The organism is Nocardia goodfellowii, from assembly GCF_017875645.1.
Classification (GTDB): Bacteria; Actinomycetota; Actinomycetes; order Mycobacteriales; family Mycobacteriaceae; genus Nocardia; species Nocardia goodfellowii.
The window spans coordinates 5,812,711-5,926,305 of the sequence record NZ_JAGGMR010000001.1; the positions used below are offsets into that span (position 1 = coordinate 5,812,711).

The window sequence follows — 113,595 nt, forward strand, 5'->3', positions numbered from 1 at the left end:
AGCCCGATCAGCTTGTCGACGTAACGGTCACCACCGGCGATGTTGATGTAGTAGTTAGGCAGCAACCCGCCGCCTTGTGAGGATCCCACCAGGTCGACCTTGTCGGCGCCGGTGAGGGCGCGGACCTTGTCGACCTGGGCGGCGAGTTCGCGTGCGCTGTCGCGGATATCGGTGACCGCCTGGACGGGGATTTCCGATATCCATTTCGGATTGCCGTAGTTGAAGGTGAACACGCAGTAGCCGTTGTTGCGCAGCAACGGCGCACCGAGCCGCCAGTTCGCTGCCTGATTGACACCGGTGCCGTTGATCAGGATCACCGGACGGGGACGCTCGGGAGTGAGTCTGCAGGTCGGATCATTCGCGCCCGGCGGCACCTGTTCGGGGAAGAAGAACGGAATGATGGCCGTGCCCACATCGAAGGTGACCGGGTACTGGCCACCATGGATCACCGGCTCGGCCGAGGCCGTCGCGCCACCACTGGCCGCGCCGCACGCCAGCGCGACCACCCCCAGCCACGCCCCGAACCGGCCCCACCGCGGACGGGAGAACACCTTTCGACGATGCCGATCTGTTGCTGGCGATGTGAAGGCAGGACTGACACAAGGGTTCATCGTCGATTCCTAATGCGTGTTCGGAGCGGAGACGGTTGAGACGACCAGCACACCGTTGACCAGGAGTGATGCTGATCACTGCGCGAACGATACACTAGTGTATCGCTATACTCAACAGGTTCGATACAAAAGTGAATCGTTAAGAACGCGGGCTGAACGCCGATTCGCGACCTGGCGGCGCGCCCCAGGAACGCAGCTCTGAGCTGGGGTTATAAGAGCTGGAGGGGGTTCAGAATGGAAGGCGTGGCTTAGCCGGCGGTACGGTCGGCTTGTTCGTCGGGCACGCTGTAGGACAGAACGACGCGCGTGAACAAGTCGGCCCGTAGCTCCCGGACGGCGGCATTGTCAGGCTCCATCAGGCATTGCGTCGCGGTGCCCTCGTGTACTGCGGCAAATGCCATTCCCAGCGCTTGCGGGTCGGTCACTACCCGTCCGGCGCGAGCGAGAAGTGTTTGCAGGACCGGGATGAATGCCGCACTGATCGATCGCATTTGCTCGGCGATGACGGCGCGCAGTTCGGGGTTGCGCAGAGCATGCGCGCTGAATTCGTAATAGATGCGAAACCACTTGCCGTCCAAGGGCGCCGCGTTCAGCATGTGCTCGACGATCTGGCGGACCTCACGGAGTTCAGTCGCCGGTTCTTCTTCGAAGGCCGCGCTCGTCACCGCGATCAACCGCGTCGCCTCGCGGCCCATCATCGCCAGGAACAACTCGTCCATCGAGGTGAAGTTGGAATAGAACGCCCCCCGCGTATAGCCGGCGCGTTCACACACATGCTCAGGGCGGGCTCGACCGAAACCCATCTCCGCAATCGCGTCGAAGGCGGCGTCGAGTAGCCGCTGGCGCGTCTCGGGCCTGCCTCGCGTATCCCGGCGACTGGACTTTGCGGGTTTCCTCGACACACTGCGACCACGGGCGTGGCCAGCGGGAGTGGACGCCACGAACGGTCGCTCCTTCCATGCGAGAGGATGGACCCGAAACCGTATCAAAATGGCTGCCCAACGGCGGAACTGGCAGCCGAGCCGGGCAGGTTAACGGACCTACTCCCCAACTCTCTAGGCTCCCGCGATGGAGCGAATAACACATAATCGGCATGATGGTGCGTTCAGCCGGCCGCGGCCCGGCCGGTCCGAACAGCCTTGTAAGCGGGGGCATTACCGGACGTCGGGTGACGACGCCGTCAGCGGGCGCTCTGTTTTTCGGCGTGCGCGATGGCCTCGATCAGTTTCTTGCGTACCCGGGCGGAAACGTAGCCGCCGTCGGTGTAGTTCTGGACAAGTGTTCCGGCGAATTGGCCCGGGTCCGGCCCGACGATCTCGCGGACCGGGGTTCCCTGGACCGCGGCCTGCTCGAACCGGTCGGCGAGATCTTCGAACATCGAGAGGCTGACCTCGCCGTCGGCCTGCAAGGAAGTTCCAGGTCCTCCAGAACTCGTCGAGATATTCCCGCCCTGCCCTGTTCGGCAGCAGGGATCCGCGGTCACACGTCCCAGGTGACCGGGAGGCTCTTCACCCCGAAGATATCCGCGGTTTCCGGGCGCAGGGCGACCTCGTCGGCCGATACGGCCAGGCGCAGTGTGGGGAATCTGCTGATCAGGGCGGGGAACGCGACGCGCATTTCGACGCGGGCGAGCTGCGCTCCCAGACAGTGGTGAGCGCCGTGGCCGAAGGCAAGGTGTCCGCCGGCCCGCCTGTGGATATCGAACACGTGGGGATCGGCGAAGCGGTCGGGATCGTGATTGGCGGCGTGGTACGACGCAATCACCACCTGCCCGGCCTTGATCGTCTGGCTGGCCAACTCGACATCTTCCAGCGCTGTTCTCATGGAGGTCTTGGCGACGCTCAGATACCGCAGCAATTCCTCCACTGCCTGGTCGGTGAGCGCGGGATCGGCGCGCAGCGCGGCGAGTTGGTCTGGGTGGCGCAGAAGCGCGAAGGTGCCCAGCGCCAGCATGTTCGCGGTGGTGTCCAACCCTGCCGCCAGCAGAACCAGGGCCATGCCCCGTAGTTCCTCATCGGTCAGATCGGTGTCGGTGAGCTCGCTGAGCACGTCGTCAGTAGGGTTCGCGCGCTTGGCGGCGACCAGCTCGGTGAGGTACTCGTACGTCGCGGTAACCGCCGCCATCAGGTCCTCGTCGCTGATCTCCCCGCCCATGAACGACTCCACGTTGTCCTGGAAGGAGGCCCTGTCTTCGTAGGGCACCCCCAGCAGTTCGCAGATCAGGATGGCGGGGATGGGTCTGGCAAACGCCGCCAACAGATCTGTCGGGGGCCCGGCCTTTTCCATGGCGTCGAGCCGGTCGGCGGTGATTTGCTCGACGCGTTCGGTGAGCAGTCGCATGCGCCGTGCGGTGAACTTGCTCGCCAGCGGTTTCCGATAACGCCCGTGCTGCGGCTCGTCCATGAGCAGGAACTCACCGGGCGGTGCCGGTGGGATCTCGAAGCCCGAGTAGTCGATGGTCGGGTGGAGCATCAGCTCCTTGCGTGAGCTGAATCGCGCGTCGGACAGGATGGACCGGACGAGGTCGTGTCCGGTGACCAGCCAGCCGGGTTTTCCGCCGGGGAAGGTGTAGTGGCTGATCGGGCCCTGCCGACGGGCCTCGATCAGCTCGGCCGGGGGGTCGAACGGGCAGCCGGGCTGACGCGCTGTCGGTAGCGTGGTGATCGTGTGGAGAGCTTCGCTCATGCTCAGTTCCCTTGCGGTAGAAGGCGTTTGAGTATCTTGGAAGTCGTTATAAACTCACTATAAGCATATGTATACGTAGATGCAAGGCTGACTGTCATGATTTCTGGCGGTCACGCTCGGCTGGCGTCTCGCTAACGCACTGCAGTGGATCGCCCAACGCGGTAGCCGGATCCACTGCCACCGCTGCGCAACCGACAGATCAGTGCATCTCCCATACCAGGTCTTCGGGGCCGAATTCGCTTGCGGTGCAGCAACTATCAGCTACCTCGTCACAGCGTCTGGCTGATGGTCGGCTCGACAGCGCTGAACGGCGCATGGCTTCAGTCGTTGCGTCGATCCGTGGGCGACAGCACCATCGTCGCCCACGATCAGCGCCTCGCCGACCGGCCGACGCCGGCAGCTGTATGGCCCGAGGATCAACTGGTCGCCGACTGTCGCGGACCTGGCGTGGGCCGCCCCTCTCGGCGCCGAGGACCCCCGCCCATACCGCCTACTACCGCCCGCCGGGCGGCGCTGTGCTGATGGCCGGCCGACCGGAGCGGGTCGTGACCCTGCGGGATGTCTTGCGGGTGCACGGGTTCGCGCCGGGCACCTCAGTCGGTGAACATGCGGGCGGCCATGTGCCGGGAGTTGTCGACGGCTTGGCGGCCGCGGGGCAGCATGACTGCCTGGTACGCGGCGACAGCTTCGGTCAGCGTCTTCTCGCCCCTTGCGGCGGAAAGGATTTCACCGGCCAGAGTGGCGGCGTCGGCCAGGGCCGTGTTCGCACCCGCGCCGGCGGTGGGCGGCATGGTGTGGATCGCATCGCCGAGCAGGGTTACCGGGCCGGGCTCCCAGGTTGGTATCCGCCCGCTGATGCGGAATGTGATCGGGAAGAACGTATCGGTATCGGAGCGGGCGTAGACGTCACCGATGACGGGGTGCCAGTCGGCGATGGTGTCGGCCGACAGTTTCCACAGCTGTTGCGACGACATGCCGAACAACACCTCGTCGGTGACGCCGAGACGGTGCGGGGTCGCGACCAGGGTGACCATCAGGTAGTCCGGCCGTTCCTCGCTGGGGGTGCGGAAGCGCACGGTGCCGAATCCGGCACCGCAGGTGCTGTCGGCGGATATCCAGCACAGTCCACGCTCGAATTCCTCGGGCGACAATGGGCTGGTGAGGGTCGTTCTGCCGTATATACAGCGCAGCCCGAAGTCGTCGACCGCGGCGTCGGGCAGCAGTTGGCGGCGGATGGTCGATCCGACACCGTCCGCGCCGATCAGCAGATCTCCCTCGTCGCTGCTGCCGTCGGGGAACTCGACCCTGACCCGGCCGGTGTCGAGCACCTGATAACCCGATACCGAGCGCCCGAACTCGACGATCTCATCGAGGCCGTTGAGCAGCCCCTGGCGGAAAGTGTTGCGATCGACGGCGGTGAGTTGAGCGTCGGGGATGTCGGGGAATTCTTGGGCGAATACTCGTTGCAGGTCGGTGGTGAACGTGGTCACCAGGTCACCGTTGCGTCCGCTGGTGCGGCGCAGCAGATCCAGCACCTGTGGTGTGAGGCAGTCGGCGAGGGCGGCGTTGCCGGTCGGGTCGATGTGGATGCGGTAGCCCTGGTTACGCGTGCGAGGCGTCGGGTCCTGCTCGTAGACGGCTACGTCGATCCCCCCGTGGTGCAGCGTCTGCGCCAGAGTCAAGCCTCCGACACCACCGCCAGCGATGAGAACTCTTGTCCTGACTGACATTTCGATCTCCCGTATGAATTACGGCCGCCCGTCGGCCGGATCCGTGACTTCATGATCCGCCGCGCATCAACCGTGTGTCAAACATTCATTTGAATCTGACAACCATCTATTTGATAGTGCTGACCGGTTGTATGATCAGCGGCATGTCCGCGTCCAAACCCCGCCGGTCGCCCGCCCCCCAGGAGCGCCAACGCGATCCTGAACGCACGCGTGCGCTGATTCTGGACGCGGCGATGGCCGAGTTCGGTGCACACGGGTACGCCGGGGCCCGGATCGGCGCGATCGCCGCTCGCGCCGGAGTGAACGTGCAGCTGATCTCCTACTACTTCGACGGCAAACAAGGCCTTTATCAAGCGATTTCGCAACAGTGGCAGCAGCGCCAGGGCGCGCTCGTCTCGCCGGATGCGCCGTTGCCCGAACAACTGCGCCGCTATGCACTGGAGGCGTTGCACAACCCGGACGGGGTGCGCCTGCTGGCCTGGAACGGGCTCGAATACCGCGGGAACCGCGATACCGCATCCGAATCGCCGTCGGACACTCGCCCCTTCGCCGACAGCATCGACGAACTGCGCGACCTGCAGCAAGCAGGTCGCCTGCCCGAAGATCTCGACCCCGCATGCCTGGTGATCATGCTGATGGCCGCGACGATGGCACCAACCACGCTGCCGCATATCATCGAAGGTGTCTGCAACACCGACCCGCGCTCAACCGAATTCCTCGAACGATTCGCCGACCAGATAGCCATCCTCGCAGGCCACCTCGGACTCGGACCCTCCCCAGCATCCGAAAAACCAGAAGGGGTAATGCCCAGCGGATAGCAGGCGAAGCGATGATGCTCGATAGCCCGGCGCGTTTCTCAACCGGCTGATCTCACCGCGCCGGTGCTGCCGCCGGGCGGGAGAGGGCTCGCCGTTGAGTCTCCCGCCCGCCCGTATTCGTGTACAGCATCGGCCTCGACTGCGGACGAGACCCGGGGCCGCTGGGCACGCGGCCAGTACCTCGACCCGGTCGCTGGCGTTGGCCTCGGCGCCGAGCTTCAAGCGCAGGATCAATCCGGCCGACGGTAGCTCGAACCGCCATCCCGAAAGTGGTCGCGAATGTCCGGTATTGCGTTGTCCCTGAGCGATATTCATCCGCACATCCGACGTCGCTGACAAGTACAGTGCGTTCGAAGCCGAGGTTCAGAGCGCCTGCGTAACCGGGCGATTAACGCGGTGTACTGCCGAAGAACGACAGCAGTTCGCGGACCATGAATTCGGGCTGCTCCTCGGCGATGTAGTGACCGCTGCCCGGTACCGCGAGTACTCGCACGTTGGAACCCTTGTCTGCCATTTGCGCGAGCAGAAGGGGGTAGGTGTCCTCGCCGGCTAGCGTCAGAATCGGTACGTCCACCGGTGCGTAGGTGGCGAGATCGGCGACGTCGGTGCGCATGGTCTGGTACCAGCGGTTGCCGGCACGAATCGCCTCCGGCGAATCGTAGGCTTGGGCGTAGACGCGGCGCGCATCCTCCGACACCGATCCCTGGTCGACGAGCATGTGACCGTAGAGCCAGTCGATGAGGAGGCGGAATCGCCCGTCGAGCAACCGCTCCGGCAGCTCCTGGAGTTGATTGAGTCCGAACCACCAGGGATAGCCGCCGCGGCCGTGTTGCAGTGCGGCGACCTGCTCGTCACTGGCGGGCAGCATCGGGATGGTCAGCCACGACTCGTCCGGCACGCCCAGATCCAGGGTGACCAGCTTCCGGACGGCCCGGGGGAAATTGGCGGTCAGGTGGTAGGCGACCGAGGCTCCGATGTCGTGTCCGGCGACGAAGGCCGACTCGTGGCCGAGATGGCCGATCAGGGCATGGATATCGGCGGCCATGGTCTTTTTGTCGTAGCCGTCCTCGGGCTTGTCCGAGCCGCCCATTCCGCGCAGGTCGACGGCGATCACTCGAAAGTGCGGGGACAGGGCGGGCATGACTTTACGGAACTGCCACCAGGTCTGCGGCCAGCCACCGAGCAGGATCAACGGGTCGCCGTTGCCGCCGGTGACGTAGTGCAGACGTGTGCCGTTGACCTGGGCGTGCCGACTCGCGAATTCGCCCTCCAGCGACGCGGCCAGTTCAGCATCGGTGGGGACGGTGGTCGAAACCATCGAAACGCTCCTTTAATTGAATGATTGGTCCAGAAAAGAGACATGCGTTAGGGCGATGAGCGGTGCGAAGTCTTCAGCCGAGGAAAGCCAGAGCTTCCTCGAGGGTGTCGTCGAGGAAGCGCTCGCGCAGTGCGGTCTTGCCGATGACGCGGACGCCTTGCAGCAGGGTGACCAGAAATCGCGCCACGGCGACCGGGTCGCGATCGGGCAGCTCCCCTTCGCGCCTGGCCCGCAGAAGCGCGGTTGTCAGTACGGTTTCCATGCCTTCCAGGCCGGTGGCGACCAGGCGGCCGACATCCTCGTCGGCGGGCAGTTCCACCGCGGTATTGGTCATGAAACAGCCTTTGTACTGGTGATCGGCCAGCGCGGAGTGCGCGTACCAGCGCACCAGCGTCTTCACCGCAGCCAGGGCCGAGCCCGGCGTGGACAATTGATCGAGCAGTCCCGCCCGGGTGTCTTCGACGTAGCGTTCGACCGCGCGCAGGAACAACTCCCGCTTGCTGCCGAAGGTGGCGTAGAGACTGGCCCGGCCGAGCCCGAGGTGCTCGACGAGATCCTGCATCGACGTCGCCTCGTAGCCTTGGCGCCAGAACAGATCCATCGCCGTCCGAAGTGCAGCGTCGGGATCGAATTCTTTCGCCCTGCCCATGTACCGGACGCTACCTTATCTGGATCGAACATTCCAAAAAATTGGTTTCAGCCAGCTCGGCCAGCCTGATGGTCGCGGTTGTGCGGCTGTATCCGACCATGGGCCAGGAAGATTCCGCGGTGATGAGGGTCGATTCGGAAGGATCTCTCCGAGCCCGCGGTCGGCCGATGACCGGGCGCAGGTACGTCGTCACCGGCTCGCCACCTACCTGGCTGCCCGGTCCACCGGGGCGGCTCACCACGACAGCATCTACCGCGGCGATGGGTCGATCGGCGCCGTCACGCACGCCCGAGAACGCGACCGCCATCTGACTGGGGTAAGCGGCCCGGCGGGCACGACGTCTCACTTACGGACATCACGTGATCGGCAGATCAGTGCGTTCGCCCGGCAGCAGGTTGGCCGATTCGCTCAGCGCCGCAACAGCGATTACCTGTGAACACCGGAAAACCGCGAACTACTAACCGGTTGTTGCGAATTCGAATTTCGTCGAGTGAACAGCCACGATGGTGGAGCTACAGCGCGGGTTGGTGTAGGGAGTCCATTTCCGCGCGCAGAGCGGCGATCTCGGCGGCCAGCTGCGCGCGGAGATGTTCTCGTTCGTGCAGGCTCGCGCGCATGCTCTCGATGGTGTCGTCCATGCCGGCGAGCTTGCGGTCGGCGCCGGTCAGGCGCCATTCGATGACAGCCCGGCGGTCCACGGACAGGCTGGCAGTGCTGACCCAGTTCAGGGCGTAGTCGAGCCAGCTCGGGGGCTTGGGCATCTTTTCGGTGTCCCAGCCGCGGCGGTTCGCGAGCTTGGTCGACAGGGTGCGCTCGCCGCCCGCGTCGGTCATTCGGACTTCGCCGAGTTTGCCGGCACTGGTCACCACTGCGGCGAACCGGCAGCAGCCCGCTAGGTGCATACGCAGTTCGGCGGTGCCGCGGCCGTCGACATCCAGGTCGCCCAGCCATGGTCCGTCCGCTACCGCGAGGATCGACTCCAAGACGACGGTCTGGCTTGCACCACCGCGCAGCCGCGTCGTCCGAGTACGCAAGTCCTCAGGTGTGGCAGCCATCTGATCCCAGTGCATCGCACTTCACTCCACATCTACCCGGCATACGAACAGCAACCCTATGAACATAGCGACACAAGCGGGGCACCACCCAATGCCGCCGAACCCATGGCGTGGTCGGCATGTCGGCTGCCTACCCATCCGCGCGAAGTCCGGGCCTCCGACTCCTGGCCGCCCAGGCCGTCAACGTCTTCGGGGTCTTCACCCGCATGGGAACATCATCCGTACTCAGCCACCGCGCACCTTGCGGCATTTCCGTGCATTGCTGAGATGTAGAAAGCCGCAGATCATCGACAACACGAAGCGGAAGCAGTGGTCGCGGCTGGACTGGGGCTGCCGCTGGGCGCGCTGACCGTGTTGTCCACGGTGTTCGTGGCCACCCAGCTGGCGGCGCTCTTCGGCGGGAACGGATACCTGCAACGCACCGCGGAGCTGACCTACGCGCAGTACGCGTGAAACGGATTCTGGCTTATCGCCGACTGGCGGGCAAGATCGTCGAGGCAAGCGGCGGCCGTAGGGTGAAACTGGACCTCGATCTCGATTGTTTGAGCGGACTGTCCGCCGATGCGCTGCCCGCCATCGAGCGGCTGCCCGAATCCCGGCGAAGCCAGATCGCCGCCTCGATTCGCGCCGATCTGGAAGCGAACACCTGACAGGGCTGGAACTGGTCGCGCACCGCCGGACGCTGATTCTTACTGGATCGCCGCCGCTTGGAGCACCGTTACCGGTGCACTGGACCCCACATTCTGGGGCGTGTCGAGCCACCGTGTGAGCAGTACTGTTCAGAACATATTCACCACGCGTGGCCGGTTGTTGCCTCGCCCGGGCGAAGTCCGGCTCCAATGTCTGTGCTATTAGGCGCTTTTGGGCTGCACGCGTTCTTCTCCGGCTGGTGTGCGTTCGAGGAGAAGGTGATTGGGCAGCATGCGGGAGAGAATGCCGTTGACCGCGGCGCAAGTCGATGTGTGGCATGCCTGTCAGCTCGATCCCGCGGTGCCGATGAATATCACCTCCTACGTGGACCTCGAAGGGGAGCTGGATCGGAAACTGTTGCGGGAAGCCGCCATTGCCGCGGGTATCGAGTTGGGGTCGGGGTTCGTCCGGTTCGAGGAGGGCGGCGGACGAATCTGGCAGGTCGTGCAGCCGCGACCGGATGACGAACTGCAATACGTCGACTTCCGGACCGCCGTCGATCCGGAAGCAGCCGCCTGGGCCTGGATGCGACGGGCCACCGGGCAGGTATTGGATGTGCTGAGCGACCGGCTGGTGAGCATGGCGGTGCTGCGGCTCGGTGCGACGCGGTGGTTCTGGTTCATCCGGGCGCATCACATCGTCATGGACGGATTCGGTGCCATGAATCTGCTGACGCGGACAGCGGCACTGTATTCGGCAGCCATCGCGGGCGAGCCGCGCGAGCCGGTGGTGAGCGACGAACTCCATGCCTTGGTCGAATACGACCTCGCCTACCGCGGCAGCACCCGTTTCGACATTGACCGGGACTATTGGGGCGAACGGCTCGCGGGGTTCCAGGAGGGCAGTAGCCTGGGCGGGCGGACCGCCCCACCCGGGCCGGTCAGCGGCATCATCGGAGCCGACCTGCCCGCGGACTCCGGCCTCGAGGCGGCGGCCGCGCGGCTGGAGACCTCGGATTCGGTGCTGTGCATCGCGGCGTTCGCTGCCTACTCGGCGCAGGTCACGGGTATGCCCCGGGTGACGTTGAGCCTGCCCGTCGCCGCCCGCACGACGGCCCTGCTGCGTCGCTCGGCGGGCATGGTGGCCAATGTGGTGCCGCTGTGCTTGCCTGTCACGCACACCGCGACGGTGTCCGATCTGCTGCGCGAGGTGCGCAACGCGGTGAGCGGGGCGCTGCGGCATCAGCGCTACCGCGCGGAGGACATTCGCCGCGATCTGGCGGAGGCGGGCCGCCTCGCCCGCGGGTTCGGTCCGTGGATCAATGTTTCCCCGCTGGACGGCGAACTCGGGCTCGGCGCTGCCGTCGGACAGGTGCATGTGCTGTCCACGGGCGCCGTGGACGACCTGGTGGTCAGTATCTATCGGGCGGCCGGAAAGCAGCGGCATCGGGTGGTTTTCGAGACCAATCCGAACGTGTACTCGGAGCAGGACGCGCACCGCCACCACAGCCGGTTCCTCGGATTCCTGCGGCGATTTCTCACAGCGGACGGCGACGACCCGGTGTGGGCGGTGCCGCTCACCGAACCCGAGGAAACCGCGCGGGTGGTGAACAGATGGAACGCTACTGATTTCGACGTCCCCGAGGTGCTGCTGCCCACCCTGCTCGATGCGCAGGCGGACCGTACGCCGGACGCGATCGCGGTGCAGTGCGACGGGGCATCGCTCACCTATTCCGAGCTCGCCGGACGCGCGAACCAGCTGGCCCGACACCTGATCGCCTGCGGCGTCGGGCCGGAATCCCTTGTGGCGCTGTGCATGCGACGAACCCTGCATTCGGTGGTAGCCATGCACGCGGTGCTGCGGGCGGGCGCCGCATGGGTTCCGATCGATCCCGATCACCCGGCCGAGCGCACCGAGCACGTGCTGCGCGGCGCGAATCCGATTGGCGTGCTGACCGATTCGGACGAACGCGTGACCCTGCCGGCGGAGATCGACCGAATCGAGGTCGACACCCTCGACCTATCCGGATATGCGAGCACACCGGTAGCCGGCGAACGTCGAATGGCATTGCGCGGCAGCAATACGGCCTATGTCATCTACACCTCCGGGTCGACGGGCAAACCCAAGGGCGTGGCAGTCACCCATGCGGGACTGACCAATCAAATGCTCTGGATGCTGGACACTTTCGCCCTGCACTCCGGGGATGTCTGGCTGCACAAGACACCCACCACCTTCGATGTCTCGCTGTGGGGTTCCTTCCTGCCGCTGCTGGCCGGTGCGCGCATGGTGCTGGCCTCTTCCGCGGACTATCAGAATCCGATTCGCCTGGCGGCGTTGATCGCCGAGCACGAGGTCACCGTCACCGATTTCGTGCCGTCGGTGCTCGATGTCTTCCACACGGTCGCCACGAGCCAGCAATGCCGAACCCTGCGCCACGTCTTCGCCATCGGTGAAGCACTGTCCCCGCACACCGTGGCGGCATTTCGAGCACTGAGCACGGCGGGCCTGCACAACCTGTACGGCCCGACCGAAGTCACCGTCAGCGCCACCCACTGGGCGGCGGACCCGATCGTCGACACCGTGCCGATCGGCCGCCAAGCCTGGAATACCCGTGCCTATGTGTTGGATTCGCGACTACGCCCGGTTCCCGTAGGCGTCCCCGGCGAGCTGTATCTCGCGGGCGTCCAGCTGGCGCGCGGCTACCTCGGCCGCCCCGACCTGACCTCGGATCGGTTCGTCGCCAACCCGTTCGGTACCGGCGACCGCCTGTACCGCACCGGCGATCTCGTGGTCTGGCGCGAGATCGACGGCGCCGGTGTCCTGGAGTACCTGGGCCGCAACGACTTCCAGGTGAAGCTGCGCGGCCAGCGCATCGAGCCGGGCGAGATCGAATCCGCCTTGCTGGCCGAACCGAGCGTCGGACGAATAGCGGTGGCGGTCGTGCCCTCGGATCTCGGCGATCGGCTGGTCGCCTACATCGTGGCCGCCCCCGGGGCCCGGCCGGATCACGACGAGCTGCTCGATAACCTGTCGAACACGTTGCCCGCCGCCATGATTCCCTCGCTCATCGTCGAACTGGATGCGCTGCCGCTGAACGCGAGCGGCAAACTGGATCGCGCCGCCCTGCCGAAGCCGGTCTTCACCCGTCCGGAATTCCGGGCGCCGGCGACGCCGGGTGAAGCGACCATCGCCGAGGTATTCACCGAGGTGACGGGATTCGACCGGATCGGCCGAGATGACGACTTCTTCGCCCTCGGCGGCGACAGCATCCAGGCCATCCGGGCAGTCGCCCGCGCCGCGGAGCGCGGTGTGCGGCTGACGCCCAGGGCCCTGTTCGAGCACCGCACCGTCGAGCGGCTGGCCCAGTTCACGAGCGGACTCGACGAACCCGCCGCGCACATCGCCAGCCTGCCCGCACTCGAGCCGTCCGATGCCGCCGAACTGGGCCGGCGCTACCCGGACATGGTCGAGGTCTGGCCGCTGACGCCGATGCAGTCGGGCATGTTGTTCCACGCGCGGCTCGCCGAATCCGACGCCTACCTGATGCGATTCGCTCTCGATCTGGACGGGCAGGTGGACGCGGACCGCCTGCGCACCGCGGCGCAGCGAATCCTGGACCGCCATGCGAATCTTCGCGTCGCCTTCACCGAAGACCGCACGGGCACTCCGGTTCAGGTAGTGCTCGACCACGTTCAAGTGCCTTGGCAGGTAATCGATCTCGACTCCGAAGGCGACTTCGATCCGCTCGTCTCGGCCGATCCGGCGGCTCACTTCGACATGCGTACCGCCCCGCTCCTGCGCTTCACACTGCTTAGATCGAACGGCCGGCACCGTCTGCTGGTAACCGGCCACCACATCCTGATCGACGGCTGGTCGCTGCCACTGCTGGCACGAGAATTGCTGGCGCTGTATGCGTTCGACAGCGATACCCCAGCCCTGCCGCCCGCCCGGTCCTACGACGGATATCTGGCGTGGATCGCGTCGCAGGACGCAGCGGCCGCCGAAGGAGCGTGGCGGACCGCATTGGCCGGGTTCACAGAACCGACACCGCTGACGCGACCCAGCACCGGCACCGGTGTGGGTAACGGCAACGGCGACGATGCTGTCGGCACCGGCCACGAAGCTGCCAGCGGGGCGGGTGTCCTTGCTGAGGGCACTTCCTGCGGTGTCGGCGAAGTGGGCTTCGAGCTGACAGACACCGACACCGAGCGGCTGCGAAGTGCGGCGCTGCGGGCAGAGGTCACCGTCAACACCGTGGTGCAGGCGGCGTGGGGGCTGCTGATCGGGCGCACCGTGGATCGCGACGACATCGTCTTCGGTGCGACGGTGTCAGGACGACCTGCGCAGCTGGCCGGTGTCGAGGATATGGTCGGGTCGTTCATCAATACGATTCCGGTGCGGGTGCGCCTGGCAGCGGCGGACACCGTGGCCGGGCTGCTACGGCGATTGCAAGCCGAGCAAGCCGCACTGCTGGAACACCATCATCTCGGGTTGAGCAAGATACAGCGGATTGCCGACGTCGAGACGCTGTTCGACTCGTTGCTGGTCTTCGAAGCGGTTCCCGCCGATGTGGCGTTGCGGACCACCGCGCCCGGCGGACTTCAGGTCACCGGTGTGAGGGCGGTTACCGACACCCATTACCCACTCACCGTGCTGGTCGGCTTGGGCAGTCGGCTGCGGGTGTCGATCCGGTACCGGCGCGAGTTGGTCGATGAGCCGGTCGCGACCGCGCTGGCGGAGCGCTTGTCGATGCTGATCGGCCGCCTGACCGCCGATCCGCAGGCAGACCCGGCAAACATCGACGCACTTGTCGAAACCGAGCGTGTCGCGCTGACGGCCCGCAATGCGACCGAAGTGCCTGAACTGCTTGATGATTCGACGCTGCTGACGTTGTTCGACGTACAACTGGCGCGGTCCGGCGATGCGCCCGCAGTGATCCACGGGTCCGCCACCCTGAGTTATGCCGAGCTCGATGCCCGGTCGCGGTGGCTGGCGCGGGTGCTGGTCGCCCAGGGGGTGCGTGCGGAAACACCGGTGGCGGTGGCGATGCGGCGCGGCGTCGATCTGGTGGTCGCGTTGTATGCGGTGCTGCGTGCGGGCGGCGCCGCGGTGCCGATCGATCCGAGCGATCCGGCCGAACGGATCGGGCACGTGCTGTCGAGTACGACACCGGTGTGCGTATTGACCACGGCGGCAGACGGTTTCACGACTTCCTGGGACATACCGGTCCTACGAGCCGATGTCATTGAATCGGACCGGAGCGAGTCCCTTCCCCTCGTGCGGGCGGACAACGCCGCTTATGTCATCCACACCTCGGGGTCGACGGGACGACCGAAGGGTGTAGTCCTCACTCACCGGCAACTGGTCCATCAGTTCCGCTGGGCGCAGCGCACCTATCCGCTCGGCCCCGGTGACCGCGTACTGCACAAGACGCCCATCACCTTCGATATCTCCGCGTGGGAATTGCTCTGGCCGTTGCAGACCGGCGCGGCGGTGGTCATCGCCGATCCGGATGGTCATCGCGATCCCCGCTATCTGGCGCAGACGATCGATCACTTCGGCATCAACACCGTGCATTTCGTGCCATCGATGCTCGAGGCCTTTCTAGAGACAGCGACGGGCTCGGGGCTGAAATCGTTGCGGTGGGTATTCGCCGCGGGTGAGGCGCTGACAACCGGGACGGCAACGCGGTTCGCCGCGGCCCTCCCACACGCGAAGCTCGTCAACTGGTATGGCCCCGCGGAAGCCACCGTCGTGACAGCATCTGTCGCACAAAACCTTTCGGGTGCGACAATCCCGATCGGCACGCCCGTCGCCAATACCCGGATGCACGTGCTGGATCGCCGCCTGCGACCGGTCCCGGTGGGTGCGGCGGGCGAACTCTATCTCGAAGGCGTGCAACTGGCTCGCGGGTACTTCGGCGCTTCCGGGTTGACCGCGCAACGGTTCGTCGCCCACACAGGCGGCGCGCGCCTCTACCGCACCGGTGACGTCGTCCGCTGGACGCTCGGCGGGGACGGCCGTCCCGCCGTACTGGAATACCTGGGCCGCACCGATTTCCAGATCAAGCTGCGTGGCCAGCGCATCGAACCCGGTGAGATCGAGGCAGTACTGCGCGCACACGATGATGTGTCCCGCGCCGCGGCGACCGTGGTCCACGGCGACCTCGGTGATCGGCTGGTCGCCCATGTGGTCCGCCGGCCCGGCGCAACGGTGGACGAGCGCGCGCTGCAGGCGCATGTGCGTAAGGCGTTGCCGTCGTACATGGTTCCGAGCGCCGTCGTCTTCTTGGAGGCCATGCCGCTCAACGCCAGCGGCAAACTGGATCGAAGAGCATTGCCACATCCGGAGTTGGGTGCGCGGGCCTATCGTGCGCCGGCGACACCGCTCGAACGGGCCGTCGCCGCCGTGTTCACCGAGGTACTTGGTTGCGAGCGCGTCGGCGCCGACGACGACTTCTTCGAGCTCGGCGGAAATTCGCTGATCGCTACCCGCGTGGCTGCCCGGCTCGAATCGGCACTGGCCAAGCGGGTTTCGGTGCGGTTGGTCTTCGATGCACCGACGGTGTCCGCGCTGGCGACCGCGCTCGCGGGGGCGGCGGACCGCCCCGCCGTGGTCGCGCACGACCGGCCGCAGCGTTTGCCGCTGTCGCACGCGCAGCAGCGCATGTGGCTGCTCAACCAGTTCGACACCGGCTCGGCCGCCTACAACATCCCGGTCGCGCTACGCCTGCGGGGTGCACTCGATATCCCCGCGCTGCGCCTGGCCGTCGCCGACGTCATCGCCCGGCACGAGGTGCTGCGCACGGTGTACCCGCAACCCGAAGGGCCCACCGCGGAGCCGGTGCAACGAGTCCTCGATCCGCACGAGGTGAGCGTCGACCTCTCGCCCCTCTCGATCGGCCCGGATCAAGTGCGCGACGAGTTGCGCCGAGCCGGCGCCGCCGGTTTCGACGTCACCGCCCAGCCACCGCTGCGCACCCGGCTGCTGCACGTCGGTGGCGACGAATACATCCTGGTCTTGGTGGCCCACCACATCGGCATGGACGGCTGGTCTTTCGGTCCGCTCAGCCGTGACCTCATGCGCGCCTACGCCGCGCGCGGCAGCGGACACGAGCCGCACTGGACCCCGCTGCCGCTGCAGTACGCGGACTTCGCACTCCGGCAGCGCGCACTGCTCGGTGCCGGTGACAACTTGGAATCGCCTGCCCGACAGCGGCTCTCGTACTGGCGGCGAACCTTGGCCGGGCTTCCGGATCAACTCGACCTGCCGGGGTCTCGTCCCCGCCCCGCCAGCCAGTCCTTCGATGGCGGGCGAGTGGATTTCGTCATTCCCGCACCCACGCACGCCGCCCTGCTCGGCCTCGCACGCGGTCGTGATGCGACGCTGTTCATGGTGTTGCACGCCGCCTTCGCGGCGTTTCTGTCGCGCCTGTCCGGCACCGACGACATCGCCATCGGCACCCCGGTCGCTGGTCGTGGCGCCGCGGAACTCGACGACTTGATCGGCATGTTCGTCAACACCCTCGTCCTGCGGACCAGGGTGCGCTCGGGCACCGGTTTCGCGGAGCTGCTGAGCACCGTCAGGGAGAACGACCTGCAAGCATTCGCGCATGCGGACCTGCCGTTCGAATGGCTGGTCGAGGACCTCGACCCGCCCCGGTCCCCAGGCCGGCACCCACTGTTCCAGGTGATGCTGACGCTGCAGGACTTCACCGACGCCGCCATCGAGCTGCCCGGTCTGACCCTCGAGCTGCTGGAGCCGGAGGATGAGCCCGCGAAATTCGATCTGGCACTGAGCATTCGAGAGCAGTACGCGGCGAACGGCGATCCCGCCGGATTGCGTGCGGTCTTCGGATTCGCGCGCGACCTGTTCGACGACAGCACGGTCTCGGTCTTCGCGCAACGCTTCGTCCGGATGCTGGAGACACTCACCGAGCGGCCAGAGCTGCCGGTGGGTGACGCGGTGCTGCTGTCTCGTCCGGAATACGAACGGCTGACCCACACCCCGGCCGTCAGCGCGCCCTGCGGATTGCTGCCCGATCTGCTGACCCGCGGCCGGGCACGCGGGCAGCATCGCCTGGCGGTGCGCTACGCCGGTCGCTCGGTGACCTACGGTGCGCTGGACGCGTACTCGTCACAGTTGGCGCGGCTGTTGATCGATCACGGCGTCGGCCCGGAGAAGCTTGTCGCACTGGCGCTGCCGCGCTCCTATGAGATGGTGGCCGTCGTCCTCGCGGTGGCCAAAACGGGTGCGGCCTACGTGCCGGTGGATCCAGGATATCCCGCCGATCGAGTGCGTCATATGCTGACAGATTCCGGTGCGATGCTGGGCATTACGTCCGGCGAGTTCGCGAACGCACTGCCAGACGCGGTGGACTGGCTTGTCCTGAACAGCCCCTCGACCACGGCGTCACTAGCGCATCGGTCGCCGGATCCGGTGAGCGATGCGGATCGTCTCGGACCACTCTCCGATTCCCATGTCGCGTACGTGATCTACACCTCCGGCTCGACAGGTCTGCCGAAGGGCGTCGCCGTCATCCATGCGGGGCTGGGCGGCCTGCTCGAACATGCCATCGACCGGTACCGGCTCGGACCGGAACACCGCATGCTGCACATCTGCTCGCCGAGTTTCGATCCGTCCGTGCTGGAATGGATGTGCGCGTTCGCGGTCGGCGCGACCCTGGTGATCACGCCGCCGGATGTCATCGGCGGTGCGGAGCTGGGCGCGCTGCTGCGCGCCGAGGAGGTGACGCACGCGATCCTCACCCCTGCGGTGCTCGGCACGCTGGATCCCGGTGGGCTCGACCATTTGACAACGCTGTCCGTGGGCGGCGAAGCCACCACACCCCAACTGCTCGGATCCTGGCAGCCGGGGCGCCGTTTTCTCAACGGGTACGGCCCGACGGAGACGACGATCATCTCCGCCTTCGCGGAACTGACTGCCGGGCAGCACGTCACCATCGGCACGCCGGTCCCAGGCGTCGCCGCGTACGTGCTCGACGAGCGGCTGCGGCCGGTGCCGCCGGGCGCCACCGGTGAACTGTATTTGGCGGGTGCGGGTGTGGCGCGCGGGTATTGGCATCGCCCCGGGCTGAGCACGGAACGATTCGTCGCGAATCCGTGGGGAACGCCGGGCGCGCGGATGTATCGCACGGGCGACCTGGTCCGCTGGTACGCGGTTCAGGAGACCGGCAATGACGCACTGGCGACCACGGACTGGCAGCTCGACTACCTCGGGCGCGCGGATTTCCAGGTGAAGATTCGTGGGTTCCGGATCGAACTCGGTGAAATCGACGCCGTCCTCGGCGCCCACGAGGACATCGAGTTCGCCGTCACACTCGGCCACGAGCGGGACTCCGGCGCCACAGTCCTGGTCTCCTACGTGCGCACCAAGCCGGAGCGATCGCCCGACGCCGCCACGCTCATCGCCTTCGCCGCACGCCGGCTGCCGTCGCATACGGTGCCCGCGGCGGTGGTCGTGCTCGCGGAGCTGCCGTTGACCCCGGTCGGCAAACTGGATCGAAATGCCTTGCCGCGGCCCGAATTCGCCGCGAGCGCATACCGGCCGCCCTCGACTCCGTCCGAGCAGCTCGTCGCGTCGGTCTTCGCCGAGGTCCTCGCCGCGGAGCGGGTCGGCGCGGACGACGACTTCTTCACCCTCGGCGGCAATTCGCTGATCGCGACGCAGGTGATGGCGCGTCTGGGCGCCACCTCGGGCACGCGGCTTCCGGTTCGCCTGCTGTTCGAGGCGTCCACGGTGAGCGGACTCGCGAAACTTGTGACGCGGAGTGCGGGCGCACGGCCGCGCCCGCCGCTGATCGCGGGCCCGCGCCCCGATCCGATTCCGCTCTCGCCCGCCCAGCAGCGGATCTGGCTGCTCAACCGGATCGACCCGGCCGCGGCCACCTACAACATTCCCGTCGCCCTCCGGCTCTCCGGCACCCTCGACCTCCCCGCGCTGCGGGCCGCGGTGTCCGATGTGGTGGCTCGGCACGAGGTGCTGCGCACCCGCTACCCGGAGCGGGACGGTCAGGCGCGGCAGGAGATCCTGCCGGCGACGCAGGTCATGATCGAGCCGGAACCGATTGCGGCCCAAGCAGTGTCGCGCCGCATCGACGAGCTCGCCGCGACCGGATTCGACGTCACCGCCGCGGCGCCGCTGCGGGTCGCCGTCCTGGAGTTGGCGGCGGATACCGAATACGTACTGGTCTTCGTGGTGCATCACATCAGCGCGGACGGCTGGTCGATGGGCCCGCTCACGCGGGACTTCATGCTCGCCTACGCCGCACGAACGGCGGGCATCGAGCCGGGGTGGTCTCCGCTGCCGGTGCAGTTCGCCGATTACGCCCGCTGGCACCGCGAGCTGCTGGGCAGCCTGGCCGATTCGGGCTCGCTCGCCGCCACCCAGTTGGACTTCTGGCGGGACGAACTGGCCGAGCTGCCGGTGGAATCCACTTTCCCCGCCGATCGCACCCGCCCGCGGCGGCCGTCCTACGCGGGCAGCACCATCCGTTTCACTGTCGACGCGTCGACCGCGCGCGGGTTGCGCACGGTCGCCGAGACGCATCGCTCGACCCTGTTCATGGTCGTGCACACTGGGCTGGCGATCCTGCTGGCCCGGCTGTCGGGCAGCGCGGACGTCGCGATCGGCGCGCCGATCGCAGGACGCGGTGAGGCCGAAATCGACGGCGTGATCGGCATGTTCGTCAATACACTGGTTCTGCGATCTCGGGTCGATCTCTCCGAATCGGTTGCCGCGCTGCTACTTCGGCAGCGCGACGCCGATGCCGCAGCTTTCGCGCACGCGGATGTGCCCTTCGAGGACGTGGTGGAGGCACTTGCGCCGCAGCGCCTCCCGGCACGGTCGCCGTTGTTCCAGATCGCCTTGGCTTTCCAGAACCTGCCCCGAGCCGACGTGGAGCTTGCCGGTGTCCGGGCAGCGGTTCTCGATAATCCCAACCCGACCGAGAAGTTCGACCTCACCATCACGGTCGACCACAACTCCGCCGGTGAACTCCCCCTGGCAATTTCTTATGCGCGTGACCTTTTCGACGAACCTACTGTTCGGCGCATCGGCGAACGGCTGCTGCGAGTACTGACCAGCATCGCCACCGACTCCGCCTGCGTGGCCGGGGACATCGATCTGTTCCTCGAAGGCGAACGCGAAGCACTGCTCCAGCAATCGAGCAGTCCCGGCGTGCCGGAACAGGACACCACGCTCGTCGAGCTCATCGACGCGCAGTGTCGTGCGCACCCGAACTCGATCGCGGTCCGCTCCGGAACAGCCACCCTGACCTACGCCGAACTCTCACGGCACGCAGACGACGTGGCATACCGCCTGGCCCAGCAGGAAATCGGCCCGGGAGCCCTGGTGGCCGTAGCCCTCGAACGCACCGCGGACGTGCCGGTCGCGCTACTGGCGGTACTACGGGCAGGGGCTGCCTACTTGCCCATCGACCCGGCCTACCCCACTGGGCGGCTCGAATTCGTGCTGACCGACGCCGCGCCGAGCTGTGTGCTCACCACCAGCCGGGTCCGGGCCGAACTGCCGGTCGGCGACCTTCCAGTTGTACTCGTCGAATCCAATTCAGGGACAACGGATTTAGCGTTCTCTAGCGCGGCCGCGCACCCGGACGACCTCGCCTACGTCATTTACACCTCGGGTTCCACCGGCACTCCTAAAGGCGTTGCGGTCACCAATCGCAACGTCGTGCACCTGTTCGCGAACGCGCTCGCGCGGTTCGAGGTCGGCGGCGAGGACGTGTGGACCGTATTCCACTCCTTCGCTTTCGATTTCGCGGTGTGGGAGCTGTGGGGTGCGCTGTGCACCGGCGGCACCGCGGTGATCGTCGATCACATGACCTCGCGTTCACCGGACTTGTTCCGAGACTTACTGATTCGCGAGCGCGTCACGGTACTGAGCCAAACACCCTCCGCTTTCCAGCAACTGATCGAAGCCGACCGTGAGGCCGGGCCCGGGCATCCGCTCGCCCTGCGCTATGTGGTGTTCGGCGGCGAGGCACTGGATTCCGGCAAGCTGAGCGACTGGCACACCCGCCACGCCGCCGACAGCCCGCAGCTGGTGAACATGTACGGCATCACCGAAACCACCGTGCACGTGACAATCAGTGAATTACACGGCGCGGCACCACAATCCTCGACTATCGGACAGGGCCTTCCCGGTTTCGGTGTCCACGTTCTCGACAGCCGGCTACAGCCGGTGCCGACCGGCGTCACCGGCGAAATGTATGTGGCCGGACCACAAGTCGCGCGCGGCTACCGCGGCCGCCCGGGGCTGACCGCCACCCGCTTCCTCGCCAACCCTTATGGCCCGCCGGGATCGCGCATGTACCGATCCGGCGATCTCGGCCGCCGGCGCGCCGATCTCGAATACCTCGGCCGCGCCGACCAACAAGTGCAGTTGCGTGGGTTCCGCATCGAATTGGGCGAGATCGATGCCGCTCTCAGCGCGCTCGGGGGCGTCGCCGAGGCGCGAGTGATCCCCCGCGGCAACCGGCTGCTCGCCTATGTCCGCCTGACCGGCGATGTCGACGCGGCGCAGCTGTATCAGCAGATCGCCGGCCAGCTTCCAGAGCACATGATCCCGGCGGCCATCACCGCGGTCCCCGCCTGGCCGCTGACCGTCAACGGCAAGCTCGACATCCAGGCTCTGCCCGACCCGGACTTCACCGCCCGCGCCACCGGCCGGGCGCCGCGCACCGAACGCGAGTCCGCCATCGCGGCGCTGTTCGCCGAGGTACTCGAACTCCCCGAGGTCGGCGTCGACGACGATTTCTTCACCCTGGGCGGGGATTCGCTCGGTGCGGTCCGCCTGCGTTCCCGCTTCCGCGACGTGCTCGACGCGGACCTGAGCGTGCAGCAGATCTTCGAGGCCCGGACAGTCGCCGCACTCGCGGCCGCTGTCCCGATCCACCGCAGCGGTTTGCCCACCCGCGCCGGGACCCATCATCTCGATCTCGTCCCGCTCTCCTTCCCGCAGCGGCGACTGCTCGAGCTCAACGACAGCGAGCGCCGGACCCGAGGCCCCGGCCGGGCGTATGTCTTCACCTTGCGCATGATCGAACCCACCCGCCCACACCTCATACGGCTCGCACTGACCGATCTGGTTGCCCGCCACGAAATCCTGCGCACCGTCTTCCCCGGCATCCAGCGGATATTGCCCAGCGGCAGCATCGATTACGCCACCGTCCCGGCGAACGACCTCCCGGCGGCGATCGCGAAAGACATCGCCCAGCCCTTCGACCTGCGCACCGAACTACCCTTGCGGGTGCGCTTCTACCCCAGCGGCGATTCCGGTGCACTGCTGATCATGCTGCACCACATCGCCGCCGACGGCTGGTCGGCGGCCCCGCTCATCCAGGATTTCGCCGCCGCCCTGCGGGCTCGCGGCCACGGCGCGCAGCCGGAGTGGCAGCCCCTACCCATCCAGTACGCCGCACATGCGATCTGGCAGCACGAATTGATCCGGCATCTCGACGCCAACCCGCTAGACGCCCAACTCGCCTATTGGACAACAACTCTCGAACGCCTGCCGAAGCCCGCCCCGGCACTCCGCCGACCACCGGATGCGCCGCACCCGCAAGCTGCCCAGGTGTACATCGGCGTGGACGAGGAGCGTTATCGCCGGCTGGAAACCTTCGCCAACGCCCACGAGGCCAGCATCTACATGGTCGTACACACCGCATACGCGCTCATGCTCACCGAATTCGGCCTCGGCCCCGACCTCGCCATCTGCGCACCCACCGCCGGCCGCACCGAACCGGGAATGGAATCCGCCATCGGCCGATTCACCAATTTCCTGATTTTGCGCACCGACCTCACCGGAGCACCGGCCTTCCCCGACCTACTGGCCCAGGTCCGGCGCACTACCCTGGCCGCCCTCGACAATCAGGACCTCCCTTTCGAATTCCTCACCGACCACCTCGGAATCCGCCCGCACCTCCGTCTGCGCCTGGCATTCCAAAACATCCCGACCGCCGACCTGGAACGCTCCGGCCTCCCCGCCCACTGGGACCCCGTCCCCACCACCACCCCCGCCGACTTCGACATCTCTCTCGTCCTCTCCGAAGTCCCATCCCCCACCGGCCGCCCCCAATCCCTTTGGGGCGTCCTCGAATACGCGTCCGACCTGATCGACGTCGTGACCGCGGAGAAAATGAAAGCCAGATTCGAGGAAATCCTGTTCGAGCACCTCGAATTCGATAATTGACCTGATCGCCGCTAGCGCAACAGTGTCGCTGAGGCAATGCCGAGCGGACGAAATCATCCGCTCGGAGCGTGTCGGGCACGAGTTGCGTCTGTCGTGACCAGTCCGGTCATCCATGGGCCGAGCCCCGGTCCGTTATCGAGCGCGGCGGCGAACCACTGGTAAGCCATGAATCGCTGATACTGATTGCATACCCCGCGTGTGACCGTTTTGAGCGTGACGAGCCAGTATTCGAGCTGATCTCCAGTTATGGAAGAGGCCCCGCGCCGGGTTCTCCGGTGCGGGGCCTCGAGTCGAAAAGAGCTGCGTCGAGCTACTTTTCACTCACCGAACAGCACTCACTTACAAGCAGCCTTGGCCTCACGACGACGCCGGTGCAGGATCGGCTCGGTATAACCGTTGGGCTGCTTGGCACCCTCGAGCACCAATTCCTTGGCGGCCTGGAAGGCGATGCTGCCCGCGAAGTCCGGGGAGAGTGGGCGGTAGTTCGGGTCGCCGGCGTTCTGCTTGTCGACGACCGGGGACATGCGCTGGAGGCTGGCGATGATCTCGTCTTCGGTGACGATGCCGTGGCGCAGCCAGTTCGCCATGAGCTGGCTGGAGATGCGCAGGGTGGCGCGGTCTTCCATCAGGCCGACGTCGCGGATGTCGGGCACCTTGGAGCAGCCGACGCCCTGGTCGATCCAGCGCACCACGTAGCCGAGGATGCTCTGGGAGTTGTTGTCGAGCTCCTGCTGCTTTTCCTCGGCGGTCCAGTCGGTGTTCTGTGCGAGCGGGATTTCCAGGATCTGGTCGACGGTGGCGCGGGGGCCGCCCTTGGCCAGCTGGGCCTGCTGCTTGAACACGTCCACCTGGTGGTAGTGCGTGGCGTGCAGGGTGGCGGCGGTGGGCGAGGGCACCCATGCGGTGTTGGCGCCGGCCTTCGGGTGGCCGATCTTCTGGACCAGCATGTCGGCCATCAGGTCCGGCATGGCCCACATGCCCTTGCCGATCTGCGCCTTGCCGGGCAGGCCGGTGGCCAGACCGGTGTCGACGTTCCAGTCCTCGTAGGACAGGATCCACTGCTGCGACTTCATCTCGGCCTTGCGGACCATCGGCCCGGCCTCCATGGAGGTGTGGATCTCGTCGCCGGTGCGGTCGAGGAAGCCGGTGTTGATGAACACCACGCGCTCGGACGCGGCGTTGATGCACGCCTTCAGGTTCACCGTGGTGCGGCGTTCCTCGTCCATGATGCCGACCTTGAGGGTGTTGGCGGGCACGCCGATGACCTCTTCGATGCGGCCGAAGAGTTCGTTGGTGAAGGCGACCTCGTCAGGACCGTGCATCTTCGGCTTCACGATGTAGACCGAACCGGTGCGGGTGTTCTTCAGTTCGGTGTCACCGTTGAGGGCGTGCTTGGCGATCAGTGACGTGAGCAGGCCGTCCATGATGCCCTCGGGGACCTCGTTGCCTTCGGCATCGATGATCGCGTCGGAGGTCATCAGGTGGCCGACGTTGCGCACGAACAGCAGCGAACGACCGTGCAGCACGAGGTCGCTGCCGTCGAGCGCGGTGTAGACGCGATCGGGATTCATGGTGCGGGTGAAGGTCTTGCCGCCCTTGGCGACTTCCTCGGCGAGGGTGCCCTTCATCAGACCCAGCCAGTTGCGGTAGCACAGGGTCTTGTCCTCGGCGTCGACCGCGGCGACCGAGTCCTCGAAGTCCATGATCGTGGTGACCGCGGACTCGAGCACGATGTCCTTGACACCGGCGGTGTCGGTGGAGCCGATCGGCGATTCCGGATCGATCTGGATCTCGATGTGCAGACCGTTGTGCTTCAACAGGATCGAGGTCGGATCAGCCGGATCGCCGAGGTAGCCGACGAGCAGCGACGGATCGGCCAGGCCGATGGTGGTGCCGTCTTCCAGGCCGACCTCGAGTTCACCGTCGACGATGCGGTAGCTGGTGGAGCCCAGATGCGAGCTGGTGATCAGGGTGGCGACGTCGTCGAGGAAGTTGCGGCCCCATTCGATGACCTTGTCGCCGCGCACCTTGTTGTAGCCGGTGCCCTTCTCGGCGCCGTTGTCCTCGGAGATGGCGTCGGTGCCGTAGAGCGCGTCGTAGAGCGAGCCCCAGCGCGCGTTGGCGGCGTTGATCGCGAAGCGCGCGTTCATCACCGGCACCACCAGCTGCGGGCCGGCCTGCACGGCGATCTCGTCGTCGACGTTCTGGGTGGTGATCTGGAAATCGGCCGGCTCGGGGCGCAGGTAGCCGATCTCGGTCAGGAAGGTCTTGTAGGCAGCCTTGTCGTAGCCGGCGCCCGGGTTCGCGGCGTGCCATGCGTCGAGCTTGGCCTGGATCTCGTCGCGCTCGGCCAGCAGGGCGCGGTTGCGCGGTGCGAGATCGTTGATGACCTGCTCGGCGCCCGCCCAGAACGCCGCGGAATCTACGCCGGTGCCGGGAAGCGCCTCGTTCTCGACGAAATCGTGGAGAACACTGGCCACCTGAAGGCCACCGACCTGAATCCGCTCTGTCATCTCATGCCTCACTTGTCGAGAAGAACCGGTTTAAATAAGACGCTCGTAATGTTACCCGTCGGTAGACGCTGGTCCGCGCGTCGGGTCGACACAAAGTGCACGCAATCTGTTCCGGTGGTGTCCGGCTGCGGCCAGGGGGGTGACGGCGGTCGGCCGGTCGACCTCTTGATTCTAACCCGTGCCCGATTTAATGTACTGATCGGAACATTATTGGCTCGGGAGGTCGGATGCCGGAACAACCGTTGCTGGATCAAGTCGCCCTGGTCACCGGCGGCAGCCGGGGGCTGGGGCGCGAGATGGTGCTGGCTTTCGCCGCCGCGGGCGCGGATGTGGTGATCGCCAGCCGCAAACTCGACGACTGCCTGGCGTTGGCCGAGGAGGTGCGGGCCACCCACGGGCGACGGGCGCTGCCGGTCGCCTGCAACGTCAGCGACTGGGAGCAGTGCGGTGCGCTCGTCGAGACGGCCTATGCGGAGTTCGGCCGCGTCGACGTGCTGGTCAACAACGCGGGCATGTCGCTGCTCTATCCGAGCTTGGACGAGGTCACCGAGGCGCTGTTCGACAAGATCATCGGCGTGAATCTCAAAGGGCCGTTCCGGCTTTCGGCGCTGGTCGGATCGCGGATGACGGCCGGTGCGGGCGGGCGGATCGTCAACATCACCTCGATCGAGGCCACCCACCCCGAGCCCATGGCGGTGCCGTACGCGGCGGCCAAGGCGGCGCTGAACAACCTGACCGCCGGGCTGGCACAGACTTACGGACCGAAGGTGCGGGTCAACGCGATCCAGTGCGGGCCGTTCGCCACCGATATCTCCAAGGCCTGGACCGAGGAGATGGTCGCTTACATGAGCGGCCACAACGCTCTCGGCCGGATCGGCCAGCCCGCCGATATCGTCGGCGCCGCATTGTATTTCGCGACCGACGCGTCCGCGTTCTGCACGGGGTCGACGCTCGCGCTCGACGGCGGCTGGCGATGAAGGCGCTCACATACGAAGGCCCGCGCCAGATTTCCTACAGCGAGGTGGCCGATCCGAAGCTGCCCGGGACCGACGGCGCGATCGTGCGGGTCACCGCCACCGGGATCTGCGGTAGTGATCTGCATATCTACGGCGGGCACGGCTTCGTCCAGGGCACGGGGTACAGCGTCGGGCACGAGGCGGCGGGTGAGATCGTCGAGCTCGGACCGGACGCCCACGGCTTCGCGGTGGGCGATCGGGTGCTCGTGCCCGCGTCCGCGGGTTGCGCTCGCTGCCTGAACTGCCGGCAGGGTTTGGTGACCGGGTGCGAGCGCCATCCGCTGCCGGTCGATGCCTGCTACGGGCTCGGCGGTGCGCTGGCGGGCGCGCAGGCGCAGTTCCTGGCCGTGCCGCACGCCGCGGGAAACCTTGTCCGCCTTCCTGATCGGGTGAGCGACGAGGCCGCCATCGTGCTAACCGACAACGCGCCCACCGCCTGGTACGGCGCGCGGCGCGCGCGGATCACCCCCGGCGACCACGTGGTCGTCATCGGGCTCGGGCCGGTCGGGCTGATGGCGGTGCAGTCGGCCTTCGCAATGGGCGCGGCACGGGTCCTCGGTGTGGATCTGGTAGCCGAACGCCGGGCTCGTGCCGCGGAACTCGGGGCCGAGCCGGTCGACGCCGACGATCCCAAGGCGGCCATTCGCGAAATGCTCGACGGCGGTGCGGAAGTCGCGATCGAGGCGGTCGGGGCGGACGCCACGATCAAACTGGCGATGAGCGCGGTCCGGCCGCGCGGACGAGTCAGCGTGATCGGGGTCAACCAGAATTCGGCGTACCCGATGCATATGCCGCTCGCACAGGTGAAAGAGCTGGAATTCCATATCGGGCTGTGCTCGATCCAGTACGAGTTGCCCGCGTTGCTGCGCCTCACCGCGGCCGGGCGGCTCCGGCCGGAAGCCGTTGTCACCCATCGGATGCCGATGTCGGAGGGCGCGGCGGCCTACCAGCTGTTCGCCGAGCGGGCCGACGGGGTCAGCAAGATCATCCTGGATCCGCGATGACAACCGCGTCGCGCAGCGATTCGACGGAGGGCGGCCGCCCGGTTACGGCGCGCCGGCGCGGCCGCCCGCCCGCTTCGGAATCCACGGCTGGAGACACGCGCGAACGGATTGTCGAGGCCGCGGTGGAATTGTTCGCGGACAAGGGTTTTCACGGGACCGGGGTCGCGGAGATCGGCGAGCGCGCGAATGTGCAACGCGGTGCGCTGTACTACCACATCGGTTCCAAGGAAGAACTGCTGTGGGAGATCCTGCGCGACTACATCCAGCTCATGCGCGAGGACGCCGAGCGGATCGCCGCCAGCGGCCACGACCCGATCGCAAAGCTGCACAAGCTGATTCACAGTTATACGGGTTTGATCATCGCGCACCGGCGGGAAGTCGCGATCCAGTTGCGCGATGTGACCGCGCTGACCGGCGAACGCGCCGTGCAGCTGCAAGACCTGCGCGACGACGTGCAGGACTGCTGGCAGCGGGTGATCGATGACGGTTACGCGGCCGGTCTGTTGCGCACCGCCGACCACGTCATCACCAACAGCTTGCTCGGCATGCTGAACATGGTGACGGTCTGGTACCGCCCGGACGGCAACCACTCCCCCGGCGAGATCGCCGACCTGCTCGCCGCCACCTTCCTCGACGGCATCACCACTGAGAAGACGAAAGGCTAGTCATGGCTTGGGATTTCGACACCGATCCGGAATACCAGAAGAAACTGGACTGGGTCGCGGAGTTCGTCGAGGCCGAGGTGGAACCCCTCGACCTGATCTACCCCGAACCCTACGACCGCCAGAACCCGGAGATCCGGGCGCTGATGCGACCGCTGCAGGAGAAAGTCAAAGAGCAGGGCTTGTGGGCGTGCCACCTCGGCCCCGAACTCGGCGGCCCCGGCTACGGACAGGTGAAACTGGCTCTGCTCAACGAGGTCATCGGCACCTCGAAGTGGGCCCCGCTGGTCTTCGGTTGTCAGGCGCCCGATTCCGGCAATGCCGAGATCCTGGCCCACTTCGGTACGCCCGAGCAGAAGGCGAAGTACCTGCGGCCCCTGCTCGATGGTGAGATCGGGTCCTGCTATGTGATGACCGAGCCCACCGGCGGTTCGGATCCGACCGCGTTCCGGACCCGGGCGGTGCGTGACGGCGACGAATGGGTCATCAACGGCGAGAAGTGGTTCAACTCGGCCGCCGAATACGCCGCCTTCCACATCGTGATGGTGGTGACCGATCCGGAGGCGGAACCGCACCAGCGGTTGTCGATGTTCATCGTCCCCGCCGGCACTCCCGGCCTGGAGATCGTCCGGAACTTCACCGTGCCGGGCTTCTCCGACAAGGAAGGCCACCTGCGCTTCACCGACGTCCGCGTGCCCGCCGACGCGCTGCTGGGCGCGGAGGGCCTCGGCTTCATCGTGGCCCAGACCCGCCTGGGCGGCGGCCGCGTCCACCACGCCATGCGCACGGTCGCCATGGTGCGCAAGGCTTTCGACATGATGTGCGAGCGCGCGGTGTCGCGGCCCATGCGTAAGGGCGTGCTCGGCGGCATGCAGATGACGCAGGAGAAGATCGCCGAAGCCTGGATCGAGATGGAGCAGTTCCGCCTGCTGGTGCTGCGCACCGCGTGGCGCATCGACAAGGAACAGGACTACCGCAAGGTCCGCCACGACATCGCCGCCATCAAGGTCGCCATGCCGAAGGTCATGCACGACATCGCCCAGCGCGCCATGCACCTGCACGGCGCGATCGGCGTCAGCACCGACCTGCCCTTCGTCGACATGATGAACTACGCGCAGGTCATGGCCATCGCCGACGGGCCCACCGAGGTCCACAAGATCACCTTGGCCAAGGAGATCCTGAAGACCTACACCCCCGGCGACCCGGTGTACCCGAGCGGCTACCGACCCGCCCTGCGCGAATCGGCCCGCGAGCTCGTCGCCCGCCGCCTCGAACACACCGTCGGCAACCTCTGAGCACGGCCGGACGCCGGGTCACACCCTCCCGGCGTCCACCCTTGGGTGGCCGGAGACAACACCTCGCAGGCTGAACCGGCGGTGCAGGCGAGCCGTAGGACTCGGGCATGACGACAACTGCTGCCCATCCCCATACCGCCACCGACTGGGTGGCCCGCGCCCGGTCGGTCGGTGACGTGCTGCGCCCCGAGGTCGCCGACCGTGACCGGACGGGTGAGATCAATGCCGCCGCCTTCGACCAACTGCGCACCAGCGGGCTCACCGCCGCACTGGTTCCGGCGGAATTCGGGGGCGGTGGCGCCACCCACGCCGAAATGGGCGCGGCCATCCGGGAATTGGGCCGCCACGACGCGTCCACCGCGGTGGCTTTCGCGATGCACGCGCACCTGGTGGCCACCCAGGTGTGGCGGCACAACAACGGGCAGGACGCGACCGCCCTGTTCGGCAAGGTGGCGGCCGGGGCGATCCTGGTGAGCACCGGCGCCTCGGACTGGGTCGGCTCCAACGGGCGCGCGGTGCGGGTGGACGGCGGCTATCGGGTGCATGCCCGCAAGGCTCCGGCCAGCGGTTGTGAGGTCGGTACCGTGCTGGTGACCAGCTTCCGCTGGGACGACGCCCCCGGTGGCGCCCAGGCGCTGCACTGTGCGATCCCGCTTTCCGCACCCGGTGTGCGGATCGAAAAAACTTGGGACACCTTGGGTTTGCGGGCGAGCGGATCGCACACCGTGGTGCTCGAGGATGTCTTCGTCCCGGACGCCGCGATATCCATGGCTCGCCCGGCGGATGTCTGGCCGCCGCTGCTCAATGTCGTGATCGGCGCGGCGCTGCCGTTGGTCATGGCCGCCTATCTGGGAATCGCCGACACCGCGGTCGAACTCGCCACCAGGCTGGTCCACGGGCGCACCGACGCGCACGTCTACCAACTCGCCGGCGAGATGATGAACAGCTACATCACCGCCACGGACATCATCGAGGCGATGTTCGACGGCTCGGAAAATCTCCGCTTCGCCAATACCGACGACTACGCCGCCCGCACCCTCAGTCGCAAGACCGTCGCCGCCGACAAGTTGATCGAGACCGTGCGTCTGGCCATCGAAACCGTCGGGGGCGCGGGCTATTCCCGGACCTGCGCCTTGGAGATGCACTATCGCGATATCCATGGCGGCCAGTTCCATCCGCTGCCGCGGGCCAAGCAACTCCAGTTCACCGGGCGGGTAGTGCTCGGCCGGAGTCCGCTCGGCTGAACCGTCTCTTGGGCGTGTCCGGCCCCGACGCGGTTGAATGGTCGGACATGGTCAGGTCGAGTGCCGGGAGGATGAGATGGCGTTCGCGTGGAGGACTCCTCGACGGAAGAAGATCGCTCTTGCGGTCGCGGCCGCGCTGGTCCTGGCGCTGGGGGCGGGTTTGGCCTTCTTCCAGCCATGGAAGCTGGTCACCGACACCACGGTGAACGAGGCCGAACCCACCGCCGTCGTCGGGCCCGGCCCGGCCGCCGCACCCCGGATGCCGTCGCCGCTGTCCATCGGCCGCTTCATCTCCCATGAACACTCCACCTCCGGCAGTCTGGTGGTCCTGAAACTCCCCGACGGCGGCCACGTGCTACGCCTGGATGACCTGGACACCTCCGACGGTCCCGACCTGCACGTCTGGCTCACCGACGCGCCGGTCATCGACGGCCGCGACGGCTGGGGCGTGTTCGACGACGGCGCGTACCTGGACCTGGGCAAGCTCAAAGGCAACAAGGGCAGTCAGAACTACACCATCCCCGCCGGTACCGACCTGACGAAGTACACCAGCGTCTCCATCTGGTGCGACCGGTTCAACGTCTCCTTCGGCGCCGCCGCGCTGGAAAAGGCCTGATCTACAACACAATTCAAGACAGCACCTACCGGTCGGCAAAAAATGAGCCGACAACGGTGGGTGCTGTGTGCCACCATGGATTCAGACGATGATCACCCCGATCGGCGGGGTGATCTTTTGGACTATCGAGGAAGGAGGAGACGGCCTGTGCAATCGCACGAGATGAAGAATTCGCAGCATACGACCGAGATCGGCGCGTACGGACAGCGGATCAGCGATCCGCGGCCCGTCCTCCTCCGGGTCGGTCGCTAGACCCGCCTGTCCCACCGCCGCTGCGTTGTTCGCGACCGGCGCACTCCACGAATTCGTCCCACACTTCCCGAAACATGGTGAGCCCCATGCCGTTCCGCCGTGCCACCGATTCGGTGGTGTTGACCGCCGACAATTGGATACACAGTCCGGTACTGGTCTTGAACGCCTCCTTCGAGGCGCTCGACGAGATCAGTGCCGATCGTGCGGTGGTGCTGCTGATGAGCGGGGCCGCCGAATCGATCGCCGACCGCGAACCGTATTTCCCGATCCGCTCGAAGCAATGGGAAATACCGCTACCGGAAACGATTCGGCTGCGGCGGTACGTGTTCATCGAGCACACCACGCTGGTGCACGACGAAAGCCGGGCCACCCTGGCCGGCGTGCTGCGGCGCGACCGCCACCGGTGTGGTTACTGCGCCGGGTGGGCCCGCACCGTGGACCACATCCGGCCGCGCAGCCGGGGTGGCCCGAACACCTGGAGCAACCTGATCGCCTGCTGCGCGCCGTGCAATTCGGTCAAGGCCGACCACACCCCGGAAGAGGCGGGCATGCGGCTGCTGTGGATACCGAAGGCGCCGAACCACCTGGCCAAGCGCCAACGCCGGATCTGGAAGGACCTGGCCACCGCCGGAGAGAAAGGAGCAAGGACATGACCGTCCGAACCGAGTTGAGACGTACGGCCGGCGACGTCACCGAACCGACCCTGGCGGACCTGCTGCCTCTCTCGGACACCCGCGACTGGCACCGGGCCGCGTGCCGCGGCGACTCGAACCATGACGCGTGGTTCCCGTATCCGTCGGAGGACTTCGAGTACGCGCGCGGCATCTGCGCGGGCTGCCCGATCCGCCGGGCCTGTGGTGAATTCGCCGCCGAGACGGGCCAGTCCGGCGTCTGGGGCGGGCACGAGTTCGACCGCGGCCGCATGATCCGCGAGTGACGCCGGTGCGGCATGGACTGCCGTCATGCATCGAGTGCATGACGGCAGCTCGTGTGCGCACCGTGCTGGGGCTGACCGGTCGACCGATAAACCGGACATGACCATAGACTGTGCGCCGTGGGCACACATCGCAGCGGAGCCAGATCCAGGGGTGTCAGCAAAGGTCCGGTTATCGCAGTGGTGGCCGTGTTGTTGCTGGCCGGGGCGGTTTTCGCATGGTTTCAGTTGAGTGACAGAGCCGCGCAGGAGGATTCCGCCGCGGCCTCGGAGTGCGTCGAAGGTGACGCCACGTTGTTCGTCACCGTCGACCCGGACATCGAGGCGCCGGTGCGAGCCGTCGCCGACAAGTACAACGCCGGCACACCGCAAGTGCGTGATCACTGCGCGAAAGTGGTGGTGACCGCCCGGCCGTCGGCCGACATGGTGGCCGGACTCACCGCGGGCGGCACCTGGAACGGCGTGCTCGGCCCGCAGCCCGCGCTGTGGATTCCTAATTCGTCCCGGGCCATCGAGGCGGCGCGGGTTCCCGGATTGATCGAAGGCGATCCGACGCCGATCGCGGCCAGCCCGATCGTGCTCGCCGTTCCCGAAGAACTACGCGCGGCGCTCGAGGCCGCGCAGACCACCTGGGCGGATCTGCCTGCCCTGCAACAGGGTTCGCTCAGCACCATCGGATTACCGAACTGGGGTGGGTTGAAGCTGGCGCTACCCGGCGGTGACGCCGGCCTCGCCGTCGCCACCGCCGTCGCCGCCGCGACCTCGGGCACCGACCCGCTCACCGAGCAGGCCGCGCGAACCGGGCAGGTCGTTTCCGCCGTCTCCGGGCTCGCCGCGGGCGCACCCGACGCTGACACCACGACCGCTCTGAGCGCGATCGCCGCGCCGGAACCCACCAAAGCCACGGTCCACGCGGTGGCCGCCACCGAGCAGCAGGTGCGCGCGCACGGTGGCATCGCCATGTTCCGGCCGGTCGGTTCCGCGCCCGTAGCCGACTATCCGGCCGCGACGATGTCGGGCCCGTGGGTGGACCAGACGCAGAATCTCATTGCCAGCGTCTTCGCCGAATACCTGCGGGCGCCGGAGCAGGCGCCGTTCTTCACCGCCGCCGGATTCACCGCCACCCCGCCGGTGACCGGTCCGGGCGCTTCCCGCGCCGCGCTGGAGAAAGTGCAAGCCACCCTCGACAATCCGGTACTCGGCGTGCAGTCCACGGTGCTGCTCGATACGTCCTCCTCGATGTCGACCATCGACGGTTCGGCCACCCGGCTCGCCACAGTCATCGGGGCGCTGAAATCGACCATGAACGTGATGCCGCCCGATTTCGGGATCGGCGTCTGGGCTTTCGCGAAAAATCTCGACGGCACCACCCCCTACGACGTGCTGGCCCCGACCAAAACGCTGACCGATGATCAGCGCACGGCCGTCAACGCGGCACTCGACGATGTCGAGGCCGCCGGGTCGCGCACCGACCAGGCCTATCCGACCCTGCTGGCCGCCTACCGCAACGCGGTCGGCAATTACGTGGCGGGCAAGAGCAATTCGATTCTGCTGATCACCGACGGTCCCGACGACGATTCCACGATCACCGGCCAGAAACTGCTCACCGATCTGGTCGCCGCCATCGATAAAAGCAAGCCGGTGCGTATCGATATCATCGTCGTGGGCGGTCCGGGCACCCAAACCTTGCAGGACGTGGCGCAGCAAACCGGTGGCAGTTACACCAAACTCGCGACCTCGAACGACCTGAGCTTCGGCACCGCGATGGTGCGGGCGCTCACTACGCCGTAACCCCTTTTTTCGCGGCCCGCAACCGGGCAGCGACAATTGCCACGCAGGAAGGATCAAACCTTCAAGTGTGATCTGATCTCGAGCGGGAGTTGTTTGTGGAGACCCAGCGCCGTCCCGGCGGCCGGAGTGCTCGTGTCCGGGACGCGGTGCGACAGGCGACGCTGGTGGAAGTGACCCAGCGTGGCTACCAGGGCCTGACGGTCGAGAATGTGGCCAAACGCTCCGGCGTGCACAAGACGTCGATCTATCGCCGCTGGGGCAGCCCCGAGGGTTTGGTGGCCGACGCGCTGGAATTGGCAGCCACCGAACCCATTCCGATCCCCGACACCGGCAGCGTCGACTCGGACCTGCGCGCGCTCGCCGAAGCCGTGCGCGCCGGATTCGCCAGTCCCCAGGGCGGTGCGATCGGGTGCGCGTTCATCCTCGCGGGCATGCAGAACCCGGCCGCGGCCACCGCCCTGCAGTCCTTCATCGCCGCCCGCCGCCGGCAATCTTTGGTCATCGTCGATCGTGCGGTGCAGCGCGGCGAACTCTCCCCCGCCGTCGACGGCGAAGAACTGATCCGTTTCGCACTGGCGCCGATCTACTACCGAATCTTCGTCACGCACGAACCGCCGACCGCGCAGGACGCCCACAAATCCGCCGACGCGGCATTGGCCGCGGCCCGCGCCGGCATCCTCTGAACAGCGGCCCGCCCTGACCGGCAGGGCGGGCCGGGCACTCAGTTCTCGTAGTCCGCCATCGGCGGGCAGGAGCAGACCAGGTTGCGGTCGCCGTAGGCGCCGTCGATGCGGCGGACCGCCGGCCAGACCTTCGCGCGGGCGTGGCCGACACCGCGCGGGTAGACCGCGACCTCCCGGCTGTATGGGTGATCCCATTCGCCGACGAGGCATTCCGCCGTATGCGGGGCGCCGCGCAGCGGGTTGTCCGCCACCGGCCACACGCCGGCGGCGACCTGGTCGATCTCACCCTTGATCGCGATCATCGCGTCGCAGAAGGCGTCGATCTCCTCGAGATTCTCCGACTCGGTCGGCTCCACCATCAGCGTGCCCGCCACCGGGAAGCTCATGGTGGGGGCGTGGAAACCGTAGTCCGCCAACCGTTTCGCCACATCGTCGACCGTGACGCCGGTGCGCTTGGTGATCTCCCGCAGGTCCAGGATGCACTCGTGCGCGACCATGCCGTTGTCGCCGGTGTAGAGCACCGGGAAGTGCTCGTCGAGGCGCTTGGCAATGTAGTTGGCCGAGGCGATCGCGGTGAGGGTGGCGCGGCGCAGGCCGTCCGCGCCCATCATCCGGATGTAGGCCCAGGTGATGGGAAGGATTGAGGCGGAACCGAATTCGGCCGCCGACACCGCGTGCGAACCGGCCTCGAGCGGGTTGCCGGGCAGGTACCGCGCCAGATGCTCGCGCACCGCGACCGGTCCGACGCCGGGACCGCCACCGCCGTGCGGGATGCAGAAGGTCTTGTGCAGGTTCAGGTGGCTGACATCGCCGCCGAACTTGCCCGGCCGGGCCAAGCCGACCAAGGCATTCAGGTTCGCGCCGTCGACGTAGACCTGCCCGCCCGCCTCGTGCACCAGCGCGCACAGTTCGGCGACCTCGTGCTCGTACACCCCGTGCGTGGACGGATAGGTGATCATGATGCAGGCCAGCCGCTCGGCGTGGTCGGCGATCTTGGCGCGCAGATCGTCCAAGTCGATATCGCCGTTGTCCCGGCACTTCACAACCTCCACCCGCATGCCCACCATCGCGGCGGAGGCGGCGTTGGTGCCGTGCGCGCTGGACGGGATCAGGCAGGTGTCGCGGTGGGTGTCACCGCGATCCAGGTGGTAGCGGCGGATCGCCAGCAGGCCCGCGTACTCGCCCTGGCTACCGGCGTTGGGCTGCAACGAGACCCGATCGTATCCGGTGATATCGCAGAGCCAGCCCTCCAGATCGGCGATCAGCTTGCGCAGGCCCGGAGCGTCCTCGACCGGTGCGTACGGGTGCACGCGGCTGAATCCGGGCCAGGTGATGGGCTCCATCTCGGCGGTGGCGTTGAGCTTCATGGTGCACGAGCCGAGCGGAATCATGCTGCGGTCCAAGGCGATATCCTTGTCCGACAGCGACCGCAGGTAGCGCAGCATCGAGGTTTCGGTGTGGTAGCGGGTGAACGCCGGTGCGGTCAGGAACTCGGAGGTGCGGTTCTCGATGTGCGGGCGCGGCCTGCCGTGGAACAGCGCGCCTTCCGGACCGACGGGGACCTCCGCGCCGAAGCAATCCAGCACGGCGACCACATGGCCGTCGGTGGTCACCTCGTCGCAGGCGATGGCGACGTGATCGGCGTCCACCAGCCGCAGGTTGATGCCCGCGCCTTTGGCCTTGGCCACAATGGCTTCCGCACCGCCGGGCACACGCACCAGCACGGTGTCGAAGAAGCTCTGGTGCACGACGGCGTCGCCGAGCCCCGCGGCCAGCCACTGGGCGTGGCCGTGCACCCGGCGCGCGATGTTCCGCAGCCCCTCCGGGCCGTGGTAGGAGGCGTACATGGCGGCCACGATGGCCAGCAGCACCTGGGCGGTGCAGATGTTGGAGGTCGCCTTCTCGCGGCGAATGTGCTGTTCCCGCGTCTGCAGGGCGAGCCGGTAGGCGGTGTTTCCGTCGGTGTCGACCGAGACGCCCACCAGCCGGCCCGGCAGCTGCCGGGCGTGCGCCGAATGCACCGCGAGATACCCGGCGTGCGGACCGCCGAAGCCCAGCGGCACACCGAAACGCTGCGTGGTGCCGAAACAGACATCCGCGCCCTGCTCACCCGGCGGGGTGATCAGCGTCATGGCCAGCAGGTCCGCCCCGACCGCGACCAGAGCGCCGCGCTCGTGCGCGGCGTCGATCACCGGCTTGGCATCGATGATCCGCCCCGACGCGGCCGGCTGCTGCAACAGCACCCCGAAATATTCGCCGTCGGGCAGCACGCCCGCGGCCAGATCCGCTTCGACGATCTCGATGCCCAGCGGTTCGGCCCGGGTCTCGAGTACGGTGCGCGTCTGCGGGAAGAGATCGGTGTCGACGAGCAGCCGCACCGACTTGGATTTGCGGTTGGCCCGCTGCAGCAGCGTCATCGCCTCGGCCGCGGCGGTCGCCTCGTCCAGCATGGACGCGTTGGCGACCTCCATCCCGGTCAGCTCCGACACCATGGTCTGGAAGTTCAGCAGGGCCTCCAGGCGGCCCTGCGAGATTTCCGGCTGGTACGGGGTGTAGGCGGTGTACCAGGCCGGGTTCTCGAGCAGGTTTCGCACCAGCACCGGCGGCGTGAGAGTGTCGTAGTAGCCGAGCCCGATCATGGTCGTGGCCACGGTGTTCGAATGCGCCAGCGCGGCCAGCTCGGTCAGCGCCTCGTGTTCGGAGACAGCGGGCGGCAGCGCGTCCAGGCCGTTGCCCGCGATCTCGTCGAGAATGCTCGCGGGCACGGCGCGACCGGCCAGTTCGTCCAGCGATCCGACGCCGACGACGGGCAGGATCGTGGCGAGTTCGCCCTGATCAGGACCGATATGACGGTCGGCGAAAGTACGAGTCGGGATCACGGCGGCTCCAAGGTCGGGCTGGTCGACGGGTGCGGTCGGCTGACCATGTCGAGCGACTGCGCACAGTCGCTACGGCTGGTCCTGCCCTCCCCCTCTGTCGTTGGAGCCTGAGAGATTCGGGAGCGGTGATCCCTTTCCCCATCGGCGGGTGACGCGAAATCACCGCTTTCCAGAGGCGCCGAAGCCCGTACGGTCCCTGTTGCCTGAGAGATTGACGGGGAGGTGCTGCTCCTTCGGCGCCCGGACTCGAAGTGAGACCGGAACTCTCCCGCACGGCGGCGACGCACCGCCCAGTTTAGGTGGTGCGTCGCGAATTCCGTGCCATCAGGTCCCTGTTTGGTGCGTCACGCGGGACGAACTCAGCCGATCTTGCGGTTCATCCGCGCCTTGCGCCGGAACGACAGCTCGTCCTCGGGCCGCTCGGTGACCGTGGACGCGCGCTCGGCCGGGAAGTTCGCGATGGCCCCGGTGAGTTCCTTCATGGCGCCGCTGACGGCGATACCGAACACTCCCTGTCCGCCCTGCAGTAAATCGACTACCTCCTCGGCCGAGGTGCACTCGTAGACCGAGGTGCCGTCGGAGAACAGCGTGATACCGGCCAGATCCGCCACCCCACGGCTGCGCAGGTGGTCGACCGCGATCCGGATGTTCTGTAGCGAGATACCGGCATCCAGCAGCCGCTTCACGATCTTCAGGACCAAGATGTCCTTGAAGGAGTACAGCCGCTGCGAGCCCGACCCCGCGGCGCCTCGGATGGAGGGTACGACCAGACCGGTGCGTGCCCAGTAATCGAGCTGCCGGTAGGTGATTCCGGCGACCTGACATGCGCTGGGGACGCGGTAACCGACCAGATCGTCAGGCACCGAGTCGTCCGGGAACAGGCCAGGCTGTACGACATCATCCTGCGTTTGCTCTGCCACTGACCACTCCCTTACTTCGACGCCCAGCCCTCATCCGACGACTTGGCGGCCCGCCCAACTTCCGAGGTTACTCCCCTGATTCTCCCGGGAGCAGCAGCATCGGACCAAGCGCGACGCGCGGTAAAAGTCTCTAGCTGTGGTCTAGACTCCGGCCCCTACCGGGAGCATGCCCTAACTGTCGGTCGCTTTGAAGTCGTCCGGCGAGACCGATTCGAGGAACTCCTTGAACTTCTCCACCTCGTCTTCTTTCTCGTCCGGCATCACCAGCCCGGCCTCCTCGAGCACCGGTTCCTCGGCATAGATGGGGCAACCCACCCGCAAGGCGATGGCAACCGAATCCGAGGGCCGCGCGGAGATCCGCAGGCCGTTCTCGAAGACCAGATCCGCGTAGAAGGTGCCCTCCTGCAGATCTACGATCCGCACCTCCTGCAAGGTGTGCCCCAGCTTGGAGATCAGCGTCTTGATCAGATCGTGTGTCAACGGCCGGATCGGAGTCACCCCCTCCTGCTCGAGCACGATGGCCGTCGCTTCCGCCTGACCGATCCAGATCGGCAGATAGCGATCGCCGGACACCTCGCGGAGCAACAGCACGGGCTGATTCTGTGGCTGCTCGACACGAATGCCGATGACCCGCATTTCACTCATCGAACACGCCTCCCATACTCGCCGGCCGCCCGGCATGACTACCGCGGGGCTCGCCGTACCCCCGAGTCTAAGCGAACTCGGAGCACCTCTGCGATCGGTGTGCACAGCCGAAATCGGCGTGTTGCCATGGTGGAATACGGGACTCGCGAATCGGGCGAATACCGGTCAGTTACCCAGCGAGTTCCGTACCGAGGCCTTGACCAGGCAGGTATGCAATGTCAGCGACAGCGCAGCCAGCTCGCGCACGATTTCCTCGGCGCGGGCCCGCGCACCGGCGTCGCGGCTTTTCGCTATCGGCGCAGCGATCTGCGCGACCAGCGCCGCCTCACGGTCCGCGGCCAGCTTGAACGCGCGCAGATGGCGGGCCTCCAACCCGAATTCGGCCATGGCGCTGGCCGTTCGGGCCAGTGTCACCGCGTCGGCGTCGAAGTAGCCCGCGGGGCCGGGAACGATCAGGTTGGCGCGGATCAGGTCGTTCAGGAAGGTCTCGTCGATGCCGGCCTGCGACAGCAAATCCGCCCGGGTGAGGCGGATTTCGTGATCGAAGCGCAACTCCTCCGGCGAGACCTCGCCGGGCACCACACCGAGTTTGCGCGGTGGCGCGAGGCGAACTTCACCCTCGGGTGCCGGGACGGCGGACGCCCGGGCGCGGGCTTCCCGCACACCGAGCGTCGCCGCACCCTTGTCGATCGCTTCGAGCTGTTCCTTGATCACCTTCAACGGCAGGTACTGGTCACGTTGCGCGGTCAGCACGAATCTGAGTCGTTCGGTGTCCGCGACCGAGAATCTGCGATAGCCCGACGGTGTACGTTCGGGCCGGATCAAGCCCTCGGCTTCGAGGAACCGGATCTTCGAGATGGTGATGTCCGGAAAGTCGGGTCGCAGTAGGTCGAGCACGGAGCCGATCGACATCCCGCCACGAGCCCACTGCGCCGCTCCCGTCAACGGCTACGATCCCGTCGAGATCGTCGGCGCTGCCGTTCTCATAAGCTGCCCGCACCTGCCGAAGGCTCGTTGACCTGCGCGCGCGGTCCGGTGAGGAACACGAGCCGGAACTTGCCGATCTGTACTTCGTCGCCGTTCTGCAGCTCCGAGGAGTCCACCGGTTCGCGGTTGACGTAGGTGCCGTTCAGGCTGCCCACATCCACCACCTGGAACGTGTCGTCGTCCTGCCGGAACTCTGCGTGCCGACGGCTGACGGTGACGTCGTCGAGAAAGATGTCACTGTCGGGGTGGCGGCCGGCCGAAGTGGTCGGCTGGTCCAGCAGGAACCGCGAGCCCGCGTTCGGGCCGCGCTTGACGACCAAGAGGGCAGCACCCACCGGGAGACCCTCGACCCCTTGCACCGGCTGCTCGCCGGTCGCCTCTGCGGAGCGCGACGCGTCGACCTCGTTCAGGAAATCCGCGCGGAAGACCGACGTCGTCTCGGCCGCGGTCTCCTGGTAACCCGGGTCTTTGTTCTCGCTCACCGTTTCTCTCCTCCTCGAACCTGATTATCCATGCAAGCAGGTGATGCCATCTCCGACACGAACGCTGGGCCCGAGTCGTTGAGAAGTCACTGCGCTAGTACACCGGCGTCGAGACCCCGGCGAAACTGTTGGCATTGACCGTACCCTGCCAGGGCGTGCCCGTGCAGGGAGAACTGGGAAGGGACCTTCAGGCCCCGATAACTCCTTGATAACCTGCGGAATCCAGCAATTCGGCAAGCGTCTTGTCGAGCGCGTCGACGTCTTCGACCTCCAACTCGAACATCCAGCCGTCACCGTAGGGGTCGGTGTTCAGCGTCTCCGGCGCTTCGACCAGGACCTGGTTCACCGCAACGACTTTCGCGGCCAGCGGCGCGTAGATGTCGGACACGCTCTTGGTCGACTCCACCTCCGCGATGCTGTCACCGGCGGCGGCGTCGGAATCCGCCTCGGGCAGCTGCACGAACACCACGTCGCCGAGCTGCGATTGGGCGTAATCGGTGATACCGACCCGGACCCGGGTGGGCCCCATGCGGCGCACCCACTCGTGCTCCTCGGTGTAGCGCAGATCGTCGGGCAGATCGGTCACAAGCCGTCCTTTCCTGTTGAAGGTTGCACGTAACTCTATGGGGGATGGAAGGCCGGCGCATTCGGCGGGGTGGGAAAGGCCGCCGCGCTACCGGGTGTGGTGTGCCGCAGCGGGTATGGCACGCGCGACGGCGACGGCTTTGGCCAGGTACAGAACGCCGGTCCAGACGTACACCACGGTGCCCCAGACCAGGAATGCCCCGCCGAACGCTCGACCGAAACCCGCCAGGGCCCAATCCATTCGGCCGGCCAGCAGCCAGGGCAGCGCGGACATGAGCGCGAAGGTGGCGGCCTTGCCGAGGTAGATCACCTCGGGCGGGTCGAGGTCCCGGCGCTTGTAGACGGTGAGGGTGGCGGTCAGGATCAGATCGCGAGCGACCAAGATCACGGCCACCCACCACGGGATGAGCCCGCGCAGCACGAATGCCAGCAGGGTCGTGACCAGATACAGCCGGTCCACGAACGGGTCGAGCAGGGCGCCGAGCCGGGAGGACTGGTCCAGCAGACGCGCCAGTTTGCCGTCCAGGAAGTCGGTGACACCGCTGGCCACCAGCAGCGCGAACGCCCAGCCATCGGCGTGCTCGACCAGCAGCAACCACAGGAACAACGGGACACCGAGCAGCCGGATCACGCTCAGCACGTTCGGGACGGTGAGGATGCGGTCGGCGAGGACCGCGCGCACGCCCGTGGGTTCGGTTGTCACAGCCCGTGCATACCCCACGGGCGCGCGCAACGCCATCCGGGCACGCGGGGTCCCGGTGTCGCGTAATGGCCCCTGGAGCCGGGCGGGGTGGCCGAACATCTCTATCGGGGCGCAATCGAGCGTGAAACGATTCACACTCATCGGCTCGCTGAGTGAAAGGAAGCCATGCCCGCCTTCGACTACGACGTGGTAGTGATCGGCTCCGGTTTCGGTGGCAGCGTGAGCGCGCTGCGGCTGACCGAGAAGGGGTACAGGGTCGGGGTGCTGGAGGCGGGCCGGCGCTGGACCGCCGACGACCTGCCAAGAACGAACTGGAATGTGCGCAAGTCGATCTGGGCCCCGCGCCTGGGCATGACCGGCACCCAGCGGATCAGCATCCTCGGTAAGTGCGCGGTGTTCTCCGGTGCGGGCGTCGGCGGAGGGTCGCTGATCTACGGCAATACCCTCTACGAGCCGTTGCCCAACTTCTACTCCGACCGGCAGTGGGCGCACATCACCGACTGGAAAGCCGAGCTCGCGCCGTATTACGACCAGGCCAAACGCATGCTCGGGGTGGCGCCGAACCCGCGCCTGTCCCCCGCCGACGAGGTGATCAAGGAAATCGCGGAGGACCTGGGCGTCGGCGAAACCTTCCACGCCACGAATGTCGGCGTCTTCTTCAACGAGGCCGATCCGGGCACCGAGGTCGACGACCCCTATTTCGGTGGGGCCGGTCCCCGCCGGCGCGGTTGTGTGCACTGTGCGCAATGTTTCACCGGCTGCCCGCACAACGCGAAGAACACCACTCCGACCAACTATCTGTACCTGGCCGAGCAGGCCGGCGCCGAGGTGCACGCCCTGACCACCGCCACCGCCGTACGTCCGTTGCCCGAGGGTGGTTACGCCATCGACACCGCCCGCCCGGACCGCTGGATCCGCAAGCAGCCCAGGACCTTCACCGCCCAGCAGGTGGTGTTCGCCGGTGCCGCGCTCGGCACGCAAAAACTGCTGCACAAGATGCGCGACGAGCGGGTGCTCCCGGAGCTGTCGCCGCGACTGGGCGAACTGACCCGCAGCAATTCGGAGGCGATCCTGAATGTGGTGAGCCGCACACGCATGGATTTCGCCGAGGGCATCGCGATCACGTCCTCGATCCATCCCGAAGCCGACACCCATATCGAGGTGTGTCATTACGGCAAGGGCCAGAACGCGCTGTTCCCGATGTCGGTGCCGATCGTGGACGGCGGCGCGTTCCGTTTCCTGCGGTTCCTGCTCGCGATACTGGTGCATCCACTGGTGTTCCTGCGCAGCCTCAACGCGCGGCGGGCTTCGGAGAAGTCGGTGATCCTGCTGGTCATGCAGTCGCTGGACAACTCGCTGACCTCGTTCCGCAAGCGCGGTCAGCTCAAGACCAAGGCGGGCCCTGGTGAGCCGAACCCGACTTGGATTCCGCTGGCGCACGATGTCGGCCGCCGATTCGCCGACAAGGTCAACGGCGACACCCACGGCATGGTCATGGATGTGTTCAACATTCCCGCCACCGCGCACTACATCGGCGGCTGCGTCATCGGCGAAAGCCCGGACACCGGCGTGGTGGATCCGTATCAGCGCGTCTTCGGTCATCCGGGGCTGCACGTCGCCGACGGTTCCGCGGTTACCGCGAACCTCGGGGTCAATCCGTCGCTGACCATCACCGCGCAGGCCGAACGCGCGATGGCGTTCTGGCCGAACAAGGGTGAGGCCGATCCGCGTCCCGAATTGGGCGCGGCGTACCAGCGGATCAGCCCGGTGGCGCCGAAGCAGCCGACTGTTCCGGCGGCGGCGCCCGGCGCGTTGCGGCTGCCGATCACGCCGGTGTCGTGACCCGAACGACACAGCATCCGTGATGCGCGCACGCTAGCGTGATCCGTTGTGTCAGACAGTGGTATCGATCTACGCACCTACGTTCCGGAAGCGGAGGTCCGCGCCCGCGGCCGCGCGCTGCGGGAAGCGACCCCGGTGGCCGCGCGCGACCGCGCCGCCACCGGGCCGGACCGCCCGGACCTGCTGGCCTATCTGCGGGCTTCGCACGCCAATCGTCTGCCGCATCTGGTGCCGTTGCGCGTCGGGCGGATGATGTCGAGCCCGTTCACCTTCTATCGCGGCGCGGCCGGATTGATGGCGGCGGACCTGCACGGCGGCCCGGTCTCCGGGCTGAACGCCCAGATCTGCGGTGACGCGCACGCCGCCAACTTCGGCCTGTTCGGCACGCCGCAGGGCGAAATCATCATGGACATCAATGATTTCGACGAAAGCGTGTCCGGCCCGTGGGAGTGGGATCTGGAGCGGCTGGCGGCCAGCCTGGTGCTGGCCGGGCGGGAATCCGGGGTGAGCACCGAGGGGTGCCGTAACGCCGCCCGGGACGCGGCCCGCGCCTACCGCCTGGAGACCGAGCAGCTGGCGCGGATGCATTTCCTCGAAGCCTGGACCGCGCTGCCGGACGAATCGGTGATCGGCAAGGCCAAGGCCGATGATCTGCTGGACAACTTCAAGAAGGCGGCGAAGAAGGCGCGGAAGAACACCAGCGCCAAGGTCGCCGCGAAATGGACGCACATCGACGACCACGAAACCGGGATACACAAACACAAATTCGTCAGCGAGCCTCCGGTGCTCACCGCGGTCGAGGACCGGGTCGCCGAAGCGGTGATCGACGGCCTGGAACGCTACGCCACCACCCTGCGCGACTCTCGCGCCAATCTGCTGGCCCGATTCGCGGTGTCCGACATCGCCTTTCGCATCGTCGGCACCGGCAGCGTAGGCCTGCACAGCTACGTGGCGCTGCTGCACGGCAACGACGGCGAAGTGCTGGTGCTGCAACTCAAGCAATCCATCCCCTCGGCGCTCTCGCCGTTCCTGCCGGTGCCGCCGGTGCTGCACGAGGGCGAGCGAATCGCGCAGGCCGCCAGTCTGGTTCAGGCGCAGAGCGATCTGCTGCTCGGCTGGACCTCGGTCGAGCTGACCGGTCCGCACGACAGCTCCCCCCGGGAACTGCCGTTCATCGTGCGGCAGTTCCGCAATTTCAAGGGCAGTATCGACCCGGCCACGCTGTCCGAGGACGACCTCGACGACTACGGGCGGCTCGCGGGCGCGCTGCTGGCGCGGGCGCACGCCCGGTCGCTGGACCCGCGTTTGACCGCCGGCTACCTCGACGGTGACGAGCACTTCGACGATGCGATCGCCGCCTTCGCGGTGCGCTATGCCGACCGGACCGAAGCGGATCACGCGGAACTCGTCGCGGCGGTCGAATCCGGGAAACTGGCCGCCGAATTACCGGAGGATTGAACACGCCGGGTCCGCGGCAGCGGCGCGGCGGGGCGGATGACTCGTATTCTGAGCACTGACGGCCGCAGTGCGAGCTCAGCGCCCGGAGGCGGTAGCGCAGCGTGACCATGGAGGGCGTTGCGAGCGTTGTGAATTGACACTGAAGGGCGGTCACTCATGCTGGTACGAGTCCAGAACCCGGCGGGCACGAATGCCGAACGGGCACTGATCGACTGGCTGCGCACCTGGAAGGAACCCGACAGCCCCAAGGGCGTCGCCACGATCAACTGCAGCCTGTTCCAGAACGATCGGCTGCACCAGTTCGACGCGGTGGTGTGGACTCCGACCAGCTGCGTGGTGATCGAAGCCGAGGCGCTGGTCGCTCGCCAGGACGGCGTGCTGGAGATTCCGCTCAACGGCCCCTGGACCATCAACGAGGAACCGGCCGTCATGGAGGGCCGGGACAAACGCACTCCGCTGGAGAAATCCCGCGAGCACACCTTCGCACTGCAGAACTGGCTGGCCGCCCGCGGACTCGGCCAGCGCGCCGTGCACGGCGTCGCGCTGGTGGTGCCGTTGCGCGGTGCGCAGCTGACCGTCGACCAGGCTTGGAGCGACCCGAGTTTCGATGTCATCCTGGGCAGCGACCCGGAGGGGCTGCAGCAGTACTTCGAGGCGCTCACCGAATCCGAGAAGCACCTGTGGACCGCCAACGACGTCGCGGTCGCCTTCCGTGCCATGGGCATCCTGCCCTACCTGCCGGCCCCGCAGGAACTCCTCGCCGAGGGCTTCCTCGGTCCGATCGACATCACGCTGTGGCACGGCGGCCCGCAGCAGGCCCAGGCCGAGGCCTACGCCGAAGAACTCGCCCTCGCCGAGCGCGAGGCGGCGCGCGGACGCCGGCGGGTCCTCGTGGCACCGTGGTACAGCCCGTGGAAGTTGTATCCGGCGGAGTCCGGTCAGGTGGACATGGGCCGCGGATTCATGCGCACCGCCCTGCTGCTCGGCATGCTCGTCGCCTTCGCCTGGGTGCTGTGGTTCGTGATCACCGCGCTGCTCACCTACGGGCCGTAACGCCGCCGTCCGACCCGTCGGTTGATCATGGTTGACTTCGACGGGTGACGGTTCTGGGCAAACGGCTGGGCCTGGGCGGGTTGATCGTGGTCACGCTGTGCGCGGTACTCACCGTGGCGGTGCCGCTGAGCTTTCCGGCCGACGGCGGCGCTACCGACGTGGATCGCGAGATCGCTCGATCGGTTCACCGAACCCTCGACGACACCGGCGGCGTCTATCAAGCGCTCGTCTTCCCCAGCAACGGTTACATAGTGATACCGCTGTGGCTGGCGGCGGTGGCCTGGTTCGTCCACCGACGCCGATGGTGGCGTGCGGCAACGATGTTCGCTGTCCCCGAGCTCGCCCTCGCCGTGAACACCTGGGTGCTGAAACCACTCTGGGACCGCCCGCTGGCGGACTACCTCGCCTATCCCAGCGGGCACACCGTGCACCTGGTCGCTGTGGCGACAACCTTTGTGTTGCTGACGGATTCACCACGCGTCCGCCGGTGGGCCGCCGGTGCGACCGTATTCGTCCTGTGCGGTGTCGCGGTGGGCATGATCGGCCTCGGGTATCACCACGCCACCGACGTGCTCGGTGGCGTCACCGCGGCCGTGGCGATGGCCACCGCGCTCTGCCGACTGGCCGATTTTCTGGCAGCGCGCCGTGTACCCCACTGAATTTCGTTGTCGCCGTAGCTCCCTCGCACGTACGGTGGATGCGGGAAGGGAGCTCGATATGTCCGGAAAGACGCCGTGGTGGGCCATTGTGGCCGGGGTGTTCATGTTCATGCTGCTCGCCTCCAGCCTGCTCCAGGCGGTGCGCGATGTTTTCACCTATGCGGTCGTCATCCTGTTGCTGGCCGCCGGCGCGCGACTGGTGTACGTGATCAGGCACGAGCGCGCGGTGGCCGAACGGAAGCTGGCGCGCGAACGCAGGCAACGGCGCGGGCCGCGCCGGCAAGGCGCGATGTTGCTGAACGGCATGGACTTCCCGACGCCGGGAGAGGCGCGGTGCCGGGAATGGCGCACCCAGAACTGATCAGGAAGGCTTGCGCGCCGGGAACTCGGCGGCGAGTTCGCCGAACATCGCGGTGTTCATGGCGAAGGCCCGCTGCGCTTCGGCCAGGGCCCGGCGGCGATCGAGGTCGTCGAGCGGGAGTTCGTCCAGCAGCGCGCGATATTCGCGCTTGAACGCGGCCGGATTGCTGATGCCGTCGAAGACGTAGAAGCGCACGCCGTCACCGCGGCGCGGCAGATCCCACAGCTTCTCCGCGGTGCCGCGGATGACCTGGCCGCCCGAGAGGTCACCGAGGTAGCGGGTGTAGTGATGGGCGATGTATCCGGCCGGCCACTCGCGGGCGCACTCGTCGATCCGGGCGGCGTAGGCGGCGGTCGAGGGCAGCGCCTCGACCTCGCCGCGCCAGTCCGGGCCGATCAACGCGACGAGATCGCGTTCCAATTCGGCGGTCCGGGCCAGTTCCGGCCGGATGAAGGGGCCCGCGATCGGATCCTCGGCGAGGGTGTCCCACCGCGCCTCGAGGGCCCGGTAGACGAACCACAGCTGACCGGTGTAGCGATGATACGAGTCGATCGGCAGACCGCCGCCGAGCATGTCACTGATGAAGGTGGAGTTCTCCGCCTCGGCATGCTGGGCCTCGGTCGCGGTCCGGATCTGCGCCGAAAACGGTACTGCTTGGGACATTTCCTGTTCCACCACGAACCACCTCACCGGCCACCTGCGCCTGCGGCAACCGACTTTGGTTACCCTAACTACCCTTGACCATACCGACTCGGCGCGATCTCCGATATCCAACTTTCGGTGGAATCCGTCCGATCAATGGGCGGATTGGCCGCGCCGGATCCGGCGCGGGCGGCGCACGACGATCGGTCTGCGCAGCGCGCCCGCCCGTTTCAGAATCTGCGGACGCAACTGCGTCCGGTCGAACCACTCGCCCAGCGTGACGCCCGCGGCCAGCGCACAGCTGACGCCGAACGCGTTGATCAGCTGGTTCAAGCCGACGATCAACTGATCGTTGAGCAGCCCGTACAACCCGCGGTAGACGCTGAGACCGGGCAGCAACGGGGTGATGCCGGCGACCGCGACGACCAGCGGGGGCGTCAACGCGCGCCGCGCCATCAGACCACCGGCCAGACCGACCACGGTCGCGGCGACGCCGGAGGAGACCACCGGGCCGAACCCGGCGTACTGCACCAGCAGGAAGACGATGGTGCCCGCCGCGCCACCGAGGGCGGCCGCGGCCAGGGCGCGTTTCTCGGCGTAGCAGGCGAGCGCGAAGGCCAGCGCCGCTACCGCACCGGCCAGGATCTTGACCGGAAGGTTGGTGATGTCGCGGCCGGAGAGCATCTCGATCGCGGGCACGGTCGCGCCGACCTGTTCCCCGAGCCGCAGCGCGATCGCGATACCCGCGATGATGCCGCCGGTCATCATCATCACCTCGAGCATGCGGGCGGTGGCCGTGATCGGCGCGCCCGTGATCGCGTCCTGGACCGCGCCGAACAGTTGCAGACCACTGAGCAGCACGGTGATTCCGGCGGCGATGACCAAGGTCGGCGCCGCCGAAATGCCGTGTGGTTCGGCGAAAGTCGCCAGCAGAATCGCCGGCGTCGCCGCGATGGCGCCGCCCACCATGTGCTGGAAGAAGAACGGCAGACCGTACCGGTTGAGCACCCGGTTGGTCCGGTCGATCGCGGCGGTCGCCGCGAAACTCACCGCGGCCACGATCAGATTGCCGCCGAGCAGCGCGGCGATCGAGGCGGCCAGCAGGGACCACCCCAGGGTGGCGGTCCAGCGATGGTAGGGATGGTCGGCTCTGGTGATCTCGTCGAGCGCGGCGCGTGCCTCGTCGGGCGGCACCACCTGATTGCGGATCCGGCGGGTGAGCCGGTCCACCGCGGCCAGCCGGGTGAAGTCCAGCGACCGCTGGCGCACCACGCGCATACTGCTGGCCGGCGGCAGCATCAGGCCGCGGTCGGCCCAGATACGGATCGCGTCGTAGGTGACATCGACATCGCAGCGGGACAGGCCGTAGGTGGCGGCGATGAATCGGACCTGAGTGGTCGTGTCCATCACGCCGGTGCCCGAAGCCAGCACCACCTCGCCCACGCGGACCGCGAGATCCAGCACCTCGGCCACCCGGGCGTCGTCGCTGAGATCGATCGGCTGCAGCGGCGCCGGTGCGGAGACGATGGTGTCGACGGTGGCCTGCCGATCGCCAACGAGCACGCCCACAGCCTGACTCACCATCGGGATATGCACGCGGCGCGGCCGTAGTCGGCCCCGCCAGGTTCGCCGTTCGACCGGCGCTCTTGGTTCCTCTCCTCCCGAGGACGTATCCAAACCCATGACCGTCGAAGGTAGTCGAAGCCCTTAACCCCGAACGACAACCGTGATAGAACTTGTTTCAGTTTCGGCGATGGGAGTGTGCGCGGTGCGGTACGGAATTGTGTTGTTCACCAGTGATCGGGGCATCACGCCCGCCGACGCGGCGGCGACCGCCGAGCAGGCCGGTTTCGATTCGTTCTATGTTCCAGAACACACTCACATTCCGGTGGTGCGGGCCGCGGCGCACCCGACCACCGGCGACGCGACCCTCCCCGACGACCGTTACCTGCGCACCCTGGACCCCTGGGTCGCACTCGCCACCGCCACCGCGGTGACCGAGCGGATCACCCTGTCCACCGCGGTGGCGTTGCCCGCCGAACATCACCCCATCGCCCTCGCCAAAACCCTTGCCTCGCTCGACTTCCTGTCCGGCGGACGGGTCAGCCTGGGTGTCGGATTCGGCTGGAACACCGACGAATTGGCCCATCACGGCGTGCCCGCCAACAAGCGCCGGACCGTGCTGCGCGAACACCTGGACGCCATGCGCGCCCTGTGGACCACCGAGGAAGCCAGTTTCGCAGGCGATTTCGTGAACTTCGGACCGAGCTGGTCCTGGCCCAAGCCGGTACAGAAGAGCATCCCGGTGCTGTTGGGCGCGGCCGGCGGCGAGAAGTCCTTCACCTGGCTGGCCAAGAACGCCGACGGGTGGATCACCACGCCGACCGAGGGCGAACTGAGCGCGAAGATCGAACTGCTGCAGCGGATCTGGCGCGAGCAGGGCCGCACCGGATCGCCGGAGATCATCGCGCTGGCCGGGGCGCACAACGCCGAGCAGCTGGCGCGGTGGGCCGAGCTCGGAGTCACCGAGGTGGTCTTCGGACTGCCTGACCGTGATGCCGACGCGGTGCGCGGCTACCTGGGCAAGCTCGCGGGCAAGCTGGGACTGAATCCCTGACCCGAGTCACCGCTCGAACCTCGCGGCTCGAGCGGTGACTTCTGTTCGGGGTCAGCGCAAGTCACGCCGGCGGAAGGCCGCGATACCTACGGCGAGCAGCGCTGCCGCGATACCGAGGAGCCAGAGCAGCGGCCGCGCTTCGAAGGGTGCGCCGGGCAGTTTCGGCGGATGGACGAACGGGACCAGATCCACCATCCACTGCGGCAAGCCATCCAGCGACCCGACCAGGAACAGCACGATCATCCCGCTGAGCACGCCCCACGCGACCGGGGTGAAACGCGGCGCGAGGCCGTAGATCGCGACCGTGATGCCGGTGACCACCCACACCGCCGGTATCTGAACCGCCGCGGCACCCAGGGATTCGGGGAGTTTGCCCGGCTCTCCCGTCGACGCGCCCCAGACGATGCCGATCGCCGCGCCGGCCACCAGCAGCAGCACGGCCGGGCCGAGCAGCGCGAAACCGATGTGGCTCAGCACATATCGGGAGCGGCCGATCGCACCGGACAGCGTGGCCTCGACCCGGCTGGTGGACTCCTCGTCGTGCAGGCGCAGCGCCGCCGAAATAGCGTACGCGGCGGCCGCGGCGGCCAGCATGGTGATCGCGTAGTTGACGAACGAGTTCTCCAGCGCGCCCGAGCCGCCCATGCGTTCGATCAGGTCGCGCACGGTGCTGTTCTCGTTCAGCATGTCGCCGACGCTGTTCACCGCGCCGCCGATCAGCAGGCCGTAGAGCGCGAACCCGACGGCCCAGCCGAGCAGCGAGCCGCGTTGCAGCCGCCACGCCAGCCCGGCCGGGCCGGACAGCGCGGCCGCCGCGGTAGCGGGACCGGGCCGTTCGGCGATCAGCCCAGATCCGGTGTCACGGTTGCGGAGCAGGCCATAGGCGGCCACGGTCCCGGCAACCGCCACAGCCAGCAGCGGAAGCAGCACCCACCAGCGTTCCTGCGCGTAGGGACGGATCTGCAGCGACCACCCGATCGGCGAAAACCAGCTCAGTACACCATTTCCCGCGTCGCCCACCGCACGCAGCGCGAAGGCCGCGCCCAGCGCCGCGAACGCGACGCCGCGTGCGACGCGCGCCCCCGCGCTCACCTGGGCGGCGACCGCGGCGACCGCGGCCCACGCCAACCCGGACCCCGCCAACGCCGCACCCCAGGCGAGGGAACCGGCCGCGGGCAGGTCCGCGCCGTAGAGCGCCGCGGCACAGACGATTCCCGCGACCAGTGCGCCGCCGAAGGTCATGATCAACGCGGCGGTGAGTCCGGCGTAGCGACCGATCGCGGTGGCTCCCACCAACTCCGCGCGACCCGTCTCCTCTTCCACCCGGGTGTGCCGGATGACGGTGAGGATGGTCGCGATGGCGATCATGGTGAACATGGCCCCGGCTTTCCAGGTGCCGACCGAGCCCAGCGAGCTAGTGAACACCGGGCCGTACATGGCCGCCAGCGCCGGGCTCTTCGCCAGGCTGGCCGCGTATTGATCCAACTCCGCCTGGGTCTGATAGAGGCCTTCGACACTCAGGACCTGGATGGCCGGCATGAAGCCGAGCAGCAGTACCCACAGCGGTAGCACCACGCGGTCGCGGCGCAGGAACAACCGCAGCAGCTCGGTGGTACCGGTGAAATCGGTGGATGCGCCGGAATACCTTGCGACAGTGGCGCTTTCCGCGGTAACGGTGGTCATGCTCGCACCTTCTCCCCGGATGTCCGTCCGGCGGGGACTTCGCCGTCGACGTGGTAGTGCCGCAGGAACAGCTCCTCCAGGGTCGGCGGCGCGCTGGTCAAGCTGCGCACTCCGGTGTCACCGAGCACTCGGATCAGTTCCCCGAGATGCTCCCCGTCGACCTGGCAGCGCAGGGTCGCACCGTCGCGTTCGATGTCCTCGACGCCCGGGATCCGGCTGAGATCGCCTGGGTCGCCGAGCAATTCGGCGGTGATAGCGGTATGCGACAGATGCCGCATATCCGACAGCGACCCGCTCTCCACGGTGCGCCCGGCGCGGATGATGGTCACCCGGTCACACAGCGCCTCCACCTCGGACAGGATGTGGCTCGACAGCAGAACGGTGGCGCCGCGCTCCCGCGCCTCCTTGGTGCATTCGCGAAACACCTGCTCCATCAAGGGATCCAGACCCGAGGTCGGTTCGTCGAGCAGCAGCAACGGCACATCGGAGGCGAACGCCGAGACCAGGGCGACTTTCTGCCGGTTGCCTTTGGAGTAGGTGCGCGCCTTCTTGCGCGGGTCCAGATCGAAACGTTCGATCAGCTCGGCGCGGCGCCGGGTGTCGATGCCACCGCGCATGCGGGCCATCAGATCGATGGTCTCGCCGCCCGACAGCGACGGCCACAGCGTGACATCGCCTGGTACATAAGCGATGTCGCGATGCAGGCGAACCGCGTCGGACCACGGGTCGCGCCCGAAGAGACCGGCGCGGCCGGAGCTGGCGCGCAGAATCCCGAGCAGAATGCGGATGGTGGTGGATTTGCCGGCCCCGTTCGGGCCGAGGAAGCCATGGATCTCGCCCTCGGTGACCGACAGATTCAACCCGTCGAGAGCGGTGACGTGACCGAAGGTCTTGACCAGATCGTGGACTTCGATGACCTCGGACATCGGTCCTCCTATTACGTTGATTCAGGTGGTAGCACCGTGTCCAGCACGCTGGAATCGGTGAGCAGGCCCTGGGTGTAGAACTCCAGGGCGGGTGGCGTGAGCTCATCGGTGAGATCACGAATCGCTGTGCGGAAGTCGAGTTTGCCGTCGCGCTGCTCGCGCAGCTGCGTCCACAGCAGGGTGGCGCCGATGTTGAGCAGCATCAGATATCTGGCCCGGGCCGCGGGGTCGCGGCTGGGCTTGATGGTGCCCGCCTCGACGGCGGTCTGGATGTAGACCTCGGCATCGGAGACCATGTGCTCGAACAGGGATTCAGCGAGGGGACCGCCGGCCTGCAGGCTGCGCACCATGTAGGCCACCAGCGGGCCGTATTCCTCGACCTCGGACAGCGCCGCCAGCATGCCCTTGCCGACGTTCTCGGCGGTGATCGTCTGAATCTTCTTGTCCCGGGTCAGCTGCAGCACCCGCTCGTCGCATGCGGCGCGCAGGCCCTCCTTGGAGCCGAAGTGATGGTTCACCAACCCGGGCGAGACACCGGCGGCGGCAGCGATCACGCGGACGCCGACGCCGAACCCTTGTTCGCCGAACACCTCGATCGCGGTATCACGGATACGGGCCGCGGTCGACAGGTCCGAGATCTTCACGGCGGGGGCGGGTCTTTCCGGAACGGGCTGTTGGCTAAACACATGTTCAATATACTAAACACTCGTTCAATGGTGTGACAAGGGTTTCGAAGCGTTTGGCGGGAAGTATCGGCGGCTATCGTCGGAAACATGACTACGGGCGGTTCGACTACGGCAGATCACCTACGCGCGGCCCTGGATGGGCCCTGGGCGGCGGTCCGGGAGGAAGCCCGGATCCAGCTCGCCGACGACCGGTTCACCGGCGACCCCAACCTCGACTACAAGGCCGCCCGGGCCCGCGTGCTCGACCAGATGAAGGCCATCGCGGGCATGGGTCTCGCTGAGCGCGGTTTCCGGCGGGAGAACGGCGGCACCAGCGAGCCCGGCGCGGCGGTCACCGGGCTGGAGATGCTGGCCTACGCCGATCTGTCGCTGTGGGTGAAAGCCGGTGTGCAGTGGGGGCTTTTCGGTGGCGCGGTGGAGAACCTCGGCACCGAACGGCACCGTGACTACATCACCCGATTGCTGTCGCTGGATTTGCTCGGCTGCTTCGCGATGACCGAATCCGGGCACGGCAGCGACGTGGCCAATCTCGAGACCACCGCGACCTACGACCCGGCCACCCAGGAATTCGTGATCCACACCCCGACCCCCTCGGCGCGCAAGGATTACATCGGCGGAGCCGCCGAGCACGCCCGCGTAGCCGCGGTGTTCGCGCAGTTGATCACGCAGAACGAGAACCGGGGCGTGCACTGCCTGCTCGTGCCGATCCGGGACGAACACGGGGCGGATCTGCCGGGCGTCACCACCTATGACGACGGACTCAAGGGCGGATTGCCCGGTGTGGACAATGGCCGCATCGTCTTCGACCAGGTGCGAATTCCGCGAGAGAACTTGCTGAATCGCTACGCCGATGTGGCTCCGGACGGGGCATACTCCTCCGACATCGAGAATCCGAGCCGGCGCTTCTTCACCACGCTCGGCACCCTCGTACGCGGGCGCGTCAGCGTCGGCGGGGCCGCGGCGGCCGGGGCTCGCGTCGCGTTGAGCATCGCGGTGCGGTACGCGTTGAAACGACGTCAGTTCTCCGATCCCGACAGCGGCGCGGAAACCCTCCTGCTGGATTACCGCAGCCATCAGCGCCGGTTGCTGCCGCTGGTCGCGAAGTCGTGGGCGCTGGCCTTCGCGCAGAACGACCTGGTGCGGCGCATGCATCTGGTGCAGACCGGCCAGGATCTCGATCCCAGCGCGCAGCGGGCGCTGGAGAAGCGCGCCGCGGGCCTGAAGGTCGCCCAGACCCGGCACGCCACCCGCGCGATCCAGGAATGCCGCGAAGCCTGCGGCGGCGCGGGCTATCTCACCGAGAACCGGCTCGTCACCCTGAAGGCCGACACCGATGTGTTCACCACGTTCGAAGGTGACAACGTGGTGCTGACGCAGCTGGTGGCCAAGGAACTGCTCACCTCCTACTCCGACGAGATTCGCGATCTCGACGCGCTCGGGTGGGTCCGTTTCGCGGCCACCATGGCCGGGGATGTGGTGCGCAAGCGCTCCGGCGTACGCCAGATGATCCAGACGCTCAGCGACCGCAACGGGGAGACCGTCGACGAGGCCGACCTCTCCCGGCGCTCGGTGCAGCTGAAGTTGTTCGCCGACCGCGAGGACTATCTCGTGCGCACCGCGGCGCATCGACTTCGGGCCCGCGCCGCGGACACCGGGCCGTTCGAGGCGTTCAACAACGCGCAGGACCACATCCTCGCGGCCGGAACCGCGCATATCGATCGGCTCGTGCTGGAGGCGTTCATCGACGGCATCGCCGACATCGAGGATCCGGAAGCACGGGCGCTGGCCGAGGACGTCTGCGATCTGTACGTGTACTCGCTGCTCGAGGAGCACACGGCCTGGTTCATCATGCACCGGTTCATGTCCGTCGAGCGAGCGAAGGCGGTGCGCCGGGGCGTCAACGAACTGGTCGACCGTTTGCGGCCGCACGCGCTGACCCTCATCGAAGCGCTGGGCGTGCCGGAGGGGATGCTCCGGGCGGCGCTGCTCGAGGACGCCAGCGTTTTCGAACGGGCCTGACCGGCAAGGGAACCCAGGGTGCGGCCCCGCCGGGGTCGCACCCTTTCGCTACGGCCCCAGCAGATCCCACCGATTCCCGGCGATATCCAGGAAAACCGCGACGCGCCCGTAAGGTTCGCGCCGGGGTTCGGTCACGAATCGCACACCGGCGGCGGCCATCCGGTCATAGGTGACCTGGAAATCATCCACCCGCAGAAAGAAACCGACCCGGCCCGCGGCCTGCTGCCCGACCGCGCCGGCCTGCGCTTCCCCGTCGGCGCGGGCGAGCAGAATGCCGGTCGCCGCCGCCGGCGGCCGCACCACCACCCACCGCTTCGCCCGGCCGTCGTTGGTGAAAGACGGTGTGTCCTCGACCAATTCGAATCCGAGCGCGTCGACGAAGAACGCGATCGCGGGGTCGTAGTCGGGCACGATGATCGTCGCCAGTTCGATGCGCACGACCCGACCGTAGTACTCCGGTCCGAGGCGTTGCGGTACTCCGGTCCGATGTGATCGCGGGCCCGACGTTTCTACCGTCGGGTCATGCGATTGCGCGTCTTCACTGTTCCGCTCTGCACCGCCGCCGTGCTCCTGTCCGCCTGCACCACGAGCACGGCCGAACCCGCCTCGGCATCGATCGCCGCGCGAATGGACACCGTGCGCGGCGACCTCGACGCGGCGGTCCGCTCGGGGGCGGTCGGGGCCGTCGCCACACTCACCGACAACGGCGCCACCGCCGTCTCCACCTCCGGCCTCGCCGATATCGCCACGGGCACAGCGATTTCCGCGGATGTCCCCCAGCATGTCCGGATCGGCAGCGTCACCAAGACCTTCACGGCCGCGATCGCGCTCCAGCTGGTAGCGGAGAACAGGATCGATCTCGACCGGCCGATCGGCACGTATCTGCCGGGCCTTCTGGCCGGTGACGGCGTGGACGGAAACGCGATCACCGTTCGCCAGATCCTGGGGCATCGGAGCGGACTGCCCGAGCCGACCGCATACCCGCACTTGAACGAGTACACCGCAGCGCGAGACGGCCACACCTACACCCCGGCACAGGAGATCGCCCTCGCCCTGCGGTCTCCCGCGCAGTTCGCCCCCGGGACGCGGTTCGCGTACACCAACACCAATTACATCGTCGCGGGCATGCTGATCGAGGCGGTGACCGGACATCGCTTCACCGATGAACTACGCGATCGCATTCTCACGCCGCTGCGGTTGGCGGACACCTATCTACCCGCCACCGGGGAAACCGGTTTGCGCGCACCGCATCCCACCGGCTACGCCACCCTCGAGGGCACGGTTACCGACGTGACGCGGATGGAACCGTCGGTGCCGTGGACCTCGGGCTCGTTGGTCAGTACCGGTGCCGATCTCAACCGGTTCTATCTCGCGCTGCTAGCCGGGAAGGTGGTGCCGCAGACCCAACTGCGCCAGATGCTCGACGGAGTCGACATGGGTAACGGTGACGGCATGTCCTACGGGCTCGGCGTTGGTTATGCCCAATTACCTTGCGGGGCACAGTATGTCGGCCACGTCGGTGGTGTCGTCGGCTTCACCGCCATCTCCGGCGCGACGGCGGCGGGGCGCGCCGTCACCTTCTCCTTCACCGGGTCGCCCGCCGCCGTGGACATCGGCACCTTGCTCACCCACGCGCTGTGTGGGTGAGCTTTCGCGGATTCACGCGGAGGTCGTCCCGATGACCTCCGCGTATCGGCGCTCCAGGGCCGCGGACACCTCGGGATCGGGATAGCCCACCGACCGGCCGTCGAGCGCTTCCACCAGCGCGTCGAGGCAGAAGTGGTATCCAGCGGCGGTTCCGGGCAGCCCGTGCGGACCCGGCGTGCCGAACCAGACCGTGCAGAGCAACCGGGATCCGGCTCCCTCGGCAAGGATCTCGAATCGCAAATGCTCGTCGTCCCAGAGGAATTCGAAGATGCGGGGCGGCTCCCAGGTCAGGATCCGGCCGGGCAGCTCCGGATCGTCCAGATCGACGCCCGCCTCCGTCAGTTCCGTATCCGCGTGTTCGACCGCTTCCGGCCAGAACCGGAACCGGAGCTCGGCGCCGGTGTGGCGTTCGCCGAGGATGTCGGCCGGAAACCAGTGGCGGAGGTGTTCGGATTCGGTCAGGGCGCGCCACACTTTCGCCGGTGGGTGCGCGAGCATGCGTTCGTAGCGGATGCCTACGCGGTCGTCGTCGCGCAGAATGTCGCCGAGGCGCTGGTCTACGTCGGTCATATCACTCCTCAGGGTCGTCGGGCAGGGTGTCCAGATAACGCTCGAGTCCGTCGAGCCGGTCGGCCCAGATCTCCCGGAACGGCGCCAGCCACACGTCGATCTCGCGCAATCGGTCCGGGGCGAGCCCGTAGTGCCGTCGCGGGCCGTCGACTCGGATGCGCACCAGCGCCGCCGTGTCCAGCATCTTCAGGTGCTTCGACACATTGGGCTGCGCCGTCCCCAATTCGCCCGCCAGATCGCCGACCGTGCGCTCACCCGCGCGCAGGAGGTCGAGGATCCGGCGGCGAGTGGGATCGGCCAGGACCTCGAATACATCGCGTGTCACCCGTCCGATTATGCCTCAAGGGGAATATTCCTGTCAAGGCATATGATGTCAGTGCTGGATCAATCCGCCGACCGGGACGGCGGCGACGTGACCGGTGGCCGGAAGACTTTCCGCCAACGCGAGCCCGACGTCGACCAGTCCGGATCGGCGCAGACCGGTGACCTCGGAAATCGGCGTCCACACCGCTTCGGCCGTCGCACCATCGGGCTCCGGCCGCAGGCGGCCCCCAGTCACCGCGACGCGATAGAAGATCCCGACGTTTTGGTGCTCGACCCCGGCTCGGGCGACATTCGCGGGAATCATTCTCGAATCCACACCGAGCAGGCGCTCGACGACCCCCTCGTACCCCGTCTCCTCCGCGAGTTCCCGGATCACCGCATCGAACGGATCCTCGCCGTGCTCCACGCGCCCGCCGGGAAGTGTCCAATTCTTCGGCCCGGTTCGCGGCACATGATGCGCTAGCAACACCTGGCCGTCCGCGAGGCACACGGCGTAGGCCGCCAATCTGAAACTCATGTCACGAGCGTGCCACCGCTCTGACAGCAGCGGCCCGCTAGACCAGGTTGGCGGCGATCAGCAGGGTCCAGATCTCGCCCTGGTCGACGACCTCGACGCCGAGCTTCTCCGCCTTGGCCAGTTTGCTGTCGCCGACACCCGCACCGGTGATGAGCAGGTCGGTGTTCGCCGAGACCGAGGACGCGGCCGTCGCGCCGGCTTTCTCACAGAGGCGCTGGAACGTCGGGCGGGCGACCTTCTCCCCGGAACGCGGGTCGCTGATAGCGCCGGTGATCACCACCGTCTTGCCGGCCAGCGGCGCCCCGGCGGCGACGACCGGGGGTAAGTCTTCCGCGCGGACGTCCAGGGAAACGCCCGCCGCGCGCAGGCGTTCCAGTTCCGGACGCAGGCGGGTGAGATGCGCGGCCAGCGAGGCGGCGACCTTCGGTCCGATATCGTCGACCGCCACCAGCCGTTCCGCGCCCGCGTCGGCGACCTCTTCCAGCGAGCCGAAGCCCGCACGGGCCAGGCGGGCGGCGGTGCCGTCGGAAGCCATCGGGATCGCCAGGCCGATCAGCGCGCGGCGCAGCCCGACCTGACGACTGGCGTCGATCGAGTCGATCATGCGCGCGGCCGACACCTCACCGATGCGATCGAACTCGAGCAGACGCTCCTTGGTCAAGGTGTAGAAATCCGACGGGCGCTCCAGGATGCCCGCCTCGGCCAGGCGCTCGATCCACACCTGCCCGATGGCGTCGATGTCGGCGGCCGCCCGCGACGCCCAGTGGATCAGTCGGCGCACCGTCTGGGCGGGGCAGGAAACGTTGGTGCAGAACAGTTCCCGGCTGTTGCCCTGCTCGGTCACCGGCTGCTCGCACGAGGGGCAGACAGTGGGCGGCACGATCTCGCGCTCCTCCCCCGTGCGCTTGGACGCGTCGAGCACGCCCGCCACGAACGGGATCACGTCACCCGCGCGCCGCACCAGCACCGTGTCACCGACCTTGATGTCGCGGGCGCGAATCACCTCTTGATTGGCCAGCGTCGCCCGGGTGACCGTCGTGCCGCCGACGAACACCGGCTCCAGCCACGCGACCGGGACGATCTTGCCGGTCTTGCCGACGTCCCACACCACGTCGGCCAGCAATGTGGTCTTCTCCTCGGCGGCGAACTTGAACGCCAGCGCGCCACGCGGCGAGTTGGATCGAGTTCCGGCCGCGGCGTAGGCATCTCGGTCGGCCAGTCGCAGCACCGCGCCGTCGAGGTCGTAGTCCAGCTCGTTGCGGCCCTGCTCGATCGCGGTGATCGCGGCCTGGGCCTGCTCGGCATCGGCGCACAGGCGCATCTGCGCACCCGCGACTCCCAGCGCCCGCAACCCCTCGCCCAGGTCGACCGCGGTGCCGCCCTCGGAGGTATCCAGGTCGAAGCCGAAGAATCGCAGCCGCCGCTCGGCCACCGTGGCCGGATCTTTCGCCCGCAGCGTTCCCGCCGCGGCATTGCGTGGATTGATCAGCGGCTTGTCCGGATGCGCGGTGTTGTAGGCGATGAAGGTCGAGCGCAGCATCACCGCCTCGCCGCGCACCTCCACCCGGCCCGGGACATCGATCCGCTCGGGCACGCCGTCGACCAAGGCGCGGACCAGCATCGTCACATCGTCACCGGTGGTGCCGTCACCCCGGGTCACCGCTCGCACCAGCCGGCCGTCCTCGAAGACCAGGGCCAGGGACAGACCGTCGAGCTTCGGCATCACTACCACCGGCTGACCGGGGAAGCGATTGAAGAACGCCGCGACCTGCTCGGGCTTGGTCGCCTTCTCCAACGACAGCATCGGCCGCGAATGGCGGATCGGCGCGTGCAGGACCGCGGGGGCACCGACCTGCTCCAGCGGATTCGGGTCGGGCGCGAGTTCGGGGTGCGCCTCGATCAGGGCACGCAGCTCGTCTTCGACCGCGTCGTACTCGGCGTCCGCGACCAGCGGCGAGCCCTGATAGTAGGCGTCCCGCAGCGCCACGATGCGATCCGCGAGCTCTTGGATTCGTTCCCCGGTGTCCACGCCGCAGACGCTACCGACACCCACCGACACCCCGCACACCTCAGGCCCGGCCGCGCTGACCGCGCAGACTCGGCCGCGCCGCTCCGCACAGGTCGGCCAGGGCGTGGAAGGCCCGCTTGGGTGCGAGGGAGCCGTCCGGCATGACCTTGCAGACGCCGAAAGATGCCAGGTCGGTGTCGAATCGAGGGTCGGGGTGGTGACGCAGGTGGTAGCTGGCGAAGGTGTGCCAGAACGCGGTGTCCACCGACTCCGCCTCGAAGAGGTCGAACAGTGCGCGCATATAGCGGACTGGTTCGTCCTCGTCGCGGCGATAGTCACCGGTGACACGCGGCGGCTCGGCGTCGTGATCGATGATGTCCCAGCCCGATCCGCTGAGTTCGGCCGCGCCTCGATAGGTGCAGCAGCCGACCTCCGTGACCGCGATCGGCTTCCCGAGGGTGCGCAACGCTTCCAGGCCTTGGCGGTAGGCGGGGTGCGCGGGATCGCCGTAAGCATCGATGCCGACGATGTCGAAGGGCGTCCAGTCGATGTCCTCCCAGGTGCCCGCGGCGTAGGTCAGCTTGCCGTGGAAGCGCTTTCGCACGGTGGCGGCGGTGGCGGCCAACGCGGCGTTCAGCCGGGCGTTGGCGTCGGCCAAGCCCGCCAGGGCCGACGGTTCGTCGCTGGTGAAGGCCGCGATCCTGGCCAGCGTATGTGCGCCGGGCAGGAAACCGGTACCGAACAGCGTCAGCTCGCAACCGGCGACGAAGACCTCGGCGCCCACGGCGTCGGCGCGCACCGCACAGTCGGCGAAGTAGGGCAGCAACTGGTCGGCGGACAGTTCGCAGGGGAATGGGGAGAACCAGACCTCCAGACCCGCGTCGACGGCGTGCTGGGCCGCGACGGTCAGTCGTTCGGGGTCGTCGCCGGTGATGCGCACCGCGTCGCAGTGCAACTCGTCGGCGATGATGCGCAGTTCCCGGCGCGCCGACTCGGGATCGAAACTGGACCGCGAACTTTGCCCACTCGGGGTGAAACCGGTGTCGTAGGTGATGCCTCTTGCGCGCATCGGATGCTCCTATCGGGTGCTTCGCCCACCTTCTGGGCCTAGCCTGAACCTTAGGTATATCCCGAATCTCGAAGCAATGGATCGCGTGCCGTGCGGGCGATATATACGCTGATGAAGACCATAATTAGTAGTTGCAACGACCCTGAGTGCTAATGCACGAATATCTGCCGACGTTGCAACGATATGCCGCGCAGTCGATACTGACGGAGTGCCAGGACGCAGACTCACCGGAACCGACCGAGCGCAGATCGCCAGAGGCCTGTCTCAGGGCTTGGGTCATGCCGAAATCGCCCGGCAACTCGGCCGTCCCACCTCGACGGTCAGCAGGGAAATCGCGCGCAACGGCGGACCCGGCCGCTACCGGGCAGATCTGGCGCAGCTCGCCGCCACCCGTCGGGCCCGGCGTAAGCCGCGCCCGGCCGAGGTGCGGCGGCTCAGCGAAAACACCGGTCCGGCACCGGAAGTGGCCGCCGCGATCGTTCGCGACATCACCGCGTCCCTCGTCGCGACCGGCGTGCCACGTACCGCCGCGGGCGTCATGGCCTGCCTGTACACCGCCGAGACCGGCAGCCGCACCGCGGCCGAACTGGTGCGGCAGTTACAGGTCAGCCCCGCGACGGTCTCGCAGGCGGTCACATTGCTGGAAGCGCAAGGCATGCTCTTGCGCGGCCACGACGAAAACAGCAGGCGGCAGCGCTATTTCATCGACGCCGACGCGGGCTTGCGGACTGTCGTGGCCAGCGCCCGCGCCAATCAGCGACTGGCCGCGGCCGCGCAGCGCGCCGCGAACGCCTTCGGCGCCGAGCATCCCGCCGGAGCCCGGCTGGCGGCAGCCGCTCAGTTCCTCGAACAGATCGGCAACGACATCATCCGCTCGGCGGAGAACTGGCATGCCGCTGCCGGGGCGCGGTCGAGCTGAGGCAGCGCTCAGAGTCGTTGCGCCACTGCGGGATCGCGGGTGTCGAGGCGGTGGATGGTGAGTCCGTGTTCGCCCGGCCGCACCTGCGGGCGCAGTTCGTGGGTGGTGGTGTAGTCGCCGCCGCGGAGCGATCGGTAGCGGATGGGCGATTCGACGTCGAGGCTGTCCAGGCGCGCGGTCAGCGCGTCAAGGGTGTGGCGGTGGGCGGCGGCGTCGACGTGGCCGGCGCTGCCGATGAGATGCGGGCGTAGCGGCTGCATGCCGGTGTAGTGCGCGGTGCCGTGCAGCAGGGGCCAGAGAATGTCGTCGATGTCTCCGCTGATCCCGCGCGGGCCCAGCGCATCGGCCCGATCGCCCGCGGTGACGATGGGCAGCAGGCGCCGACCGGCGAGCCCGCCGTCGCCGTACTTGCGGACTTTGCCGTCCCGGTCGCGGATGCCGAACGCGAACCCATTGGTGAAGACGCGGTCGAACCACCCTTTCAAAATCGCCGGCATGCCGTACCACCAGAGCGGGAATTGCACGATCACCGTGTGCGATTCGGCCACGAGTCGCTGGTGGCGCAGGACATCGGCAGGCAACTTCCGCCGCTGGGTCGCGTCGCGTTGCCGGTCGGAGAACGTATCCCCGGTCGCGCCGACCGTGTCCTCCTCGCTCAGGACCGGGTTCCAGCGCTCCGCGTAGAGGTCGACATCGATCACCCGGTGCCCGGTGGCACGCAGATGTCCGACGCCGTGGCGGTACAGCGAGTGACTGAGCGAGTCGGTGTCGGGATGGGCGAGTATCCACAGCATTGGTCCGGCCGAAGTCATAGGGCTACTTTCGTAGCTAGTCCGTCCAGTGCCAAGTACTGACATTTTCAGCTCATAGTGACGAAAAGGTAAGCGAAGAGGTAGGAGCGTTACGTGCGTAAGCCGGTAGCGAACGCGTTGACAGTGTGTCCCGTCGAGGTGGCCGTCTCGGTGCTCGGCGGTGCGTGGAAGCTGACGATCATCAAGCACCTGCTCGGCGGTCGCCGCCGTTTCGGCGAACTCGGGCGCTTGGTCGGCTCGGTCAACCCTCGGGTACTCACCCGGCAGTTGCGCGAGCTCGAAACCGACGGCCTCGTCGAGCGCACCGTTTACCCGGAGGTGCCTCCGCGAGTCGAATATTCGCTGACCGAATTGGGCACCTCACTCCGGCCCGCCGTGGCTTGGCTGGATCGATGGGGAGCCGCCTACGCCGAGAGCCACGCGAAGTAGCCGCAACTGGCCGATCTCGGCGACGTTCTTCATCAGTTCGGCATTCACCCAGGCGATCGTGTGGGCGACGGACTTGTCGGCGTCCGGCCACGGAAATGTCGCCTTGGCGTCGAGGCCGGTGTCGTCGATCCGGTCCAGCACCCGCACCCACTGGGTGCGCAACTCGCTCAGCCATTCGGCTACCGCCGGCCCCGGCCCCGGCCACACGATCTCGGAACGGTCGTGCGCGGGCTGCTGCCGCAGGTGGTCGATGGTGACGGTCCACCACCATCCGATGTGCCAGCTGATCCAGGCGATGGTGGGGACCGGGATGGGGTCGGGCTCGGTGTCAGCCCAGTCCGGAACCCACACCCCGGCCCCGTCCTGACGTAGGGTCCAGCACAAGTCCGCGGGCTCCCACAGGAAGTCGGCCGTTTCGAGCCGCTCGAGATGGTATTCGAACAGCGACCAGACCAGATCGAACTGCCAGCGCAGCACGGCGGAACGGGAGGAATTCATGTGCGGCATCCTGCCCGCCGACGGTGGCCACGACAATCGATTTATGTACTGCCGTACCGGTACGCCCGCTCAATCAACCTGTGCAGCTTGGGATCTCGCGCTTCTTCGAGCGAATGCACGACCACCAGATGATTCCATCGCCGCTGCCCGATCGCCGTCACCCGATAGACCGGCGGCTCCTCGATCTTCTCGTCTATCGCGAGCATGATCTGCACAGTGCCCTGCGGGTTCTTCCCCGTGATGTTGTACAGCCAGATCCAGGCGAACTTTCGCTTGCTGCCGAACGAGATCTGCGAACCGACGCTGACCTCGCACTCTCCCTGGTGTTCGATCAATTCACTCAACAGCGTGAAGATTTCGAAGGATCGCGGCTTTTCAGCGAAGTACGCACGCAGCTGTTGCTGCGCGGCGGCGTCGCTCGCGGGCATGGCGCGCGGTTATTCGGCGCCCGCTTCGCCGCTCTGCTCCAGCGCCTTGTCGAGTTCGGTGCGCAGCCGGGAGGCGGTCTGCTCGTCGCCGGCGTCCTCGGCGGTGGTGATGTCCTGGCGGAGCTGGGCGATGATGTCTTGCATAGTCATGGTTCCCTGCCTCCTGTCGTGGATCTACCGCTTCCTGGGTAGCCAGTTGATCTAGCGGGAAACCCTCGGTGCGGTCACCGATGATTTTCGGCCCCGGATCCCGTCTTCCCTGGAAAGCGCCGATTCGATGAGGGAGCCGTATGCGCGAGTTGATCTTGCAGATGATGGTGTCGGTGGACGGGATGGCCGAGGGACCCGGCGGGAATCTGGACTGGATCGAGGTCGACGACGCCGACCTCGACCTCTACCTCGCCGAACTCATGGACAGCGTCACCGCCCAGATTTTCGGGCGGGTGAGTTATGAGCTGCTCGGCCAGTATTGGCCGGATGCCGAACGCAACCCCACCACCCCCGGCGACAAGATGCTGGCGCCCAAGGTGAACGGGCTCCCGAAGCTGGTCGTCTCCCGGCAGGAGCCTGAGCTGCCCTGGCAGCCCGCCACGCGAATCGGCGGCGACCTCGCCGAAGAGATCGCCGCCCTCAAGGACCAGCCCGGCCGTCCGCTGATCTTGTTCGCCGGCATCGGAACCGCTCAGGAGTTCATCCGACTGAACCTGATCGACGAATACCGGTTACTCGTCTTTCCGGTGGTCCTGGGCGGCGGTCGGGCGCTGTTCGCAGGCGACGACCTCCGTCGCGATCTGCGCCTGATGGAGACGGTTCCATTCCAGAAGTCGGGTGTCGTCCTGCATCGGTACCGGGTGCGTTGAGGCTCAGGCGGCGAGATGCACGGCCAGCACCGCGGTGTCGTCGGTGACGCCGGGTGCCAGGGTGTCGAGCAGATCGCGCAGGGCGGCGACGGTGCCGGTGGCGGACGCCGGGGCCAGAACGCGGGTGAAATCCAGCAACGCGGCTTCGCCGTACCAGCCGTCGGCGGTGCGGGCCTCGGTGATGCCGTCGGTGTAGAGCAGCAGCGTGTCGCCGGGATACATGGTGAGCGTCCGGGTGACGATGCTCGCGTCGGGGAGCACGCCGATCAATTGGCCGCCGGGAGTGGGCAGGTAGTCGGCGGAGCCGTCACCGCGCATCAGGATCGCCGGCGGGTGCCCGCCCGCGGCCAGGGTTACCGTCACGCGCGGACCGCCGGGATTGCCGGTGTCGAGGACGAACTGACCGTAGAGCAGCGTGCAGAACCGGGTGGTATCCGGTGCGGCCGCGCGCACCATGACCGTGTTGAGATGCGCCAAGATTCCGGCGGGGTCCGGGTCGTGGACCGCGGCGGCGCGCAGCGTGTACCGGACCAGCGATGTCATGATCGCGGCATCGACGCCCTTGCCGCACACATCGCCGAGGAAGAAACCCCACACGCCCGGGGATATCGGAAACAGATCGTAGAAGTCGCCACCGACCTCGTCGGTGGAGGCGACGTGATAGTGGGCGGCGACGTCCATGCCCGGGACCGGTTCGAGGGCCGGCGGCAGCAGAGTGCGCTGCAGGGTCGCGTTCAAGCGTTGCAGGCGTTCCCGCTCCCGTTCGGCTTCCCGGCGGGCCCGAAGGAGTTCTATCTCGTAGGCGCGGCGCTCGCGGGCATCGAAGACGGTGCTGCGGATCAACAGCGGCTGGCCGTCCGCGCCGGTCGTCACCCGGGAGGTCACGAGGACGGGTAGTCGGTCACCCGCGACTGTCCGCAGCTCCAGCGCGATGCCGCTGACCTGGCCCTGCATCCGCAGCAGCGGCGCGAAGTGGGTCTCGTGGTAGAGGCGTCCGCCGACGGTCAGCAGGTCGCTGAAGTAGCGCCGGCCGACTAGGTCGGCGCGCTGATAGCCGAGCCAGTCCAGCAGCGTCGAATTCACCTTCGCGATGCGTCCGTCCAGCATCGTCGACAGGTAACCGCAGGGGGCGTTTTCGTAGAGGTCCTCGACGTCGTCCTCCAGCAGCGCGGCGAACTCCGCGTCTTGCTCCGGCTCGTTCGAGCGGCACCCCATCACCCCAAACTACTCACGAACTCGGTGATCGCCGCGGCGGTCTCCGCCGGTGCGGCCAGTTGCGGGCAATGACCTGTGGCGGTCAAGGTGACCAGGCGGCTGCCCGCGATGCGGGACCGGACGAACTCTCCCACCTCCGGCGGTGCGATCGCGTCATGGGAGCATTGCGCCACCAACGTCGGAACCCGCACCGCCGCCAAATCCTCGCGATTGTCGGACAGGAAGGTGACGCGCGCGAACACACGCGCGATGTCCGGGTCGGTGCGGCAGAAGCTGCTTTCCAGCTCCGCGGCCAGTTCGGGCCGGTCCGGATTTCCCATGATCACCGGCGCCATCGCACCCGACCAACCCAGATAATTGGCGTCCAGTGACTCGAGCAACTCGTTGATATCGGCGGCGCTGAACCCGCCCCGATAGCCGGTGGCCGGATCGTCGAGGAAACACGGGCTCGGCGCCAGCAGCACCAGGCCACGGAACAGCTCCGGCTCCGCCGCCACGGCCAGGACCCCCATCATCGCCGCCACCGAATGTCCGACCAGCACCACCGGTCCCAGCCCGACCGCCCGGCACACTTCCCGGACATCCTCGGCGTAACCCGCCAAGGTCGAGTACCGCTCCGGCTCCCAAGCCGACAGATCCGACTTCCCCGAGCCCACATGATCGAACAGCACCACCGTGAAATGCTCTTCCAGCATCGGCACGACCTGCCGCCACAGGTTCTGGTCACAACCGAAGCCATGCGCCAGCACCACTACCGGCGCACCGGCCCGGCCGGAGACCACTACCCGATTCCTGCTCAGCACGTCGCTCACGGTTTCATCCTCGCACCCGAGGGCGCCGGCCTCACCGCCAGTGCAAGTCGCCGACCGCCACTGCTTCCGAGCCCCCGTCGGCGAAGATGATCTGACCGGTCACGAAGCGGTTGTCCGGACCGGCCAGCCAGCAGATGAGCTCGGCCACCCATTCCGGGCGGCCCGGGAATCCGCCGAAGGGTTGTGGCGCAACGGATTCCACAGCCCGACGGATGTTCTCGTCGGTGAGGATGTAGGCGGCCGCGGGTGTGTCCACGACCCCCGGGGCGACGATATTGAGCGCGATGCCGGAGCCGGCCCACTCCGGGGTCGGCGCGGCCCTGCGCACCCACCGGTTCAACGCGCGTTTCGCGATCCCGTAACCACCCGCCGGGCCGCCTGCCTCGGGATCGGCCGCGAGGTGGGCGACAGCGGCGGCTTCGTCGCCGTCGAGACAGGCTTGGACGATGCGTTCGTCCGCCGGGGCCAGCGCGGAGGTGGACGACACGGCGACCGCGCGCGGCGCGAGGCTCTGCGCGAGCAGTGGTCGCAACCCCTCCAGCGTCGCGACCGCGCCGAAGTAATTCGTCTCCAGCAGACCGGTTTTACCGCCGCCGGCTATGGCGAGCACGGCATCGATCGGCCCGTACGCCGTGACCTGCTCGACCAGTGACCGGCGACCGGCGGGTGTGGCGAGATCTGCGGTGACCTCGGCATCGGTGAGGTCGCAGCCGATGACCTTCGCGTCCTGTGCCCGGAGCAGTGCGGCGGTCGCGGCGCCGATACCGGAAGCAGAACCCGTGACCACATAGGTCCGTCCCGCGTGCGTCGTCATCGTGTCCCTCTCCTACTTACCTGCTGGATACACCGGCACCATAAGCACACGCCGCCGTTGTCCGCACCCGGAGGGGACGAAACTCCCTGCACCACAACGACAACGCACCAAAACGGTGCCGCGCTGACCACTCCCGTATCAGCCCGGCGCGGGAGCCTCCGGATCGGGTGCGATGCGCAGCAGTTGCTTACCCAGGTTGCGCCCTTCGAAGAGGCCGCGCAGCAGGGCGGGCGCGAGTTCGAATCCCTCCTGAACATCCTCGGCATACACGAGTTGTCCCTGACTCAGCCATTCGTGCAAGCGGCCGAACGCCTCCGGAAAGCGATCGACGTAGTCCAGGAAAATGAACCCCTCCATCCGCGCTCGCTTCAGCCCGAGTTGCAGGTAGTTGCGGGGCCCCGGCGGGGGCTCGCCGACGTCGTATCCGGAAGAAATGCCGCCGCACACCACGATCCGGGCGCGCTCGGCGATAGTGGCCAGCGCGGCGTCCAGGACCGTGCCGCCGACATTGTCGAAGAACACGTCGATGCCTTCGGGCGCCAGCTTCCGCAGACCGGCCTCGACATCCTCGGCTTTGTAATCGATACACGCGTCGAACCCGGCGACGTCGGTAACCCAGGCGCACTTGACCTCGCCGCCCGCGATCCCGATCACCCTGCACCCCAGTGCTTTCGCGATCTGCCCTGCGATGGATCCGGTCGCTCCGGCGGCGCCGGACACTAGCACGGTGTCCCCGGGCGATGGCTTGCCGATATCGATCATGCCGAAATAGGCGGTCAGCCCGGTCGGACCGAAGAGGCCGAGCATCGCCTTCGGGTCGATGCCGGGCGGAACCACGTTCAACCCCAGCAGTCCCTGACCGGAGGCGATCGCGTAGTCCTGCCACCCGACCATCCCGCAAACCCAGTCTCCCACCGCATATTCCGGGCTGCGGGACGCCACTACCCGCCCGACTCCCGGGCCCCGCATCACCGCACCGAGCGGCACTGGATCCATGTAATTCGGACCATCGTTGAGCCAGCCGCGCTGAGTCGGATCGAAACCCAGCCAGACCACCCGGACCAGCGCCTCACCCGGCCCAGGTGTCGGAACAGGGCCGCTTCTGAGTTCGAAGCTGCTGTCATCGACCAGACCAGCGGGGCGTCGGACGAGGATCCATTGGCGATTCACCCGGCGAAGCTATCGCCCGATCGGATCGCTGTCATCCGAATTTCGGCGCCCGAACAGGTCCCGTCTCGGCACGATCGCCGAGTTGCCGTGCGGTCAACCGGCGGGGTGCCCGGGTTCCAATTCGGCGACGCTGTGGAAGCGAAGGCTGCTGCGGTCCTCCGCCGGGGCGGCGGCCGCCGTGGGTGCCAGCAGGTAGCCGACGTGGTCGCCGAACTCGACGCGCTGAGTGACCTCACCGGTAAACCAGCCCGCGGCCCCGGTCAGGATCGGCAGACCGTGCGGGCCTGGAGCCCATTCACAATGTTCGAACTTGTCGAGTTCGGTTCCGGTCTCGGCGCCGAACAAGTGTGCGAGTGCTAGATCCTCGCCGTCGAGCATGTGGACCGCGAGATACTTCGCGTCACCGGCGATGGCGAAGGTGTGATTGGCGGTGGACAGGCCCACGAGGAATTGCCGCGGCTCGATGCTGACCTGGCTCGCGAACCCGACCAGGCACCCGGCCCGGCGCTCCTCGGTCGCGACGGTGACGATCCACACCGGAGGGTCGGCACGCGCAATGATCGCGTCGAACGCGCGGGCAGTTTCTTCGGCCATCCCTGCATCTTGCCCCGACTTCGCCCGCCGTGGCTCCAGGCACAGCAGAATCCGCCAACCCGGACAACCGCCGACGAGTCATGCGAGCCGTGGTAGTCGTGGTCGGCGCGCGGGAGATGCTTCGCGGTTGAAACGAAAACCTCGTCGGTTCGGATTGTCCTGTCAGTGGCCGCCGACGCGGTGGCCCATCGGGAGGAAATCATGACCAGATTCGCGTTCTCGGCCGTGGTGGCTACCGCGGCGATAGTCCTCACGGCGTGCGGTGGTGTGGACACGGCCGATTCCGGTCCTTCGGCGTCGAGCGCCGTCACCTCGCCACGTGTCAGCGCCCCCGCGTCCACCACCACTGCACCCGCGCCCTCGGAAGCTCCCCCGGTGCCGACCGTGTCGAAGCCCCCGGTGGTGACGTCATCCGGCCCGGCACCGGCAGCTGATCCGTGCGCTGTGGTGACCCGCGAATACCTGATCACCACGCTGCGCATGACCGGCGGTCCGCGATTCCCTCTGGCCGACCTCGAGCAACCGAAGTGCGCCGGCACCTACGCCACGGCGCGTAGCGTGCCGGACGGCCAGACCCAGCCGAGCATGTACCTGTTCCAGTACTCCGAGCAAGGCGGGCAGGTGCACTGGCGAGTGACCGACGTGGGGTCGGCTCTCGATTGCGTGAACCGCCACGGGGTGCCGGCGCAAGTAGCCCGGCAGATCGGCTGTGGCGGCTGAACCTATTGCGCCACTTCGGCATCCGGGCGCCGAAGTGGCGCACCGACCTCGTGCATGTGGCGCAGCGCCTCGCGGTAGGACGAGATCAATCCGGTCTCGTGGTAGGCCACGCCGATTTCGGCGCAGTATTCGCGGACGATCACCTGCGCGTGGCGCAGGTTCGGGGTCGGCATGCTCGGGAACAGGTGGTGTTCGATCTGATAGTTGAGCCCGCCGAGGGCCAGGTCGGTGAGCGCGCCGCCGCGCACGTTGCGGGAGGTCAGCACCTGGCGACGCAGATAGTCGGGGCGGTCGTCGCCGGTCAGGGTCGGCATGCCCTTGTGGTTCGGGGCGAAGATGCAGCCCATGTAGAGACCGAACAGGCCCTGGTGGACGGCGAGGAAGACGAAGGCTTTGTCGACGGGCAGGACCGCGAACAGCACGGCCAGGTAAGCGGCGAAATGGCTGAACAGCAGTGCACCTTCCAAGGCACGGTGCTTGACCGATCGATTCCTGAGTGCGCGAACCCCGGCCACATGCAGGTTCAGGCCCTCCAGCAACAACAGCGGGAAGAACAGGTACGCCTGCGCCCGCCCGATGAGCCGGGGCAGACCGCTACTGGCCCGCGCCTGCTGCTGGGACCAGACCAGGATGTCGGGCGAGACATCCGGATCCAGTTCTTCGTGGTTCGGATTGGCGTGATGCCGGGTGTGCTTGTCCTGCCACCAGCCGTAGCCCAGTCCGATACCGGCGTTGCCGACGATGCGACCCACCAGCTCCGTCGGCTGCCGTAGCCGGAAGACCTGACGATGTGCGACATCGTGCATGACCAGCGCGACCTGAGCGAACATCACCGCTAGGAACGCCGCGACCAGCAGCGTCCACCACGAGTCGCCCACGAGGACGAACGCCGCCCAGCCGCCGACGAAGGCGATCCCGACGAGGCTGAGCCGGACTGCGTAGTAGACCGGACGGCGGCCCATCAGCCCCGCCTCGGAGATCCGGCGCAACAGCCGGGCGTAATCTCCGTCCGCGCCACGCCGCGGGCGTGGCAGCGACTCTGTGACCAGGGCAGGTGTCGTCATAGATTTTCCTCAGAGCTGGATCGGGGACGCCACCCTCCACCTGTTGACTACACCGGCTGGTCGATGTCGGGGCGGACGCCGATTTACGTTACCCCGAACGTAGCCGCCGGATTCTCGTTCTTTGTAACCCCTTGGTATGACGCGGAATCGGACTGCGGTGTGGTATCAGAGGTCGGAAACCGGAGCCGAACGATCGATACCCAGTGTCGCGATGAGATCTTCGTGCAGTTCGAACCACACTCGGTGCACGGAATCATGATTGTTGCCGGTAACCATCTCGGGGTTGTCGGCAGCCCGGAACACGGCGGCCGCGAAACGGGCGTCGTAGCCGGAGAATCGAGCCAGTCGCGCGGTGAGCCGCGCGATCAGTGGTCGCAATTCCGCTGCGAGGCTTTGCAATTCGGCAAGGATCCGCTCGTCCCGTTGCGAGTCCGTGTGGTCGTTGTCCTGCATGCTGCCATCCGACAAGATGGTCAGCTGCCAGGCGGTGCAGGCCTGTACCAACCGGCCGTTGAGGGGCAGAAAAATCTGATATACGTTCTCCAGCAACGGTTTTGCCTCGCACGCGGCCAGCTCGTCGGCGAGCAGTCGCTCGTTTTCCGCGCGCCCGCTCTCGGTGAGCGACCAGCCCGCGTCCGGCCCGAACCGGAAGCGGCTGATCCACGCACGCTCGCGGAATTCCCGTAGGTGTGACTCGGCGAGGCCGACCGGCATTCGGAATCGGTCCGCCACCGCCTGCGTGTCGATGAATCCGCCGAGGCGTATCGCATGCAGCGCGAGCAACGAGCTATCGGAGACGTGGGTCATCCGGCGCTCCCCGGCCGAGCGGCGTGAATCCGGCCACTGGTCCCGTCGACGGAGACCGTTAGATGATTCGCCAGGATCGCCATCGCGCCTTTGGCCGCCACCACGGCCGGAATTCCGTACTCACGGGCCACAATCGCCGCGTGCGAGAGGAGACCACCGGTCTCGGTCACCACCGCGGCGGCGATACCGAAGAGCACTGTCCACGAAGGATCGGTGCTGCGGCAGACGATGACATCGCCCGGCCGGACGGTATCGAAATCGTCGACGCCGCGCACAACCCGTACCGGGCCGGTGGCGACACCATTGCTGCACGGGACACCGGTGGTCAGCGGCGCTTCCATCATGCTCGCTCGCATCGAGCCGTCGCCGGTTGGTCCGCGCCGCAGGGGTACACCCGCTCGATCACGTCGCGTCTTGATGCTCGCCGTTCCATTCGTCAACCATAGGTTGACGATCCGGCCATCGTCAACTACTAGTTGACGACAGCGGCGACAGTTACGGATTCGCCGACCAACGACCGACCCAGGAGCGCCACTTGGCAGACATCGGAAACGCCGGACCGCAAGGCTCCGGGACGCGGGGCGCGCTGGTTGTCGGCGCCGGAATCGCGGGCTTGGCCGCCGCGCTGCGGCTGCATCAGCAGGGCTGGGATGTCGTCGTGATCGAGCGCGCGCCCGCTCGCCGCAGCGGCGGCTACCTGGTCAATCTGCACGGCCCCGGCTATGCCGCCGCCGAGCGGCTCGGGCTGCTACCGGCCCTGACCCCGCGCGATATCGGGTTCTTCACCTCGGTTCTCGTGCACGCGGACGGGCGGGAGAAGTTCAGAATTCCGGCGGCTGTCACCGAGGCCGCCGTCGGCAATCGGGCGCTGAGCTTGTTTCGTGGCGACCTCGAATCGACGCTGTACGACGCGGTGGCCGATCTCGTCGCCATTCGTTTCGGCACCACCGTAGCGGCGGTCGCCGAGAACTCCGGAGGCGTCGTCGCGACGCTGAGCGACGGCACCCGGCTGGCAGCCGACCTGCTCGTCGGCGCGGACGGCGTGCATTCCCGAGTGCGCGAGCTGGTATTCGGTGCCGAGCCCGAATACTTCGTCGACCTCGGCCACATGGTCGGCGCGTTCCCGCTGCACACGGTGCCCGAGCACGTACCGGCGGGCGTCGGCACCACTTTTATCGGTCCCGGCCGCACGGCGGCGGTGATGAACCTGGGACCACAACGGTCTTCCGCGTTCTTCACCTACCGCTGCCCGAACTCTCAAGCCGAACTGGCGCTCGGCCCTACCGCCGCGTTGACCGCGGCGTTCGGAGATCTGGGGCGCGGCGTGGCCGACGCTCTCCGCGAGCTCGAGGCGGACCCCGCGGTCGCCTACTTCGATTCGGTCGGGCAAATCGTGATGGACCGCTGGAGTAGCGGCCGAGTCGTGCTGCTCGGCGACGCCGCCTGGTGCGTAACGGTTTTCGCGGGCTACGGTGCGGCTCTCGCCCTGGACGGCGCTGACCGGCTCGGCACCGCGCTGGCCGCCCACCAAGCCGATATTCCCGCGGCGCTCGACAGCTGGGAGCGGTCATTGCGTCCCGAAGTAGACAAACGGCAGGCCCTGGCCCGTAAAGGGATGGTCCGGTTCGCGCCACCGTCACGTGCCCATGTCTGGGCCGGCGAACTGATGCTGCGCGCCATTCAACTTCCCGGCCTCCGCGGCCTGGTCCAGCGTTCCATCCAACGGGCGAACAACTGAATCGCTTGCGCCACAGCCTCACTCGTGTCCACTAGGTTTGCCGTGTGGACGTGTACAACGAACGATTGCAGCGCCTCGGCGCACGAGCGGCACAACGGATCGAGAATGCGGAGCAGCTCGACGACTCGACCCGCGACCTGGCTTACACCACCGTGCTCGCCGCCGATTTCGACTATCAGGTGAAAAACGGCGGGTTCGGGCAGTTGATCTACAACTTGGGCCGCGATCGGCTGGAGCAATGCGACGGCGTGCTGGAGTGGGTCGGCGCGCCGGTCGCGCTGTCCTATTTCCGGCGCGCCGTGACCCGATGCGCCGAGGATCTGGCGGACTTCGACCAGTTCATGGCCGACTTCACCACGCCGACCAGCGTCGGCCAAGATCTACTGCTGCTCAGCGTCGAATATCTGGGCGGTCGGCCCAGCTTCGACGACGAGATCGCGGACTTCCTCGATACTGCCGACGCCGGGCTTCGACATTGATCCCGGCGAACCAGCGACTTTGCCTCTAAAATAGAGGCATGGTCGATGGCTTGGTACTCCCCTTCTGGCAGAGCGGCGATACGAGACCGCTGACGAACGGCTTGGCCGCGGACGCGATCTTCTCCAGCCCCGCCGCCGACTATCACGGCCGCGCACGGACCGTGCATATGCTCACGCTCATCGCGACGGTCATCGACAAGGTCGACCAGACCGGTCGCTGGCTCAGCGAGCGAGATGGGTTGTATACCTTCACCTCTCGGGTAGACGACCAGGAATTGCACGGCGTGGTGCACGAGGAGTACACGGCGGACGGCCGGCTCCAGCACGTCACGCTGTATCTGCGGCCGTATCGGTCACTCCGCCGGGCGATGGCGAAAATGGTCCAGCGGATGGAAGATTCGCCGCTGCCCGATCACTCGGTCTAGTCATGAGCGCGAAAGGCCCGCACCCGGGCGAGCCGGTGCGCGGCTCGAGCACCGGCCGTCCGATCATGGCGCTGTTCGACCTGATCGGGCGACGCTGGACCCTGCGGGTGATCTGGGAACTCGACCGAGCCGGGCAGCCCCTCACCTTCCGTGAACTCCGCGAGGCGTGCGGCGACATTTCCTCCAGCGTGCTCACCACCCGGCTGCGCGAACTCGTCCAGGCGCGACTCGTGGAAAACACCACCGGCTACGTACTGACACCGATCGGGCACAAACTCGTCGGCAGCCTCGAACCGGTAGCACGGTGGGCCGAAGCCTGGGAACAGCAACGACATTGAGCGCTACCGATTCTGGGCCAGGGACGCAGGGACTGCTTCGGGCATCGCCAACTGGACCGACACCGCACCGGCCAGCATGATCACCACGCCGACGATCTGCGTCGGCCCGAGCGACTGGCCGAGTAGTAGCCAAGCCAGCCAGGCCGCGACCAATGGTTCCGCCACGGCCAGCACGCTCGCCATCGGACTGGCTACAGGATTTTCGCCGGTCGCCGTCGGCGGCGCGGTAGCGAGAACGTCGCCGTGTACCGTTGGGCGGTGAATCCAGCTGATGCGCGACTCCTCAAAGACGGTGATCTCGAGACCCGCGAGGACAATCTGCGGCTCCTGCTCGCGCGGGCCGGCGACGGCGACGCATCCGCCAAAGAAGCACTGTGCGCGCTCGTCCGCGACTACCCCGACTACCACCGATCGCTCTACAGCCGGGCGTTGAACCGGGTGACCGTCTTCGGCGACGACACGCTGAAAGCCCCATTGCTGAAGTCGCTTTCCGACACCCGGTACAACTGCCAGGCCTGGGCCGCGATGGGTTGCGCGGCGCTCGGTTTCCGCGACGCGGTTCCCGGCTTGCTCGCGATGCTCGACCACCCGCAGGAGATGGCTCGCGAGCAAGCGGTGATCGCGCTGGGCACCCTCGGCGACGAATCGGTCGTACCCGCCCTCACGCCGTTGCTGCGCGACCCGATCGCGGGTATGCGCGAACGCACCGCCGAAGCCCTCGGACTGATCGGCGGCGACGCCGCCCTGGCCGCGCTCTGGGACGAATTCGAGAACCGCCGGTACTACCGCATCGGCTACATCGCCAGCGCACTGTCCACATTCACTCCGGACATCATCCCGAGACTGTGCGAAGCGGCCGCCGGCACCGACCCCGACCAGCGATACTGGGCCGCTGTCGCCCTGGGCTCGACCGGCGACGACCGCGCCGTACCAACCCTCGAACGACTCATGGCCCACGACCGCGGCGCGACAGTCTTCGACGGCATGGTCAGCGTCGCCGCCAAAAAGGGCCTGCGCACCCTACGACGGATCCAAGCCGCAATCGCAGCCCGCGAATCCTGAAACGCCGCAGATTCAGCGCTCAGACCGGCCCGTGCGGATGGGCGAGGTCGTAGGCGCGAGAAAGTTTCCGCGGGACGACCATGCGCCAGGCATCGACAACGAATTCCCGGGCCTCGACCGCGTCCAGTGCCGCGAGGTCGGAGTGGATCCAGTTGAAGCGCATATCCGATGCCGACGGCAGCTGAAACTTGTGCGGCGCGCTCGCGACCAGCGCGGCCCGCTCCTCCTTCGGAAACGCGAAACCCATCACCGTCTCGTCGAGGGAAAAAGCCACGTACACAATCTGTTTGACGCGAAACTTCAACCTGCCGCGGACATAGACCGGATACGAACGCTCCAACTCGGTACCCAGTGCACGGACGTCGACTATCACGGCCATGGTAGAAAATCCTCCGCTCATGGACTCCTGTGGTCCGAACCATCCAACAGTCCCCCAGGGCGCTCGCGAATTCCAGCCGGTGCCGTAGCAGCGTCAGTCCGGAATAGGCAACTCACGAAGGGGTAGGGATGTCAGCCGATCGAGCCGATGGCTTGGGGATGTGCGCCTTGACAGGTGATGAGGATGGCGAACATTGGGGCGCCATCCACGACGTCCGCGGACTCTTCGCAGCACAGGCAGCGGAAGACCTGCTCGAGGTCGAGTTTGTGGGTTGTCACCTACAGGGAAAGCTGAGCGACTGCCTGGACTCCTTGCCTGTCGGCGGAGTCCAGCTCGGTGGCGCTGCCCTCGACGTTCTCGACTCCAACGGTGTATCGATGGGCTCCTATTTCGTTTACGAGATGACGGTCGCCGCGGCTCGCCCGTCGAGCCCGGATTCACGGTTGGTCGATCTCAGTGTGACGCTGTACTGCGATAACGCGCACTACGGTGGCGAGTGGGTCTGGAACCTCATCCGTGACGGCCGGTTGAATCGTCGCGATATCTGGCGCGGGCTCGACACCGTGGACAGAACCGCGTGGTTGGCGGTTGCGCTCTGGACCAGTGCCTATCAGCGCAGAGGCCGGCCGGACTCCGCCCCAGGTCACGTCTTCACCCTGGACGGACAGGCTGTCACCGACATCGCCAGCTTCTACTGCGCTCTCGGTGAGGCGATCAACGGCCCCGGGGGCTACTTCGGCTGGAATCTCGATGCGCTGTGGGACTGCCTGCGCGGAGGATGGGGCGCTTCCAGCCCGTTCACGCTGGAATGGCTGCACTCCGATGTAGCGCAAGAACATCTGCTCACACACTCGGCCGTCGCTGCGGGGCAGACTTTATTCGATCTGCTCTTGGAGATCTTCGATGACAAAGGCATCGAAGTCATCCTGCGATAACGCCCTGTCCGAATGCACTCAATTCGGCAGGCTCGGGTCTTCCTTGGGTCAGGCCGTAGGGTGAGGTCGTGTGGAGCCAGACAGCGAACTAGAGGACTTACGGTCAGTGCTCTCCTGCGTTTTCGAGAAGCTCGGTGCCGAGAGCCTCACCGAGCCCGATCGAGTCGACCTGGTGGCGCGCGCTGAGGTCGTTCAGGATCGGATCGACGCGATTGAGGATGCCGTCGACGAGGAGGGCGTACGCATGCGGCCGTTGCCCGTGCCGGAGCCTTCGAGTGATCGCCTGTTCTGAGTCGGCATTGGACTGACACCTGCGTAACCAGACGGTCGTTGAGGCTTGGACGAGGTTCTTCTATGTGCCAAACCCCTTCTCGCCCAGCGACAGACAACCGGACCATCCGAAACATGCTGGCCCGCGCGCCTTTCGCGTGCAGAACAGACCGGAACACGGGTCGGTGATCGAGGATCAGGTGCTTCAATCGGCGAAAGTGCTGCGGGAGTGACGTTTCAGTGACTAGCTTTGCGTGCACCGCTGGCAGGTAGCCAGACGTGTAGGTAGGCGATAACTCGGTGCTCAACAGCAGATTCCTCAATATGACCTCCGCACGGTGGCGGCGGGTTGTCAGTGTCCGGACCAGAGTGCTGGTCATTGTGCTTATTCCGAGCGTCGCGTTGCTCGCGATCGGGGTGGGCGGATCTGCCTATCTGGTGCAGAGCGGACGGGAAGCCAATCGGTTCGCTGAACTGGCGCGCGGCACCTCCGGGCCGTCGATCATGATGATCGAGGCGTTCCAGGAGGAGCGCAGGCTTTCGCTGCTGTTCCTGGCCGGGGACGACCCGGCGGGTCTCGCCTTGCCGGCGGCGCGTAAGCAATCCGATGCGGGGTACGCGGCGGTGGTGGCCCAAGCCAATGCGCTGTCGGAACTGCGGCCGGACCTGAAGGACGGGTTCTTCCGAGTCGGCGTCGGCCAGAAGGTGCCCGCCTTGCGGGCCGCCGTCGATGCGCGCACGATTCCGGCCGCGGAGGCTTTCACCGCGTACAGCATGGCGGTAGCGGCCATCATCAACGGCTGGCTGATCTCGGCGAGTGTCGCGCCCGATTCCCATATCGCGGTCGAACTGTACAAGTCGGTCCACGCGCTCCGGGCCGCCGAATCCATCTCGCGGACCAGTGGATTGGGTTCGCTGGTGATGCTCACCGGGGAGCTGTCACCGGAGCTGCTGGTGGAGTTGGCCGGGTATATCGGTGACGGACGTGGCGAGATCACCTACGTCGGTTCGGTGCTCCAGGGTGCGCACCTCGACCAATGGAAGGCGATCACCGCCAGCTCGGAATGGCAGCGGCTGCGCGCCATGGAGGACGCGATCCTCGAGCGTGGCCCGGTCACCGCACCCGACACCGGTCGATCCTCCGGTGATCCGCTGCCGCTCACGCTGACCGAATGGCAGCAGGTCGCGGGCAAAGTCCGGCGCGACCTGCTGAGCCTGTGGGAGATCCAGAGCGTCGACGCGCATTTCGAAGCGACCGAACAAGGCAATCGACTCAACCGGAACTCGCTGTTCGCCGGGGCGGGCGTGCTCTCGCTCGCGCTGCTGGCGTTCCTGGGCGCACTGGTGCTGGCCAACAAGTTCATCGCGCGCCTGCGCCGACTACGCCGCGAGACCCTGGAATTGGCTGACGAGCGGTTGCCGGACACCATCCGCCAGCTCTCGGCCGGCGAGGAATTCGATGAGGACGCGGACCGATTGGATTTCGGAGCCGACGAGATCGGCCACGTCGCCGACGCTTTCAATCGCGCGCACCGGGCGGCGGTGGCGGCGGCGGTCGCCGAGGCCCAAACCCGGGCGGGCGTGAACGCGGTGTTCGTCAAGATCGCCCACCGCTCCCAGGCGGTGGTGCACCGCCAGTTGGCCTTGCTCGACGAAGCCGAGCGGGAGGAAACGGAATCGGACCGGCTGACGTTGCTGTTCCAGCTCGACCACTTGGCGACCCGCGCCCGCCGCAATTCCGAGAACCTCATCGTGCTCGGCGGTGAACAGCCGGGACGACAGTGGCGCAATCCGGTGCCCTTGGTCGATGTGGTCCGCGGCGCGGCCGCGGAATCGTTGGACTACACCAGAATTCATGTCCGCAAGCTGCCGGAGACGCAGATCGTCGGATCCGCCGTCACCGACATCATCCACCTCTTGGCGGAACTGGCCGACAACGCCACCATGTTCTCCCCGCCGGACTCGTCCGTCGAGGTCACCGGCGGTACGGTCGGCAAGGGCATCGCCATCGAGATCTCCGACCAGGGCCTCGGCATGACCGCCGCGGACATGACCGCCCGCAACGCGTTGCTGTCACAGCCACCGGATTTCAGCGTCGCGACCCTGTCCGGAGACAGCCGGCTCGGATTGTTCGTGGTCGCGAAATTGGCTGCCCGCCACGGTATTACGATTCGGCTCACGGATTCCGACTACGGCGGAGTGAAGGCCATCGTGCTGATTCCGAGAGCACTCACAACCGCCGCGCTGGAGGCGGGCACGGCCGATCCCGTGCGGGAGAACCGAATCCCAGTGCAGCCCGGGCACTAACGGTGCTGACGACCTCGATTTCGAAGGAGCAGGACGTCGAACTGCGGTTCACCCTTCAATCCCGGCCGCAGATTGCCGAAGCGCTCAGCTCCCCAATGCCGATAGATGGCATAGGCATTCGTATTGGTGGGATTCACCATCCACGTCACTCTGGGTTCTGGGCGATCCGCCAGCAATGCACGGAAAAGGATTCCACCGATGCCTTGGCCATGACGTTTTTTGTCGACCATCAGTTCACTCAGCGCGAAGGTTCTGGTTCCGTCCTCGACGATGAATTCCTCTAGCGGAGGTTGCCCCGGGGCGAGCACCAGCCTGGTCCACCACGGCGTCCCAGTAGCCAACGGCCAGCCGAACGCCTGCCCCACGGGCTCGTCATCGATGATTCCCAGGACCATGGAAAACCCAGTGTTCCGCGAATAGACCACGAACCGCTCCATGAAAGCTTCGGTGGACTCGAACGGGTCTCCGGTCGCGATGGCATCAACGTACCCGCGGGCTTGCACGTCGGCGATCGTGTCTCGAATCTCTCGGGCTTGCTCGCCCGAGTAGTATTGCAATACAACGCTTTTCGACATTCGAGCCTCATTCACGCTAGTGGCAGCAGCCGATCGTATCGTTGTTGAAATGTCGAGTAGTGAGACTTGGTAGCCGCTGCTCGGACGGAGTGCGCGTTCCCAACCTCCTGCGGCCGCACCTCAGCAACCTCGGCAATGGAGCCTGAGGTCAGGCTACTCGCAGAATCCGAGTAGAAGCCGCGGAGTCGCGCAGGAATGCTGGAGGTTTGCGAGATCCGCGCGATAAGCATGGCGCTGATCAGGTTGCGTTCTCCGCGCTCGACGGCGGACACGCGAGACTGGGATAGGTCGAGCAGAGCTCCAAGATTCAGAGCACGACATAGGCACAACGAGGGTTGGACTGCGACCGCACGAGAAGGCAGATCCTGACTGCTGACAGAAGCACTGATTCCGACCACAGAGTTGTCCTGGCGTGGATAGCCTGGGCGCATGGAACGCGATGTGCGGCAACGGCTTGCCTCGTCGTTCGGGGCGGTGGCGGGGGCGTATGCCGAACACCGGCCGGACTATTCGCCGGCCGCGGTGCGGTGGGCGCTGGAGTCCGCGCCGGGATCGCGGGTGCTGGATCTCGGGGCCGGTACGGGGAAGCTGACCGGCACGTTGGTCGCGTTGGACGCCGATGTCGTTGCGGTGGAGCCGGATCCGGCGATGCTGGCCGGGTTGCGGCGCGCGCTGCCGACTGTCCGCGCTGTGCAGGGCAGTGCCGAGCGGATACCGCTGCCGGATGCGTCCATCGATGTGGTGTTGGCCGGCAACGCTCTGCACTGGTTCGAGATGGCGGTCGCCGGGCCTGAGATCGCGCGGGTGCTCGCACCCGGCGGCGTGCTGGCGGGGTTGTGGAATGTCGTCGATGATCGGGTCGACTGGGTGGCCGCGCTCGCGCAAGTCAGTGGGAGCGCGGCAATCGGCCCGCGCGATACCCGCAGTAGCTGGCGTGCCGCGACGGCTGGGCTGCACCGTCCCCGGGGCGAGGTGAGCGCTTCGTTCGGCGCGGCCGAACAAGCCGAGTTCCCGCATAGGCAAAGCCGCACGGCCGACTCCCTGGTCACAACACTTTCGACCCGGGCGGGGATGCTGGTGATGCCGGAGCAGGAACGCCGGGCGACGCTCGATCGGATCCACGCTTTCCTCACCGGCAGGCAAGAGACGGGCAGCGGCGAATTCACCCTTCCGATGTTGACCGGCGTACTGCGGACCCGCCGACTGCGCTCGCACTAGGTGATGAATCCAGCACCCGCCACACCGCTCTCGCCAAAAGCACGGTCGAACATTTCGCTCCGCAGCACCGCCAATTCCCGCAGACCGATCGGATAGGGCACCTTCTCGCCCCCTGCCCGGACCTCGGCGATCAATCGGTTTCCGAAAACCTTTCAGGCCGGGCCTCTTCGCGCGACGCCACCACCGAGCGCGAGACCCGTCAGAGCGTACTCGCCGAAGACCGGCCCCAACCTCGCTATGCCGACTGGTATTTCGCCTCGACGTCGCCGTCGAACAGCTTCCAGTAGAAGGCATTCATCTTCGCTGCGGCAGGTGCGTGCTGTGCCAAGATTCCGGCAACCACCGGCGATACGCCGTCAGGAATTCGGCCTGTGGCGCACTGGGTTACCACCTGATTGCGGGTAACAGGGCACGTCGCCACTCCCCAGATATCGATCACCAGCCAATTGACCAAGCGCATGGCGGCGTGGTCGGCGTCGAAGGTGGCATGACGTTCGGCGAACGCGCGCTCGGTGGTCGACAGGTCGAAGTGCGGGGAGGTAGCCAGCCCGAAGTCGCTGAGGTAGATCCGGTGCTCGTCGCCGAGGATGTTGCCGAAGTGTCCGTCCATGTGCAGCAGTTTTCGATCTCGCAGAAATCCCGCTATTTCTGAAAGCTGTTGTGCCACTGCGGCCGCCTTGCTTTCCGCGTCTTCCTGCAACCAGTCCGACAGCGGCTGCGCGATGTACTCGCAGAAGAGCACCAGGCTCGATCGGGCGGCGGCCAGCGCCTCGAGACGGGTGCGCACAGCTGGACTGCCGCCCTGGGCGGCAACCACCGCGTCGATGTCCGCGTGTTCGGCGGCGATCGGTGACCGGCCGGGCAGAACCCGCCAGTGGTACAGCATGGGGAACGACTGTGTTTCACCGGCCAGAACACTTTGGGTGACAACGATATTCGCGGCAAGCTCGCGCCATGCGTTGAAACTCGGGCCGCCGATGCCGTACTGGCAGAACATCGGAAGCTCGAACAGGTTCGCGGTGGAACCCCAGTGCGTGAGCTCCCGATCGGTCAACGGGATCCTCTTGGCGAACACGGGCGCGCCGTCGACATCGAGAACAGCCGAACCACCGCCGACTCCCACGCTGTGACGCCGACCGGTGTCGATGAGTGCGGAGAGCTCGATGTCGCCGCGGGAAGCCAGGAAAGTCGAGAGTCTCCGATAGCGGTCGCTCCTCGAGGCTGCCATCGAACGATTCTGCCATCGAACTGTGGTGGCGGGATCGGGTCGCTCACTCCCGGCGGCGTCGACGTGGTGTGGCAACTGGTGCGGCGCGACGACGAGTGGCCGCGGTATTCCGGCTGACGACCGAACGCACACGTCGCGGTGTGCGGCGGCCCGACTAGGCTTACCGATCTGGATTCTTCCGCAGAGACATCGTGGAAGTTGTCGGCGTGCGGACCTGTCGACGTAGGCACATCGAAAGGGCGGCTTGTGCTGCGAATGATCATCGGCGGCGTGCTGCTCGCCCTGGTGCACTGGCTGTTCTACCGACGCCTCATCCGGGCCACCGGAGTGCCCGGCCCCGCTAAGGTGGCCGCCGCGATAGTCCTCGCCGTGCTGTGGGTGACCCTCGTCGTCGCACTCGGCGCGGGCAGCGCCTACTCCCCCGAACCGATCCGGCCGATCGTCTGGCTCGGGCTGACGTGGGCCGCGGTCATGTTCTATCTGCTGCTCGGCCTGCTCGTGATCAGTGTGGTGCTGTTGATCGCCCGGCTCGCGAAATTCTCGAATCGTGTGCTGTTGCTACAGGTTTCGTCGGCGCTGCTGGTCGCGGCAGCGGTGGGGACCGTCGCTTACGGCGTACACGAGGCGAACACTCCGCAGGTCGTGGCGGTCGAGTTGCGCTCGCCGAAACTGCCCGCCGAGCTCGATGGTCTGCGGGTGGCGGTGGTTGCCGACATCCATGTCGGCGCGGCGCGTGGTGCGGCGTTCACCGAGCGAGTGGTCGACCTGGTCAACACCCAGCAGCCCGACGTCATCGTTCTGCCCGGGGATTTGATCGACGGTTCGGTCGAGCTCGTCGGGCCGGATATCGCACCGATCGCCGACCTGCGATCGAAGTACGGCACCTTCGCGGTCGCTGGCAATCATGAAGGTTACGTCGACGGTGTCGCCGAGTGGCTGGATTACTGGGAGACGCTGGGCGTCCGGACATTGCGCAACCAGCGCACCGAAATCGCAATCAACGGCGCCACTTTGGAATTGGCGGGCGTATACGACTACGACGCCCCCGACCCGTACGGCCCCGACCTCGCGGCGGCCGTGGCCGGACACCGATCGGATCGATTCCTCATGCTGATGGCGCACCAGCCGCGGCAGGCGCCCGACGCGGCCGCACGCGGCATCGACCTACAGGTGTCCGGCCACACCCACGGCGGCCAGATCTGGCCGTTGAACTATGTGGTGGGCTGGGTCAACGGCACGGTCGCCGGGCTCGATCGGGTGGACGACATGCAGCTCTTCACCACGCGCGGTGTCGGTGCGTGGGGTCCTCCGGTCCGGGTCGCGGCACCACCTGATATCGCGATCCTCACCTTGCGGCGCGGCGAAACAGGGTGAGCCGCAATACCGATCGGCTACCACCCGGGTAGTTGCACCGTGACGCGGAGTCCGCCGGCCGGACGCGGTGTGAGCGTGAGGGCACCGTCGTGGGCTTGCACAATGCTCTTCACGATGGCCAGGCCGAGGCCGACGCCCGCGTGATCGCCGCGAATGCGTTCGGTGCCGCGTTGAAACGGCTCGGCCAGCGTGGATACCAACTGTGGGTGGAGCAGCTCGCCGGTGTTCTCGACAGTGAGTACCGTCGCCCCCGGGTATGCGCCGGCGCTGATCCACGCGATGCCTTGTCCCGGCAGGTTGTGCACGATCGCGTTGTGCACCAGGTTCGTAGTCAACTGCAGGAGGAGGGCGTGCGAGCCGAGGGTGTGGGCCGGCTGGCAGGCGGTCTCGAGGGCGACGCCATGTTTTTCCGCGAGCGGAAGCAGCGTTTCGGTGGCTTCTTCCGCCAGGAGGGACAGGTCGACGTGTTCGCGGGTGAAGGACCGTTGATCGGCTCGACTGAGCAGCAGCAATGCTTCGGTGAGTTCGATCGCTCGGGAGTTGACGACATGCAAGCGGTCGACGAGTTCGTCGGTGTCGCGGTCCCGATCGCCGCGCGCCACATCCAGCAGTGTCTGGGTGATGGCCAGCGGTGTGCGCAGTTCGTGGGACGCGTTGGCCGCGAACCGTTGTTCCTCGGCCACGTGGGCCGCCAAGCGCGCGAGCATGGTGTCGAAGACATCGGCGAGTTCCCGGAACTCGTCGCTGCGTCCCGGTAACCGAATCCGGTGCGAGAGCGAACCATTGGCCGCCATCCGGGTGGCGGCGGTGATGCGGGTCAGCGGGGTGAGCATCCAGCCGGCCAGCAGCCAGCCGCCCAGGAGGCCGAAGACCAGCAGAAAGAGCAGCACGACGGCCATAAATGGGGCGAACGCACGCAGGAGGATCGAGCGGTTGATCCAGAAGTTGCCGGTGGTGTTGATCCAATCATTTGGCAAAAAATACAGGTAGAAGACCAGTACGGCAGCGAGCAGCAGGCTACCCGTGAACATGATGAATCCGGCGTAGCTGAGGGTGAGTTTGAGGCGAACGCTCAACCCGGGTGCTCTATCCACGCTCACCTCCGGTGTCGATGCGGTAGCCGACGCCCGGCACCGTCGTGATCAGCCAGGGTTCGCCGAGGCGTTTACGCAGCGCCGAGACGGTGATCCGCACGGCGTTGGTGAACGGGTCGGCGTTCTCGTCCCATGCTCGTTCCAACAATTCCTCGGCACTGACCACACCGCCTTCGGCGGCGACGAGAACCTCCAGCACGGCGAACTGTTTGCGGGTGAGCGCGACATAGCGCCCGTCGCGATAGACCTCGCGGCGGAACGGGTCCAGACGTAGTCCGGCGATCTCGCGCACGGGTGGCCTGCTGTGGGCGCGTCTGCGGTCGAGCGCTCTGAGCCTGAGCACGAGTTCGCGGAGAGCGAAGGGTTTGGTCAGGTAGTCGTCGGCGCCGAGTTGGAATCCGGAGGCCTTGTCGTCGAGCCGGTCGGCGGCGGTGAGCATCAGGATCGGCATGCCGCTGCCGGAGGCGATGATGCGTTCGGCCACCTCGTCGCCGGAGGGGCCGGGAATGTCGCGGTCGAGGACGGCGATGTCGTAGGCGTTGACGCTCAGCAACTCGAGTGCGGTGTCGCCGTCACCGGCGATGTCGGCGGCGATCGCTTCCAGGCGCAGGCCGTCGCGGATGGCTTCGGCCAGATAGGGCTCGTCCTCGACGATCAACACACGCATAGCGCTCGATTCTTCCAGCTGGAACATATCGCCGGCGTATCCGAAACCGCATACGACCCGGCAACATCGGATCGCCTGCACTGAAGTGCATGAACCACAGCCAACCAGCACCAACAGCGCCCCGCCGGCGCATCCGGACCATCCTCGTCGCGGCCGCCGTGCTCGTCAGCGCGGCGCCGGTCGGTGCCGTCGTCTTTCACTCGCTGGCGTCCTTATCCTCCTCGGCCGCGCGATCATTCGACATGGCCCGGGACGTGATTCGCCCGCATTCGGACCGCGTGACCGTCTTCGACGACGAAGCTCCGTCCGTGGCCAATCTCGACTCCGCCCTGCGCGCGGCTCTGCGCCGCGCCGCGACGGATGCCGCCGACGACGGAGTCGAGTTCGTCGTCAACAGTGGCTGGCGTTCCCGGGCGCAACAGGAACAACTCTTGCGGGCCGCGGTCGCCCAGTACGGCTCGGAACAGGCGGCTGCTCGATGGGTCGCCGCGCCCGAAACATCCGCGCACGTCTCCGGAGACGCGGTCGACCTCGGGCCTGCCCCGGCCACGGCGTGGTTGTCCGTGCACGGCGCCGCCTACGGACTGTGCCAGATCTACGACAACGAACCCTGGCACTACGAACTACGGCCCGACGCCGTCGAGCACGGCTGCCCGTCCCGCTACGCCGACCCCACGGCGGACCCGCGGATGTGGCAGTGAGCGGTACGGGCCCATCGGTCTGGTACACAGAAACATGGCCGAAACCCGCGATCGAGCCCGCTACCGGTTCCCGCGGCGCTGGAACCAGATCGACGTATCCCGCCGCGGCATTGTGCTGGCCTGGCTCGCGTTCACCGTGACCTTCGGTGGTGCGCGGCTGGTGACCTGGTTGATCCAGATCGATACCCGCGATGTCGGAGACGTCTCCGCGGGCGGAGTCCACCTGCACCACTACCTCTGGGGAATTCTGCTGCTCGCGGGGGTGGCGATCTTCGGCATGGTCGATCGCAGTCCGCGCGCGCGAACCTGGATGGGACTCGCCCTGGGCGTGGCGCTGGCCCTGATCGTGGACGAGGCGGCCTTGTTGATCACCCTCCAGGATGTGTACTGGCAGAGTTCGGGCTGGCCGAGTATCGCGATCGCGCTGAGCGTGATCGGCGTGGTCGGATCCGCGCTGGCGCTCACCCATCGCGGCTCCGGCACCCGCCGATAGTCCGGGGACTATTCGTAGGCGGGATAGCCCTCGGTGTTCAGCAGCCGGGCCAGATGAGCGGCATTGCGCGCCATGGCCTTCGTGGTCGTGGCGACCTGGTCCGGCACGGAGTCCAGGTCCCGGTAATCGGTGCTGCCCATCGCCTCCCCGTTCCAATAGGTGCAGCCCTGCGCCGGAACACTGAATCCGATGTCGTTGAGCGCTTGGAACAGGTCGGCGACGATCTTGTGCGCGCCGTCCTCATTACCGACGACCGCGGCGATGCCGACCTTGCCCACCATGGAAGGCCTTCCCGCGTCATCGGTTTCGGACAATTCCGCATCGAGCCGTTCGAGCACCCGCTGGGCCACCGAGGACATATGGCCGACCCAGGTCGGGGTGGCGACGAGCACGATGTCCGCGGCCAGAATGCGTTTGCGGATCTCGGGCCACTGATCGCCGTCGCCTTCGTCGGCGCTGACTCCGGGGGCGCACGTCGTAGTCGACGACGCGCAGGATCTCACCCTTCACGTCGCTCTGGGCCAGCGCGTCCAGCGCGTGCCGGGCGATGAGCTCGCTACTGGATTCCGCGGGTGACTTCTGCAACGTGCACACCAGTGCGAGTGCGGTCGGATCAGCCATGATGTCGGTTCCTCCTGTGGGTCGTCACGCGCGGGGGCAGTGGTTGCGGAACAGGTAGATGACTCGCACCCGCGATACCCGCGCCTATTTCCGGCAAACAGCGCCCCGAGCCCGGCCTTCGCGGCGACCGGTCAGCGCCGCAGCGCACGACCCGTTTTGGAGTCCGGGTAGGCCGCGAGCTCCGCGGGGGTGCCCTCGAACACGAGTTGACCACCGTGCCGACCGGGACCGGGGCCGAGGTCGATGATGTGGTCGGCCTGGCGGATGACGTCGAGATTGTGCTCGATGACGACCATGGTGTTGCCCTTGTCGACGAGAGCGCCGAGGACATCGAGCAGGGTGTCGATATCGGACAGGTGCAGGCCGGTGGTCGGTTCGTCGAGGATGTAGAGGGTGCTGTCGCCGCGGCGGGTCAGTTCCTTGGCGATCTTCAGGCGCTGGCATTCGCCGCCGGACAGGGTGGTCAGCGACTGCCCGAGCCGGAGATAGCCGAGACCGACTTCCTCGATATGGCGCAGTGGGCGCGTGAAGGCGGGATCGCGCAGCCGCGCCGCGGCGTCGGCGATGGTGAGGTCGTCGATGTCGGCGATGCTCAGCCCGTCCACGGTGTAGCCGAGTACCTCCGGGGTGAACCGGCGCCCGCCACAGGTTTCACACACCGTTTCGTGGCCGTCCATGAAAGCCAGATCGGTATAGATGATGCCGAGTCCCTTGCACGTCGGGCAGGCGCCGGCCGAATTCGCGCTGAACAGGGTGGGGTTCACGCCATTGCGGGCGGCGAACAGTTTGCGGATCGCTGGCGCGATGCCCGCGTAGGTGATGGGAGTCGAGCGCCGGTTGGTGGTGACCGGGCGCTGGTCGACCAGGGTGGCCGGATACCTATCCGTCAATTCGCTGACCAGACTGGACTTTCCGGAGCCGGCGACCCCGGTCAGCACGGTCAGCACGCCGGTAGGGATATCGACGGTGAGGCCGCGCAGATTGTTCCGGGTGGCGTTGTCGATCCGTAGTTTGCCCGTGGGCGTGCGGTGTGCGCGCGGCGTGCGGCGCTCCCGGAGTCCGCGTCCGGTCGGGGTGTCCGCGCTCAGCAGGTCGTCGAACGGCCCCTCGAAAACCACCTCGCCACCCGCGGTGCCCGCCCCCGGGCCGATCTCCACGACTCGATCGGCGACGCGCATGACATCGGGGTCGTGTTCGACGACGAGCACGGTATTTCCCTTGTCCCGCAATTGTTTCAACAGTTCGGTCAGCGATCGGACGTCGTGCGGGTGCAGACCCATGGTGGGTTCGTCGAAGACGTACAGCATCTCGATGAGGCTGCTGCCGAGGTGCCGCACCGTCTTGATGCGCTGCGATTCACCGCCGGACAGTGTGCCGGTGGGCCGCGCCAGCGACAGGTAGCCGAGTCCGATAGTGATGAGCGCGGCGAGCCGCTCCCGCAGCGCCGACACCACCGGCGCCACACTCGATTCCGTCACACCCACGACGAGATCGGCGAGTTCGGCGATCTCCATCGTGCTCATCTCGACGATGGTGCGGTCCAGCACCCGCGCCGTGCGGGCGGCCTCGTTCAACCGGTCGCCGTGGCAATCCGGACACGGTCGAGTGTCCGTGAACTGCCGCAGCACAGCCTGTTTGCGTTCGGACAGATTGTCGGCGGTATGCAGGTAGATCCGCTCGAACCGCTCGATCACGCCCTCGTAGTCCTGCGGCGGGCGGGTGCCCAGTTCCGCCGCGGCGGCCCCGCCGTAGAGCAGCGCTTGTCGTTCGCGTTCGGTCCACTCGCGCAGGGGCGTGGTCGCGTCGAAGGACCCGATATCGGCGTATTGCCGGTACCAGTACTGCCCGTTGCCGAAGCCCGGCAGCAGCACCGCGCCCTGTTCCAGGGATTTGTCCAGATCCAGCACCCGCTCGACGGCGGTGGCCATGGTCTCGCCCAATCCGGTACAGGTGGGGCACATGCCGGCCGGATCATTGAACGAGAAGTGGTTCGACTCCCCCACGTGCGGGGTACTGACCCGGGAGAACAACAGCCGCAGGTAGCTGTACACGTCGGTGATGGTGCCGACGGTGGAGCGGGCGTTGCCACCGAGCCGCCGCTGATCGATAACCACCACCGGCGACAAACCCTCGATGTGGTCTACGTCGGGCCGGGTCCAGCGCGGCAGCCGATTGCGGACGAACGGCGGATAGTTCTCGTTCACCTGGTAGCCCGCCTCGGCCGCGACCGTGTCGAACACCAGTGACGACTTGCCCGAACCGGACACTCCGGCGAAGACGACGAGACTGTTGCGCGGCACGTCGAGGTCGATGCGGCGCAGATTGTTCGTACGCGCGCCGCGGATGCGAATAGCGCGGTGCTGCTCGGATGATGCGGTCATGTCTCGACGGTATCGGCAGATGTGGCCGGATCCTGGCCGCATTTGCGGGCATGATGGGGTCATGGCCGATGTCACCCGCCGGATGCTCGAACTGCTGGCCCAGCTCCAGACGGGGCGGCGGTTCAGCGGACACGAACTGGCCGCCCGCCTCGAAATCAGCCCGCGCACGCTGCGCCGGGACGTGGAGCGCCTGCGCGAATACGGCTACCCGGTCTCCACCCAGCCCGGACCGAGCGGCTTCTATCGCCTCGCCGCCGGCCAGACCCTGCCCCCGCTGGTCCTCGACGACGACGAAGCGGTCGCCACGCTGGTCGGCCTGACCCTGCTCGGCGCCACGACGTCGCGAGAACCGGTGGACGGCAACGGATTCGCGCCCGCGGCCGACCGCGCCTTCGGCAAACTCGACCAGTTCCTGCCCCATCGCCTGCGGCCTGCCGTGGCCGCGCTGCGCGACACCGTGGAAGCCGCGCCGCAGAACGCCCCGACGGTGCGGCCGGAGGCGCTGGCCGTTCTCGGCACCGCGGCCACGCGACACGAATACGTCACCTTCACCTACACCAGCCGGGACGGCCGCACCTCCCACCGCCGGGTCGAGCCCTATCGCGCGGTCCACCTGCATCTGCGCTGGTACCTGCTCGCCTGGGACGTGCAGCAAGCTGACTGGCGCACCTTCCGCCTCGACCGGATCGACGAAATATCGCTGACCGCCAGCCATTTCGCACCTCGCCCGCTGCCCGCCCGGACCGGCACCGAGTACCTGCGCGAAGGTTTGACGGCCGCGCACCACCGCGCTGTCGTCACCATCGACACCTCCGCCGCCGCCGTCGCGGACGTGCTCAAGTTTCAGGACTGCGAGATCGAGTCGCTGGGCCCGGACCGCTGCCGGCTCAGCACCCGGGTGGATTCGTTCGAATGGCTGGTCCTGCAGGTCGGCCTGATCGGCGCGGATTTCGTCATCGAGGAGCCCGCCGAATTCCGCGACCGCGCGATCGAACTCGCCGACCGGTTACGCCGGGCCTCGGGACTTTAACCGGTCCCAGCGCTATTCGAAAGCGTTGCGACCGCGAGCTGTTCGGTGAGCGCCCGCCGGAAGAAGGCCGGATCGCGCAGGCACACTCGTACGTCGGGCCGATGCCCCTGGCGCATCTCCTTCAGCATGAATTCGCACCTGTGGCCCGGAATCGCTTCATGGGCAAATCGCGCTGCCGCGGGCTGTTCACGGCCATCCCGCCTAGGAGGCATTGACGTTGCGGCGGAACACTATTCGCCGATATGCCGGATACTGTGCGTGGTGGACTCGTCGGCCGCGGCGTCAGCATAGCGGCGGGCCAGGTGGGCGAAGGCCGCCTTCAGCTCAGGCGGTCCGATGACCTCGATATCGCTGTCGAACCTGCCGATCGCGGTTGCGAGAGCCGGCCACGACCAGGAGCCGATGACGACGCGGCAACGATGCGGGCCGAGTTCCTCGACGATGCCGTCACCGAGGAACGGCGACACGTCGGCGAGGGGAAGATTCAGGATCACTTCGCCGCGGCACGGCCAGTCGCCGGAGGCATCCGCGCCGCGGAATCGCGCCGCGACGAAAGCGGCGACATCACCACCGGGGATCGCACGCGGGAGGAAACGAGGGCCCGTGGGGGTGCGGGGGGACAGGCGGTCCACGCGGAAGGTGCGCCAGTCCGCGCGGTCGAGGTCCCAGGCGACGAGGTACCAGCGCCCGGCCCGGGTAACCAGGTGATGGGGTTCCACCCGACGTGGTGCGCCCGCCGCGGGCGGTGTGTCGTAGTCGAAGCGCAAGACTTCGCGGTCGTGCACGGCGGCGCCGACCGCCAGCAGTACCCGCGGCTCGACCCGCGGGTTCGCCGGCCCGACGGCGGTGAGGTCGACGGCGTCGAGACGGTGCCGCAGCCGGGCGGGCATGACCTGGCGCAGGGTATTCAGGGCCCGGATCGCGCCTTCGGCGAACTCGGCGCTCGTCGCGGCGGCGGTCCGGAGCGCGACGGCGAGGGCCACGGCCTGTTCGTCGTCGAACAGCAGCGGCGGCAGATCGGCGCCCGCGCTCAGCCGGTAGCCCCCGTCCGGGCCCTTCGCGGTCGCGATCGGGTAGCCGATTTCCCGGAGGCGATCGATGTCGCGGCGCACGGTGCGGGGGCTGACCGCGAGCCGTTCGGCCAGCAGTGCCCCTGACCAATCCCGGCGCGCCTGCAACAGCGACAGCAACGCGAGCAGTCGGGCTGAGGTCTTCGGCATATTTCGCATTCTGCCCGGAGAAGAGGACACATCCTGACCGCTTCGACTGTGATCGTTCCTCAGGTCAGCACATCGAACGCTAGGAGCACATCGTGTCCGTCACGACCACCACCCATCTGAACTTCCGCGGCGACGCCCGTGCGGCGCTGGAGTTCTATCAGTCCGTGTTCGGCGGCGACCTCGCCGTGATCACCTATCGAGACGCCGGGAACGTCCAAGCGGAACCGGAGGCCGAGCAGGTGATGTGGGGCCAGGTCCGCGCGAGCAACGGCTTCCACGTCATGGCTTACGACGTGCCCGCACGATTGGACTACGACCGGGGCGCGAACTCGTTCTTCGTCTCGCTGCGCGGTGTGACCGTCGAGGAAGTCACCAGCTATTGGGACCGGCTCGCCGACGGGGCGACGATCGTCGTTCCGCTGGGGCCCGCGGGCTGGGCACCGGCCTACGGGATGCTGCGTGATCGCTTCGGCATCGTCTGGGTTCTCGATGTAGTCAGCGAATACAACGGCTGACCGGGATTATCGCGGCCCGATGCGTTGCCGGGGCCTGCGCACTCGCCCCCGGGCGACGAGTTCGACAGTGACCGCGACAGCGCACGATTGAGCGAGCAGCAGACCCAGCAGCACCAGCACCTGCACGGCGGCCGCTTGGGCCGCTGAGCCGCTGGCCAGCAGTACACCTACGAAAGCGCCCGGCAGCGTGACCAATCCGACGGTGCGGGTCTGATCGACGCCGGGCAGCAACGCGTCGGTGGCGGTCGGGCGGATCACTTCCAGCCGTGCGGCACGGTCGGTGAAGCCGAGGCTCAACGCGGCCTCGACTTCGCCGCACCGCTCGGTCAGCGCATCCAGCGCCCGCCGGGCGGCCAATGAGGTCGCGGTCATGGTGCCGCCCAGCAGGATTCCGCCGATGGGCACCACCGCGATACCGGTCAGCGGGACGACTCCGCTGACCAGCATCGGCGGCAGCGTCACGAGCAGTCCCGCGCCGAGGCACATCGCCAGCCACGCCGCCGACCATCCCGCCCGGGCCCGGCGTGCCGCGGTGCCGACCGCCGCACCGAACATGACCAGCAACACCAGCACCGATGACCACAGCTGCGCCAACGCCGCAGCGAGAACCACGGCGACACCGGCCAGCTGAAGCACGGCCCGCCCGGCCGCGAACGGCGGCACGGTCAGCGGCCCGAGCCGGGCAACCCGATAGATCAGCGCCGCCCCCGCCACGAACGCCAGGCACAACAGCGCCAGTCCGATCCCCGGTGTCACGACCGTGTTCAAGCGGCGACTCGCACGGTCACGCCGGTAAGAAGCTTCACGGCCTCATCATTGCGGGCCCGGATACCGCCGGGAAATCGAGCCGTACCGGCGGGCTCGACTCGCCCAGCGGGTGTCCTGGTCGGTTCCCGAACAACCCAGCAAAATGTGATTTCCAGCGTTGTCGATCGCACGTCACATTCGTCCAGGCTCCCGAGTTCGATCACTCCGCCGATTAACAGCGGCCGAACGGGTAACCGGTGATCATGACCAGCGTTAGCGATACGGCACTGTCGTTTCTCCCGGAACCGCGCGGCGACCTGTCCGCGGCGGTGGTGGAACTATTGCGCCGACCGCCGGACAGCGCCGTCACCTTGCCGGATCAGCCGAACGCCGATCCGTTCGGTGACGACCTGCAGCTGGCCCTGCACACCTGCTATGAGCTGCACTATCGGGGATTCGAGGCGGTCGATTCCGGCTGGGAGTGGAATCCCGATCTGCTGCGCTTCCGGGCCACTCTGGAGCGGCCGTTTCTCGCCGCGTTGCGTGACGTGGTGGCGGGTGGCACGGATATCGATGCCGAACTCGACCAGTTGCTGGTGGAGCCGGTCGAGTCGACGGGTGTTAGTCAATTTCTGTTGGATGAGGGCGAATGGTGGCAGGTGCGTGAGTATTTCGTGCACCGTTCCATCTATCACCACAAAGAGGCCGATCCGCAGGCCTGGGTAATCCCGCGGGTGCGCGGGCAGGCCAAGGCGTCGCTGGTCGCCGTGGAGTTCGACGAGTTCGGTGGCGGGCGCGGCGAACGGGTGCACGCGCAATTGTTCGCGGACCTGCTGGCGGGAGCCGGGCTCGACCGCGGCTATCTGCGTTATCTGGACGTGGTGCCCGCCCCGATGCTGGTCGAGGTCAACATGATGTCGCTGTTCGGCCTGCACCGGGCGTTGCGCGGCGCGCTGGTCGGCCAATTCGCGGAGGTCGAGATCACCTCGCCGACCGGATCGCGCCGCATGGTCGGAGCCCTGGAACGTCTCGGCGCCGACCCGGCCTGCATCCGGTTCTACAGCGAGCATGTGGAGGCGGACGCCGTCCATGAACAGGTGCTGCGCCGTGATGTGATCGGAACGCTGTTGGCCGAGGAACCGGACTTGACCGAATCGGTGGTCTTCGGAATCCAGGCGACGAATTGGGTCGCGGATCATTTCGCCGATCACGTGCTGACAAACAGCTGGCGGCAAGGACGCAGTTCGCTACGGCGGGAGCTCGCCGAGAACTGAGCGCTATTGGCCGGTCCGGCGGGCCCGTTTCCGATGACTGGTGTCGCAGAACGGAAAGTTCTTGCTGCGCCGGCACATACAGAGCGCGACCAGGAACCGGTCGGAAGTGTGGACGGCGCCGTCCTCGGTGACGACCTCGACCGGTCCCTCGATCAGCGCGGGTCCGCCCTTGACGAGGGTGACCCGGCGACGGTCTTCAGCGTTCGATGCGGTCGGCACGAATAACCACCAACTCTTCATAGCGCCGGCCGGGCGGGATGAAGCCCGCGGCTTCCAACCACTGTGCGCGCCTGCTCAATACCGGACCGAAGCCGACCGTCTGACGATCCACGATCGCCGCCTTCAGCTTGTTCTCGCGGAGCAGATCGAGGGTCCGCTCGGATCCGCACAGCTCGGATTGCACGATCAGCGCGATTCCGCGCGGCGCCAGTAACCGGGGCAGTTGGGTGCAGAGCTGATCCAGGATGGCTCGTCCGTCCCCACCGGCGTCCCAGGCTCGGGCCGGACCGTGGGTGGGCAGCGGTCCCGCGCTCGGCACGTAGGGCGGATTCGCCAGCACCACATCGAAAGTGCGGTCGCCGAGGACCTGAGCGAAGTCGCCGCGGAGCAGTTCGATCGGCAGCCCGTGCAGCCGGCTGTTGGCCCACGCCGTCATGATCGCCCGCCGGGAGACATCGACGGCCACGACCTCCGCCGCGCCCGCGCGGGCGGCGACGAGAGCGAGCGCGCCGGTCCCGGTACACGGGTCCAGGACCCGCGCGTCGGCGGGAAACGCGGCGTCGGCCGCCGCCCGAGCGAGCAGCCAGGTGTCTGTTTGCGGGCGATAAACGCCCGGCATCCGTAAGAGTCGCATTGATCGCGGAATACCTCGATTCCGAAGATCAAAACGTGCCGATAACGCGACGAACTGGGACGACGAAGCTCTAGACCAGAGAGTGCGCGAGGACGTCGTCGAGGCGGCGGCGCGGAGTTTCCGGTAGCTGAGCCGCGTGCTCGGTGCGCCCGGTGCGGACCATTACCTGCGGATACTGTCCGTCGCACAGGGCGAACCTGATCTCCTCGCGTAGATCGGGCACACCCAGCGGCTCGGTTTGGACGCAGGTGGCCAGGCCCAGGTCGGTCGCCGCGAGCAGGAAGGCGCTGAGGGACTCGCCGGCCCGCAACTGGGCCATGCGGTCGTCGCGCTCGGTGGAGATCATCATCCAGGTCGCCGCGTCCGGTGCGGGATGCGGATCGATCAGCACGGGGTCGTTGAAGGCCCGGCCGGGCAGGGCGTCCTCGGTGCGGATGGTCGTGATGTTGCGGGCGGGTACGCCTTCCCGACTGTCGCGGCGACCACTCCACTCGGCGAGTTCGATCTGGTAAAGCACGTCGTCCGCGTGCTGTTCGGCGGCCCGGCGGATCAATTCGCGCAACGCGGGCCGGTCGTCGGCGGCCACGGTCCGCACGGCCGCGCCGAATCGGGTGGCGTGCTGCGCCACGGCTTTCAGATAGGTGGCGGGTCCGGGCTCGAATCGGCGGCGATCGCTGCGGCGGCGCATCATGGCCGCCGCCATATCGATATCGGCGGCGGTGGAGCGGTGTGGTGCCAGGTGCACGACGGCGAGGTGTTCGGGCACGTCGGGATTCGGCAAACGTTCGATCTCGCTGCTCCACCCGAGCGCACGCAGCGCCACCCGCAGGTGGTGCAGGACCGTCCCACAGCTCAGGATCAGGGCGCGCTGCTGCGGATCTGTCGCGGTGAGATGACGGGAGGTGTCGGCGTAGAGGTGCAGATGATCGTTCATCAGCTGCCAGCGCCACGGCTGCGAGTTGTGGACGGAGGGCGCCCGCTGGGCCAGGCCGACCGCCGCCCTGATGGTCTCGAAGCCGGGGTTGTCGCACATCATGCCGAAACACACATCCTTTCGGAGCCGGATCATTCCGCTTTCCACGCTGCCGACCGGGCACCCTTCCGGCACCGATCCGTTGGTCCCAAATGGATGGGACCTTCGACCCGGGAACCTTGACCGGAGATGGCAGGTTTATCCGGCACGATGGCGTGCATGGCAACCGTGTACTACACCGCGACCAGTCTCGACGGCTTCCTGGCGGACCGGAACAATTCGCTGGACTGGCTGTTCGAGGTCGACGACGACGGACATACCGAGCAGGTCACCTCCGCGTTCCGCGCCGGCGTCGGCGCGATGTGCATGGGTGCGACGACCTATGAGTGGATTCTGGCGAACGACGAACCCGGCGGGTGGGCGAAATGGTACGGCGATACGCCGTGCTGGGTTTTCACCCACCGGGAATTGCCCGAGATTCCCGGCGCGAACTTGCGTTTCGTCTCCGGCGACGTCGCGCCGATACACCGGGAGATGACCGAAGCCGCTGAGGGCGGCAACATTTGGCTGTTCGGCGGCGGCGAACTCGTCGGGCAATTCGCCGATGCCGGACTACTCGACGAGATCGTCGCCTCGGTCGCCCCGGTGACCCTCGGCGGCGGCGCGCCGCTGCTCCCCCGCCGTATCCTGTCCTCGCGCCTGCGACTCACCGACATCGGGCGATTCGGTCAGTTCGCGATGCTCACGTATCGGCTGACTTAGGCGGAATCCGAACCGCTATCTCGCCGCCCAATTCGTAGCCGCCGTCCAGGCGTAGTTCGTCTCCGCTCCAAAACCGGCCGGGGTCATACCAATTGGGGCTGCGGTGTTGCGGCAGCAGTCCCATCGACTGGTAGGTCGTGGCCACGATCTCCGCGCAGTACGCGCTTTCCAGTTGCCGGGCCTCGCGCCGGCGGCGCGGCAGCCGGGCCCGGCCCCGAAGCCAGCGGCCCGCGAGACCGGCGGTGGACGGGAACGGCGTTCCGTCGAGCCGGGCGATGGTGCGCAGCACGCTGTCTTCCATCTGTTGGGTTGCCGGACGGTTCAATTGGCGCAGCCACGCCCGCTGACCGTAGCGGTGCGCCCACACCAGGACGGCATCGCGCAGATTGTGTAACTGCACGCCGCGGTGCGCGCTGCCCGACCACATGTCGGGCAGCGATCGACCGAGCTCCGCGTGCCAGATCAAGGCCGGTAGATCGTCGAGCACGACCGACATGCCGACATGGTTCACCGGACTGTTCGTCGTCATGCGAATCGCGCGATCGGCCGCCGAATGTCCACGGAACAGCCAGATGTCACCGGTTCTGGTGAGCTCGAGCGCCCGATCGAGACTGATGCTCGTCCCCGTCATGGCAGTAGCCTATGCGGTATGAGGTGGTGGAAGGCAGTGGGTTTGGCGGGTGCGGCCGGCGTGGTCGCGACCGGAGTGGTCGTCGCGCGCGCCGAACGCCGTCGCCGCGCCTACACCCCGGAGCAGGTTCGCGAGCAATTGCACGTGCGATTCGCGCAGGCGACCTCGGCCGCGGCCATCGAACCGCCCGCACCGGCACCGGCGGCCGGCACCCGCTTCCGGCGCCTTTTTCAGCGCGTCAAAGGCGCCTTGCGCCGAGGAGATTCGCGCTAGCGTCACACCCTCAGCTACAGGTCCGCATCTTCCAGGTTGGAACGGTCCTCATCTGGGTATTGAACCTTCATGGCCGTCGTCGAGAGGTGGAGTGGCAAACAACGTGCTATCGGTGCGGCCGAGGATTGCTTTCGGTGCCGACTTTGCCGAGATACAAGCCGCGAGGCTTCGAGTATCGAAGGGGATTAGGCCGATGACTCTCCTTTATCCGCAGTCGATCTATCAGAACCTGTACGACTGCCTTTCCGACCCAGGTGAACTCGGCGTCATCGACGCGATCCGGGCCGCGGAAATCCACTCCGATTGCTCCGAGCGATGCCATCCCCGGCAGCGCGCTCAGCAGGCGATCGCGTCCGCGGGCCCAGGCCGGCTCGCGGTGCGGGCAGCGGATCCGGAGCCGGAAGTGCACGGCCCGTAACTCCAGCCGGTCACGAAAGATCTTGCCGAAACCGCAAGAACTCGTGCCAGTTTGCCCTCCGTCTGCCGACACTGAGCTCCTCGACAGAAGGAGCTCCGATGCGCATTACGCGACCCCCGACCCCCCTCTCCGCACGCACATTAGCGATTGCCGCGCTGGCGGTCCTTCTGCTGGCGGGCTGCTCCACCCCCGCCGCCGGGGACATACCGGCCTACGCCGCGGCCACCCACGACGACCCCGAGTTCAACCGCACGTTCCGGCACGAGTTCGCCGACGTCGACGGGGTACGGATGCACTACGTGACGGGCGGCAGCGGCCCCGCGCTGGTGCTGCTGCACGGCTGGCCGCAGACCTGGTACGGCTGGTGGCAGATCATGCCCGCCCTCGCCGAGCGCTACACCGTCTACGCGGTCGACCTCCCCGGTCTCGGCGACAGCACCGGCACACCGACCGGCTACGACAAGGCGACGCTGGCGCGCTACGTCCACACCTTGATGACCGATCGGCTCGGCGTGCGCGACGCTCGCATCGCCGGACACGATTTCGGCGCGGCGGTGGCGTTCCACTACGCCGCCCAATTCCCCGCCGACACCGCACGCCTCGCCTACCTGGACCTTCCGCTGCCCGGCCCCGGAATCGACGCGGCCACCTACCGAACCATGAGCTGGCACATCGCGTTTCATGCCCAGCCCCGCGTTCCCGAAGTCGTCGTCGGCGACGACGTCCGGGCTTATCTGGCGCTGTTCTACCCGCAGGTTTCCTTCGGCGGCACAGCCTTCGGCGGCACCTCGGACCGCTCCCCCTTCACCGACGCCGAGATCGACGAGTACGCGCGCACATACCGGCGCCCCGGTGCGCTGTCCGGCGGCTTCGAGCTCTACCGCAGTCTCGGCCAAGACGTGCGGGACACCACCGCCGTCGCACCGACCAGCGTCCCGGCCTTGCTGCTGGCGGCCCAGGGACAAATCGATCCGGTGCGAGCCACCGCGGCGCCCCGGCTGACCAACATCGTGCGCGCGGTCGATGTGCCGCACGCCGGTCACTGGCTCGTCGAAGAGAACCCGCGGTTCGTCACCACCGAGCTGATGCGCTTCCTGGAGTGAGGACACCGGACGGGCGGGGCGGACAGCGGTTTACGCCCGGCCGAGCGGGGCACCACCCTCCTATCTGTCCGCTCAAAGGAGGTTTCTCGATGGCCGGATCCACACCGCGACCCACCGTGCCCGGCGCGCCCGGCAGCGCACCCGCGACGGTGGAAGAGCCGACCGAGCCGCACGATCCGCTGCCGCCGAAACCGGACCAGACCGGCCCGGAAACGGTCACGCCGACCGGCGAGACCACCGGTCTTCCACAAAGCGCCGTGGCCCAGCAGGGTGCGTATCTCACCACCGCGCAGGGCGCACGGCCCAGTGATACCGACCACTCTTTGAAGGCGGGCCCGCGCGGGCCGGTTCTGCTCCAGGACCACCATCTGCGCGAGAAGATCACCCACTTCGACCACGAACGCATTCCCGAGCGGGCCGTGCACGCCCGCGGCGCGGCGGCGCACGGAGTGTTCGTGGGCAATGGCGCGGCGGAGAAGATCTGCTGCGCGTCACTGTTCGAGAAAGGCAAGGAGACGCCGGTCTTCGTGCGCTTCTCCACGGTGCTGGGCTCCCGCGGTTCCGCCGACACAGTCCGCGATACCCGCGGTTTCGCCACCAAGTTCTACACCGACGAGGGCGTCTTCGATCTGGTCGGCAACAACATTCCGGTGTTCTTCATCCAGGACGCCATCAAGTTCCCCGACATCGTGCACGCCGCCAAACCGCACCCCGACCGGGAGATCCCGCAGGCCCAGAGCGCCCACGACACGTTCTGGGACTTCGTCACCCTGCACACCGAAGCCACCGCGCACACCCTGTGGAACATGTCCGATCGCGGCATCCCTCGCTCCTACCGCATGATGGAGGGCTTCGGCGTCCACACCTTCCGGCTGATCAACGATGGCGGCGAGTCGGTGCTGGTGAAGTTCCATTGGAAGCCGAAGCTCGGCGTGCACTCGATGCTCTGGGAGGAAGCCCAGATCGCGGCCGGCGTCGACCCCGACATGCACCGCCGGGATCTCGCCGACGCGATCGAGGCCGGCGCGTTCCCGCAGTGGGACCTCGGCGTTCAGGTGTTCCCTGACACCGAGGAGCAGATGTTCGAGGGCATCGACCTGCTCGATCCCACCAAGATCGTGCCCGAGGAGCTCGCGCCGGTGCAGGTCATCGGCACGATGACCCTGAACGCGAATCCCACGAACTACTTCAGCCAGACCGAGCAGGTCGCCTTCCATCCGGGTCACCTGGTTCGCGGTATCGACGTCACCAACGACCCGCTGCTGCAAGGCCGCCTGTTCTCCTACATCGACACCCAGATCACTCGTCTCGGCGGACCGAACTTCGCGCAGCTGCCGATCAACCGGCCGCACGCCGAGATCAACGACATGCTCCGCGACGGCATGCACCAGACCGCGGTGCACTCCGGTGTCGCGCCCTACCGGCCCAACAGTCTCGACGGCGGCTGCCCGTTCATCGCCGGGTCGAAAGAGGCTGTGCAGATCGAGTTTCCGGAGGCCGTGGCCGGTCAGAAGGTTCGCGCCGCGGCGGCCACCTTCGACGATCATTTCAGCTCGGCCCGGATCTTCTACGCCAGCCTCACCGACATCGAGAAGGCCCATGTGGCCAAGGCCTACACCTTCGAACTCGGCAAGTGCTACGAGAAGGCGATCAAGGAGCGCGCGGTCACGGTGCTGCGCGAGATCGACGAGCAACTGGCCCGAACCGTCGCAACGGGTTTGGGTGTGCAGTTGCCCAGTAGTGCGACCACTGAGACGAAAGTGGTTGTCTCCCCGGCACTTTCCCAGCTCGGTCAGCGCTGGCCCACCGACGGGCGGATCATCGGCATCGTCGCCGACGAGAGCACCGACCTCGGCGAGTTGGCCGCGACCGTCGCGACCATCGGGGAGCAATCGATGACACCGTTGGTCATCGCCCCGCACGGCGGCGAATTGGGTTCGGGCGGAAAGCAAGTCGTGGTGTCGCGCACCCTCGACACCGCCCGCTCCATCGAGTTCGACGCCTTGCTGATCACCAGCACGGTTCCCGACCCACGCCTGAACCTGCTCCTCCAGGAGGCGCACCGCCACCTGAAGGCCATCGCCTACACCCCCGGCGGAGCCGCGGCGATCACCGCGGCCGGGATCGCCGAGGACTCCGCGGGCGTCCAGGCGGCATCGGCCCTGCCCGCCGCCTTCGACGCACTCGCCGCCCTCCTGCCCGAGCACCGGGTGTGGGCCCGAGCCGCCGAGTACCCCCGCTGATCGACAAGCCGACGGGCGGGCGACCGCCCGTCGGCTCAGCGGGATTCCCGCCCGGAAGCTCTGCGCGCCAACGCACGTAAGCCGAACCGAGCCGTCAGACCGGTGCGGGCCAGTCCGAAGATGGTTCTGCCGCCGCCCCGCGCGGGCGCATCCTTCGCCGAAGCGAACCAGACCTGGAAATTCGCCGGGCTGATCGGGAGCGAGATGTGTTCGTGCGAGATCGACCACTGGCCGTTCACCCGTCGAAGGCACACGGTCTCGCGCACCCATATCGACAACTCGATCCCGCCCTTATGCTTTCCGGAATCGAGATGGAGCATATTCGCGAAGGCGACATCTCCACTCGTGACAATGCTGAGGTCGTGCGTTTCCAGACCGATGGGCCCCTGGTAGCCGTCGAACCACCGCACAAAATTGCGGCGCACGTCCTCGGTCCCGGTGAACCGCAAGGGCGCGACGGCGTCGTAGTAGACGATGTCAGGGGAATAGAACGACATCAGTCGATCGATGTCCTTCGACCGCTGCGCCTCGGTACGGCTCGCCAGGAACGCCCTGATCTCAGATTCACTCGAAGTCATCGTGTCTCCGTTCGAAAGTTGCTGTGGTTTCCGTAGTCCGACGACGCAGCCGGGAGGGATGTGAGGTCGCAACGCGGGATGCGCGCGGTAGCCGGGGTTGGAAGTCTCCGGAGTGACCCTTTAGCCTCGGTAACCATGCGGATCTTCCTGGCAGGCGCCAGCGGCGTGCTCGGTACTCGGCTGGTGCCGCTGCTCATCGCGGCGGGGCACGAGGTGGCGGGCATGACTCGTTCCCCGGAGAAGGCACGACTGCTCGCCGACGCCGGTGCGGAACCGGTGGTGTGCGACGCCTATGACCTGGATGGACTCGTCGCGGCGGTCACCGCGTACGCGCCGGATTCGGTCATGCATCAGCTCACCGATCTCCCGGACGACCCGGCTCGCCTGGCTGAAGGGCGCGCGGCCAACGCTCGGATCCGCCGGGAGGGCACCACGAATCTGCTGGCCGCGGCGCGCGCCGCGGGCGCCACCCGGTTCCTCGCGCAGAGTGTCGCCTGGGAGTTGACCGGAGAAGGCCAGGCGGCCAAAGAATTTCTGGAGACCTCGGTGCTGGCGGCGCACGGCGTGGTGCTTCGCTATGGCCAGTTCTACGGTCCCGGAACGTATTACCCGGACGCGCCGCCCGCATCGCCTCGCATCGCCCTCGAGGAGGCGGCCGCGCGCACGGTCCGCGCGCTGGAATCGAAGCCGGGTATCTACGAAGTCACCGAGGAACCGGCTCCCATCTGAAGTGCGGGCGGTCCCCCGGGCCGCAACGCAGCCACGATCTCGTCCGCGAGCAGGAACCCGGCCAACCCGTGACCGTGCTTTTCGCGGCGCACCAGCGAGACGATGTTGTTGCTGAACGCGTCGCGCACCGGCCGGAAGGCCAAGCGCCCGTCTCGCAATTCCTCCGCGATGTCGAATTCGCTGAGAAACGCGATGGCTTCCCCTGAGATGGCGAGCCGTTTCATCGTCTCGATCGAATTGGTGTGGAACGCGGGCTGAATGTCGATCTCGGCATGGGCGAAGGCCTCGGCGACGATGCCGTGAATCACCATGGACCGGTCGGCGAAGATCAGCGGATAGGGTGCGCACTGCGCGAGCGGAATCGTATCCATCTGGACCAGCGGATGATGCGGGGAGACAACGACTCCGAGCCGGGTGTTCATCTGCCAGCACACCTCGACCTGGGTCGACGCCGAGATATTGAAGCCGAGACCTAGATCGGCCTCGCTGTTCTCGACCGCATGCAGGATGTCCAGGCTCGACATGGTGCGGATCGATATCCGCACCTGCGGATGACGGGTGCGAAAGCTCGCGGCGGCGGTCGCGACGACGCCGCTGGCCAAACCCGTCATCGTGGCGATCACGACTTCTCCGCTGCCCAGTGCCTGGAGATCGCGGATGTCCGCGACGGTCTCACGGTACTGCCGCAGCGTGCCCCGGATATGTGCGAGCAGCGCCTCGCCCGCGGGCGTCGGGCGCATCCCCCGCGGCAAACGCTCGAACAACCGCTGCTCGAGTTCGGCTTCGAGCAGCAGGATCTGCCGGTTGATCGCCGAGGGCGCGACGTGCAGCCGGGCACCGGCCGCGCGGATGGACCCCAGCCGCGCGACCTCGTCGATGTACTGCAGCAGTCGCGAGTGGAGCATGCGCGAAGTGTACGAAAAATGTGTACGTGACGTGCGAAAACGAATGCTTGTCAGCAACGGTGCCGGGCGAGTTCTATCAGTACCAGGCACCAGGGAGCGCGGATCAGCCTTCAGCGCCTGTAAGTACCTGAAGATCTACGTGAGGACCGCCATGCTCGAACACAATTCGACCGCCACCCCGCTCGCCCGCTCCGAAGACATTGCCGCCCAGGACGATCACGTCCGGACGATCTTCGGCATCCTGCAGGGCGAGCAGCAGGCCGACCTGCTGCTGCGCAACCTCAACATCCTCGATGTGCACACCGAGTCCGTCTATCCCGGATCGCTTCTGGTGCACGGGCAGCGCATCATCGCGCTGAACCCGGACGAATCGATCGTGCGGTTCCGCGCGGAGTTCGACGGCGAGGGCCTCTACGCGATCCCGGGCCTGATCGACACCCATCTGCATTTCGAATCGCAGCTCGCGCATCCCGCCGCGTTCGGCGAGGCGATCGTGCCCAGCGGGACGACCACGGTCTTCGGCGAAACCCTCGACTTCGCCAGCGCGGCAGGCGAAGAAGCGGTCGACGCCGCCCGAGCGCTGTTCGCCGAGCACGACAAACTCCCCTACCGGCTCTACGCTTTCGCGCCGGGGAAGAAGACCTCGCCCGAAGTCACCGAGGCGATGCTGGCGATGGATCCGGTCATCGGGCTGGGCGAGCTGGCCCACCTGTCCTATATGACCGGCGACGCCGACGACTTCCGCAAGTCCGCGCTCGGGCGAGCGAACGCGGGATTCGTGAACTGCCACTGGGGTGTCACGGCACTGTCGGACACGCTGCTCAACTACATGCCCGCGATCGGCGTCGACAACAACCACGACGTCTGGAACGAGGACGACATCGAGAAGAGCGTCCGCTACGGCCTGAACACCCAGATCAAGTTCGGCGTCGGCAGCCCCGAGGTCATCCGAACCATGTTGCGCGCCATCGTGAAACGCCGCTGGCCAGCCGAGAACTTCCAGTTGTGCGCGGACAATATCTCGGTCGACAGAGTCCTGCGGCACGGCCATATCGACTGGGTGATCTCCCTGGCCGTCGAGATGGGAATGCCGCCGATCCAGGCGATCAAGATGGGCACGCTGTATGCCGCGCGCTCCTTCCACAAGGACCGCGACCTCGGTTCCCTGAGCCCGGGACGGTTCGCCGACATCGTGCTCACCGACAGCCTCTCCCGGATCAACCCGCGCTATGTGTTCAAGGGCGGCGAGCTCGTCGCCAAGGACCGTGTACTGCTCGAGCCGGTCGCGATCGATTACTCGGTCCTGGCCAAGGAACCGAAACCCGGCCTCGGCGATCTGCGGGCCGAACAGCTCGACCTCACCCCGATGGAGATCTCCGGCGACGGCACTCGCGCGAAGGTGCTGCTGTTCGACGTCTACGGGCGCGGGCATCTGAAATTCGCGCAGGAAGTGTGGGTTCCGTACCGCGACGGGCTGGTCGTGCCCGAACTCGAGGGGGTACGGCTCAATCGGATCTCCGTCGTGCAGCGCTACGCCGACGGCGCGCGGCATACGGTCAACGGGCTGTTCAAAGGCGTCTCGATCGAGCGCGGCGCGGTCTCCACGTTCTGGCCCGCACCCTCGGCCTACTTTGTGGTCGTCGGTACCGACAGCGCCGAGATGTGCGACAACCTCCGGCAGCTGGACAGTCTTGTCGGCGGCTGCGTCGTCACCGAAGACCGACAGGTGAAAGCCGTTCTGCCACTGGACTTCTACGGCGTGATGGCCGACATGACCCTGACCGAACTCGTCGAGGCGACCCGGTCGATCGACAACGCGCTGGCGAAGCTGGGGCACCACAACGAAGGCGAGCCGGTGGTCAACAAACTGCTGACGCTGTTCATCTCGCTCGACCGCTTCGGGTTCATGAAGTAGCCCGGCTACCGAGATCAAGGGACCGACCGTTATGCGGCACGACAAAGACACGGCAGTCACCGGCACCGGAAACAAGGTCTGGCGCTGGATCAGCTACCTCGCCGGAATCTACATCCTGACGCTGGGCCTCAGCCTGGCCATCAGGGCCGGGATCGGCATCTCCCCGCAGAGCAGCCTCACCCGCACGATGACGCTGGTGCTGCCCCCGCTCAGCCAGGGCAATTTCAACCTCATCCTCGAAGTCATCATGCTCATCCTGACCTACCTGATCAGGCGAAAGGCATTCAAGGCCGGCTACTTACTGTCGATGATCCCCGCGCTGGTGCTGGCACTGCTGCTCGACTTCAACCTGATGATCACCGAGTGGATCGACCTCGAACCGTATGCGGCCAACCTGGCGCTGCTGTTCTTCGCCGACGCGTTGCTGGCACTGGGCCTGTTCCTGATGATCCGCGCCGATCTGATCTTGATGCCGATCGATCTGTTCGTCAACACCATCCAGCAGATGACCGGCCGCAAGTGGGGCAACATCAAAACCGTCTTCGACTGCACCCTGCTCGCCCTGTCGGCCGGAATCGGCCTGATGTTCCTCGGGGCACCGCATTTCATCCGCGAAGGCACGATCATCAACGCCATCCTCGTCGGGCAGTACGTGAAGTTGTATTTCTTCCTGCACGAGAAGTACACGACGCGCGAAGCTCTCACCCCGGCCGGCACCGACCGGTAATTCGACACCGCGACCCCGAGCCGTGACCCCGGCCGCGAGTCTGGAAGCGCCAGCGCCCCAGCATCGCACCGGTTTCGCGGCTCGGGTTAGCCACGCCGTGGCTTGGCACGGGGTTGCTATCGGACGCGGATTTCGATCGGTTGCGGAAGATTCGTGGTTACCAGCAGGTTTGAACTCGCTCGGCAGGGGTAATGGGGCTGCCATGACCACTTGGCGCACAGCTACTGAGGATTTGCTGCGTGATCTCGTCGGCCGGTACGGCTCCGTGGAGTCGATGTTCATGGCCCTGGACTATTTTCGTGCGGATCCGGACGTGCCGACCACCGAGCTCTGCTACCGGACGGTGCCGCCCACGGCGCTGCCGGGACGCCATCACCGCGCGGACTGAACTCCCGCAGCCCGGACACGACACCCCAACCACCTCCCGGCCAGTGCTTGTACGTGCGTTTATAGTCCAGTGCTATCTCGCGGGCATCGGTGCGATGCGGGTGCCGCGCGGCCTCCCACTGCCAAAGGAGTCATGTGCCACGGCTTGCCGGTCTCCGATCCGGATCCTTGTCCGCTGCGGTAGCATTCGCCCTCTTCCTCGCGCCCGCGCTACAACCGAGCGCGTACGCCGACAGCGCGTTGACGCAGTACCTGGACCTTCCCCTGCTCAATCGGGACGCCTCGTATGGGCCCGGCGGCATCAACCCGGCGCTGCCGTACGACGAGGCCGAGTTGCTGGAATTGCTGGAAGAGGCGCGTTCGAGCGGCGTGGCGCCGACGCGCTATGCGGCGCTGCTACTGCAATATTGGCTCGTCGATCTCTGCGACAAGGCGGGTATCGACCTCGCGACCTGGGACCCGCGCACCGGCCCGGATCCGAACCGGGAAAACCTGGCCAAGTCCTACACCTACTACGAGAATCTGCAGCTGAACCACCGGGAACTGCAATGGGCGGGCATGGGCGGGGCGGTCGGGGCGGACTTCGCCGGCGGACTGCTCGACTTCCAGTTCATGAACAATATCTTCGCGGCGCCGGGCCTCGCACCGGCGATCAATCAGTTCGAGGTCGCGCTCACCGACGCGGCGGGGCCGCAGGCGATTTCACTGCTGCCCGAAGGACTGGCCGCGCTGATGCGGGCGGTGCGCACCCTGACTCCCGAAGACAACCAGTGGATCCTCGGGATGATCCTGGTCATGCAGAAGAACATCTTCACCGATCTGATGCCGATGCACGACGCCTATGTCACCGGCGGTCTGCCCGCCCTCGCGGAATTCCGGGCCGCCGGCCTGTTCGACGACGAGATCTATCGTGCGTGGGAGGACATCGCGTCCGGGGACAACGATCGCATCTCCGCCGGCAACGCGGTGCTGTTGCGCCGCGAGCAGGCCACAGCCATCGGTGCGCAATGGGATGAAGTCCGAAACTACAAGGGCGACATCGGGTATGCGGTCACCTATCTGTCGACCGTGGCGGGCACCCCCTCGGTGGCGGGCGTGGTTCCGCCGCGCCTGTTCGACCAGGTGCGGCGCGAGGTCACGCTGGCGGACGGGCGGCAGGCGATCCTCACGCTGCCCCTGCCCGACTGGAACTTCTCCGTGCTGGACGCACGCTGGACCTACATCACTTCCCAGCTCCTGCCCAAGTACAAGGACCAGGTGGAAAACCATTGGCCCGAACTGGAAGCGCTGTTCCGCACGCCCTACGAGAAGCAGATTCAGGACCACCGGCCGCTGTTCAACCTGCCGTCCTTCTTCCTGTCGCTGGCACAGGGATTGTCCGTGACCGTCGTCGACCAGCCCGCCGACCCGGCGCCTGTCGAGGCGGCCCTCCAGTGATCTGCGCCGACCAGTGTTCCGCCGACCGTGAAAAGGCAACCCGCCCTATGGCTTCCCCGCGCACTCTGCTGCTCGCCGCCTGTTTGTCCACCCTCGCCATCCTGGTGGCGGGCGCGACACCGCCTCGGGCCGAGGCGATCCCCGCGGCACCGTCGCCCCCGCCCCCGCCGCTGTCGGAGGTCTTCAACGGCTACGTCGTCGGGACGTTCCGGTCCGGCACGGTCGCGAGTCCGGCGGAGATCTTCGAGGCGCTCACCGTCACCGACCCGTTCTATACCGAACCGGCGCTGCCCGCGGACGCGAAGCCGGGAACGATCCTCAAATCCAAACCGGTGCGGGTGATGTTCACCGGTTTCCAGCCCGGCGCCCTGGCGGCCTACAAGCTCATGTACGTCTCCACCGGCGTGGACGGGGTGACACCGGTGATTTCCACCGGCATCCTGATGATCCCGCAAGACGGGACCCCGCCCTCGGAACGCAAACTCGTCGCCTATCAGGAAGCCAACGACAGCGTCGGCGCGCACTGCCACCCGAGCACGCAGTGGACCGGCGGCGCGCCCCTCGACGGCGCGTCGTGGTCGGCGCTGGGGCCGCTGGCGTTGCTGTTCGGCAAGGGTTACGCGGTCATGATCTCCGATGTCGGCAACGACGCCGATCCGAAACCGCACGGCGTGTTCGCCGGCAAGTTCGCCGGGCACACCCTGCTCGACGGCGCCCGCGCGGCACTGGCGCTGCCGGAGGCGCAACTCGACCCCGCCACGCAGATCGCGATATTCGGCATTGCCGGCGGCGGCGTGGGCGCCGGATTCGCGGCCGAGCAGCAGGCCGAGTACGCACCCGAACTGAACGTGAAATCCGTTGTGCTCGAAGGCATGGTGGTCGTACCGCGCAACTTCCTCCGCATCGCCGACGGCTCCGTCGGCTCGGGCTTCGCGTTCGCGACCCTGCTCGGCCTGGAGCCCTGGTACCCGGACATGCAGATCGATTCCGTGCTCACCCCCGCCGGTCTGGAACTGGCGAACATCTACCGCACCCAGTGCCAGACCCCGGCCTACTTCACGATGCCCTTCGTACCGTTGGCCGCACTGTTCAACAACGGCATTCCGCCCGCGGACCAGCCGACCTTCCAACACGCCTTCGCCGACAACATTCTCGGCGACGGACCCGCGCCCGCGGCGAAGGTGCTCATCACCTCGTGCGCCCGGGACGACTCCCCGATGTCGCTCGTCCCGGCCGCGGATGCCCGCGATCTGGCCGACAAGTGGACGGCCGGGGGCGGCGAGGTGACCTACGCGCCCAGTGACTGCAGCATGATCACCGCCATCACCAACCTGTATCAGTGGGGCACCGACCTGCTCGGAATGCAGACGATCGACTGGCTCAGTCGCAACTTCGATTAGTCGCGAACCGCGCGCGAATGGAGTTGTGGATAGCTACGACCGTTTTTCGAAACAGCCATTGGTTCAACCAAACTCATGCGAATGAAGGAGAGCGGATCAACCCGCCGTGATCTGATGGTGATAGCCCCGAATCCGGGGTGCAGATAGAGACAAACCGAGGATCACGTATGAACTCCAGAATAATCCGTCCGCTCATTGTCGCCGGGCTCGTCCTGACCGCCGGCGGCTTCGGCGGTGGCGTCGCGGCCGCGGCCGCCCCCGCACCCGTCTCGGGCTCCAGTTCCGGCTCGGTGGAGGTTTGCGTACCGATTCCGCTCGGCCCGGTGGAGTTCAGTATCTGCCTGTAATCGGCTGGTCGGGGTCGTCGGCGGTGGTGGCGAGGGTGCTCGCCACCACCGTCGGCCGCATTGTCGGAATCTCCAAACCAGCAGGGCATCCGTTCTCCCTTGTCACAGTCGCAGAGCCGGCTGACCGGACCCGGACTCGCGGTAGCGTTGGGCTTCTGTCCAAAAGATCGATAAGGACAGGGAAGGAATCACCATGGCTGTCGCAACTTCGTCCGAGCCGTTTCTGACTTCGTCGGGCCGACCGGTTTCCAGCCCGTTGAAGGACGTTCGGGCTATTTCCCGCCAAATGGTCGGTCATTTCATCGAGAACGTCGTGCCGTGCGCGACATTGCCCGGCGAAGCACTGCACGGTGATGTAACGACCATAACGCGAGTATGTCTGGAATTGACCAGGAGCATGCTCGACGGACGGGATCTGCCCGGCCGCACCGAACGAGTGCAGGCAGCGGCCGCCGGATGGGCGCGCGAGGGAATCCCGATCGATACGATCCACCACGCCATCCACGAAGGATTCAAACTCGGCTTCGACCTCATTCTGGCGAATGGCACGACGCGGGACCACACCACGGTCGCTGGCGTCGCCTTACGGTTGATGGAGGCTCTGGACATGATCACCTCGGCGGTCTCCGTGGCCTATGTGCGCGAATTGCGTTCGGTGGTCAGCGAACACCACACCGCCGT

Annotated in this window: 110 protein-coding genes, 1 pseudogene and 1 riboswitch (2 of these 112 cut by a window edge); of the genes and pseudogenes, 54 read left to right on the forward strand and 57 right to left on the reverse strand. The window is 66.9% G+C overall.

Annotated elements, in window-relative coordinates; all coding sequences use genetic code 11:
• The 5 genes from BJ987_RS26780 to BJ987_RS26800 form a co-directional block, all read right to left on the reverse strand.
• A protein-coding gene (locus BJ987_RS26780; RefSeq protein WP_307869769.1) for an esterase/lipase family protein crosses the window boundary here: on the reverse strand, positions 1-551 show its 5' portion. Its footprint begins 424 nt before the window's first position; 551 of the gene's 975 nt are visible here — the first part of the coding sequence; it begins with the start codon at positions 549-551; the stop codon falls past the left edge of the window.
• 308 nt (positions 552-859) lie between these two features.
• Positions 860-1,552: a TetR/AcrR family transcriptional regulator gene (locus tag BJ987_RS26785; RefSeq protein WP_307869770.1), complete on the reverse strand. Its 693-nt coding sequence runs from the start codon at positions 1,550-1,552 to the stop codon at positions 860-862.
• 239 nt (positions 1,553-1,791) lie between these two features.
• The gene (locus tag BJ987_RS26790; RefSeq protein ID WP_209895357.1) at positions 1,792-1,989 is read right to left on the reverse strand and encodes a DUF1048 domain-containing protein; all 198 of its coding nucleotides are present in this window, start codon (positions 1,987-1,989) and stop codon (positions 1,792-1,794) included.
• Positions 1,990-2,090: 101 nt separating this feature from the next.
• A complete protein-coding gene (locus BJ987_RS26795) occupies positions 2,091-3,296 on the reverse strand; it encodes a cytochrome P450 (RefSeq protein ID WP_209895360.1) in 1,206 nt (401 codons plus the stop codon).
• A 593-nt stretch (positions 3,297-3,889) separates the two neighbouring features.
• Positions 3,890-4,978 (reverse strand): FAD-dependent oxidoreductase, encoded by a 1,089-nt coding sequence (locus BJ987_RS26800; RefSeq protein WP_209895362.1) that lies wholly within the window; start codon positions 4,976-4,978, stop codon positions 3,890-3,892.
• 191 nt (positions 4,979-5,169) lie between these two features.
• Here BJ987_RS26800 and BJ987_RS26805 point away from each other — a divergent pair, with 191 nt between their 5' ends.
• Positions 5,170-5,844, forward strand: a complete 675-nt coding sequence (locus BJ987_RS26805; protein WP_209895364.1) for a TetR/AcrR family transcriptional regulator — start codon at positions 5,170-5,172, stop codon at positions 5,842-5,844.
• Between the two features lie 388 nt (positions 5,845-6,232).
• Here BJ987_RS26805 and BJ987_RS26810 read toward each other — a convergent pair whose 3' ends face one another.
• From BJ987_RS26810 to BJ987_RS26825, 4 genes are all read right to left on the reverse strand, one after another.
• Positions 6,233-7,162: an alpha/beta fold hydrolase gene (locus tag BJ987_RS26810; RefSeq protein WP_209895366.1), complete on the reverse strand. Its 930-nt coding sequence runs from the start codon at positions 7,160-7,162 to the stop codon at positions 6,233-6,235.
• Between the two features lie 73 nt (positions 7,163-7,235).
• Positions 7,236-7,811 (reverse strand): TetR/AcrR family transcriptional regulator, encoded by a 576-nt coding sequence (locus tag BJ987_RS26815; protein WP_209895368.1) that lies wholly within the window; start codon positions 7,809-7,811, stop codon positions 7,236-7,238.
• Positions 7,812-7,821: 10 nt separating this feature from the next.
• Positions 7,822-8,118 carry a hypothetical protein gene (locus BJ987_RS26820; protein ID WP_209895370.1) on the reverse strand — a complete coding sequence of 99 codons (297 nt, stop codon included), beginning with the start codon at positions 8,116-8,118 and terminating at the stop codon, positions 7,822-7,824.
• Positions 8,119-8,323: 205 nt separating this feature from the next.
• Positions 8,324-8,866 carry a hypothetical protein gene (locus tag BJ987_RS26825; protein ID WP_209895372.1) on the reverse strand — a complete coding sequence of 181 codons (543 nt, stop codon included), beginning with the start codon at positions 8,864-8,866 and terminating at the stop codon, positions 8,324-8,326.
• Between the two features lie 309 nt (positions 8,867-9,175).
• Here BJ987_RS26825 and BJ987_RS26830 point away from each other — a divergent pair, with 309 nt between their 5' ends.
• From BJ987_RS26830 to BJ987_RS26840, 3 genes are all read left to right on the forward strand, one after another.
• A complete protein-coding gene (locus tag BJ987_RS26830) occupies positions 9,176-9,319 on the forward strand; it encodes a DUF4153 domain-containing protein (protein WP_209895374.1) in 144 nt (47 codons plus the stop codon).
• Positions 9,316-9,516, forward strand: a complete 201-nt coding sequence (locus BJ987_RS26835; protein WP_209895376.1) for a hypothetical protein — start codon at positions 9,316-9,318, stop codon at positions 9,514-9,516. Before BJ987_RS26830 ends, BJ987_RS26835 begins: the two co-directional genes overlap by 4 nt.
• Before the next feature lie 271 nt (positions 9,517-9,787).
• A complete protein-coding gene (locus BJ987_RS26840) occupies positions 9,788-23,728 on the forward strand; it encodes a non-ribosomal peptide synthetase (RefSeq protein ID WP_209895378.1) in 13,941 nt (4,646 codons plus the stop codon).
• Between the two features lie 335 nt (positions 23,729-24,063).
• Here the strand turns inward: BJ987_RS26840 and BJ987_RS26845 are convergent, their stop codons facing one another.
• Positions 24,064-26,241 carry a malate synthase G gene (locus tag BJ987_RS26845; protein ID WP_209895380.1) on the reverse strand — a complete coding sequence of 726 codons (2,178 nt, stop codon included), beginning with the start codon at positions 26,239-26,241 and terminating at the stop codon, positions 24,064-24,066.
• A 227-nt stretch (positions 26,242-26,468) separates the two neighbouring features.
• Between BJ987_RS26845 and BJ987_RS26850 the strand changes: the two genes are divergently transcribed.
• The 10 genes from BJ987_RS26850 to BJ987_RS26895 all read left to right on the forward strand — a co-directional run bounded on the left by BJ987_RS26850 (position 26,469) and on the right by BJ987_RS26895 (position 35,738).
• The gene (locus tag BJ987_RS26850; RefSeq protein ID WP_209895382.1) at positions 26,469-27,218 is read left to right on the forward strand and encodes an SDR family NAD(P)-dependent oxidoreductase; all 750 of its coding nucleotides are present in this window, start codon (positions 26,469-26,471) and stop codon (positions 27,216-27,218) included.
• Positions 27,215-28,261 (forward strand): zinc-binding dehydrogenase, encoded by a 1,047-nt coding sequence (locus tag BJ987_RS26855; protein ID WP_209895384.1) that lies wholly within the window; start codon positions 27,215-27,217, stop codon positions 28,259-28,261. Before BJ987_RS26850 ends, BJ987_RS26855 begins: the two co-directional genes overlap by 4 nt.
• On the forward strand, positions 28,258-28,926 hold the full coding sequence (locus BJ987_RS26860) for a TetR/AcrR family transcriptional regulator (RefSeq protein WP_209895386.1): 669 nt from the start codon (positions 28,258-28,260) through the stop codon (positions 28,924-28,926). The genes BJ987_RS26855 and BJ987_RS26860 overlap by 4 nt, the downstream gene beginning before the upstream one ends.
• A 2-nt stretch (positions 28,927-28,928) precedes the next feature.
• Entirely contained in the window at positions 28,929-30,218 is a 1,290-nt protein-coding gene (locus tag BJ987_RS26865) for an acyl-CoA dehydrogenase family protein (protein WP_209895388.1), read from the forward strand.
• A 107-nt stretch (positions 30,219-30,325) separates the two neighbouring features.
• The gene (locus BJ987_RS26870) at positions 30,326-31,462 is read left to right on the forward strand and encodes an acyl-CoA dehydrogenase family protein (RefSeq protein ID WP_209895390.1); all 1,137 of its coding nucleotides are present in this window, start codon (positions 30,326-30,328) and stop codon (positions 31,460-31,462) included.
• Positions 31,463-31,538: 76 nt separating this feature from the next.
• On the forward strand, positions 31,539-32,078 hold the full coding sequence (locus BJ987_RS26875) for a DM13 domain-containing protein (RefSeq protein WP_209895392.1): 540 nt from the start codon (positions 31,539-31,541) through the stop codon (positions 32,076-32,078).
• Positions 32,079-32,416: 338 nt separating this feature from the next.
• Positions 32,417-32,983, forward strand: coding sequence for an HNH endonuclease (locus BJ987_RS26880; protein ID WP_209895394.1), 567 nt, complete (start codon positions 32,417-32,419; stop codon positions 32,981-32,983).
• A complete protein-coding gene (locus BJ987_RS26885; RefSeq protein ID WP_209895396.1) occupies positions 32,980-33,267 on the forward strand; it encodes a WhiB family transcriptional regulator in 288 nt (95 codons plus the stop codon). The genes BJ987_RS26880 and BJ987_RS26885 overlap by 4 nt, the downstream gene beginning before the upstream one ends.
• 225 nt (positions 33,268-33,492) lie before the next feature.
• Positions 33,493-35,055: a VWA domain-containing protein gene (locus BJ987_RS26890; protein WP_245366139.1), complete on the forward strand. Its 1,563-nt coding sequence runs from the start codon at positions 33,493-33,495 to the stop codon at positions 35,053-35,055.
• A 95-nt stretch (positions 35,056-35,150) separates the two neighbouring features.
• Positions 35,151-35,738: a TetR/AcrR family transcriptional regulator gene (locus BJ987_RS26895; RefSeq protein WP_209895399.1), complete on the forward strand. Its 588-nt coding sequence runs from the start codon at positions 35,151-35,153 to the stop codon at positions 35,736-35,738.
• A 38-nt stretch (positions 35,739-35,776) separates the two neighbouring features.
• Here the strand turns inward: BJ987_RS26895 and gcvP are convergent, their stop codons facing one another.
• The 7 genes from gcvP to BJ987_RS26930 all read right to left on the reverse strand — a co-directional run bounded on the left by gcvP (position 35,777) and on the right by BJ987_RS26930 (position 42,939).
• Positions 35,777-38,617 carry an aminomethyl-transferring glycine dehydrogenase gene (gcvP, locus tag BJ987_RS26900; protein WP_209895401.1) on the reverse strand — a complete coding sequence of 947 codons (2,841 nt, stop codon included), beginning with the start codon at positions 38,615-38,617 and terminating at the stop codon, positions 35,777-35,779.
• An 84-nt stretch (positions 38,618-38,701) separates the two neighbouring features.
• Positions 38,702-38,800: riboswitch (glycine riboswitch) on the reverse strand.
• A gap of 176 nt (positions 38,801-38,976) precedes the next feature.
• Positions 38,977-39,537, reverse strand: coding sequence for a MerR family transcriptional regulator (locus BJ987_RS26905; protein ID WP_209895403.1), 561 nt, complete (start codon positions 39,535-39,537; stop codon positions 38,977-38,979).
• 171 nt (positions 39,538-39,708) lie between these two features.
• A complete protein-coding gene (locus BJ987_RS26910) occupies positions 39,709-40,182 on the reverse strand; it encodes a bifunctional nuclease family protein (protein WP_209895405.1) in 474 nt (157 codons plus the stop codon).
• Positions 40,183-40,347: 165 nt separating this feature from the next.
• The gene (gene ftsR, locus BJ987_RS26915; RefSeq protein WP_209895407.1) at positions 40,348-41,094 is read right to left on the reverse strand and encodes a transcriptional regulator FtsR; all 747 of its coding nucleotides are present in this window, start codon (positions 41,092-41,094) and stop codon (positions 40,348-40,350) included.
• Between the two features lie 71 nt (positions 41,095-41,165).
• On the reverse strand, positions 41,166-41,651 hold the full coding sequence (gene odhI / locus BJ987_RS26920) for an oxoglutarate dehydrogenase inhibitor Odhl (protein ID WP_194818432.1): 486 nt from the start codon (positions 41,649-41,651) through the stop codon (positions 41,166-41,168).
• A 187-nt stretch (positions 41,652-41,838) separates the two neighbouring features.
• Positions 41,839-42,237, reverse strand: a complete 399-nt coding sequence (gene gcvH, locus BJ987_RS26925) for a glycine cleavage system protein GcvH (RefSeq protein ID WP_209895409.1) — start codon at positions 42,235-42,237, stop codon at positions 41,839-41,841.
• An 87-nt stretch (positions 42,238-42,324) separates the two neighbouring features.
• Entirely contained in the window at positions 42,325-42,939 is a 615-nt protein-coding gene (locus BJ987_RS26930) for a CDP-alcohol phosphatidyltransferase family protein (protein WP_307869771.1), read from the reverse strand.
• A 165-nt stretch (positions 42,940-43,104) separates the two neighbouring features.
• Here BJ987_RS26930 and BJ987_RS26935 point away from each other — a divergent pair, with 165 nt between their 5' ends.
• The 5 genes from BJ987_RS26935 (at position 43,105) to BJ987_RS26955 (ending at position 48,312) form a co-directional block, all read left to right on the forward strand.
• A complete protein-coding gene (locus tag BJ987_RS26935) occupies positions 43,105-44,781 on the forward strand; it encodes a GMC oxidoreductase (RefSeq protein ID WP_209895411.1) in 1,677 nt (558 codons plus the stop codon).
• Positions 44,782-44,829: 48 nt separating this feature from the next.
• Complete coding sequence (locus BJ987_RS26940; protein ID WP_209895413.1) at positions 44,830-46,239, forward strand: DUF2252 domain-containing protein; 1,410 nt, start codon at positions 44,830-44,832, stop codon at positions 46,237-46,239.
• 156 nt (positions 46,240-46,395) lie between these two features.
• Positions 46,396-47,292, forward strand: a complete 897-nt coding sequence (locus tag BJ987_RS26945) for a nuclease-related domain-containing protein (RefSeq protein WP_209895415.1) — start codon at positions 46,396-46,398, stop codon at positions 47,290-47,292.
• A gap of 44 nt (positions 47,293-47,336) precedes the next feature.
• The gene (locus BJ987_RS26950) at positions 47,337-47,951 is read left to right on the forward strand and encodes a phosphatase PAP2 family protein (protein ID WP_209895417.1); all 615 of its coding nucleotides are present in this window, start codon (positions 47,337-47,339) and stop codon (positions 47,949-47,951) included.
• A 58-nt stretch (positions 47,952-48,009) separates the two neighbouring features.
• The gene (locus BJ987_RS26955; RefSeq protein ID WP_209895419.1) at positions 48,010-48,312 is read left to right on the forward strand and encodes a hypothetical protein; all 303 of its coding nucleotides are present in this window, start codon (positions 48,010-48,012) and stop codon (positions 48,310-48,312) included.
• Here the strand turns inward: BJ987_RS26955 and BJ987_RS26960 are convergent, their stop codons facing one another.
• Together BJ987_RS26960 and BJ987_RS26965 are read right to left on the reverse strand one after the other, a co-directional pair.
• Complete coding sequence (locus BJ987_RS26960; protein WP_209895421.1) at positions 48,313-48,975, reverse strand: biliverdin-producing heme oxygenase; 663 nt, start codon at positions 48,973-48,975, stop codon at positions 48,313-48,315.
• 132 nt (positions 48,976-49,107) lie between these two features.
• The gene (locus BJ987_RS26965; RefSeq protein WP_372446955.1) at positions 49,108-50,544 is read right to left on the reverse strand and encodes a threonine/serine exporter family protein; all 1,437 of its coding nucleotides are present in this window, start codon (positions 50,542-50,544) and stop codon (positions 49,108-49,110) included.
• A 178-nt stretch (positions 50,545-50,722) separates the two neighbouring features.
• Between BJ987_RS26965 and BJ987_RS26970 the strand changes: the two genes are divergently transcribed.
• Positions 50,723-51,571, forward strand: a complete 849-nt coding sequence (locus tag BJ987_RS26970) for an LLM class F420-dependent oxidoreductase (RefSeq protein ID WP_209895440.1) — start codon at positions 50,723-50,725, stop codon at positions 51,569-51,571.
• A 51-nt stretch (positions 51,572-51,622) separates the two neighbouring features.
• Here BJ987_RS26970 and BJ987_RS26975 read toward each other — a convergent pair whose 3' ends face one another.
• The 3 genes from BJ987_RS26975 to BJ987_RS26985 are packed head-to-tail and all read right to left on the reverse strand — an operon-like array spanning position 51,623 to position 54,824.
• The gene (locus tag BJ987_RS26975) at positions 51,623-53,254 is read right to left on the reverse strand and encodes an ABC transporter permease (RefSeq protein WP_209895442.1); all 1,632 of its coding nucleotides are present in this window, start codon (positions 53,252-53,254) and stop codon (positions 51,623-51,625) included.
• Complete coding sequence (locus BJ987_RS26980; RefSeq protein ID WP_209895444.1) at positions 53,251-54,180, reverse strand: ABC transporter ATP-binding protein; 930 nt, start codon at positions 54,178-54,180, stop codon at positions 53,251-53,253. The genes BJ987_RS26975 and BJ987_RS26980 overlap by 4 nt, the downstream gene beginning before the upstream one ends.
• Positions 54,181-54,191: 11 nt before the next feature.
• Positions 54,192-54,824, reverse strand: coding sequence for a TetR/AcrR family transcriptional regulator (locus tag BJ987_RS26985; protein ID WP_209895446.1), 633 nt, complete (start codon positions 54,822-54,824; stop codon positions 54,192-54,194).
• A 129-nt stretch (positions 54,825-54,953) separates the two neighbouring features.
• On the opposite strand from BJ987_RS26985, the gene BJ987_RS26990 reads away from it, so the two are divergent.
• Positions 54,954-56,885 carry an acyl-CoA dehydrogenase family protein gene (locus BJ987_RS26990; protein WP_209895448.1) on the forward strand — a complete coding sequence of 644 codons (1,932 nt, stop codon included), beginning with the start codon at positions 54,954-54,956 and terminating at the stop codon, positions 56,883-56,885.
• A gap of 48 nt (positions 56,886-56,933) precedes the next feature.
• Here the strand turns inward: BJ987_RS26990 and BJ987_RS26995 are convergent, their stop codons facing one another.
• The gene (locus BJ987_RS26995; RefSeq protein ID WP_209895450.1) at positions 56,934-57,323 is read right to left on the reverse strand and encodes a VOC family protein; all 390 of its coding nucleotides are present in this window, start codon (positions 57,321-57,323) and stop codon (positions 56,934-56,936) included.
• 84 nt (positions 57,324-57,407) lie between these two features.
• On the opposite strand from BJ987_RS26995, the gene BJ987_RS27000 reads away from it, so the two are divergent.
• Positions 57,408-58,532, forward strand: coding sequence for a serine hydrolase domain-containing protein (locus BJ987_RS27000; RefSeq protein ID WP_209895452.1), 1,125 nt, complete (start codon positions 57,408-57,410; stop codon positions 58,530-58,532).
• 12 nt (positions 58,533-58,544) lie between these two features.
• On the opposite strand, the gene BJ987_RS27005 is transcribed toward BJ987_RS27000, so the two are convergent.
• The 5 genes from BJ987_RS27005 to BJ987_RS27025 are packed head-to-tail and all read right to left on the reverse strand — an operon-like array spanning position 58,545 to position 63,020.
• Entirely contained in the window at positions 58,545-59,102 is a 558-nt protein-coding gene (locus BJ987_RS27005; protein WP_209895454.1) for an SRPBCC domain-containing protein, read from the reverse strand.
• A gap of 1 nt (position 59,103) precedes the next feature.
• The gene (locus BJ987_RS27010) at positions 59,104-59,427 is read right to left on the reverse strand and encodes an ArsR/SmtB family transcription factor (protein WP_209895457.1); all 324 of its coding nucleotides are present in this window, start codon (positions 59,425-59,427) and stop codon (positions 59,104-59,106) included.
• 48 nt (positions 59,428-59,475) lie between these two features.
• Positions 59,476-59,943, reverse strand: coding sequence for an NUDIX hydrolase (locus tag BJ987_RS27015; protein WP_209895459.1), 468 nt, complete (start codon positions 59,941-59,943; stop codon positions 59,476-59,478).
• Between the two features lie 37 nt (positions 59,944-59,980).
• The gene (ligA, locus tag BJ987_RS27020) at positions 59,981-61,972 is read right to left on the reverse strand and encodes an NAD-dependent DNA ligase LigA (protein ID WP_209895461.1); all 1,992 of its coding nucleotides are present in this window, start codon (positions 61,970-61,972) and stop codon (positions 59,981-59,983) included.
• Between the two features lie 40 nt (positions 61,973-62,012).
• Positions 62,013-63,020, reverse strand: a complete 1,008-nt coding sequence (locus BJ987_RS27025; protein ID WP_209895463.1) for a glycoside hydrolase family 113 protein — start codon at positions 63,018-63,020, stop codon at positions 62,013-62,015.
• A 208-nt stretch (positions 63,021-63,228) separates the two neighbouring features.
• Here BJ987_RS27025 and BJ987_RS38275 point away from each other — a divergent pair, with 208 nt between their 5' ends.
• The gene (locus tag BJ987_RS38275) at positions 63,229-63,939 is read left to right on the forward strand and encodes a helix-turn-helix domain-containing protein (protein ID WP_209895465.1); all 711 of its coding nucleotides are present in this window, start codon (positions 63,229-63,231) and stop codon (positions 63,937-63,939) included.
• 8 nt (positions 63,940-63,947) lie between these two features.
• Here BJ987_RS38275 and BJ987_RS27035 read toward each other — a convergent pair whose 3' ends face one another.
• The gene (locus BJ987_RS27035; protein ID WP_209895467.1) at positions 63,948-64,751 is read right to left on the reverse strand and encodes an NAD(P)H-dependent oxidoreductase; all 804 of its coding nucleotides are present in this window, start codon (positions 64,749-64,751) and stop codon (positions 63,948-63,950) included.
• A gap of 93 nt (positions 64,752-64,844) precedes the next feature.
• Here BJ987_RS27035 and BJ987_RS27040 point away from each other — a divergent pair, with 93 nt between their 5' ends.
• Positions 64,845-65,180: a winged helix-turn-helix transcriptional regulator gene (locus BJ987_RS27040; protein ID WP_209895469.1), complete on the forward strand. Its 336-nt coding sequence runs from the start codon at positions 64,845-64,847 to the stop codon at positions 65,178-65,180.
• On the opposite strand, the gene BJ987_RS27045 is transcribed toward BJ987_RS27040, so the two are convergent.
• The 3 genes from BJ987_RS27045 to BJ987_RS27055 are packed head-to-tail and all read right to left on the reverse strand — an operon-like array spanning position 65,112 to position 66,256.
• Complete coding sequence (locus BJ987_RS27045) at positions 65,112-65,678, reverse strand: DinB family protein (RefSeq protein ID WP_209895471.1); 567 nt, start codon at positions 65,676-65,678, stop codon at positions 65,112-65,114. The two genes, BJ987_RS27040 and BJ987_RS27045, sit on opposite strands and share 69 nt — an antisense overlap.
• A 41-nt stretch (positions 65,679-65,719) precedes the next feature.
• Positions 65,720-66,106 (reverse strand): DUF5655 domain-containing protein, encoded by a 387-nt coding sequence (locus tag BJ987_RS27050; protein ID WP_209895473.1) that lies wholly within the window; start codon positions 66,104-66,106, stop codon positions 65,720-65,722.
• Positions 66,107-66,115: 9 nt separating this feature from the next.
• Entirely contained in the window at positions 66,116-66,256 is a 141-nt protein-coding gene (locus BJ987_RS27055; protein ID WP_209895475.1) for a hypothetical protein, read from the reverse strand.
• 140 nt (positions 66,257-66,396) lie between these two features.
• Here BJ987_RS27055 and BJ987_RS27060 point away from each other — a divergent pair, with 140 nt between their 5' ends.
• On the forward strand, positions 66,397-66,966 hold the full coding sequence (locus BJ987_RS27060) for a dihydrofolate reductase family protein (RefSeq protein ID WP_209895477.1): 570 nt from the start codon (positions 66,397-66,399) through the stop codon (positions 66,964-66,966).
• A gap of 3 nt (positions 66,967-66,969) precedes the next feature.
• Here BJ987_RS27060 and BJ987_RS27065 read toward each other — a convergent pair whose 3' ends face one another.
• The 5 genes from BJ987_RS27065 to BJ987_RS27085 all read right to left on the reverse strand — a co-directional run bounded on the left by BJ987_RS27065 (position 66,970) and on the right by BJ987_RS27085 (position 71,571).
• The gene (locus BJ987_RS27065) at positions 66,970-68,181 is read right to left on the reverse strand and encodes a SpoIIE family protein phosphatase (RefSeq protein ID WP_209895479.1); all 1,212 of its coding nucleotides are present in this window, start codon (positions 68,179-68,181) and stop codon (positions 66,970-66,972) included.
• A complete protein-coding gene (locus tag BJ987_RS27070) occupies positions 68,181-68,993 on the reverse strand; it encodes an alpha/beta fold hydrolase (RefSeq protein WP_307869773.1) in 813 nt (270 codons plus the stop codon). The genes BJ987_RS27065 and BJ987_RS27070 overlap by 1 nt, the downstream gene beginning before the upstream one ends.
• A 31-nt stretch (positions 68,994-69,024) precedes the next feature.
• Entirely contained in the window at positions 69,025-69,807 is a 783-nt protein-coding gene (locus tag BJ987_RS27075) for an SDR family oxidoreductase (protein WP_245366145.1), read from the reverse strand.
• A gap of 138 nt (positions 69,808-69,945) precedes the next feature.
• Entirely contained in the window at positions 69,946-70,977 is a 1,032-nt protein-coding gene (locus BJ987_RS27080; protein ID WP_209895481.1) for an NADP-dependent oxidoreductase, read from the reverse strand.
• 93 nt (positions 70,978-71,070) lie between these two features.
• On the reverse strand, positions 71,071-71,571 hold the full coding sequence (locus BJ987_RS27085) for a flavin reductase family protein (protein WP_209895483.1): 501 nt from the start codon (positions 71,569-71,571) through the stop codon (positions 71,071-71,073).
• A gap of 201 nt (positions 71,572-71,772) precedes the next feature.
• Between BJ987_RS27085 and BJ987_RS27090 the strand changes: the two genes are divergently transcribed.
• Positions 71,773-72,291 carry a hypothetical protein gene (locus tag BJ987_RS27090; protein ID WP_209895485.1) on the forward strand — a complete coding sequence of 173 codons (519 nt, stop codon included), beginning with the start codon at positions 71,773-71,775 and terminating at the stop codon, positions 72,289-72,291.
• A 2-nt stretch (positions 72,292-72,293) separates the two neighbouring features.
• Here BJ987_RS27090 and BJ987_RS27095 read toward each other — a convergent pair whose 3' ends face one another.
• From BJ987_RS27095 to BJ987_RS27105, 3 genes are all read right to left on the reverse strand, one after another.
• Positions 72,294-73,355: a fatty acid desaturase family protein gene (locus tag BJ987_RS27095; RefSeq protein WP_209895487.1), complete on the reverse strand. Its 1,062-nt coding sequence runs from the start codon at positions 73,353-73,355 to the stop codon at positions 72,294-72,296.
• Between the two features lie 165 nt (positions 73,356-73,520).
• A complete protein-coding gene (locus tag BJ987_RS27100) occupies positions 73,521-74,162 on the reverse strand; it encodes a hypothetical protein (RefSeq protein ID WP_209895489.1) in 642 nt (213 codons plus the stop codon).
• Positions 74,159-74,518 (reverse strand): PEP-utilizing enzyme, encoded by a 360-nt coding sequence (locus BJ987_RS27105; RefSeq protein WP_209895491.1) that lies wholly within the window; start codon positions 74,516-74,518, stop codon positions 74,159-74,161. The genes BJ987_RS27100 and BJ987_RS27105 overlap by 4 nt, the downstream gene beginning before the upstream one ends.
• 179 nt (positions 74,519-74,697) lie before the next feature.
• On the opposite strand from BJ987_RS27105, the gene BJ987_RS27110 reads away from it, so the two are divergent.
• Genes BJ987_RS27110 through BJ987_RS27125 form a run of 4 tightly spaced genes read left to right on the forward strand, consistent with a single transcriptional unit; the run spans position 74,698 to position 77,142 of the window.
• Positions 74,698-75,900, forward strand: a complete 1,203-nt coding sequence (locus tag BJ987_RS27110) for an FAD-dependent oxidoreductase (RefSeq protein WP_209895493.1) — start codon at positions 74,698-74,700, stop codon at positions 75,898-75,900.
• 44 nt (positions 75,901-75,944) lie between these two features.
• A complete protein-coding gene (locus tag BJ987_RS27115) occupies positions 75,945-76,379 on the forward strand; it encodes a DMP19 family protein (RefSeq protein WP_209895495.1) in 435 nt (144 codons plus the stop codon).
• Positions 76,380-76,417: 38 nt separating this feature from the next.
• The gene (locus tag BJ987_RS27120; protein WP_209895498.1) at positions 76,418-76,804 is read left to right on the forward strand and encodes a hypothetical protein; all 387 of its coding nucleotides are present in this window, start codon (positions 76,418-76,420) and stop codon (positions 76,802-76,804) included.
• Between the two features lie 2 nt (positions 76,805-76,806).
• The gene (locus BJ987_RS27125) at positions 76,807-77,142 is read left to right on the forward strand and encodes a winged helix-turn-helix transcriptional regulator (protein ID WP_209895500.1); all 336 of its coding nucleotides are present in this window, start codon (positions 76,807-76,809) and stop codon (positions 77,140-77,142) included.
• 3 nt (positions 77,143-77,145) lie between these two features.
• On the opposite strand, the gene BJ987_RS27130 is transcribed toward BJ987_RS27125, so the two are convergent.
• A complete protein-coding gene (locus BJ987_RS27130) occupies positions 77,146-77,307 on the reverse strand; it encodes a hypothetical protein (RefSeq protein WP_443677959.1) in 162 nt (53 codons plus the stop codon).
• Positions 77,308-77,400: 93 nt separating this feature from the next.
• Here BJ987_RS27130 and BJ987_RS37485 point away from each other — a divergent pair, with 93 nt between their 5' ends.
• Positions 77,401-78,204, forward strand: coding sequence for a HEAT repeat domain-containing protein (locus BJ987_RS37485; RefSeq protein ID WP_209895503.1), 804 nt, complete (start codon positions 77,401-77,403; stop codon positions 78,202-78,204).
• A 19-nt stretch (positions 78,205-78,223) separates the two neighbouring features.
• Here BJ987_RS37485 and BJ987_RS27140 read toward each other — a convergent pair whose 3' ends face one another.
• A complete protein-coding gene (locus BJ987_RS27140) occupies positions 78,224-78,583 on the reverse strand; it encodes a hypothetical protein (RefSeq protein WP_209895506.1) in 360 nt (119 codons plus the stop codon).
• Between the two features lie 656 nt (positions 78,584-79,239).
• On the opposite strand from BJ987_RS27140, the gene BJ987_RS38280 reads away from it, so the two are divergent.
• From BJ987_RS38280 to BJ987_RS27155, 3 genes are all read left to right on the forward strand, one after another.
• Complete coding sequence (locus tag BJ987_RS38280; RefSeq protein WP_372446956.1) at positions 79,240-79,518, forward strand: barstar family protein; 279 nt, start codon at positions 79,240-79,242, stop codon at positions 79,516-79,518.
• A 106-nt stretch (positions 79,519-79,624) separates the two neighbouring features.
• The gene (locus BJ987_RS27150) at positions 79,625-79,810 is read left to right on the forward strand and encodes a hypothetical protein (protein ID WP_209895508.1); all 186 of its coding nucleotides are present in this window, start codon (positions 79,625-79,627) and stop codon (positions 79,808-79,810) included.
• A gap of 302 nt (positions 79,811-80,112) precedes the next feature.
• Positions 80,113-82,095 (forward strand): sensor histidine kinase, encoded by a 1,983-nt coding sequence (locus BJ987_RS27155; protein ID WP_209895510.1) that lies wholly within the window; start codon positions 80,113-80,115, stop codon positions 82,093-82,095.
• On the opposite strand, the gene BJ987_RS27160 is transcribed toward BJ987_RS27155, so the two are convergent.
• The gene (locus BJ987_RS27160) at positions 82,092-82,670 is read right to left on the reverse strand and encodes a GNAT family N-acetyltransferase (protein ID WP_209895512.1); all 579 of its coding nucleotides are present in this window, start codon (positions 82,668-82,670) and stop codon (positions 82,092-82,094) included. The genes BJ987_RS27155 and BJ987_RS27160 overlap by 4 nt on opposite strands.
• Before the next feature lie 429 nt (positions 82,671-83,099).
• On the opposite strand from BJ987_RS27160, the gene BJ987_RS27165 reads away from it, so the two are divergent.
• Positions 83,100-83,888, forward strand: coding sequence for a class I SAM-dependent methyltransferase (locus BJ987_RS27165; protein WP_209895514.1), 789 nt, complete (start codon positions 83,100-83,102; stop codon positions 83,886-83,888).
• On the opposite strand, the gene BJ987_RS27170 is transcribed toward BJ987_RS27165, so the two are convergent.
• Positions 83,885-84,022, reverse strand: coding sequence for a hypothetical protein (locus BJ987_RS27170; RefSeq protein WP_209899746.1), 138 nt, complete (start codon positions 84,020-84,022; stop codon positions 83,885-83,887). The genes BJ987_RS27165 and BJ987_RS27170 overlap by 4 nt on opposite strands.
• 101 nt (positions 84,023-84,123) lie before the next feature.
• On the reverse strand, positions 84,124-85,116 hold the full coding sequence (locus BJ987_RS27175) for a BUD32 family EKC/KEOPS complex subunit (protein WP_209895516.1): 993 nt from the start codon (positions 85,114-85,116) through the stop codon (positions 84,124-84,126).
• Between the two features lie 255 nt (positions 85,117-85,371).
• On the opposite strand from BJ987_RS27175, the gene BJ987_RS27180 reads away from it, so the two are divergent.
• Positions 85,372-86,490 carry a metallophosphoesterase gene (locus tag BJ987_RS27180; protein WP_245367538.1) on the forward strand — a complete coding sequence of 373 codons (1,119 nt, stop codon included), beginning with the start codon at positions 85,372-85,374 and terminating at the stop codon, positions 86,488-86,490.
• Positions 86,491-86,507: 17 nt separating this feature from the next.
• Here BJ987_RS27180 and BJ987_RS27185 read toward each other — a convergent pair whose 3' ends face one another.
• Together BJ987_RS27185 and vanR-Sc are read right to left on the reverse strand one after the other, a co-directional pair.
• Entirely contained in the window at positions 86,508-87,584 is a 1,077-nt protein-coding gene (locus BJ987_RS27185; RefSeq protein WP_209895520.1) for a sensor histidine kinase, read from the reverse strand.
• Positions 87,577-88,251, reverse strand: coding sequence for a VanSc-type vancomycin resistance response regulator transcription factor VanR (gene vanR-Sc, locus BJ987_RS27190; RefSeq protein ID WP_209895522.1), 675 nt, complete (start codon positions 88,249-88,251; stop codon positions 87,577-87,579). Before vanR-Sc ends, BJ987_RS27185 begins: the two co-directional genes overlap by 8 nt.
• An 89-nt stretch (positions 88,252-88,340) precedes the next feature.
• On the opposite strand from vanR-Sc, the gene BJ987_RS27195 reads away from it, so the two are divergent.
• Together BJ987_RS27195 and BJ987_RS27200 are read left to right on the forward strand one after the other, a co-directional pair.
• Positions 88,341-88,952, forward strand: coding sequence for a M15 family metallopeptidase (locus BJ987_RS27195; RefSeq protein WP_209895525.1), 612 nt, complete (start codon positions 88,341-88,343; stop codon positions 88,950-88,952).
• A gap of 34 nt (positions 88,953-88,986) precedes the next feature.
• A complete protein-coding gene (locus BJ987_RS27200; RefSeq protein ID WP_209895527.1) occupies positions 88,987-89,445 on the forward strand; it encodes a hypothetical protein in 459 nt (152 codons plus the stop codon).
• A gap of 8 nt (positions 89,446-89,453) precedes the next feature.
• Here the strand turns inward: BJ987_RS27200 and BJ987_RS27205 are convergent.
• Positions 89,454-90,066: pseudogene (locus tag BJ987_RS27205) on the reverse strand (flavodoxin family protein).
• Positions 90,067-90,197: 131 nt separating this feature from the next.
• On the reverse strand, positions 90,198-92,447 hold the full coding sequence (locus BJ987_RS27210; protein ID WP_209895529.1) for an ATP-binding cassette domain-containing protein: 2,250 nt from the start codon (positions 92,445-92,447) through the stop codon (positions 90,198-90,200).
• Positions 92,448-92,508: 61 nt separating this feature from the next.
• On the opposite strand from BJ987_RS27210, the gene BJ987_RS27215 reads away from it, so the two are divergent.
• A complete protein-coding gene (locus BJ987_RS27215) occupies positions 92,509-93,477 on the forward strand; it encodes a helix-turn-helix transcriptional regulator (protein ID WP_245366148.1) in 969 nt (322 codons plus the stop codon).
• A gap of 230 nt (positions 93,478-93,707) precedes the next feature.
• Here the strand turns inward: BJ987_RS27215 and BJ987_RS27220 are convergent, their stop codons facing one another.
• Positions 93,708-94,697 (reverse strand): helix-turn-helix transcriptional regulator, encoded by a 990-nt coding sequence (locus BJ987_RS27220; RefSeq protein ID WP_209895531.1) that lies wholly within the window; start codon positions 94,695-94,697, stop codon positions 93,708-93,710.
• A 92-nt stretch (positions 94,698-94,789) separates the two neighbouring features.
• On the opposite strand from BJ987_RS27220, the gene BJ987_RS27225 reads away from it, so the two are divergent.
• Positions 94,790-95,212, forward strand: coding sequence for a VOC family protein (locus tag BJ987_RS27225; protein ID WP_209895533.1), 423 nt, complete (start codon positions 94,790-94,792; stop codon positions 95,210-95,212).
• Between the two features lie 6 nt (positions 95,213-95,218).
• Here the strand turns inward: BJ987_RS27225 and BJ987_RS27230 are convergent, their stop codons facing one another.
• The gene (locus tag BJ987_RS27230) at positions 95,219-95,980 is read right to left on the reverse strand and encodes an ABC transporter permease (protein ID WP_209895535.1); all 762 of its coding nucleotides are present in this window, start codon (positions 95,978-95,980) and stop codon (positions 95,219-95,221) included.
• A 242-nt stretch (positions 95,981-96,222) separates the two neighbouring features.
• On the opposite strand from BJ987_RS27230, the gene BJ987_RS27235 reads away from it, so the two are divergent.
• Positions 96,223-97,233, forward strand: coding sequence for an iron-containing redox enzyme family protein (locus BJ987_RS27235; RefSeq protein WP_209895537.1), 1,011 nt, complete (start codon positions 96,223-96,225; stop codon positions 97,231-97,233).
• Positions 97,234-97,236: 3 nt separating this feature from the next.
• On the opposite strand, the gene BJ987_RS27240 is transcribed toward BJ987_RS27235, so the two are convergent.
• From BJ987_RS27240 to BJ987_RS27250, 3 genes are all read right to left on the reverse strand, one after another.
• Positions 97,237-97,473, reverse strand: coding sequence for a CDGSH iron-sulfur domain-containing protein (locus tag BJ987_RS27240; RefSeq protein ID WP_209895540.1), 237 nt, complete (start codon positions 97,471-97,473; stop codon positions 97,237-97,239).
• Positions 97,430-98,086: a HemK2/MTQ2 family protein methyltransferase gene (locus BJ987_RS27245; protein WP_209895542.1), complete on the reverse strand. Its 657-nt coding sequence runs from the start codon at positions 98,084-98,086 to the stop codon at positions 97,430-97,432. The genes BJ987_RS27240 and BJ987_RS27245 overlap by 44 nt, the downstream gene beginning before the upstream one ends.
• A 70-nt stretch (positions 98,087-98,156) precedes the next feature.
• Positions 98,157-99,155, reverse strand: a complete 999-nt coding sequence (locus tag BJ987_RS27250) for an Acg family FMN-binding oxidoreductase (protein ID WP_245366150.1) — start codon at positions 99,153-99,155, stop codon at positions 98,157-98,159.
• 123 nt (positions 99,156-99,278) lie between these two features.
• Between BJ987_RS27250 and BJ987_RS27255 the strand changes: the two genes are divergently transcribed.
• Positions 99,279-99,821 carry a dihydrofolate reductase family protein gene (locus tag BJ987_RS27255; RefSeq protein WP_209895544.1) on the forward strand — a complete coding sequence of 181 codons (543 nt, stop codon included), beginning with the start codon at positions 99,279-99,281 and terminating at the stop codon, positions 99,819-99,821.
• On the opposite strand, the gene BJ987_RS27260 is transcribed toward BJ987_RS27255, so the two are convergent.
• Positions 99,802-100,452: a hypothetical protein gene (locus BJ987_RS27260; RefSeq protein WP_209895546.1), complete on the reverse strand. Its 651-nt coding sequence runs from the start codon at positions 100,450-100,452 to the stop codon at positions 99,802-99,804. The genes BJ987_RS27255 and BJ987_RS27260 overlap by 20 nt on opposite strands.
• Before the next feature lie 18 nt (positions 100,453-100,470).
• On the opposite strand from BJ987_RS27260, the gene BJ987_RS27265 reads away from it, so the two are divergent.
• From BJ987_RS27265 to BJ987_RS27280, 4 genes are all read left to right on the forward strand, one after another.
• Positions 100,471-100,725, forward strand: coding sequence for a hypothetical protein (locus tag BJ987_RS27265; RefSeq protein WP_209895548.1), 255 nt, complete (start codon positions 100,471-100,473; stop codon positions 100,723-100,725).
• A 193-nt stretch (positions 100,726-100,918) separates the two neighbouring features.
• Positions 100,919-101,143, forward strand: a complete 225-nt coding sequence (locus BJ987_RS27270) for a hypothetical protein (protein ID WP_209895550.1) — start codon at positions 100,919-100,921, stop codon at positions 101,141-101,143.
• A 98-nt stretch (positions 101,144-101,241) separates the two neighbouring features.
• Positions 101,242-102,246: an alpha/beta fold hydrolase gene (locus tag BJ987_RS27275; protein ID WP_209895552.1), complete on the forward strand. Its 1,005-nt coding sequence runs from the start codon at positions 101,242-101,244 to the stop codon at positions 102,244-102,246.
• Between the two features lie 89 nt (positions 102,247-102,335).
• A complete protein-coding gene (locus tag BJ987_RS27280; protein ID WP_209895555.1) occupies positions 102,336-104,489 on the forward strand; it encodes a catalase in 2,154 nt (717 codons plus the stop codon).
• Positions 104,490-104,524: 35 nt separating this feature from the next.
• Here BJ987_RS27280 and BJ987_RS27285 read toward each other — a convergent pair whose 3' ends face one another.
• Positions 104,525-105,067, reverse strand: a complete 543-nt coding sequence (locus tag BJ987_RS27285) for a YybH family protein (RefSeq protein WP_209895557.1) — start codon at positions 105,065-105,067, stop codon at positions 104,525-104,527.
• A 135-nt stretch (positions 105,068-105,202) separates the two neighbouring features.
• Here BJ987_RS27285 and BJ987_RS27290 point away from each other — a divergent pair, with 135 nt between their 5' ends.
• Positions 105,203-105,796, forward strand: coding sequence for an NAD-dependent epimerase/dehydratase family protein (locus BJ987_RS27290; protein ID WP_209895559.1), 594 nt, complete (start codon positions 105,203-105,205; stop codon positions 105,794-105,796).
• On the opposite strand, the gene BJ987_RS27295 is transcribed toward BJ987_RS27290, so the two are convergent.
• Positions 105,763-106,701: a LysR family transcriptional regulator gene (locus tag BJ987_RS27295; protein WP_209895561.1), complete on the reverse strand. Its 939-nt coding sequence runs from the start codon at positions 106,699-106,701 to the stop codon at positions 105,763-105,765. The two genes, BJ987_RS27290 and BJ987_RS27295, sit on opposite strands and share 34 nt — an antisense overlap.
• Positions 106,702-106,852: 151 nt before the next feature.
• On the opposite strand from BJ987_RS27295, the gene BJ987_RS27300 reads away from it, so the two are divergent.
• The 7 genes from BJ987_RS27300 to BJ987_RS27330 form a co-directional block, all read left to right on the forward strand.
• The gene (locus BJ987_RS27300; protein WP_209895563.1) at positions 106,853-108,616 is read left to right on the forward strand and encodes an adenine deaminase C-terminal domain-containing protein; all 1,764 of its coding nucleotides are present in this window, start codon (positions 106,853-106,855) and stop codon (positions 108,614-108,616) included.
• Between the two features lie 31 nt (positions 108,617-108,647).
• Positions 108,648-109,343, forward strand: coding sequence for a YczE/YyaS/YitT family protein (locus BJ987_RS27305; protein ID WP_209895565.1), 696 nt, complete (start codon positions 108,648-108,650; stop codon positions 109,341-109,343).
• A gap of 202 nt (positions 109,344-109,545) precedes the next feature.
• A complete protein-coding gene (locus tag BJ987_RS27310; RefSeq protein ID WP_209895567.1) occupies positions 109,546-109,731 on the forward strand; it encodes a hypothetical protein in 186 nt (61 codons plus the stop codon).
• A gap of 167 nt (positions 109,732-109,898) precedes the next feature.
• A complete protein-coding gene (locus tag BJ987_RS27315; RefSeq protein WP_245366151.1) occupies positions 109,899-111,167 on the forward strand; it encodes a hypothetical protein in 1,269 nt (422 codons plus the stop codon).
• Positions 111,168-111,214: 47 nt separating this feature from the next.
• Positions 111,215-112,567 carry a lipase family protein gene (locus tag BJ987_RS27320; protein ID WP_209895571.1) on the forward strand — a complete coding sequence of 451 codons (1,353 nt, stop codon included), beginning with the start codon at positions 111,215-111,217 and terminating at the stop codon, positions 112,565-112,567.
• Between the two features lie 167 nt (positions 112,568-112,734).
• Positions 112,735-112,914, forward strand: coding sequence for a hypothetical protein (locus BJ987_RS27325; protein WP_209895573.1), 180 nt, complete (start codon positions 112,735-112,737; stop codon positions 112,912-112,914).
• A gap of 193 nt (positions 112,915-113,107) precedes the next feature.
• A protein-coding gene (locus BJ987_RS27330) for a PucR family transcriptional regulator (protein WP_209895575.1) crosses the window boundary here: on the forward strand, positions 113,108-113,595 show its 5' end (the start). The gene runs 820 nt beyond the window's last position; 488 of the gene's 1,308 nt are visible here — the first part of the coding sequence; its start codon is at positions 113,108-113,110; the stop codon falls past the right edge of the window.

What these genes read in the sequence shown, in the direction of transcription:
- BJ987_RS27325 (WP_209895573.1), top strand. Translation starts at nt 112,735, where the DNA reads ATGAACTCCAGAATAATCCGTCCGCTCATTGTCGCCGGGCTCGTCCTG.
- BJ987_RS27105 (WP_209895491.1), bottom strand. Translation starts at nt 74,518, where the DNA reads ATGCGAGCGAGCATGATGGAAGCGCCGCTGACCACCGGTGTCCCGTGC.
- BJ987_RS27035 (WP_209895467.1), bottom strand. Translation starts at nt 64,751, where the DNA reads ATGACTTCGGCCGGACCAATGCTGTGGATACTCGCCCATCCCGACACC.
- BJ987_RS26865 (WP_209895388.1), top strand. Translation starts at nt 28,929, where the DNA reads ATGGCTTGGGATTTCGACACCGATCCGGAATACCAGAAGAAACTGGAC.
- BJ987_RS27280 (WP_209895555.1), top strand. Translation starts at nt 102,336, where the DNA reads ATGGCCGGATCCACACCGCGACCCACCGTGCCCGGCGCGCCCGGCAGC.
- BJ987_RS27240 (WP_209895540.1), bottom strand. Translation starts at nt 97,473, where the DNA reads ATGAAGAGTTGGTGGTTATTCGTGCCGACCGCATCGAACGCTGAAGAC.
- BJ987_RS26880 (WP_209895394.1), top strand. Translation starts at nt 32,417, where the DNA reads ATGCCGTTCCGCCGTGCCACCGATTCGGTGGTGTTGACCGCCGACAAT.
- BJ987_RS26845 (WP_209895380.1), bottom strand. Translation starts at nt 26,241, where the DNA reads ATGACAGAGCGGATTCAGGTCGGTGGCCTTCAGGTGGCCAGTGTTCTC.
- BJ987_RS27270 (WP_209895550.1), top strand. Translation starts at nt 100,919, where the DNA reads ATGACTCTCCTTTATCCGCAGTCGATCTATCAGAACCTGTACGACTGC.
- BJ987_RS27235 (WP_209895537.1), top strand. Translation starts at nt 96,223, where the DNA reads ATGACCAGCGTTAGCGATACGGCACTGTCGTTTCTCCCGGAACCGCGC.
- BJ987_RS27195 (WP_209895525.1), top strand. Translation starts at nt 88,341, where the DNA reads ATGAACCACAGCCAACCAGCACCAACAGCGCCCCGCCGGCGCATCCGG.
- BJ987_RS27005 (WP_209895454.1), bottom strand. Translation starts at nt 59,102, where the DNA reads ATGACCGACGTAGACCAGCGCCTCGGCGACATTCTGCGCGACGACGAC.
- BJ987_RS26795 (WP_209895360.1), bottom strand. Translation starts at nt 3,296, where the DNA reads ATGAGCGAAGCTCTCCACACGATCACCACGCTACCGACAGCGCGTCAG.
- BJ987_RS27310 (WP_209895567.1), top strand. Translation starts at nt 109,546, where the DNA reads ATGACCACTTGGCGCACAGCTACTGAGGATTTGCTGCGTGATCTCGTC.
- BJ987_RS27060 (WP_209895477.1), top strand. Translation starts at nt 66,397, where the DNA reads ATGCGCGAGTTGATCTTGCAGATGATGGTGTCGGTGGACGGGATGGCC.
- BJ987_RS26820 (WP_209895370.1), bottom strand. Translation starts at nt 8,118, where the DNA reads ATGGCGGTCGCGTTCTCGGGCGTGCGTGACGGCGCCGATCGACCCATC.
- BJ987_RS27255 (WP_209895544.1), top strand. Translation starts at nt 99,279, where the DNA reads ATGGCAACCGTGTACTACACCGCGACCAGTCTCGACGGCTTCCTGGCG.
- BJ987_RS27300 (WP_209895563.1), top strand. Translation starts at nt 106,853, where the DNA reads ATGCTCGAACACAATTCGACCGCCACCCCGCTCGCCCGCTCCGAAGAC.
- BJ987_RS27125 (WP_209895500.1), top strand. Translation starts at nt 76,807, where the DNA reads ATGAGCGCGAAAGGCCCGCACCCGGGCGAGCCGGTGCGCGGCTCGAGC.
- BJ987_RS26875 (WP_209895392.1), top strand. Translation starts at nt 31,539, where the DNA reads ATGGCGTTCGCGTGGAGGACTCCTCGACGGAAGAAGATCGCTCTTGCG.
- ftsR (WP_209895407.1), bottom strand. Translation starts at nt 41,094, where the DNA reads ATGTCGATCGGCTCCGTGCTCGACCTACTGCGACCCGACTTTCCGGAC.
- BJ987_RS26805 (WP_209895364.1), top strand. Translation starts at nt 5,170, where the DNA reads ATGTCCGCGTCCAAACCCCGCCGGTCGCCCGCCCCCCAGGAGCGCCAA.
- BJ987_RS27200 (WP_209895527.1), top strand. Translation starts at nt 88,987, where the DNA reads ATGGCCGAAACCCGCGATCGAGCCCGCTACCGGTTCCCGCGGCGCTGG.
- BJ987_RS27210 (WP_209895529.1), bottom strand. Translation starts at nt 92,447, where the DNA reads ATGACCGCATCATCCGAGCAGCACCGCGCTATTCGCATCCGCGGCGCG.
- BJ987_RS26960 (WP_209895421.1), bottom strand. Translation starts at nt 48,975, where the DNA reads ATGTCCCAAGCAGTACCGTTTTCGGCGCAGATCCGGACCGCGACCGAG.
- BJ987_RS27265 (WP_209895548.1), top strand. Translation starts at nt 100,471, where the DNA reads ATGAGGTGGTGGAAGGCAGTGGGTTTGGCGGGTGCGGCCGGCGTGGTC.
- BJ987_RS26980 (WP_209895444.1), bottom strand. Translation starts at nt 54,180, where the DNA reads ATGTCCGAGGTCATCGAAGTCCACGATCTGGTCAAGACCTTCGGTCAC.
- BJ987_RS27090 (WP_209895485.1), top strand. Translation starts at nt 71,773, where the DNA reads ATGACCAGATTCGCGTTCTCGGCCGTGGTGGCTACCGCGGCGATAGTC.
- BJ987_RS27245 (WP_209895542.1), bottom strand. Translation starts at nt 98,086, where the DNA reads ATGCGACTCTTACGGATGCCGGGCGTTTATCGCCCGCAAACAGACACC.
- BJ987_RS26855 (WP_209895384.1), top strand. Translation starts at nt 27,215, where the DNA reads ATGAAGGCGCTCACATACGAAGGCCCGCGCCAGATTTCCTACAGCGAG.
- BJ987_RS26810 (WP_209895366.1), bottom strand. Translation starts at nt 7,162, where the DNA reads ATGGTTTCGACCACCGTCCCCACCGATGCTGAACTGGCCGCGTCGCTG.
- BJ987_RS27160 (WP_209895512.1), bottom strand. Translation starts at nt 82,670, where the DNA reads ATGTCGAAAAGCGTTGTATTGCAATACTACTCGGGCGAGCAAGCCCGA.
- BJ987_RS27095 (WP_209895487.1), bottom strand. Translation starts at nt 73,355, where the DNA reads ATGACGACACCTGCCCTGGTCACAGAGTCGCTGCCACGCCCGCGGCGT.
- BJ987_RS27320 (WP_209895571.1), top strand. Translation starts at nt 111,215, where the DNA reads ATGGCTTCCCCGCGCACTCTGCTGCTCGCCGCCTGTTTGTCCACCCTC.
- BJ987_RS26975 (WP_209895442.1), bottom strand. Translation starts at nt 53,254, where the DNA reads ATGACCACCGTTACCGCGGAAAGCGCCACTGTCGCAAGGTATTCCGGC.
- BJ987_RS26825 (WP_209895372.1), bottom strand. Translation starts at nt 8,866, where the DNA reads ATGGCTGCCACACCTGAGGACTTGCGTACTCGGACGACGCGGCTGCGC.
- BJ987_RS27085 (WP_209895483.1), bottom strand. Translation starts at nt 71,571, where the DNA reads ATGGCCGAAGAAACTGCCCGCGCGTTCGACGCGATCATTGCGCGTGCC.
- BJ987_RS27050 (WP_209895473.1), bottom strand. Translation starts at nt 66,106, where the DNA reads ATGCCCGCGAGCGACGCCGCCGCGCAGCAACAGCTGCGTGCGTACTTC.
- BJ987_RS26870 (WP_209895390.1), top strand. Translation starts at nt 30,326, where the DNA reads ATGACGACAACTGCTGCCCATCCCCATACCGCCACCGACTGGGTGGCC.
- BJ987_RS26790 (WP_209895357.1), bottom strand. Translation starts at nt 1,989, where the DNA reads ATGTTCGAAGATCTCGCCGACCGGTTCGAGCAGGCCGCGGTCCAGGGA.
- BJ987_RS26840 (WP_209895378.1), top strand. Translation starts at nt 9,788, where the DNA reads ATGCGGGAGAGAATGCCGTTGACCGCGGCGCAAGTCGATGTGTGGCAT.
- BJ987_RS26885 (WP_209895396.1), top strand. Translation starts at nt 32,980, where the DNA reads ATGACCGTCCGAACCGAGTTGAGACGTACGGCCGGCGACGTCACCGAA.
- BJ987_RS26850 (WP_209895382.1), top strand. Translation starts at nt 26,469, where the DNA reads ATGCCGGAACAACCGTTGCTGGATCAAGTCGCCCTGGTCACCGGCGGC.
- BJ987_RS26860 (WP_209895386.1), top strand. Translation starts at nt 28,258, where the DNA reads ATGACAACCGCGTCGCGCAGCGATTCGACGGAGGGCGGCCGCCCGGTT.
- BJ987_RS27155 (WP_209895510.1), top strand. Translation starts at nt 80,113, where the DNA reads ATGACCTCCGCACGGTGGCGGCGGGTTGTCAGTGTCCGGACCAGAGTG.
- BJ987_RS27045 (WP_209895471.1), bottom strand. Translation starts at nt 65,678, where the DNA reads ATGAATTCCTCCCGTTCCGCCGTGCTGCGCTGGCAGTTCGATCTGGTC.
- BJ987_RS27100 (WP_209895489.1), bottom strand. Translation starts at nt 74,162, where the DNA reads ATGACCCACGTCTCCGATAGCTCGTTGCTCGCGCTGCATGCGATACGC.
- BJ987_RS27285 (WP_209895557.1), bottom strand. Translation starts at nt 105,067, where the DNA reads ATGACTTCGAGTGAATCTGAGATCAGGGCGTTCCTGGCGAGCCGTACC.
- BJ987_RS27260 (WP_209895546.1), bottom strand. Translation starts at nt 100,452, where the DNA reads ATGACGGGGACGAGCATCAGTCTCGATCGGGCGCTCGAGCTCACCAGA.
- BJ987_RS27140 (WP_209895506.1), bottom strand. Translation starts at nt 78,583, where the DNA reads ATGGCCGTGATAGTCGACGTCCGTGCACTGGGTACCGAGTTGGAGCGT.
- BJ987_RS26910 (WP_209895405.1), bottom strand. Translation starts at nt 40,182, where the DNA reads ATGAGTGAAATGCGGGTCATCGGCATTCGTGTCGAGCAGCCACAGAAT.
- BJ987_RS26935 (WP_209895411.1), top strand. Translation starts at nt 43,105, where the DNA reads ATGCCCGCCTTCGACTACGACGTGGTAGTGATCGGCTCCGGTTTCGGT.
- BJ987_RS26990 (WP_209895448.1), top strand. Translation starts at nt 54,954, where the DNA reads ATGACTACGGGCGGTTCGACTACGGCAGATCACCTACGCGCGGCCCTG.
- BJ987_RS27065 (WP_209895479.1), bottom strand. Translation starts at nt 68,181, where the DNA reads ATGGGGTGCCGCTCGAACGAGCCGGAGCAAGACGCGGAGTTCGCCGCG.
- BJ987_RS27215 (WP_245366148.1), top strand. Translation starts at nt 92,509, where the DNA reads ATGGCCGATGTCACCCGCCGGATGCTCGAACTGCTGGCCCAGCTCCAG.
- BJ987_RS27175 (WP_209895516.1), bottom strand. Translation starts at nt 85,116, where the DNA reads ATGGCAGCCTCGAGGAGCGACCGCTATCGGAGACTCTCGACTTTCCTG.
- BJ987_RS27000 (WP_209895452.1), top strand. Translation starts at nt 57,408, where the DNA reads ATGCGATTGCGCGTCTTCACTGTTCCGCTCTGCACCGCCGCCGTGCTC.
- BJ987_RS27275 (WP_209895552.1), top strand. Translation starts at nt 101,242, where the DNA reads ATGCGCATTACGCGACCCCCGACCCCCCTCTCCGCACGCACATTAGCG.
- BJ987_RS27305 (WP_209895565.1), top strand. Translation starts at nt 108,648, where the DNA reads ATGCGGCACGACAAAGACACGGCAGTCACCGGCACCGGAAACAAGGTC.
- BJ987_RS27165 (WP_209895514.1), top strand. Translation starts at nt 83,100, where the DNA reads ATGGAACGCGATGTGCGGCAACGGCTTGCCTCGTCGTTCGGGGCGGTG.
- BJ987_RS27290 (WP_209895559.1), top strand. Translation starts at nt 105,203, where the DNA reads ATGCGGATCTTCCTGGCAGGCGCCAGCGGCGTGCTCGGTACTCGGCTG.
- BJ987_RS27220 (WP_209895531.1), bottom strand. Translation starts at nt 94,697, where the DNA reads ATGCCGAAGACCTCAGCCCGACTGCTCGCGTTGCTGTCGCTGTTGCAG.
- BJ987_RS26945 (WP_209895415.1), top strand. Translation starts at nt 46,396, where the DNA reads ATGCTGGTACGAGTCCAGAACCCGGCGGGCACGAATGCCGAACGGGCA.
- BJ987_RS27295 (WP_209895561.1), bottom strand. Translation starts at nt 106,701, where the DNA reads ATGCTCCACTCGCGACTGCTGCAGTACATCGACGAGGTCGCGCGGCTG.
- BJ987_RS27180 (WP_245367538.1), top strand. Translation starts at nt 85,372, where the DNA reads ATGATCATCGGCGGCGTGCTGCTCGCCCTGGTGCACTGGCTGTTCTAC.
- BJ987_RS27075 (WP_245366145.1), bottom strand. Translation starts at nt 69,807, where the DNA reads ATGACGACGCACGCGGGACGGACCTATGTGGTCACGGGTTCTGCTTCC.
- BJ987_RS27120 (WP_209895498.1), top strand. Translation starts at nt 76,418, where the DNA reads ATGGTCGATGGCTTGGTACTCCCCTTCTGGCAGAGCGGCGATACGAGA.
- BJ987_RS27015 (WP_209895459.1), bottom strand. Translation starts at nt 59,943, where the DNA reads ATGAGTTTCAGATTGGCGGCCTACGCCGTGTGCCTCGCGGACGGCCAG.
- vanR-Sc (WP_209895522.1), bottom strand. Translation starts at nt 88,251, where the DNA reads ATGCGTGTGTTGATCGTCGAGGACGAGCCCTATCTGGCCGAAGCCATC.
- BJ987_RS27055 (WP_209895475.1), bottom strand. Translation starts at nt 66,256, where the DNA reads ATGACTATGCAAGACATCATCGCCCAGCTCCGCCAGGACATCACCACC.
- BJ987_RS27250 (WP_245366150.1), bottom strand. Translation starts at nt 99,155, where the DNA reads ATGATCCGGCTCCGAAAGGATGTGTGTTTCGGCATGATGTGCGACAAC.
- BJ987_RS27025 (WP_209895463.1), bottom strand. Translation starts at nt 63,020, where the DNA reads ATGCGCGCAAGAGGCATCACCTACGACACCGGTTTCACCCCGAGTGGG.
- BJ987_RS26955 (WP_209895419.1), top strand. Translation starts at nt 48,010, where the DNA reads ATGTCCGGAAAGACGCCGTGGTGGGCCATTGTGGCCGGGGTGTTCATG.
- BJ987_RS26815 (WP_209895368.1), bottom strand. Translation starts at nt 7,811, where the DNA reads ATGGGCAGGGCGAAAGAATTCGATCCCGACGCTGCACTTCGGACGGCG.